The sequence below is a fragment of the Neorhizobium sp. USDA 3394 genome (assembly GCF_056280385.1).
In genome coordinates this window covers 1,188,666-1,298,163 of sequence record NZ_JBWCDU010000002.1, presented here as the reverse complement: position 1 = coordinate 1,298,163, position 109,498 = coordinate 1,188,666, and the positions used below count along the sequence as shown (strand labels likewise).

The window sequence follows — 109,498 nt, the reverse complement described above, 5'->3', positions numbered from 1 at the left end:
CTATATGACCCTGTTCAATGGTTTCCACTGCAAAGGGTGAACATGACAGAACGGTTCGAAGAGGCGGAATTTATCGACCCTCCGCGTATCTCGAGCGGCGTGCCGGGGCTCGATACCATCCTCGACGGCGGCCTCGATGAAAACCGGCTTTATCTTTACGAGGGCCGGCCTGGGACGGGTAAAACCACGATTGCCCTGCAATTTCTGCTCGAAGGTGTCCGCCAGGGAGAGCAGGTGCTTTACATCACCCTTTCCGAAACGGAGCGCGAGCTGCAGCTCGTCGCCTCCCGTCACGGCTGGTCGCTCAAGGGTTTGGAAGTTTTTGAACTCGTGCCGCCGGAAACCACGCTCGATCCCGACCGCGAGCTGACAGTGTTTCATCCAGCGGAAATGGAACTCAATGAAACGACCAAGCTCATTCTAGATCGCGTCTCCCAGCTTAACCCGAAGCGCGTGGTCATCGACAGCCTTTCCGAATTGCGCCTCCTCGCTCACAGTCCGCTGCGTTACCGGCGCCAGGTCCTGGCGCTGAAGCACTTTTTCACCAGCCGGCAGTGCACCGTCATTCTTCTTGACGATCTGTCGTCTCAACAGAATGACCTGCAGCTCCATTCGATTTCCCATGGGGTCGTGCTGCTGGAACAGCTTGCCATCGACTTCGGCGCCGAACGGCGCCGCATGCGGGTCGTCAAGATGCGGGGCATCAAGTTCCGCGGCGGCTACCATGATTTTACGATCGAAAGGGGCGGTCTCCACATTTTCCCGCGCCTCATTGCCGCGGAGCATCATCAGTCTTTCGACCACGAGTTCACGTTAAGCGGGAACAAGGAAATCGACGACATGCTGGGCGGGGGGCTCGAACGAGGTACGAACGTGCTGTTCCTGGGGGCCGCCGGGGTGGGAAAGTCGTCACTTGCTCTGACTTACGCCTTGGCGGCGGCGAACCGCGGCGAGCACGCCGTCATTTACGCCTTCGACGAGGGACGTGGAACACTGGAGGCGCGCGCCCGGAATCTGGGCTTCGATCTCCAAACCCATCTGGACAGCGGGCTGATCCGTTTGCAGCAGATCGATCCCGCAGAACTTTCCCCGGGGGAGTTCACCGCCAACGTCCAGAAAAGCGTGGAGGTCGACGGCGCGCGCGTCGTTGTCATCGACAGTTTGAACGGCTACATGAATGCGATGCCGGACGAGCGGTTTCTGATCCTGCAGATGCACGAACTGCTGACCTATCTTGGCCAGCGCGGCGTGCTGACCATCCTTGTCCTTGCCCAGCATGGGCTCGTAGGGCCGCTCGAGGCACCGCTCGACCTGAGCTATCTCAGTGATTCCGTCGTCATGCTGCGGTATTTCGAAGTGCAAGGCACCGTGCGCCGAGCGATATCCGTTGTGAAAAAGCGCAGCGGCAAGCATGAGCACAGCGTGCGCGAGTTCAGCTTGTCGGACAATGGCATCAAGCTTGGACCGCCAACCCTGGAGTTCACCGGCGTGCTGGCCGGCTCGCCGTATTTTTCAGCCGCTCCTGCAACGAGTTCAGCAGACGGAAATAATGGCGCAAGGTGAAGACGAACTGGAACCCGTTATTGTTTTTGCTCCGGTCGGCAGGGACGCGGCCGCCTCTGTCGGATTGCTAAGCCGGAGTGGTATCGCGGCAAAGGTTTGCGGCGATCTTCAGAGCCTGGTGGCATCGCTGCAGGCCGGTGCTGCAGCTGCGTTTATCGCTGAGGAAGCCTTGTTCGGAAAAGACGCAGGTCTCCTGTTCAAATGGGTTGCGGACCAGCCGCCCTGGTCGGATCTTCCCTTCATCCTGCTGACCAGCCGTCAGGAGCAGACCGGCATCGAGGCGTGGCGGCAGCGACTGATCAACTCTTTGCGCAACGTGGCTCTCCTGGAACGGCCGGTCCAGGCCCAGACCCTTGTCAGCACGATCCAATCCGCGCTTCGCGCGCGAGCCCGGCAGTTGGAATTGCGTGGGCTTCTGGCGGAGCGCGAGCAGGCCGCCCAGGAACTGGAGAAGCAGGTCATTTTGCGTACCCAGGAGCTTAAAGCCGCCAACGAGGCGCTGCGCGACCAGATGACGGTGCGTGCGCATGTTGAGGAAAAGCTTCGGCAAGCCCAGAAGATCGAGGCGATCGGTCAGTTGACCGGGGGCGTTGCTCACGATTTCAACAATCTGCTGATGGTCATTTCCGGAGGGCTGGAAATGCTCGACCGTCAGACGGACCCAGCCAGGCGCAAACGCCTGATGGACGGGATGCGTCAAGCCGCCGAACGGGGCGCCGGCCTTACTCGCCAGCTTCTGGCTTTTTCCCGCCGTCAGGAACTGCAGCCGCAGACGATCGATCTGGCCCGCCAGATCGGAGGGATGCGCGAACTGCTCGACCGCAGCCTGAGGGGCGATGTCCATGTCACGCTCGAGTTCTCACCCGACCTTTGGCCGGTCGAGGTTGACGCAAGCGAGCTGGAACTTGTCGTTCTCAACCTTGCCGTCAACGCCCGCGACGCGATGCCGAGAGGGGGCACGATCGAAATCCGAGCGGAAAATGTTCCGCTCCTGGATCAAAGCGGCTCCACGAAAGACTTCGTCCGCCTTTCCGTCAGCGACAACGGATCCGGAATGACCCGCGAGGTGCAGGCGCGCGTGTTCGAACCGTTCTTTACAACGAAGGATATCGGCAAGGGATCCGGCCTCGGCCTTGCGCAGGTGCATGGTTTCGTCCAGCAATCCGGCGGCAAGATAGACATCGAAAGCGAAGTCGGTCGAGGGACGAAAATAACCCTCATGTTGCCCCGTTCCTCAAAGGAGCCCGGACCGGATCAGAACCACCTCGTGGACCTGCACGTCGCGCGGCGCCGCCCGGCGTCGGCAGGCAGCGTCCTGCTGGTTGAAGACGACGACGAAGTCGCGGCTCTTGTCAGCGAGATGCTGGAGGATCTCGGTTTTCAGGTGGTGCGCGCAGCAACGGCGGCGGCCGCTCTGGGCGCCCTTGCGAACGGGCGGCGGGTCGACTTGGTATTCTCGGACATCATGATGCCCGGTGGCATGAACGGCGTGGAACTGGCAAAGGAAATTCGAGCCCGCCGCATAGACCTGCCGATCCTATTGACGAGCGGATATTCCGAGGTGGCCAAGCAAGCCGCAGAGGCGCAAGGCATCAGGATCCTGCGCAAACCCTACCAGTTGGCCGAGCTGTCAGAGGCGCTCAGAGGCGCAATATCAAGGCACGACGTCAATTGATCCCGCCAGACCCGGTTCCCTCGTGCATCAGCCGAACGGAGCGCCTGATGTCCGTCGCAGCTCGAACGCAAAATTTACGGCGTTTGCGGCCGCCGTTCCAGCTGTAAGGCGCTCTCCTGCAACCCTGAATAACAAATCCTTTAATCATTTATCCTAGCATCGCCGGGTTGGAGGGGTAGATGAAGGATTTTCTGGAAAGCAAGGCCGGCAGACAGCTGGCACAGGTGGCCGCAGTCGCGATGCTGTTGCTCGTCGGCTGTATAGCCTATGACGATCTGCTGATGAGGCTGGTTCAGTCGGTCAGTGCGGGAAAAGCCAATCTTATCATCATCGTTCTTATCGTTGCCGGTCTCGCGAGTTTTGCCTATTCGGTGCTGCGCATTCTCGATATGCGCGATGAAATGATGCATCGCCGGAAGGCCTTCGATGCGGCGGACCATATCGCCACGCACGATCATCTGACAAAGCTGCCCAATCGCTATGCCTTCGACAGGTTCGTCCTTCACCCGGATGAAAAGCTGCAGGATGCGGATGAGGATATCGGGCCGCAGACCGCAACGGTGTTTTCGATCGATCTCGACGGCTTCAAGAAGGTCAACGACCTTCTTGGCCATCAGGGAGGCGATATCCTGTTGAAGGAGGTGTCGCGGCGCATCTGCGCATTGGCTGAATACGAATGTGTGTTCCGTTTCGGCGGCGACGAATTTGTCGCCGTGGCCCGCAACCTCTCGCCGGAAAAGGAGGAGCTCTTCGCGCAGCTGCTCATCCATTCGGTTTCCCGGCCGGTCCGGATCGGTACCCTCTTGACGGAGGTCGGTGCGAGCGTCGGTTACGCGCGCCTGCCGGACCACGGCAGCTCGCTTGAGGAAGTCTGCCACCGGTCGGACGTCGCGCTGTATGAGGCGAAGAGCCGGGGCCACAACCAATATTCTCTCTTCCAGCCCGAAATGCAGGAGAAGGTCTCCGAGCGGGCCAAGCTCGAAGGCGACCTTCGCCGCGCCATTGACGAGGGCAGGATCGAGCCGTTCTACCAGCCGCTGATCAATCTGAGGACCGGTGAACTTTGCGGTTTCGAAGCGCTTGCGCGGTGGAACAAGGACGGCGTATTCGTCTCACCGCAACACTTCATTGCCGTGGCCGAAGAGACCGGCCTCATTACCACGCTCTTCGAGCAGCTACTGTCGAAGGCCTGCCGCGATGCGCAGCTCTGGCCGGTAACATTGTCGCTCTCCTTCAACGTCTCGCCTGTCCAGATGGAGGACAGGCTGCTCGCGAGCCGTGTTCTCCACATCCTGCAGCAGACCGGCCTGCCGTCGTCCAGGCTGGAAATCGAGATCACCGAAAACGCTCTGGTCGACGACCCGGACCTTGCCGCAGCGACGATCGAGCAATTCCATGCCGCCGGCATCCAGGTGGCGCTCGACGACTTCGGAACAGGATATTCAAGTCTGGCGCAGTTGGCGCGCTTCAAGTTCGACAAGATCAAGATCGACAAGAGCTTTGTGTCGAGCTTCACCCATAACGAGAAGAACGCCAAAATCATCGATGCCGTGCTTGGCCTGAGCCGCAGTCTCAACCTCAAGACCACCGTCGAAGGGATCGAAGAGAACGCCCAGCTCGCCTATTTCATGGGCCAGGGCTGCGATATCGGGCAGGGCTATATCTTCGGCAAGGCCATGCCTCAAGCGGAAGTGGTGGGCTTCGTCGAGGACCGCAAGCGGGCATTAAGCGCCTGAACGAAGTCGGCTTGGGAAGAGACGAACACAAGGTCCTGGCCGAGAATGTCGGTGCCATCGTCACGGCCAGGAGTTTTAAATGGCGCGGGAACTATACGGCTGCCCGTGCCTCCGGCTCAAGCTGTGACCGGAGCACGAAGCCGTTCTGCGGGCGCTTGAGGCCGAGATTCTCCCGCAGGGTCGTTCCTTCATATTCATGCCGGAAAAGGCCGCGCTTGCGCAGGATCGGCACGACCTGATCGACGAAATCCGTCAATCCGGCGGGCAGGATCGGCGGCATGATGTTGAAGGCGTCGGCAGCGCCATTCTCGAACCATTGCTGCATCGCGTCGGCGATCTGTTCCGGCGTGCCGATCACGGTGCGATGGCCGCGGGCGGTCGCAACGGCCAGATAGAGCTGGCGCAGCGTCAGATTGTTTCGCGATACCAGATCGGTGACCAGCTTGAGGCGGCTCTTGTTGAGTTCCGTATCCTGCGGCAGAGGGGGAGCGGGATCGTCCAGCGAATAGCCGGTGAGGTCTACACCGTTGTAGTGGCGGGCGAGGATGTTCCAGGCGATGGAGGGATGAACGAGCGACTGGATATAGTCGTAATTCTCCTGTGCCTCCTTTTCGGTCCCGCCGAGAACGGGGAATATGCCGGGGCTGATCAAGAGGTCCTCCTGGCTGCGTCCATAACGGCCAAGCCGTCGCTTGACGTCGGAATAGAACTCCTGGGCGTCGTCGAGCGTCTGGTTGGCGGTGAAGATCATCTCGGCGGTTCGGGCCGCAAGCTCCCGGCCGGGCTCCGAGGCCCCGGCCTGGACAATCACCGGATAGCCCTGCACGGGACGGCCGACATTGAGCGGACCGGTGACCGAGAAGAACTGGCCCTTGTGGTCGACGAGATGCACCTTGTCCGGGTCGAGATAGACGCCGCTTTCCTTGTCGCGGATGAAGGCATCGTCTTCGTAGCTATCCCACAAGCCTTTCACCAGGTCGACGAATTCCTCGGCGCGCGCGTAGCGGTCGGCATGGGCGGGATGGCCCGGGATGGAGAAATTCTTGGAAACGTCTGCGCCCGTCGTCACCACATTCCAGGCTGCACGGCCCTTGGAGATATAGTCGAGCGAGGCGAATTTGCGCGCCAGAAGATAAGGGTCTTCATAGGTGGTGGATGCGGTTGCGACAAAGCCGATATGGCTCGTCGCCTGCGACAGCGCGGCCCATAGGGTCACGGGTTCGAAATGGGCGCCCTGCGAGGAACGCCGAAGCGCTTCCGGGTCCTTTGCACGCTCCCAGCCGGCGGGGCTGTCGGCGACGAAGACCAGATCGAACTTGCCGCGTTCCGCCGTCTGCGCCAACTCGCGGTAATGATCGATATTCAGGCCCGCGTCGGCCTGCGAGGCCGGATGGCGCCAAGCTGCCACATGATGGCCCGTGGCCATGATGAAGGCCCCAAGCCGCATTTGTCTCTTCTTGTTACGCATTGGCGTGTCCCCCGTTCGAGGCGTTGAGATTGAACTGATCCTGCTGGTCATGATGGCGGTTCCGATTGGCTTTCAGGCGGCGCGCCGCCCGTGAGTTTCAACCCCGAGGCGGCTCAAAAGCTGGGTGCGGATCTTTGCAAAGCGCGGATCGCCGTGATCGCGCGGCGTCGGCAGATCGATCCGCAGGTCCTCGATCAGATGGCCCTCGTCGAGGACCAGTATCCGGTCGGCAAGCGCGATCGCCTCGTCGACGTCATGGGTGACGAGCAACACGGCCGGGCGGTGCCTTGCACACAATTCCCGCAGCAGGTCGTGCATCTTCAGGCGGGTCAGCGCGTCGAGGGCGCCGAACGGCTCGTCGGCCAGAAGCAGGGACGGCTGGCGGACCAGCGAACGTGCAAGGGCGACCCTCTGCTGCTCGCCGCCCGAAAGCTGGTTTGGCCAGGCTGCTTCGCGTCCCTCGAGGCCTACCTCGGCCAATGCTTTTCTGCCTGCTTCCTGCCCGGCGGCCCCCGGCAGGCCGAGCGTGACGTTCTGGATGACGGTGCGCCAGGGCAGAAGACGGGCATCCTGGAAGACCACCGAGAGATTGTCCGGTGTTTCCAGCGTCCCGGTTCCCTCGACATCGTAGTCGAGGCCGGCAAGCGCCTTGAGGAAAGTGCTCTTGCCGGAGCCGCTCCTGCCGAGCAGGGCGACGAATTCTCCTTCGGCGATGTCGAGATCCACGCGATCGAGGATCGTCTTGGTGGCGAACCGGCGCATCAAGTTGCGGACATGCACTGTTCTGGATGCGGATTTCAGCTGGCTAGAGTGCGGCGCCATGAGAGGACCCTCCGTTCGAGCAGGCGGACGAGACCGTCCGAAACGAGGCCGAGCAGCACGTAGACGACCAGGCCGACGAGAATGACATCTGTTTGACCATAGTTGCGGGCAAGTTCGATCATGTAGCCGAGCCCGCTGGTGGCGTTGATCTGCTCGACCACGACGAGGGAAACCCAGCACAGGGTGACGGCAAACCGCAGGCCCAGGAGAAAACCGGGCAACGCGCCGGGCAGCACCACCTGGAAGATGAAATCCTTCTGGCTCATGCGCAGGGTCTCGGCCAGTTCGACATAGCGACTGTCGATGCTGCGCAGGGCGTTATGGGTGTGGATGTAGATGGGTATGATGACGGCAAGGGCGATCGTCGTGACCTTCATGCCTTCGCCGATGCCGAACCACAGGATCAAAAGGGGGATCAGAGCCAGCGTCGGGATGGCGCGCTTGATCTGGACGGGGCCATCGATCAATGCTTCGCCGATCCGCGAAAGACCGGCGGTGACGGCAAGGATCGTACCGATCACCAGGCCGATGCTGAGGCCGAGCAGGGCGCGTGTCGCCGACGTCACGAAATTGTCCTGCAGCCGCCCCTGTTCGATCAGCCTTCCAAATGCCTCGATGACCGTCCACGGCGCAGAGAGGATCCGAGGGTCGATCCAGCCGAGGGCAGAGCCGGCCACCCAGAGCAGCACCAGCAATGCCGGCCCGATCTGAAGCCCGAATGGTATTGCCGGTCCCGGTCCCAGTCTCCGGCGGCTCCGGACCGTGACCGGCCGCGCCACGGCTGGAACGGTATATGCAGTTTCACGGCTGGAGGCCCGGGATGATTTCGCCTCATCCGCATCCCAAATGGTTGCCATGTGTCTGATCTCCTCTTGGATGATGCAGGGAATTACTGGCTCTTCGCCAAGGCGGCGGAGGCGGTCTTTTCGAACCGGTTGTCGAAGATCTTTTCCACGTCGAAGGGCTTGTAGCCGAGCTCCGCCGCCAGCAGGTTGATCGTCTCCTGGTGACGTTTTTTGACCTCGCTCCAGTCTCCGGAAACAACCTGCTCCCCGGTCAGCTTGACGAGATATTCGCCGTCATCCTGGCTCAAGCCCTGCTGGCCGACGTAATATTCCTTGATCCAGATCTCCGGGTTCTTGTTCACCCATTCGGTGGCGCGTGCCCAAAGCCCGACATATTCGGCGAGAGCCGCGGCCTTTGGCGGATCGTCCAGCACCCATTGCGGTGCATAGAGATGGCCTGGATCATCACGCAGTCCGTGTTCGATGAGCGTGGCGCCATCGCCGCCGTACTGGGCGATATAGCGCCTTATATAGACGCCCCCGAGCGGCGCGACATCGACCTGTTTGCTGGCCAGCGCCTTCGGATAGACGTCGCCGGTGCTCGGCAGTTCTACCAGCGTGACGTCGCTTTTCTTGAGGCCTGCGGCATGAAGGGCACGAAGGACGAGCGCTCCCTGGGCCTGGCCGGGGCTGAATGCGATGCGTTTGCCGCGGAAATCGGCCAGCGTCTTGATGCCGGCGCCGGGCGCCACTCCGAAACGGTAGATGGGATTGGCAATCGGGTCGCGGCGTTCGCGGTAGGCGATGTTGCGAACGGGCAGGTTGTTCCAGTTGGCGAAGATCGAGGGGATTTCCGCGACCGACCCCACGTCGAGCGCCTTGGCACGGAAGGCTTCCGACGTTTGCGGGCCGCCACTGATATTTGCCCATCTGACTTCAAACGACAGTTCCTTGATCAGGCCGGAGACTTCCAGCGCCTTTTGCGTCACCGGATCCCCGACCGTCAGGACCGTCCCGGACGGCACCTTGGCAGGAAGTGGCGCATTCGTCTGGGCCGCGACCACCCCGCCCGTGGTGCCGAAGGCGAGCAGGCCGAACAGCACGCTCCTCACTGTTTTCACCAATGTCATCGTTGATTTTCCCCTTGTCGTTGCAGGATCCGGAAATCGGTGCACGGAAGGGTGAGATATTTTCTACAAAAGAAATAGACTATTTAAATTAAGAATGCGCCGAATCGTAAAATATCGTCCCAATATGTCGATCAACGACAACGAGAACCGATGACGTTGATGCGGTGTCCCGGTTTCCTGCTCTAGAGCTAAAGCACCTGTCCATGGTACGCCGAAAGCGCTGGCAGATCACGCATGAGCCTCTGGGCCAGTGCCCGCTGGAGAGCGATGTCACCCCGGTAACGCGCCTGGAGAAATTGCTCGTGGACGTCGCGCACCGCGTCGGGAGTTTCCCGAAGCGCCGTTGAGACGGGGACCTCTTCTGTCTTGCCCTTGACCCTGATGCGGTCAAGCTCGAAGACCGCGAACGTCTCACCCACGGCCCGTGCGGTCCGTTCACCCAGCAGCAACGGTACCCCGTAAGCCTTCGACGCGCCTTCAAGTCTCGCTGCCAGATTGACGGCGTCCCCGAGTGCGGAATAATCGAAACGGCTTGTCGAGCCCATGTTGCCCACGACGCATTCGCCGGTATTGATGCCGATCCCGATCGCCAGCGGATAATAAGTCCGCCCCGTCGCCTCCGCTTCGGCCTGCAGATCGTCGTTCAGCGCCTGCATCGACTCGAGCATATCCAGGGCGGCTGATACCGCATGGACCGCGTGCGACGGGTCGTCGAGGGGTGCATTCCAGAAGGCCATCAGGCAGTCGCCGATATACTTGTCGATCGTGCCGCCATGGGAAAGCACGATGTCGGACAGCGGTGTCAGCAGCCGGTTGATCAGCATTGTCAAGTGTTGGGGATCATCCTTGAGCTGTTCCGCGATCGTAGTGAAGCCCCGCACATCGCAGAACAGGATCGAAAGTTCGCGCGTCTCGCCGCCGAGCTTCAGTCTGGACGGATCGCGGGCGAGTTGATCGACCAGCGCAGGCGCCAGATATTGCGAGAAAGCCCGAGTGATCTGCCGGCGGTTCTTCCGCTCCTGCGCATAATCGAGCGTCGCCTGCGCCGCGGCCATACCGGCAAAGGCGAGCGACGACGCCATAGGCGACAGGAAGACGCGACCGAAGCGCAAGCTGACATAGCTGGCGACGAACAGCACGACAATTACCAACGCGCCGAGCGCCACCGTGCGCCAGCCGGTACCCTTCCAGACAAGCAACGCGGCGGCCACGACCGAGGTCAGCAGCAGCAGTTGTTTCATCGGGCCACTGGCTTCGGCGATGGACCTCTTGAGCCGGAGGTTGTCGAGAATGGTCGCTTGGATCTCGGCGCCGGCCGTCAGCTTGCCATTGTGAACCGTATAGGAGGTCGCAAAGGCGTCGGCCCCGCCGTTGTCGATCGACGGTGCATTTTGCAGGCTCAGCCCGACAATGGCGATCCGGTCCTCGAATGTCCCCGGTGGCAGGAAATTTGCAGGATCGAGGGCCTGGTAGTAGGACACGGTCGGATAGGTGCGGGGACCGCCAAACACCTGGATGAGGCTTCCCGGCTCAGGCAACCCCCCCTCGACGCCCGCGGCCATCGCGACCACTGCGGCAAAGCCGTCGCTATAGTCGGGCATCTCGCGCAGTACGCCATCGCGATGGAGGCCGACGGAGGCAATACCCGTCGGCGCCTGCCTGTCGGAAAACATCTGCAGCGGCATGACCCGGATGAACTGATCGGCCTGGTCCGAAGTCACAAGCGTCTCGTCGCCCGCCAGCACTACGTCCGACCCAAGCGCCGCGGCGAGTGCTTCGTCCTCGGACGGTGCCGACGGTTCGGAAAAAATGATGTCGAGGCCGATCACCCTGGTGCCAGCGGCCCTCAACTGGGTGATCAGCCTCGCATGCAGGCTGCGCGGCCACGGCCACTGCATGTTGATCTCCGCCAGCGAGGGCTCGTCGATCGCCACGATGATTACCCCGCCCTCGGCAAGCGGCTCCGCCCAGACGGTCGAGAGATAATCGAAAGCCCGGTAGTCCATCAGCGGCCAGCCGGGCAGGCGGGTGATGAATGCCGCCGCCGCGAAGAAAAATGCAGCGAGAATTACCACTTGAATGCCGCGCGACGCGAAAAAACGCCGGGGCGAAAAGGAGGGTCCGTCCCCGCCGCCCATCAGAACCGAACTTTGAGCGTGCCCCTGAAGGACCGGCCCCAGCCGGGCGTGCCGGCGCTCACTTCGATGTCTTCGTCCAGGAGATTGTAGGCCGTGAGATCCAGTTCGAAGCGCTTGTCGAAGGGTTCCCACGTCAGGCTGGCGTCGAGGGTCCAGTAGTCGTCAAGTTCGATGCCGACTTCATCGACGCGATCGCCTACGTAATTGGCGGCAAGCGTGGCCTTCACATTCGCGTCGTTGACCCAGGTGAGAGCCACCTGTCCTGCCCATTCCGGCAAGAAAGGCAAGGGGCCGCCAAATGTAGCGGATGCAGGGTCACGGTCCTCGGACGCGGTGTATGCAACAGTTGATGACAGGCCGAAGCCGTGGCCGAGGAGAAGATTGCCGCTAAGGCTACCGCGATCGATGCGGCCTTTAGAAGTGGTGAAAGGTATGGCGGAAAGCGGAATACCGATCTGCGGATTCTTCACGTCCTGATGTTGGAATTCCAAAGCGGTGTAGAAGTCCGGCGTCCATTCTGCGTCCCACCGGAGCGCCATGGTGTTGGTGAAACCCTCCGGGTCGGTCGAAATCTGGTTCGGCTGGAGACCGACAATCCCGATCGGAGAGAGTGTCGGAGTTGATAGATCCACGCTGCTTCGTATGAATCCTGCACGCAGCCATTGTCCGTTGGCAGGCGACCAAGCAATCCCGACGCGTGGATCGAGACGTTGGATGTCCACGCCGTCTCCTGAAAGCAGAGTTCCGAAGAGACCATATTCGGCCTTGAGATCGGGATTGATTTCATGGAGCAGGTCGACATAAATGAGACCGATCCCGATATGGCTCGATGACGAAGCGCTTGCTGCACCTGATAAAACGTCAAATGTGTCTTGCGATTGGTAGCTGTCGAGCCATCCGGCCTCGCCGCCGTACCGCCAGGTGAAATTCCCGGTACCGACCGTGTGATTGAGCGCGGCGATATAGCTATCCTGCTCAAACTGGCTCGTTGCGCTGAGAATCTCGAAGGGAGTACCAAACAGATCAAGCACTTCAGTCCGGTGGCTCCGACTGTCCATGCGGTTAAACAGCAGCGCGGCGTTGATGACGTTTTCGTGTTCAACGGTATGGCTCCAGCCGATGCCGCCATTTGTTAGCCGGTCCGTGTTCGACCGCTGAACGGTGTCCGGAAAAACGAACAGTCGCTGGAAAGCGAATTCGGAGTCTCGTTCCGAGGTATTGTAGTAGAGAACAAGTCGATCATGCGCTGTCGGGCTGGCGGTCAGGTAACCATTGCCTCCGATGATCTTGTTTTCCGTATCAAGATCAGTCAGCGCGCCAATGTCCCGGCTGTCCGGCACCTCCTGCCACTGCAGATTCCCATAGAAGCTGATCGGGAACGGCAGGTTGCTGTATCCTTGGACGTCTCCCTCACCGATGAAGTCCAGTTCACCCCCGGCGGTATTAATCCCCCCGCCGATCGAACCTTCGAAGAACGGCCGCCTGATGATGTTGGCCGAGCGCGAGCGGCCGGAAATGATATGCGGCTCGAGCATCAGGCCCTGCAGGAAGGACGAAAAAGCCTGTCCGTTTGGTGTGTTGGTGATGACGTCGTCGCCGTAGAAGTAATTGTTGACGAACGGGTTGGCGCTGCCGCGGATGCTCTGGTCGATATAGGCGGTGCCCGCGAAGGGATCGAAGGCCGCATCGCTGTAATATTCGCCCCAGGCATTCATGCCTTGCAGACGGAAGGCGTCGTTCAGCGTCGAGCCTGCCTGCTGGTTGGCGCCAAGCGAGGTGAAATCGCCGCCACGGGCCTTGGAGCGCCGCAGATATTCCTGCGCATTGCGAATGGCGCCTTCCGAATCGTAATTGTCAATCGCGACTGCGGTGCGCAGGGCGGAAATCACCGGATCATTGTCATCGAGCCGCTCGGCATTTTCCGTTGCCTGTTCGGCCGGTAGCCGGTCGCCCTTCTCATAGTTCGCGGCCGCCAGCAGCAGCTGCGCCTGGGAATATCCGGGATTGGCGACGCTTGCTGCGAGCAGATCGTCGACCGCCTTGTCCAACTCGCCCGTCTGCAGATAATATCGGCCGCGCGCAACAAGCGCAGTGTCGAAGCCAGGATCGATGGCGAGCGCCTTGTCGATTTCCCGCTTGGCGTCCCCGATCCGGCCGATATCGAGATAGAAGATCGCCAGGTTGGAATGGGCGAGCGGATCCTGCGGATCGAGCTCTATCGATTTCCTGAATGCCGCTTCGGCCTCGCGGTTGGCGTTTCGTGCGGCCTGGATGTTGCCGATCGCGTTCCAGGTCGTCGAGCTCCCGGGCGCGACCTTGATGGCCGCTTCGAGATCGGCGAGCGCGCCCTGGTAATCACCCTTGAAGCCTGCGCGGAAATGCGAACGAGCCTCGAGCGCCGTCGGCTCGGCCGGATCAATCGAAAGGGACCGGTTAAGAGCCTCTTCCGCCTGGGCGCGATCGTTCAAGAGAATGGCAAGCCAACCCCGATATGCCGGCAGTTCCGGATCGTCCGGATACTGGCGTTCAGCCTCCTTGAGGACCTTGATCGCCGCCCCCAGATCCTGCAAGAAGCCGAGCGCGTAGGCGCGCAGAAATGCGCCGTCCGATCCCCCCGCCTGTGGTGGCAGTGCCTCGACCCTGTTCGGATCGGCAAGCGCGCGGGCGTAATAGCCGCCGTAAAGTGCAATACCCCGGCGTTTGGGGTCGAGCCCGCGCTGCGCCTTCTCGAACAGTCTGGCGGCCTCGGAATAACGGGTCTCGCTCGCTTCAAGGACCGCCTCGATCAGCGTCACGCGGGCCTGTTGCGAGGCGGTAAGCCGGTGGCCGCTGAGGGTTGCAAGCGTCTGCCGCGCCCGCTGGCGGCCCTCGAGTGAAAGCTGGGCTTCGGCAAGCGCGACCCAATCCTCGGCGCTGCGGCGTTCGGGGGGGATGGCCGCGATACGATCGGCATTGCGACGCATCTCGGCGACGGGCTGTGCAGACGGCGGCATCCGCTCGAAGGCCTCACGCGGCGGCAGGAAGAACAGCATCTGTTCGCGGTCGTCGGAATCGACAATGACGATCTTGCGCGGCGCCTGGCCGATAGAAGCAACGGCTCCTTCGCCTTGCCGCACGTCGACGCTGCCCTGCGGATTGCTCAGCTGTACCACGCCCTCGATAACGTTGAGCGAGGTTTGGTCGCCCTTGACCGTCATCGTCCAATCGGTGCCGCGGATCGCCGCCGCTGCTGCTGGCGTTTCAACCCGTACGCCCGGTCCGCCACGTTCTGCGCGTGCCCAGATAGTACCGGACTGAAGCTGCAGCACGGTGTCGGCGCTGGTGCTGGCGGTGATCTGCTTGACGACGAGCGAGGAATTGCGACCGAGCCGCACCTGCGTCCGGTCGGAAAACAGAATCGCCAGCTGGCCGGTCGCATTGGTGCGTAGCACGTCGCCCGTGAGCAGGTCTTGCTTCAGGTCGACGGACTGCCAGCTGGACACATCGATAAAGCGGACTTCCTCGCCGATCTTGCGGGCAATGACTGCGCCGGCAGGCGGCCCCGACCGGGGAACGGGCTCTGCCACTGCCGAGGACATCAGCCCACCAGCAAGTATAGGCAGCGCGATTGCTGCAACATAAAACCGATTGAACGCCCCCAACATACCTAACAACTGCGTAGAAACACGGCAGGTGTCAAGACGACCTTTAGCAATGGCATTGCTTTTCGGCTGGACTGTATTAACAGGGAAACAGTTGCGAACGGGGGAGAAGCAAGTTGAGTGACTTCGAAAGCGCGCCGACCGAGATGCTCGAAATGCCAATGGCATCCGGGGAGGTCACCGAGGAATACTTCAATCATGTTCGAAAGATCAACGACGTATTCTACGACCAGATCAAGATATCGGACCAGAAGGCCGCCTATATCTTTACCTTCATGCTGGCCTTTCTGATCTCGTCGAGCGAGGGGCGGGGGGTATTCACCCTGGCGCGTTATATAGAGGGCAGCTTCGCTGCGGTAATTGTCTCGGGATTGCTCGCCATAGCTTCGGTATCGTCGATTCTTTCGGCTATCCTGGTCGTACTGCCGCGCAGAGTGGAGAAATCCACCTCGCTCTTCTGGGGGACATGGCCGCAGCACAGGGCGATATTCGAGCATGCGGCACAACGCAGCGATGTTGGTTATCTCTTCAAGGAATACCTGGACAATGCCGATATACTATCGCTGATCGCCCGGCAGAAATACCTATGTGTCTCCTATGCGTTCCGCGGGCTGATGTTTACTGTCGTTGCCTACGTCCTGCTTCTCCTGGTGACCTGACATGGGAACAGGCGTCACCAATGCCGAAGAACAATGTGGATTAAGCTCGTTCAGATGAAATTTGCTCACCCATCCGTTACACGCTGTACGAATTCGACCAGAGGATACAGGAAGCCGAGCTGGACCATCTGACCCATTCGCGGGCAGCTTCGACGGCGCTTGCGGAAAATTATGTGGGTTTGCCCGTAGGGCTCAACGTCGAGCAACCGCGCTTGTCGTCGATGCGGCCGCTGGCCGATCGATGCAGCACCAGATGTCAGCCGGTCTCGTCTCTCTGCCGGTAACCCCGCTTCACCTTGCTGCTGACCAGCGCCAAAAACCGGCGCTCCGCTTCCTGTCGCGATTCGAACAGGTCGATGCGGAAACGCCCCTTGGTGCCGATGCGGCCCCAGTTGCGGGTGAGCGCCGCGCCGTTAAAAAGATCCGGCTCGACGTTGAGCACATAGAAGCGGGCCATGTTTCGGGTGGGGTCGCGGCGGGTGAGGAGAAGCGGTTCGCTGGTCATGCCGGCAGAATCGCAAGTCCGGATTCTGCCGTCCAACGACATGATTGAATCGATCCGGCCTCATCGATTCACGGCGCTGATGAGTTCAGCGCAGCAGCGATTTCAGGAGCCTTGCAACACCCTTCAGCGGCTCCAGATAACGCTCTGCCATTTCGGCCGCGGGGACGCTTGCCGCCGGTGCGCCGATATTGATCGCGGCGACTACCCGGCCGCGGTCGTTTTCCAGCGGCACCGCGATCGAGCAGAGGCCGAGTTCCAGTTCCTGGTCGATGACCGCGAAACCCTGTTGGCGAACACGGACGAGTTCCTCCATCAGCCGGACGGGATCGGTGAGGGTGCGGGGCGTAAAGGGTTTCAGGTTGCTCTGTTTCAGGAGCGCCAGGCTCTCGCCATCGGGCATGGCCGCCAGCAGGACGCGGCCCATCGAGGCGCAATAGGCGGGGAGGCGGCTGCCGGGCATCAGGTTGATCGACATGACCCGCTTTTGCGAAGCGCGGGCGATATAAACGACCTCGGTGCCGTCGAGCACGCTTGCCGATGCGCTCTGGTGAACCTCCTCAGCAAGCTTGTCCAGGAAAGGCTGGACGATATGGGGCAGGGGGGTGGCGGAGAGATAGGCATGGCCGAGCCGCAAGATCTTCGGCGTCAGCACGAAGAATTTTCCGTCATAGTCGGCATAGCCGAGTTCGGCCAGGGTCAGCAGACAGCGGCGGGCCGTTGCCCGGTCAAGTCCGGTCGCCTTTGCCACGTCCGCGATCGCCAGCCGCGGCGTCGTTTCGCCAAAAGCCTCGATGACCTTCAGGCCCCGCGCGAAGCCGCTGACGAAATCCGTTTCCCGCATGATTTTCCCTGTGTCTCGCCCTTTGTCGACGCAATGTGAAGCCGCGAGGATGTGCAGGCTCTGCATCGCTGGTTCACACAATATGTGCGATATATGAACAAAGGTCAATTATCGCACATATTTCTTGCTGTCCATCCCGTGCTGATCTATCTGTTTTCCCGGAGGCACGGCGGGCACGTTCGCCGGGTATAGCGAAGGAGACATCCCGTATGGACAAGACAATCGGGAGCACGGCGGAAGCCGTCTCCGAGATCGGTGATGGCGCGACCATCATGATCGGCGGCTTTGGCGGATCGGGCGCGCCGATCGAACTGATCCACGCCCTGATCGACAAGGGTATCAAGGACCTGACCGTCATCAACAACAATGCCGGCAACGGCCGCATCGGCATTGCCGCGATGATCGACGCGGGCATGGTCCGCAAGATGATCTGCTCGTTCCCGAAATCGTCGGATCCGCGCGCCTTCACCGATCGTTATCTCGCGGGCCAGATCGAACTTGAACTCGTGCCCCAGGGCACGCTTGCCGAGCGTATCCGCGCCGGCGGCGCCGGCATCCCGGCCTTCTACACGCCGACCGCCTACGGTACCGAACTTGCCAACGGCAAGGTGGTCGCCGAGTTCGACGGCCGCCACTATGTGCAGGAGCGCTGGCTGAAGGCGGATTTTGCCATCGTCAAGGCGCAGCTCGGGGATCCATTGGGCAACCTCACCTACAACAAGGCCGGCCGCAACTTCAATCCGCTGATGTGCATGGCCGCCGCCAAGACAATCGTGCAGGTCTCCAAGATCGTGCCGCCTGGCGGCATCGATCCCGAGCATGTCGTGACGCCCGGCATATTTATCGACCGTGTCGTCGAAGTTCCTGATCCCCAGCAGGAAGAAGTCCTCATTCGCGCCGGCGTGGCTTACGCCCCAGGAGCCCAGGCATGACCCTCAACACCCGAGAAGACATCAAGCTTTCCAACGCCCAGATCGCCTGGCGCGCCGCCCAGGACATAAAGGACGGCGCCTATGTGAACCTCGGCATCGGCTTTCCGGAAATGGTCGCCCGCTACCAGCCGCCTGGCCGCGAGGCGATCTTCCACACGGAAAACGGGATCCTGAATTTCGGCGAAGCGCCTGCCGAAGGCGAGGAGGACTGGGACCTGATCAACGCCGGCAAGAAGGCCGTGACGCTGAAGCCGGGCGCTGCCTTCTTCCACCATGCGGACAGCTTTGCGATGGTGCGCGGGGGCCATCTCGACGTCGCCATATTGGGTGCGCTGCAGGTGGCCCAGAACGGCGACCTCGCCAACTGGCGTGTCGGCTCCAAGGGCGTGCCGGCCGTCGGCGGCGCCATGGACCTTGTACATGGCGCCAAGCAGGTCTGCGTCATCACCGAACACGTCACCAAGAACGGCGAGCCGAAATTAGTTGAAGCTTGTACCTTTCCGTTGACCGGTGTTGCCTGTATCACTCGGGTCTATACGAGCCATGCCGTCATCGACATCGTCGAGAAGCATTTCGTCCTGCGCGAAAAGCTGACCGATATGACAGTCGAGGAACTGCAGGCCATGACCGGCGCCCGCCTCCACATCGATGGACCGGTCGCCGATCTCGTCGTGCCGAAACTGTGAGGGAGAAGATCATGACCGAAGCCTATATCTGCGATTATATCCGCACTCCGATCGGCCGTTTCGGCGGCTCGCTCTCCTCCGTTCGTGCCGACGACCTTGGCGCCATCCCCTTGAAGGCGCTGATGGAACGCAACGTCTCCGTCGATTGGGAAGCGGTTGCCGACGTCATCTACGGCTGCGCCAACCAGGCCGGCGAAGACAACCGCAACGTCGCGCGCATGTCGGCGCTGCTTGCCGGCCTGCCGGTCGGCGTCGGCGGCACCACCATGAACCGCCTCTGCGGCTCCGGCATGGATGCGGTCATCACCGCCGCCCGCGCCATCAAGGCCGGCGAGGCCGAGCTGATGATCGCCGGCGGCGTCGAAAGCATGTCCAGAGCGCCCTTCGTGATGCCGAAGGCCGATACCGCATTTTCGCGGAATGCCGAAATTTACGACACCACGATCGGCTGGCGTTTCGTCAACCCGCTGATGAAGAAGCAGTATGGCGTCGATTCGATGCCAGAGACCGGCGACAACGTGGCGATCGACTACAAGGTTTCGCGCGAGGACCAGGACGCGTTTGCAGTCCGCAGCCAGGCCAAGGCCTCGGCGGCTCAGGAGAACGGCCGTCTTGCCAAGGAAATCACCTCGGTTACCATTCCACAGCGCAAGGGTGATCCGGTGGTCGTTTCGAAGGATGAACATCCCCGCGCGACCAATATGGAAGCACTCGCCAAGCTCAAGGTGCTGAACAAGATCGACGGCGCGACGGTGACTGCCGGCAACGCGTCGGGCGTCAACGACGGCGCCGCAGCCCTGATCATCGCTTCGGAAGCGGCAGCCAGGAAATACGGCCTGACCCCGATCGCCCGCATCATGGGCGGCGCCACCGCCGGCGTTCCGCCGCGCATCATGGGCATCGGCCCGGCCCCGGCCACCCAGAAGCTCTGCGCCCGTCTCGGCATCTCGCCGAAGGATTTTGACGTGATCGAGCTCAACGAAGCCTTTGCGAGCCAGGGCATCGCGGTCCTTCGCGAACTCGGACTGCAGGAAGACGCCGAACATATCAACCCGAACGGCGGCGCGATTGCGCTCGGCCACCCGCTCGGCATGTCCGGCGCCCGCATCTCCGGCACCGCGGCGCTGGAACTGTCGCTCCGCAAGGGCAGATACGCACTCGCCACCATGTGCATCGGTGTCGGGCAGGGAATCGCGGTGGCGCTGGAACGGGTGTGATCTGGAACCCCCTTCCCGAACGGGGGAGGGGCCATCCTCTGACGTCCGACCGACACATCGTCGCAATCAGCAGTTAGGCCTTGGGCATGACACCCACGGAGCCTATATAAGACGGGCCGCAAATGCGGCGGAACCCAAGGTCTTGAGATGAGCGACGAATTGCAGGGGCGCGCGGCGCATATCGCGGCGATCCGGGAACGGGCGGAAGCGGAAATGACGGCGATCGGCATAGACGGCGCCTTCATCGGCAAGCTGGTCGATACGTTTTACGGGCGCATACTGGAGCACCCGGAACTGGGGCCCGTGTTCGACGCGCGGCTTTCCGGACGCTGGCCCGAGCACATGGCGAAGATGAAGAGCTTCTGGTCCTCCGTCGCCTTTCGCAATGGTGCCTATGGCGGAAAGCCGGTCCAGGCGCATCTCGGCGTCGCCAACATGACGCCCGAGCTTTTCCCGAAATGGCTGGAGCTGTTTGCCTCGACGCTGGACGACATTGCCCCGAGCCCGGAGGCGAAAGCCTGGTTCATGACGACGGCGGACCGGATCGCACGAAGCCTCACGCTGTCGCTCTTCTATAATCCGGCGCTTGACGACCCGGCGCTCAAGCAGGCCTGAAAGCAGGCTTGAGGCCGTCCCGAAACCTAAAGATGGCGGCCCGCATCCAGCGCTTCCTGTGCCTCATCAAGTGACATCTCGAAGATCTTCTTGCCGATATCGAAGCTGAAACCTGCCCTGGCGAAGGCGGAAAATTCCTTGGCCTTGCGTTTTTCGTCAAGTTCACTTTTGCGGAACGGCCCGAAGGCTCGTTTGCGGGCGAGGATGAGGGCGGCCTGGAAATCATCCGCCTCCGCGACGGCAGCCGCGACGGTGCTGCTCGCCACACCCTTCTGCGACAGTTTCTGAGCGATAGCCCGTCTGGACCTACCGCCGCGCATGCCGGAGCGGGTGCTGATTGCGGCAAAGGCCTCGTCGTCCAGCGCTCTGTTGTCATAGGCAAACTTCACGGCGAACTCGGCGAGCGCCCTGACCTGGACCTCGCCGATATCCTCGAATTTCTGGCGCGCCTTGCGCGCTATGGCATCGAAAAGCTGCCTCTCCGTGTGCATTCGCCGCTCGATGCGATAGATCGTCGAATTGCGCGCCCAGGAAAGCATACGCGGCGTCGGTGCATCCGATTGCGGCGTCTCGTCGTCCAGATCCAGTTTCAGCCTCCGATCGCTTTTACCGCCGCTTCCTGCGACGCGGCGCCGGACGTCTTACATCATGCGGCCACGACGAAACAACATCATCGCGGCAGGCGTGTCATACGGCGGGCGTGGCCTTCAGCGCATCCTGATGCACGACGATCCGAGCGTGGTAGGGGACGCGCGTATAGAGATCCATAACGTCCTGGTTGACCAGGCGCACGCAGCCCGACGATGTCGCCTTGCCGATCGATGCCCATTCCGGCGAGCCATGCAGGCGATAGAGCGTATCCTGGCCATTCTGGAAGATGTAGAGCGCCCGTGCCCCAAGCGGGTTCTTGATACCCGGATCCATGCCGCCGTTCTCGATGGAGAACTTCTTGAGGCTCGGCTGGCGCGCGACCATCTCGTTCGGCGGTTTCCAGCGGGGCCAGGGCTGCCGCCAGTGGATGACGCCTTCGCCCTGCCAGGCAAAGCCGTCCTTGCCGATGCCGACGCCGTAGCGCATCGCGGTGCCGCCGGGTTCGACCACGTAGAGGAACCGGCCGGGCGTATCGACGACCACCGTGCCCGGCAGTTCGCCGGTCGGATCGACCACGCGCTGGCGATAATATTTCGGGTCGATCTGCTTGTAGGGGATGGCGGGCAGGAGGTGGCCGCTGTCCTCGACGGCTGCGTATCGAGCCTGCAGCTCCGCTTCGCTCGGAGGCTCGATCGGGCGGCGGGCCATTTCCGGGACCGGAGCCCGTTCGGCGGTGGTGGCACAGCCGGCAAGCGTCGCGGTCATCGAGACGGAGCCAATTACGAAGGCGCGCCGCGACATCAGGTATTCGCTGGTCATGGACCGAAAGTTCTTTCTGAAAATCAACGTGTTTGAGCTATTAGCGGTTTCGAGCCCGGACCAGCAAGGCGGCTGCGCATCACATCACGGTGACTTGCCGTCATCGATCTGCTGGCGAATTCAATCCGTCGCCTTGGCCTCGTAGAACGCCCTGACATCTGCCGCAAAACTCCTGCGCGAATCCGGCCTGGTGTAGAACATGTGTCCGCCGCGATAGACCTTGAGTTCGGCGCGGCCGGCAGCGAGTTCGGGCGGCAGGTGGTCGATGACGTAGCGGCTGGCGCCGTAAGGCGTCAGCGCGTCGCTGTAGCCGTGGGCGATCATCAGCTTGAAGGATGGGATGACCGAAAGCAGGTCGCGGATATCGGTTGACGCGCTGGCGAGCGAGCGCGAATCGCCGCCACGGCTACCGTTCCATTCCCAGCGACGGTTCACGTCCTCGTTCAACAGCGAGTAGGTCATTTCACTGGCAAACCCGAGTTCGTTGCGGGCATAGGCGGCAAAGGCCGCGCCATAGGCGCGGGTGTAACCTTCGAGGATCGGGTCGTCGTTGCGGGTGACGGCCTCCTCCGGATAGGCATCCGGCACCCCATAGGACGCATCATAGGGGCTGACGATTTTTCCCGGTCCCCCCATCTGCTTGGCATAGACGTCGCCGACAAAACCGCGGGTTCGAGCCACGACGTCCTTTGGAATGCCGGTGAGTTCGGACACCCGGCCGTAGAACGCATCGGCTTCCTGGCCGGTCGGGGAGGGGCCGGCAAGCCCGACGAGATAATCGCTGGTCGCGAAACGTTCGGCCTCGGTGAGCTTTTGCGGCGTGAACTGGTTGCGACGCTCCAGCTCGGCTGCGGCGAGCGAGGGAAGCTGCAGCGCCGCGCTCAAGGGATCGTCGGAATTGGCGAGGAACCGGCCCTCGACCAGCGGCGACAACATGATGATGCCGGACGCGAGTATCCCTTGGCTGTTCTTCAGAGACACGGCGACCTTGGCGGCGCGAAAACCGCCATAACTTTCGCCGAGCAGGTATTTCGGCGCATCGAGCCGGTTGTTTTTCTGGACGTAGAGCGCGATCGCCTTGGACAGGCTGTCGGCATCCTGCCGCACGCCGTAATAGCTGCCGGCGGCATCATTGCTGGCGGCGCGGCTCCAGCCGGTGCCGACCGGATCGATCAACACGAGATCGGTGAAGCCCAGCCAGCTTTCCGGATTGTCCTTCAGCTGGGGCGTGGTGCCGTTGTCGCCGGTCGCGCCGAATTCCAGGATTTTCGGGCCGACCAGGCCGAGATGCAGATAGGCGGAGGCAGCGCCCGGGCCGCCGTTGAAGGCGAAGGTGAGCGGCCGACCAGGAGCCCGGTTCCTGGCGATATAGGCGGTATAGAAGATCTTCGCCGAGCGGTTGCCGTCCTGGCCGAACAGATCGAGCGTGCCGGCCGTCGCAGTATAGGGGAGATCGCCGGAAGGCGCCTTGAAGACATGTTCGGTGGTGGAATCGGCCGGGATCAGGCTGAATATGCCGCCACCGCCGCCGGCACCTTGCTCCGTCTGGCGGCCGCGCTCGCGGTTCTCGTCACCGCCGCGCGGCTGCTGCGCCCAGGCTGGTCCCGGAAGCACCGGCGCTGAAAGGGCCAGGACTATGGCGAGAGATGCAATCGTCCGATGAAACGTCAAACTGAAATCCTCCTTGACCAGCCGCACCCTATGTAGGGCGGCGCGCCGATCCGCAAAACTCAACTCCTTTTGATCGGCGGATCGAGCTGCTTGTTTCTGTGTGAAGATACCGGCCATTTCGATGTCGCGGGGCGAAAACTGCAAATAACGGTGCAAATCCGCCGCCGACGGTGCGGATTGTCGCGCAATCGATGGCCACAAGCGCACATAAAATTTACGCTCGCCACCATGATTCCCAAGGCCGTATCACCGAAGACGCCGTTTCAGCCCATGCCGGCGGCTCGCTGGGCAGGTCCCCAGATCTTTGCCGCAGACACCGCGGATGCGGCATTCATGGCGGGGGGCGCGCTTTATCCGCTTGACCAGGTCGTTCGGGCTGAACCTGACTGGGCTGGCGCCTGGCGGCAGCGGCTGGCGCTGAAATGCGCGGCAGCGGCCGTTCGGCTTGCGGGGCGATCGGAAGACGAAGCAGGGCTGCGCGATGCGTGGCTGCTGCGCAAGCCGGGGGACGATCCCGGCCCTGCCGGGCAGATCCTTTCCGCCTGGAAGCGGCTTGGCTCGCGTTCGGCCGCGCTCGATGCGGACATGCTGCAGGCGACAGCAGGAATGCTTGGCATCAAATGGGACGAGCCGCTGGCGACGCTCACGCAGATTTTCGACGACCACAGCCTTGCCGGATCGGCAGCGCCGTTTGCGGCCGCCGCGATCATCCGCGAGACGCACACGATCCGCCCGGATGCCGAAGCGCTCGGCTGGTGGCTCGCCGATCTCCTGCTGGCTCAGAAGCTGCGCTGGTCCGTGCCGGTGCCGCTGTTGATGAGCCAGCGCTTTTCGTCGGTGTTCCGCGCCGAGGGTGGGCGCGGGCGCATCCGGCCCGGCGAAGAAGGTTTCGACCGGGCAATCTGCCTTGCCCTGGTAAATGCCGCGACCGAAGCCGGCCGGCTGGCGGCGGAGATTGCCCGGCGCGCCGAGCGGCTTGCCTTGGTCACGCCAAAGCTGCGTGCGAAAGGAGCGGAGGATGGGCTGCGCCTGCTGCTCTCCGATGACGCCGTTTCGGGCTCCCTTCAAACGCCGAACCTGTCCCGTTTCGCGTCGCGCCGGCTGTTCGAGCGGCTGCAGCAGCTGGAAGCGGTGCGCGAGCTCTCCGGCCGCCCCACATTCCGCATCTACGGGCTCTGAGCATGGCGAAGCGGGCACGACAGGTCGTAATCGACAAGGAACTTCTCCACCTGACGCAGGAGGAGCGTCATCGCCAATGGGCGGCGCGGGTGGAAGCGGTGATCTTTGCCTCTTCCGAGCCCGTCACACGGAAAGCGCTGGAGCGCGTCGTCGGCGAGGACTGCGATATCGAAGCGATCATCGAGGAGATCCGCGCGGCACTCGATGACCGGCCTTATGAACTCGTGGCGGTTGCCGGCGGCTGGCAGCATCGCACCCGGCCGGAGTTCGCCGATGTCATCCATGCCTCCGGCACCGCCAATGCCCCTCCGGCGGATCTGACCGATCACCAGGCCTTGGTGCTGATGACGGTCGGTTACTTCCAGCCGGTGACGCGCGCCGAAATTTCGAAGATTTTCGGGCGCGAGGTGAGCCGTGATACGATCGCCACGCTCCGGCAGCTCGGCTTCCTTGCCTCAGGCCCGCGCAGTCCGACGCCCGGTGCGCCTTATACCTATATCACCACGCCTGCTTTCCTCACCGCCTTCGGCTTCGACACGCTGCGCGACCTGCCGGACACGGAGATGCTCGAGGATGCCGGGCTGCTGAGCCGCACGCTGCCGGTCGACGATTTCGTCGAGCCGGAACTGGAAGACGAGGACGATTGACAGCAATGCTTGAAATGCGCGGAGATTGAGCTCATATTGAACGGCAGATGATCAAAATCGGATCAGGATTTTCCCGTGGCTCATGCCTTTGAAATCAGCGCTGCCGCTTTCCGGGAACCCCAGTCTGCGCTTCTGTCGGCGCGGCGAGTGGCCGATCTTCTCGGCCTGACACATGCGGAACTGGCAAAACTGATCGGTGTGGCACGCAACACGCTGACGGCCAAAAGCGGCGCCCGCAAGGTCGATATGGCGCTCTCCCCGGTCGTTCGCATTCTGGCGATGGCGAGCGAGATGGCCGGCGACGAAAACCGCGCGGCGATCTGGTTCAAGCACCAGCCGATCCCGGGCTGGGCCGGCAAGACGGCTTACGACCTCGTCGGTGAAGGCAAGGCCGACAAGGTGCTCGTCTATCTGGAGGCGGTGCGTTCCGGCGTTTATGCCTGAATTGGCCCCTGAATCGGGCATCCTCTGGCGTGCCTATGTGCCGCGCTGGGCGCATGCGCCACTTTCCGGCGACGGGGCTGCCCGTTTCGGCGGCCGCTGGAACCCGGTCGGCGCGCCGACAATCTATGCCGCGAGCGAGCTTTCCACCGCCTGGGCGGAATATAATCAGGGTTTCGTACAGCACCCGGCGCTGATCGCCCAGCTTCGCCTCGACGACGCGCGGCTCGCGGACCTGACCAGCCCGGAGGTTCTGGCCGGTCTCGGTGTCGAGGAGGCGATCCACCGCTGCGAATGGCGCGACGATCTTGATGCCGGGCGGTTGCCGTCAACGCATCTCCTCAGAGAGAGGCTGCTCCAGGAGGGCCATGACGGCGTGGTCTATCCATCCTTCATGTCGCTGGGCGGGACCTGTATCGCCCTCTGGCACTGGAACGGTAAAGACCAGCCGAAGCTCACGATCACGGACCCCGACGGCCGGCTTCCCGAAAGCCCGGCTTCCTGGTTATAGATGGGAAGCGGCGCAGTGTCTTTCGACCATGGAGCGATCGACGCGGCAGGAAAACCCTAGCCTCTCGATGCCACACTCACGGCTGTATGGAAAATACTCCGTTCAACCTTGGCATTTAAAATTTAGTGGAATGTAATGTTTTGGATGCATGATGGGCCGAGAGAAAGCGGTGCAAATGCAGCAGAACATTCGTATCACATCGCACGTCACGATCGTGCTGACCTTGCTGACGGCCCTGACAGCGCTGCTGCTCGCCGGCTTCATGTGGCTTGCCTCCGCCAAGGTGGATGATCTCGCCTTGACCCGCCAGAAGGGTTACGTTGAACAGGGCCTCGACGAGCAGGTGAAAGCCGTACAGCATGAACTGGAAAGCGTCACGGTGTGGAACGACGCGGTCCTGCTTGTCGCCAATGACGATCACACATGGATTGCCGACAATATCGGCGCATGGATGCACAAATATTTCAGCCATGACCGCACCTACGTGTTCAACGAGCGGAACGAGCTGGTCTTCGCCATGCGCGACGGCGAGGATATTGCGGCCCTGACCTTTCTTGACGATGAAAAGGCTGCGGCTGCCCTGCGGGACGATGTCCGGGCGGTGCTCCACAAGCGGATCGCACCCGGCGATTCCAATGCCCCTGTGCTTGCCGAGATTTTCGCGGAGAAGATCCTCTCGATCGCCGGCCGGCCGGCTGTCGTCAGCGCAAGACCTATTGTCCCGAGCAGCGACGAGGTGCCGCTCGATGCCGGCAAGGAATTCATCGCGGTTGCAGTCCGGTTCCTGGATGCCAGCGCCGTCGAAAAAATCGCTCGTTACGCGCGGATCGAGACGCTGCATTTTACCACCGACATGGCCGAATCGACTGCGGCAATCCCGGTCGTGGCCTCTGTCGGCCCGACGCTTGGATATATGGCGTGGCAGCCGATCCGGCCGGGCCTGATGCTCATCGAGCAGATCGCTCCGGTCGGCATTGCCGGCATCATCGTGGCGATGGGGGTGGTGATCTTCCTCGGCCGGGGCCTGCGCAAAACGTCTCTCGATCTGTCCGACAGTCGTCTGGCGCTGATGCGCCACCGCGACCAGCTCGAAGAGAGCGTCAGGCTCCGGACGGCGGAGATCGAGCGTCAGCGGGAGGAACTGGACAGGCTCTTGGCGCAGGAGCGGCATGTGAATGCCCTGCAGCGCCAGTTCGTCACCATGGCGTCTCATGAGTTCCGCACGCCGCTTGCCATCATCGACGCGGCGGCGCAGCGCCTGTCGCGCACGAAAACGACCCAGAAGCCCGAATATGTGGAAGAGAAGTCCGCCCAGATCCGCTCCGCGGTGCTGCGCATGGTAGACCTGATGGAGAGCATCCTGTCGGCGGGCCGGCTGGAGACCGGCAAGACGACGCTGAAGCCCGAGCGCCTCTCACTGGCGGAGATTATTGAATCCTGCTGCGCCCGACAGATGGATGTTCGCAATTCCCACACGATTCACCGGGACCTTTCGCAACTGCCGCAGACGATCCTTGCCGATCGTACCACGATCGAGCAGGTCTTCACCAATCTGCTTTCGAATGCCGTCAAATATGCCCCCCACGCGCCGGACATCCATATCCGGACCTCGACGAAGAACGGCATGTCCTATGTATCGATCCAGGATGCCGGCATCGGCATGGATGCCGAGGACCTGCCGAAGCTATTCCAGCCCTATTACCGGGCCCGCAGCGCGACCGGCATTGCCGGCACCGGCATCGGCCTCAACCTCGTCAAGCAGATCGTCGACCTGCATGGCGGTTCCATCTCCGTCGAAAGTGCGCTCGGCCGGGGAACAACATTCACGGTGGCGCTCCCGAACAAGGGACCGCTCGCAACTCTCATCAAACGTGCAGCTTAGGGAAGAGCAGGATGATTACCGTATTATGCATCGACGACGAAGCGGATATCCGCCAGCTTATCGTCGAAGAACTGGCGGACGCCGGATTTGCCACTCTGGAGGCGGCCAATGGCCAGGAGGGTCTCGAAGCCATCCTGGCGTATTGGCCGGATATCGTCATCTGCGACATTTCGATGCCCGTCATGGACGGTCATCAGCTCCTGGCGGAAATCCAGATGAACCATGCCGAGCTTTTCAACATCCCCTTCATCCTGCTGTCGGCCTTGACGGACAAGGACAATGTATTGACCGGTCTGCGGGCAGGGGCGGCGGACTATCTGACCAAGCCGATCGATTTCGATCTTCTGCTGGCCAAGCTCGCCGGCTGCATCGCGCGCCTCGAAAACGACAGGGCCGTCGGCCGGGCCCTTTGATTTCAAGGCCAGACGGCGTGACCGTCCGCAGCCGGCGTCGGGTCTATCGCCGCCGCTGTGGTCTCGCCGTGATTTCGCGTTGAGGTGACTTCCGGACGAGGCTCGCGGTCCGAGTTCGTGCCCGGTGCGAGCCTCTAACCGTCATCATGGCGGCTGTGGAAGCTAAGAACGGACCCTATGCCGCCGTCAAGTCAACGTTTTGTTAAGCATCGGCGCAAAAGACCCCTACGATGACGAAAGCCTCCGAAAGGGGCGGGCTCTTGTCACTCCCCCTTGGAGGGTTCGTCGCGGTCGCGAAGATTGCGGGCGATGAGGCGACAAAGCTCGCGGAATTGCTGGTAGCTGTCCTGCGGCAGGAACGAAAACACTTCGCGCTCGACGACGTCGGCGGCCGCATCGCAGGCCTTGATCATCCGCTTGCCTTCGGTCGTCAGGCTCATGCGCAGGATGCGGCGATTGGCCGGATCTTCCTTGCGGGTGATGAGATTGCGGCGCTGCAGCCCACCGATCAGTTCGTTCATCGTCTGCGGCGTCACGAAAAACCGGCGCGACAGTTCGGCCGAGGAAAGGCCATCGCGGCTGCCGATCACGCTCAGCACCGTATACTGGATGCCGGTCATCTGCAGTGCCGACAGCGCTGCCTCCAGCCGGCTGCGCACGGCATGATTTGCCTGGTTCAAGAAGTAGATTGCCCGGGGTTGCTGCATCACCCAGTCGCTGGTGCTTGCTTCTTCGGGCTTCATGTCTTCAGCCATCACGATGCGGCGACCTTCTTTAAAACGGTTATATAAGCGGGGTAGCGGAGAAAATGCAGCCGCACAAGCCGGGTTGGACGAAACCCTCAACTTACTGGCGCGCCGAGCCGCACCGACAGGGATCTGGCAGCGCGCAATGTGGCGGTCAGCGGCCGGCCGGAAGGCGCAATATCGAACCCATCCTGGCGGCCTAGCACGGTGATCACCGCCTTCAGGTGCGCGCGGTGATCGAAGACGGGAGCCGCAACGGCGGAAAAATCCGGCACCGTGGCAGGCAGCGTGGCGGCGTAACCTTCGCGGCGGACATCCGCGAGTTCGGTTATGAAACGGGTGATCGAGGCCTGTGCTTCTCCGCCCTGGTGCATCATGGTTTGCAGGTGATGTTCCCATTCGGCTTTCGGCAGGTTGGCCATGAAAACCCGGCCGGTCGCCGTCGGCCACAGGCGGACCAGCGAGCCGACCTTGATCTCGTAGACGCTATCGGAACGGCCCTCGATCTTGTCGACCACGACAGGCGCATCACCGTTCCACACCGCCAGCGTCACCGTCTCGCCGAGCTCGCCGGCAAGCTGCGAGATCGTCGCGCGTGCAAGGCTGAGGAAATCGGTGCGCGAAAGCGCGGCAAGCCCGAGCTGCAGCGCCGAATCGCCAAGATCGTAGAGGCCGGAAAGCCGGTCCTGGGCAATGAAACCGGTGCGCACCAGGCTGACGAGATAGCCGTGGGCCATGCTCGGCGTCATGCTGGCGGCCGCGGCGATATCGTTCAGCCGCATGGCGCGGCCGGCATGCTGAATTGCCGTCAGCACCCGCAGGCCCTTTTCGAGCGACTGAATGCCGGCAGCCTTGACCTCCGGGTCCCTTCCTGCCGCTCCCTGCAATACCTGCGCGTCCATGACCTCTCCGCTTGACGTGTTCGTTCCTCATTATACAATATACCTGAATGATTTCAATAATATTGAAATTAACGCGAAGGATGGGAGGAAAACCTTGGCGGAATATCTGGTTTGTTCGGAGGATGAGATCGCCGATGGCGGCCGCAAGGTCGTCGCCTGCGGGGAGCGGGAGATCGGCATTTTTCGGGTGAAAGGCGCCCTGCATGCCTGGCACAACATGTGCCCGCATCGGCAGGGGCCGATCTGTCAGGGCCGCATCTATCCCGAAGTCGTCGAACCCGTGGATGACAAAGGCGAGGTGCGGACGCTTCAATACAATGAAGAGAACATGCACGTCGCCTGTCCATGGCACGGCTGGGAATTCAACCTGGAGACCGGCCGGAACGCAGGGCCTGCAAAATACCGCCTGCACCGCGCCGAACTGGCCATCCGGGAGGGGCAGATCTATGTCGTCCTCTGAACCCACATTACGCAACGACCCCTATGGCTGGATCGAGGACGCTACCGCCGAGATCGAGAAGGCGACCGCCGAACTGCTGGAGAACGGCGAAGCGTCGCGCGTCTCCGACGAAGCGGTGGCTCGGATGATGACGGCGGCGATCCGGCTTTATGTCGCCAAGAGCGACGGCGAGGAACGCACGTTCCGACCGCTGACCGGCACCCGCGACGAAACGGTGACCGCCACCGAGGCGTTGTCGGCCGTTTCCGAAATCCTGCGCGCCCTGCATCTCGGGCCGATGGAACTGGCGCTCTGGTACCGCCGCCGGCCAGACGAACTGTAGCCGCGCATAAAAGATCCACTCTTTCGCCTGAGGAGAGCGAACATGGATATTTCCAACAAGGATCGTGCCCGCGAATTGCCGGTGCAGCAGATCGACGTCTTTACCGATACGCGCGACATCCTGGCGCATGCCAACCGGGCCGCCAGGAAGCGCGGTTTCGAGGACTGGCTGATCTGCGATGTGGACGCCCACCACACCGAGACGATTTCCTGGCACGAACTGGTGCAATATATCGAGGATCCGGTCATCCGCCATCAGGCGATGCTTTTCCACGACGAGAAGATGGGCACCGCTTCCTACGGCCTCAACGGCGACATGGGCCTTAAATATCAGGATGTCGGCGGCCGCATTCCGCATCAGGCCGGCATCCGCGAAAAGGTCGATGACGGCGGCGTGCACCGCGACGTGACCCTGTCGCGGCGGGCGATGAGCGCTCTCGGCGTCGACTATATGGTGCTGTTCCCGACGCCGATGCTGACGCTCGGCTTGCATCCGCAGCCGGAAATGGAGGTCTATCTCGGGCGCGCCTATAACCGCTGGCTGATCGACAAGGTGTTGACCAAGGACGACCGGCTGAAGACGCTCGCCTACCTGCCCTTCAACGTGCCCAAGGAAGCGGAGCGCACCATCGAGGAGTTCGCTGGCCAGCCGGGCGTCATCGGTTTCTGCGTACCGTCCGTGCGACACAAGGCGGTGCACCACAACGACTACATGCGCATCTATGCGATGCTGGAGGAGCGCAACCTGCCGATCGCCTTCCACGCCGCCTATCACTGGCAGGACCAGTCGCTGGCGACCATCAACCGCTTCCTTGGCATGCATGCGCTCGGCTTCGTATGGTGCAACATGGTGCATATGACCAACTGGATCCTGAACGGTATTCCGGAGCGTTTTCCGAAGCTCAAAAGCATCTGGGTGGAAAGCGGGCTCGCCTGGATCCCGTTCCTGATGCAGCGTCTCGACGACCAATACCTGATGCGCCCATCGGAAGCGCCGCAGCTGAAAAAGCTGCCGAGCGAATACATGCGCGAAAACTGCTGGTACACGACCCAGCCGATGGAGACGGTGAACATGAAGGCGCTGCAACTGACGCTGGAGATGATCAACGCCGAGAGCCAGCTCCTGTTTGCGTCCGATTGGCCGCATTTCGATTTCGACCTGCCGCAGGAGATTTACGACCTGCCGTTCCTCTCCGAGCAGGCGAAGCGGAATATCCTGGGGCTGAACGCGGCAAAACTGTTCAATCTGGACCCGACGCCGCGTAAGACATTGTGATCCAGGATTCCGCGCCAGGCGGGTACCGCCCCTCATCCGCCTGTTGGCACCTTCTCCGCGTTGAGGAGAGGGTGGCCGAGCGAAGCGGAGGCCGGGTAAGGGGCCAGTGGCATGCAATCAATCAAGAGAGGCAATCTCACATGACCATGACCGGAGGCGATTCCATCGCCGCATCCCTCCGCGCCCACGATGTGGACACCGTCTTCGGCATACCGGGTGCTCAGCTCTACGGCCTGTTCGACGCCTTGCAGCGCGACGGGATGCGAGTGATCACGCCGCGCCACGAGCAGACCTGCGCCTATATGGCGTTTGGTTATGCCCGCGCCTGCGGCAATCCCGGTGTCTATTCCGTCGTGCCAGGCCCGGGCGTACTGAACACCGGTGCTGCGCTTCTGACCGCCTGGGGCTGCAACGAGCCGGTCCTGTGCCTGACCGGCCAGGTGCCGACCGCCTTTCTCGGCAAGGGTCGTGGCCATCTGCACGAGATGCGCGACCAGCGCGCCGTGCTTGCCGGCATCGCCAAGTCCGCCGAACGCGCCGACAAGGCACAGGACGTGTCTGCCGCAATCGCCCATGCGTTTCGCGAGATGCGCTCGCTCAAACCCGGCCCGGCGACGGTCGAAATGCCTTGGGAACAATTCGTGGCGGAAGGCGAATTCGAGATCGTCCGGCCGCTTGAAAACCATCCGGATCCGGTGGCGGACGTGGCGATCGGCGAGGCCGCAGCCGCGATCGGCAGGGCAGAGCGGCCGATGATCTTCGTCGGGCCCGGCGCGTTCGAGGCCCGTGACGAGGTGCTGCGGCTTGCGCAAATGCTGCATGCGCCGGTGGTCGGCTTTCGTTCCGGGCGCGGCGTCGTCTCCAACCGCCACGAACTGGGTCTCACCATCGCCGAGGCGCGAAAGCTCTGGCCGGTGGTCGATTGCGTCATCGGCATCGGCACCCGGCTCGAAGTGCCAAGCTGGCGTTGGAAGCCGAGAACCGAAGTGCCGGTGGTGCGGCTGGAAATCGACGCGGAGGAACTGACCCGCACGCCGGAGGCCCTCGGCGTGCTCGGCCGGGCAAAGACCTCCCTCACGGCGCTGCTTGCCGAACTCAGGCCGCGGACACCTTCCGACGACTGGCGGCAAGCGATCCGAAAGGCGCGCGCGCAAACGGCGCAAGCCATCCAGGAAATCTCCCCGCACTACGGATATCTGCAGGCGATCCGCGCAGCCCTTCCCGACGACGGCATCCTCGTCGAGGAGGTCTGCCAATCCGGTTTCGCCTCCTGGTACTGCTACCCGGTCTACGAACCCCGGACCTTCATCTCGACCGGCTTCCAGGGCACGCTGGGCTTCGGATTTCCGACGGCGCTCGGTGTGAAAGTGGCACGGCCGGACGTGCCGGTCGTGTCGATATCGGGCGATGGCGGCTTCATGTTCGCCGCCCAGGAGTTGGCGACCGCCGCGCAATACGGCATTGATGTCATCACCGTCGTCTTCAACAATTCCGCCTTCGGCAACGTGAAGCGCGACCAGAGCGAGGCTTTTGGCGGACGACTGATCGGTTCGGAGCTGAAGAACCCGGATTTCGACAAGCTTGCCGCCGCCTTCCATGTGGATTTCGCCCGGGTGAGTGCGCCGGAGGATCTCCGCACCGCAATCGAGACCGCGATTGCCCGCGGCGGGCCGTGGCTGATCGAGGTGCCGCTGGACCTCGCCGATGAGGTCAGTCCCTGGACATTTATCCACGGATGATCCGTCGATGACGAATTCCGTTCGACATGGACGAAGACACCTATCGTCATGGCAGGGAGCCGTATAAAGTCGGCTCCAAGATTTCGATCCGGGGAGGGCATCGTTTCCGTGACATCAGACCAGAAAACCATGCGTATCGTTGTGCTGACTGCGGTCCTGCCGGCTTCGGTTCTCTCGACCCTCGAAGGCATGGGCGGGCGGCAAATGTCGGTCGCGGAGGTCGCTGCCGGGGGTGAGATGCCTAGCGTGCAGGTGCTGGTCACCGATCCAGGCGTCGGCGCCAACGCGGATGTGCTGGCAAAATTCCCCGATCTGAAACTGGTCGCCTGTTACGGCATCGGCATCGACTCGATCCATATGCCGACCGTCAAGGCGCGCGGCATCGGCATTTGCAATACGCCGGGCCTGCTCACCGAGGATGTCGCCGATCTCGCCATGGCGCTGATGCTGGCTTCCGCCCGCGATATCGTGCCCCAGACCCAATATATCCGTGACGGCCGATGGACGACAGTCGCGGCAAAAGTCCCGCTCGGCCGCTCGCTCAAGAACAAGGCGATCGGCATTGTCGGGTTCGGCAATATTGGCGCGGCGATTGCCGAACGGGCCACCGCCTTCCGCATGCGGGTTTCGTATCATGGGCCGCGGCGGAAACCTGTTCCCTATACCTATGTGCCGGACCTCGTCGCGATGGCGAAAGAGAGCGATTTCCTCGTCATCGCCAGCCGCGGCGGCGAGGACACGAAGAACATCGTCAACCGGCAGGTGCTGGAGGCGCTGGGACCTCAGGGCACGCTGGTCAACGTCTCGCGCGGTTCGATCGTCGACGAGGCGGCGCTGGTGGAGGCGCTCAAAACCGGCAAGCTCGGCTTTGCGGCACTGGACGTGTTCGCCAACGAGCCGAGAGTTTCGGAAAAGCTGCTGTGGATGCCGAATGTCATCATGACGCCGCACCAGGGCAGCGCCACCGCGGAAACCCGCCTCGCCATGGCCCTTTTGCTGGTCGAGAATGTCCAGGCGTTTTTCAAGGGAACGCCGCTGCCGACACCGGTGATCCCGATCGCGATCTGGGCTTTTGAACTCTAGGGAGGAAGTCACATGGCATTTCAACGTCACGTCATCGGACTGGCAGGACAGGACGACGGGCAGGAAGTCGTTACCGAATTCGACCGGGCCGCGGTCACCGACGAGGAATGGGCCGTGCGCGTCGATCTGGCCGCCGCCTATCGGCTGGCCGCGCTCTACGGCTGGGACGACCTCATCTACACGCATATCTCAGCCCGCGTGCCGGGCAGCGAAGACCACTTCCTGATCAATCCGTTCGGGCTCGCCTTCGACGAGATCAAGGCGAGCAACCTCGTGAAGATCGACCACGAGGCGAAGATCATCGGCAAGTCGGACTACCCGGTGAACGGCGCCGGTTTCGTCATCCATCACGCCGTGCACAAGGCGCGCCACGAACTGAACTGCGTCATGCACCTGCACACCGAGGCAGGCATGGCGCTTTCCATGCTCGATTGCGGCCTGCTGCCGCTCTCCCAGCATTCGATGTTTTTCTACAACCGCATCGGCTATCACGGCTACGAGGGCCTGGCCCTCAACATGGAAGAGCAGGAAAGGCTGATCCACGATCTTGGTCCGCACAAGAACATGATCCTCAAGAACCACGGCACGCTGACATCGGGCGAAAGTGTCGGCGAGGCGTTCGTGTGGACCTTCTGGCTGGAAAAGGCAGCCCGCGCCCAGCTCGCTGCCATGGCCGCCCAGCCGCAGGGCCTCACGATCCCGGAAGAGAAGATCGCCGAGCTGACCGCGCATATGTACGAGATGTCGCCGGCAAAGCCTGGACTGAAAGAATGGCCCGCGATGCTGCGCAAGCTGGATCGGATCGATCCGAGTTATCGGGACTGATTTCTGGAAGTCCCGCTCCCTGCGGTAAAGCTGGCAGTTCCGGGTGCCGAAATTGAACTTGCTCCGAAGGCGCCTGAGGGGACCTCTGCATAAATCGCGGCTACGAGGCGTGACCTTACCGCTCGACGCCGATGGAGTGCTGGATGGATTTGATGGCCGCCTTCAGCGGCAAGATGTTTTTAGTCACCACCACCCAAATCACGTCATCCGCAATTTTATGGTACTCGTGGCGCAGGATGTTACCGATGCCGCGGATCTTCTTCCATGGAATGTCGGGAGCGAGGCTCAATAGCTCGTCAGGGATGTGACGACAGGCTTCCGACACAATCTCCAGCGCCCGCTGGGTGCCGAGGCGCAGCAGCCAATCGCGTTCAAACTCCGCCAGAGACTTCCCGGCGGTATGGGTTTCAATGCCTTCGATGGCTTCCAGGATTTCAGCCAGAACCGGCCCAACCTTGCGCTTGACCATCAGAAAACACGGATGGCGGATTGCTCGATGTCGGTGCGCAGCATCGGATGCAGGCTGCTGCGGGTCGTCACGTCAACCTCCACGGCAAGCTCTTCCTCCAGGAACTGCTTAATCCCGACCAAGTCGAGGAGCGAGAACTGTTTGCCGGGATCGTAGTCAATGAACAGATCGAGATCGCTCGACGCCTGTGCCTCGTCGCGGACCGTCGATCCGAAAAGGTACAGGGCGGTAGCGCCCATGCCCTTCACGGCATCTGCGTGCTGTTGAAGCTTCTGAATGGCGTCGGTGCGGTTCATGTCGATAGCTTATATCATTCCGCACAAGGCATCCAGCGTCGTCATCTGACGGGATGGCTGGGCTCTGTTCTTTAGTATTTCAGCCGTTGAAGGCCCGTTGCATGAAAGTTACGTAAACGGGATTGGCAGCTTTAAGAATGCTCGTAGTTTGCCCGGCCTGCGAGATAGGTGACGTTTTGTACCGGAGACATGGGTGACACTTTTCGCTTTTTGGCGGGAGGTGTTGATCCCGTGGAAAGAGACTTCGGTGATGGAGGAACGTCTACGTTTTGTCGCCCGGCTTCTGGAGGGCGAAGGTGAGCGATGTGTGCCGGGAGTTCGGCATCTCGCCCAAGACCGGCTACAAAATCTTCAATCGCTACAGGCAAGACGGTCTGGAGGCACTGACGGATGGCTCGATCCGGGTTGGGAAATGAAACGGGATCTCGTTAATGCTTAATTAAGGATCTCCTTGCAGACGGCGGAGGGTGTGCGATGCTTCCCTAACATGGGGAAGTAGATCATGGACATGCGAACTCAGACACCCGATGAAACATACGAACCTCCACCTGAGCACCGCTTCCGGGTCGAAGCCGCGATGCTGGAGATGATCGAGCGCCTTCAAGAGGAAGGGCTCAGCAGGCAAGAAATCGCGCTGATCCTCGCCGACGCCGCGGATGAGTACGTCATCATAATAGCTAACATGATGAGCGCTGCGACGCCGCCGCGTCAGCAGCACCAGTAGGGCAGCGGAGACAGCGAAACTGTCGGGCATCTGTCCGGTCAAGGCATGGGTTAAGGGCGCCAATATTTCGCGCGGCACGTTGGCCGGCAACGCCTGGGACCGGCTTGTCTTCCCCTGGCGCTTTATTATCCGGTCACTGCCGCGGCTGCTCTCCGGCTCGACGGTGGTCTCTCACTATGTAGAACTCGTCCAGCCCTTCGCCAAAGGTGGACATATATCTTGCTTACGACGAAGAAAGCCGGCGTTTCCGCCGGCTTTCTTCTGGATTCTGGCCGTTGCTAGTCCTCGGACGCGGGTCCGGGGCTACGCCCGAACGCTCCTCACTGCTGCGGGATCTGGGCGATCGCGACGTAATCCTTCCACTCCGCGATGGTCTTGATCATCAGAGCCTGGGCTTCGGCCGGGGTAGAGATGTAAGCGTCGCCACCCTGGTCGGCCAGGAACTTCTGGGTTTCCGGCTGCTGCAGAACGGTGTTGAACCAGCCGTTGATCTTGGTGGTGATGTCTACCGGCGTGCCCTTGGCGACCATGGCACCCCACCAGCCGAGCTGGTCGACGTCAAAGCCCTGTTCCTTCAGGGTCGGAACGTCGGGAGCGCCCTTCATGCGTTCCGGCGAGCCGACGCCGAGAAGACGGAAGCGGCCTTCGCGCTGCTGGGCAAGGGCAAAGACCGGATCGTAGGAACCGAAGTCCATGGCACCGCTGGTCATGTCGTTGAGCGAGTCGGCGGCGGTCTTGTACTGGACCGAAACGGTCTCGAGCCCGGCCTTCTGCTTGTAGACTTCGGCCATGACCTTGCCCGAAGTGGCGTTGACGGCATAGGAACCACCGTCGCCCTTTGCCTTCATGGCGGCCGTCAGTTCCTTCAGATCCTTGTAGGGCGCGTCCTTGGCGACGGCGATCATGAAGGCCTGCTTGTTGATGGTTGCGATCGTCATCAGGTCCTTGCCGACGTCGATCGGCGGCTTCTTCATGATCCACATGTTGCCGGCGATCGAGTTGCCGGAATGGACGAAGATCGTGTAGCCGTCCGGCTTGGAGCGCGACGTGTATTCCGCGGCGATGTTGCTGAGCGCGCCCGGCTTGTTTTCGACGATGATCGTGGCGCCGGCGACCTTGGACACCTTGTCCGCGAAATAGCGGACGAGAACGTCGGCACCCGAGCCCGCCGGGAAGGCGCAGACGAAGGTGATCGTCTGCTCCGGATAAGCCGCCTTTGCGGGTGTCACGGTTGCAATCTGTGCGACCGCCAACATCGCCATGGCGGCGGTGGCTTGCGCGATCTTCTTAAGCCATTTTGTCACTTTTCATCTCCTGTGGCGGTTCGTAAGGGTCCCTGCGAAAGACCTGCCGCACTATGGCGAGAGGGTCTTTCGAATCGGTTGATTAATTTTGCGGAATCTTGGCCATGGCCACGTAGGTCTTCCACTCTTCGACGGTCTTGGCGAGCAGTGCCTGTCCCTCGTCCGGGGTGCCGACATAGACGTCGCCGCCGAATTTCGCGAGGAAAGCGACGGTATCGGGCTGGGCCAGGACTTCGTTGAACAGCGCGTTGATCTTGTCGACCACCGGCTTCGGTGTCGCCTTCGGAACGAAGGAACCCCACCAGCCGAGCTGGTCGATGTCGTAGCCCTGTTCCTTGGCGGTCGGAATGTTGGGCAGCGACTTCAGCCGGATCGGCGAGCCGGTCGCAAGGATCCGGACACGCTTCTCGTTGGCCTGCGACAGGGAGAAGACCGGGTCGTGGACGCCGTAGTCGAGAGAGCCGCTCAGCATGTCGTTGAGCGAATCCTTGGCGTCCTTGAACGAGACTTCGACCGGCTCGACGCCGGCGACCTGTTTGTAGATTTCGCCGAGCACCTTGCCGGACGTGGCAGCCGTGGCGTAGCTGGCTTTGTTGCCCTTTTCCTTCAGCACCCTGGTCAGGTCCTTCATGTCCTTGATCGGGCTGTCGTAAGCCACCACGAACATGAAGGCCTGCTTGTTTATGAAGGAGGTGGTCTGCAGTTCCTTGACGACGTCGATCGGCGGCGCCTTGAACAGCGACATATTGGCTGCCGTCGAGGTGCCGGAATGGACGTAGATCGTATATCCGTCCGGCTTGGCGCGGGCGGCGTACATGGCGGCGATGTTTCCGGCGGCCCCCGGCTTGTTTTCGACGATCACCGTCTGGCCGGAGACCTTGGCGAATTTTTCCGCAAAGAAGCGGACCAGAACGTCGGCGCCGGAGCCGGCCGGGAAGGCGCAGACGAACGTGATCTGGCCGTTCGGATATGCCCCTTGCGCGAACGCAGCAAAGGGCGCGAGCGCGGCGGCCGCGGCGGTTGCCACCATCAGGTTTCTGCGTGAGATTTCAGTGGTCATCGGTACAAGTTCCTCCCTTGAACGCCCCAGTCATTCCCATAAAAGCTTCCCGTGAAGCCCGTTGGACAAGCTTCAGTTTTGCGGGATCTTCGCCAGCGCCACATAGGCACGCCACTCCTCGACGGTCTTCGCAAGAAGCTCGTCGACCTCCTTCGGCGTTCCTTTGTAGACGTCCCCGCCGAACTTGTTCAGGAAGGCTTCCGTTTCCGGCTTGTCGAGCACCTCCCGGAACAGCGAGTTCAGCTTCAGAACGACATCGTCCGGTGTATTGGTCGGCACAAACACACCCCACCATCCGAGCTGGTCGACATTGAGGCCATATTCCTTGATGGCCGGAATCTCGGGCGTCGATTTCATGCGCTGCGGCGAGCCGACCGCAAGCAATCGCAGGCGCCCTTCGCGCTGCTGGCTTAGCGCGAAGACCGGGTCGAGTGCCGCGAAATCGAGCTGGCCGCTGGTGATGTCGTTCAAGGAATCCGGCCCTGTCTTGTAGGCGACTTCGGTCGCCGAAACGCCCGCCAACTGCAGGTAGACTTCGGCGAGAACCTTGCCCGAAGTCGCCGTCGAACCGTAGGTGGCATCGCCAGCCTTGGCCTTCAGATGGTCGGTCAGCTGCTTCATGTCCTTGATCGGGCTGTCTGCCGCGACCGCGATCATGAAGGGCTGCTTGTTGATGAACTGGACGCCGCGCAGCGCCTTGGTGACGTCGATCGGGGGCTTCTTGAACAGCGACATGTTGGCCGCGGTCGAGGTGCCGGAATGGACATAAACCGTGTAGCCGTCCGGCTTGGCGCGGCTGACATATTCCGCGGCGATATTGCCGTTGGCGCCCGGCTTGTTCTCGACGATCACCGTCTGCTTGGAGACGGCCGCCACCTTTTCGGAGAAGAAGCGGACCAGAATGTCGGCGCCGCTGCCGGCCGGAAAGGCGCATACGAAGGTAATCGTGGCGTTGGGATAGCTGGATTGTGCGAACGAGACACCGGGGAGAACGGCGGCCACGGTGGCCGCCGCAATCAGGGTGCGTCTTGTCAGTCTCGGATGGTGTTCAGTCATTGGCTCCTCCTCCAAAAAACTGTTGCGGAACGTCTGTTATTCCTCCTGGAACGCCTCCTCGCGTGTCTTGCGGAATTGCGGGAAGATGATCAGGCAGAGCATCAGGACGGTCGCCGCCAGAAGCGTGGCCGAGATCGGGCGGTCGATGAAGATCGTCGGGTCGCCGCGCGAGATGACCAGCGAACGGCGCAGGTTCTCCTCCATCAGCGGGCCGAGAATGAAGCCGAGCACCATGGGCGCGGGCTCGCAGCCGAGCTTGAAGAGGACGTAACCGAAGACCGTGAAGACGATCATCAGAACCATCATGAACGGCTCGGTGCTCGTCGAGTAGACGCCGATCGCGCAAAACAGCAGGATCGCCGGATAGAGCAGGCGGTAGGGAACCGACAGCAGCTTCACCCAGATGCCGATCATCGGCAGGTTGATGACGACGAGCATCAGGTTGCCGATCCACATCGAGGCGACCATGCCCCAGAAGAGGTCGGGACGGGTGGTCATGACCGCCGCACCCGGCTGGATGCCCTGGATGATCATCGCGCCCATCATGATCGCCATGATCGGGTTCGACGGAATGCCGAGCGTCAGGAGCGGGATGAACGAGGTCTGGGCAGCAGCGTTGTTGGCGGCTTCCGGACCCGCCACACCTTCGACCGCGCCGGTCCCGAACTTGCGCGGGTTCTTCGAGATTTTCTTTTCGAGCGTATAGCTGGCGAAGGAGGCAAGAACCGCGCCGCCGCCCGGCAGGATGCCGAGAAGCGAGCCGAGGCCCGTGCCGCGCAGGGCGGCCGGATAGGCTTCCTTGAATTCCTTCCTGGTCGGCCACATGTCACGCATGCGGGTGCTGATCGCTTCGCGCGGCGCCGGCGGGTTCTCGAGATTGCGGATGATTTCCACGATGCCGAAGAGGCCGAGAACCAGCGGCAGGAAGTCGATGCCCTCCCACAGGCCTGAAAGGCCGAAGGTATAGCGGGTAAGACCCGTGTTGATGTCGGTGCCGACAAGCCCGAGCAGCAGGCCGATCAAGACCATGGCAACGGCCTTCAGGACCGAACCGTGCGCCAGAACGATCGCCATGGTGAGACCGAGCAGCATCAACGCGAAATAATCCGGCGAATTGAACTGCTGGGCGATCGAAGCGAGCGGTGGACCGAAGGCTGCGATGAAGACGGTACCGATCGTGCCGGCGAAGAAAGAGCCGAGAGCGGCGATCGCCAGTGCCGCACCCGCGCGGCCCTTGCGGGCCATCTGATGTCCCTCGATACAGGTCACGACCGAGGAGGCTTCTCCCGGCATGTTGACCAGGATCGAGGTGGTTGAGCCGCCATATTGTGCGCCGTAATAGATGCCGGCCAGCATGATCAGCGACGAAAGCGGATCCAGCCCGAAGGTGATCGGCAAAAGGATGGCCAGCGCAGGAATGGGGCCGATGCCGGGAAGAACGCCGATCAGCGTGCCGAGCACGACACCGATCAGACAGAACATCAGGTTCTCGAGCGAGCCTGCAGCCATGAAGCCGGTTGCGAGGTGTTCAAAGACTTCCATGGATTACCTGCCCCACCAGACGGGCATCGGCTGCCCCAGCGCGTAGACGAAGATGATGACGACGAACGCCGCTGTGGCGACAGCGAAGATGACGGTCTCGACGGGGTTGACGTCGCGCCGGGCATAGGCAGCTAACATGATCAACAGGATCGAGGAGATCACCGCGCCGATTTGCGCGATCAGGATGCCGAAGGCGGCAATCGCCAACAGGATGAAGATGATCGGGCGGAGCCGGATGCGTTCGATGGCCGGACCTTCGATCGCCAGCGATTTTGCCGTGACGATCAGCCCGATCAGTGCGATCAGGCCGCAAATGATCATCGGGAAATAGCCAGGGCCCATATTGCGGGCGGAACCGAAGGTGAGGTCGGACCCGATATAGAGGCCGACCGCGCCGAAAAGGATGAACAAGAGGCCCGCGCCGAAATCCTGCGGACTTTTGATGACCATGGTTTCCTCCCTGAAAACCCGACTATGTGAACCGGTCTGGCTCCGCTTGGGCGCCGGCCAAACCGTCATTACGCATGTTCCTCGGGCCGCGCCTCGAATTCGCAGCCCTGAATTCGTCTATAGGCAACTAGATTTGACTATATACAAGAGTATTCCTCTTGTCAGTCAATCGAATTCCGCGATCTCCCGTGCCGATCAGATGCCACACCAGCCCGCCCTTTCCGATCCTATCGCATTTATATCAGGAAGCCAGATATCCGAGGTGTAATTTCGTGACATCCTTTCCTGTTTCTGATCTGCGAACTGAAACTTTCAATTGCGGCCGCCGCCTCCAAACGGCCTGTCAGAAAGTTCGTGCAGGCAGGTATGAAATTGGTTTTAAACAAAGTCAATTATACTTTATCAAAAATAGTTGACAGGCGCATGCGCGCCGGGGGAGATTGTCGTCAGGATTTCAAAGGATAAGAAAATGAAGGTTTCTGTTGTGGGAGGGGGGATTGGCGGGCTGACGGCGGCATTGTCGTTGCTCCGCCAGGGTTTTGACGTCGACGTGTACGAACAGGCGGTCGAGCTGAAAGAAGTCGGCGCCGGCGTTCAGGTCAGCGCCAACGGCACGCGGGTTCTGTTCGCGCTCGGGCTCGAAGAAGAGATCATGTCGATCGCCTCGCAGGCGCAGGGCAAGGAAATCCGGCTGTGGAATACCGGGCAGACCTGGAAACTGTTCGACCTCGGCCCGCTGTCCATCGAGCGTTACGGTTTCCCCTATATCACCATCCACCGCAACGATCTGCACCAGACGCTGGCAGCCGCCGTGCGCCGCATCAAACCGGATGCGATCAAGCTCTCGAAGAAATGCGTCGGGATCACCCAGGACGGCAAGGGCGCGACCATCGCCTTTGCCGATGGCACCACCGCCACCTCCGACATCGTGGTCGGCGCCGATGGCGTGCATTCGAGGATCCGCGAGACCCTGTTCGGCCGCGACGACCCGAAATTCACCGGCATCGTCGCCTGGCGCGGCGTCATCCCGGTCGAGCGCCTGCCGGAACGCATGTTGCGGCCAGTCGGCACCAACTGGATCGGTCCCGGCGGCCACGTCATCCAGTACCTTCTGCGCGGCGGCAAGCTGATGAATTACGTCTCGGTCGTCGAGCGCTCCAACTGGCAGGTGGAATCCTGGTCGGTCGCGGGCACGACGGAAGAGTGCCTTGCCGACTACGAAGGCTGGCACGAGGACATTCACACGCTGATCAAGGCGATCGACGTGCCTTACAAATGGGCGCTGATGCTGCGTCCGCCGATGGACGACTGGACCCGCGGCCGCGTGACGCTGCTCGGAGACGCATGCCATCCGACCTTGCCCTTCCTCGCCCAGGGAGCGGTCATGGCGATCGAGGACGGTTTCGTGCTCGCTCGCGCGCTTGCCGAGAACAACGGCAATTACGAAGCAGCTTTCGCCGGCTATGAGGCGGCCCGCGTCGAGCGCACGGGCAAGATCGTCCGTGGTGCGGAAGGCAATCTCAGCCGTTTCCACAATGCTGCGCTGAAGGACCCAAAGCTCGCCGAGGACTACGTCAATGCCGAATGGCAGGAAGACAAGGTCAAGCAGCGCTACGAATGGCTGTTCACCTACGACGCCACCTCGGTGCCGGTCGTGGCGGGAGCCAGGTCGCCGGAAGCGGCCGCCTGAGGCCGCGATCACAATTCAACATCCAAAGCCCGTTCGCCGGTTCTGCCGGCCGCGCGGGCGAAGCGTAATGGGTAGGACATCATGACCACCAAGGCGGACTGGCAGCGGACCCCGCTGATCGTCTCCTTTCCGGAGACGGCGAAATACACCGAGACCTACGGCTTTGCCGGCAATTCCGGCAGGGTCAATCTCGAGGGCCAGCTCCTGCGTGGCACCGACGCTCCGTCGAAGACGGTCTATGTCTTCATGCATCCAACCTCGACGCTGCAACTCCTGCCGATGCCGACCGCGCTTGCCGATGCCGGCCTGCACGTGCTTTGCGCCGCCAGCCGTTATCCGAAAAACGATACCGCTCTGATCATGGAAAAGGTGGCGATCGACCTCGGCAAGTGGCTCGATTTTGCCAGAAGTGAACTCGGTTACGAGAAGGTGGTTCTGGTCGGCTGGTCAGGCGGCGGCTCGCTGTCGCTGTTTTATCAGGCACAGGCGGAAAACCCGACGATTACCCACACGCCGGCCGGCGACGAGGTCAACCTTGTCGAAGCGGGCCTGAAGCCCGCCGACGGCGTGATCTTCATCGCCGCCCACCTGTCGCGGGCCGAAACGCTGACCGAATGGCTCGACCCGTCAGTTCTCGACGAACTCGACCCGGATCTGCGCGACCCGGAATTCGACATCTATTCGCCGGACTGCCCGCACCAGCCACCCTATTCGGCGGAATTCATCCAGCGATTCCGGGCCGCCCAGGTCGCCCGCAACCGCAAGATCACCCATTGGGTGCTCGACATGCTGGCGGAACTGAAGCGCCGCGGCTCGTTCGAGCAGGAGCGCGCCTTCATCGTCCACCGCACCATGTGCGACGTGCGCTGGTTCGACGGCACCATCGACCCGAACGACCGGCCGATCGGCCGAAGCTACATGGGTGATCCGCGCACGGTCAATGTCGGCCCGGTCGGGCTTGCCCGCTTCACGACCCTGCGTTCCTGGCTTTCCCAGTGGAGCTATGACCTGTCGAATGCAAAGGGGCCGATGAACGCGGCGCTGATCAAGCGCTCGCCGGTGCTGCAGATCGAGAACAATGCCGACGAGGCTGTCCCGGCGACCCACAATCCGGCGATCCGGGCGGCGCTGGCGACGCAAAACAAGGAATACATGACGATCCCGCACGCGACCCACTATTACCTCGGCCAGCCGGAGCTTCTCAAAGCCTGCATCGACCGGGTGATCGACTGGAGCAAGCGGCAGGGGCTGTTGTCTTGAAAGACAAGCTGGAGCTCGTCGGGAGCGAGTTCCAGACTATCGGGAGGATTGAACGTGAGCTCTAATGAAAAGCACCACCGTCCATTCCGGAACGGTGGTACTGCAATTTCATCTTCCGCCTTCATGGCGGGATCGGGGGCTCGACATTCGTCCGGCCCCCAATTGGCCTCCTCAAGCCGCAGCCGATTTCCTGGCGATCATGCCGGCCTTCTTCTGAATCCACGCCTTCATGGCGTCATGGGCTTCCGACGCGGCCTGTTCCAGATAGCCCGGTTCCTCCGTGCGCGCAGTGATTTCCAGCCGCAGGCCGTTCGGGTCGAAGAAGTAGATCGAGTTGATGAACTCGTGGTCGATGACATCGGTCGTCTTCACGCCGGCATCCTGAAGACGCTTCTTGAACTTCAGGACCTCCTCGACGGAATCGACTTCCATCGCGAAGTGCTGGACCCAGTCCGGCGTATTGGGAGAGGGAAGCGGCATGATGTTTTCTCCGAGGTCGAAGAAGGCCATGTAGGAGCCGTCGCCGAGTTCGAAAAAGAAATGCGCGTAGGGCTTTTCTTCGCCCGTGGACGGCACCTTGTCGGCGGTCATGCAGTTGACCAGCGGCAGGCCAAGCAGGTCCTCGTAGAACTTGCGGGTCTCCTCGCCATCGCGGCAGGGGTAGGAAAAGTGATAGAGTTTGCGAAGCTTCGGTGCGTCGACCATGGTGGTTCCTCCATATCCAGGCTTGTTGCATTGTCCTCGATGGTAGGCCTTTGCCGACCCTCCCATGTCCCCCTCCAGGGTGGACATGCCCGCGACAGGTTCGTGCCCAACCCAGGAGGCGTCAATGCCTGCTCTTGATGGAGACAACATGACCGTCATGGCCGCCCTCATGAACGAGGTCGGTGAACCCGGCTTCCCGGAAAAATTCCTGGACACCTTGCGCGCGGTCGCCGGCACCGATTTCTGTTCCGCCTTCCAGGCCGAGGAAGACGGGTCGCTCACCTATCTCTTCGCCTGCGGTTATCACTCGACCATTCCGGGTTTTGCCGAGCGCGCTTCGCTCGATTATGCCCGGCGTTACTGGCTACGCGACCGGGTGACCCGCCAGATGCTGAACGCAGGCCCTGGACTTGCCAAGGTGCAGGTCATCCGCCAGGCCTGGAACGGCATCCGTGACCCCGAATACCGCCGCGACTGTTACGAGCGTGCCCATGTGCTCGAACGCCTGACCATCTATCATTCGGAGGAACCGCGGATCTTCGCCAGCCTCTATCGCACCCGCGAAAGCGGCCCGTTCCCGCTCTCGGCGGTCGAACGGCTGGAGGCCTTCGCGCCGCTCCTGATGGCCATGGTCGTCAAGCATGTGCGGCTCCAGGGCCGGCCGCAGACGGCGCCATTGCATCCGCCGCAGCAGGAGATCGCCGGGCGGCTGTTGCAGGCGGGATTTGCGCTTTCGGGCCGAGAGGCGGAAGTGTCCGCGGGCCTGCTGCTCGGCCGCACGCATCGGGAGATTTCCGAAAAGGTCGGGCTCGCGCTTTCGAGCATCGTCACCTACCGGCAGCGCGCCTATCGCAAGCTCGGGGTCAGCGACCGGCGTGGGCTCGAAGCGCTTTATGAGGGAATTTCGCGCGTCTAACCTATCAATTCGAGGAGGGATTTCAGATGATTTCGATCAAGGACCGTATTGCCATCGTTACCGGCGCCAGCTCGGGCATCGGCTGGGGCATCGCCAAGGCGATTGCCACCGAGGGCGCCATCACCGTGCTTGCCGCCCGCAGCGCCGACAAACTTGAGAAACTCGCGGCCGAGATCGAGGCAGAAGACGGCCATGCATTCGTCGTGCCGACCGACGTCACCGACGACGCGCAGGTCGAAAGGCTGTTCGCCACGGTCAAGGAAAAATATGGCCGGCTCGACATCCTGATCAACAATGCCGGCATCGCCGACCATACGCCGGTCGAAAAGCTTACCAACGAGCGCTGGCACGAGGTGATCGGGGCGAACCTGCATTCGGTCTTCTATTGCAGCCGCGCCGCATTCGTCATCATGCAGGAACAGAAGCGCGGCCGGATCATCAACATGGGCAGTCTGTCGTCCAAGGTACCCCGTGGCCATACCGCCGCCTATACGGCAAGCAAGTTCGCGCTCGAGGGCCTCACCCGTTCGCTCGCCGTCGACGGCCGCGAGCATGGCATCGCGGTCTCGATGGTGCATCCGGGCTCGACGGTCAGCTCGCTGGTTCCCGGCGTCACCGACAAAGTCCGGCCCGCAACGATGATGCCTATGGATGTGGCGCGGATCGTCGTGCTGATGGCAACCTTGCCGGACGATGTGAACCTTTACGAAAGCATCATCCTGCCGGTCGAAATGCCGTTCCTCGGTCGCGGTTAAGCATCGGTTCAGCACATCGTGAAGCGGCTTTCTTTTCGAAAGACCCGAGACTGAAAGCCGCTTGACGCATATTCGGGTCCCTGATACCCATGTTCCCAACAGGGAGAATTTGCTATGGAAAACCAGACCGAATCCGCTGCCGCCGGCCAGAACAATGGCAAGTGGGGTGAATATGTTACCGTGGATTTTGACGAGGGCATCGCCTGGGTGACGCTCAACCGCCCGAAGCAGCGCAACGCCATCAATCCGGGCATCGTCTGGGAGATGAACGCGATCATGGACGCGCTGGAGGAAGACGACCGCTGCAAGGTGATGGTCGTCACTGGCGCCGGCGAATCCTTCTCGGCCGGCATGGACCTCAAGGAATATTTCCGCGCGACCGACAAGGTGCCGCCGATCCAGCGCGAGCGCCTGTTCCGGGCGAACGCCGCATGGCAGTGGCGCCGGATGATGTATTACCCCAAACCGACCATTTCCATGGTCAACGGCTGGTGTTTTGGTGGCGCCTTCCAGTTCCTGGTCGGCTGCGACCTCGCCATCGCCTCGGAAGACGCCGTCTTCGGCCTTTCCGAAATCAACTGGGGGATCATTCCGGCCGGTATCGTCACCAAGTCGGTGCTGGAAACGATGAGCTTCCGCGACGCGATGTATTACATCATGACCGGGGAAACCTTCACCGGCCAGCAAGCTGCCGAGATGAAGCTGGTCAACAAGGCTGTTTCGCCGGACGAGCTGAAGGCCGAAACCCGCAAGCTCGCCATGACCTTGATCGGCAAGAACCCCTTCGTGCTGCGCCAGGCCAAGACCGCCTGCCGTTTCACCCGCGATCTCACCTGGGAACAGGCGGGCGAATATCTGATGGCGAAGTCCGATCAGACGGAACTCCGCGACCCGGAGAACGGCCGCAATACCGGCATGAGTCAGTTCCTGGACGAGAAATCCTTCCGTCCGGGCCTCGGTGCCTATCGTCGCGACTAAGAAGTGGCTCCCATGGCTGATACGATGACCACAGCTCCCAAGACGTTCGATCCGGCCAGGCCGTTCGATCTCGACCGTCTGCTGCGCCCACGATCGATCGCGATCGTGGGCGCGTCGCCGGATCCCGCTTCGATTGGCGGTGGCGTGCTCGCCAATCTCGAACTCTTCAAATATGCCGGCGACCTGCATCTCGTCAGCCGCTCGCGCGACGAGATCAACGGCCGCCCCTGCGTGAAGACCATCGGCGACCTGCCCAAGGGCGTCGACGTGGTGATCCTCATCGTACCCCAGGCAGCGATCAAGGAATCGGTGCTTGCCTGTGTCGAGCGCGGGGTCGCGGGTGTCATCGTCTACTCTTCCGGTTTCGCCGAAGCCAGCGAGGAAGGCCGCCGGCAGCAGGATGAGCTCGCCGAGATCTGCCGCATGGCGGGCATGGCTATGCTCGGACCCAATTGCATGGGCTATACCAATTATGTCGATGGCATTCCGCTCACCTTCGAGCCGGTCGATCTGCGCGGCGTCGGCGAGCGCTCCAGGGTCGCGATCGTCGCCCAGAGCGGCGCGACGGCGGCCAATATCCGCTTTGCCATGCATTCCCGCGAAATCGCGGTTTCCTACGTGATCGCCACCGGCAACGAGGCGGTGATCGCGGCCGAAGACCTGATCGCCTGGTTGATCGAAGACAAGGACAACGCCGTTGTCGCCGTCTATGTCGAACAGGTCAAAAACCCCCAGAAATTCCTCGCAGTCGCACGGCGCGCCCGCGAACTCGGCAAGCCGATCGTGATGCTGCATCCGGGATCGAGCGAGCGCGGCAAGCAGGCGGCGCAATCGCATACCGGAGCGCTTGCCGGCGACCACGCGCTGATGCAGACGGCCGTGCGCAACGAGGCCGTCGCGCTGGTCGAGACGACCGACGAACTGTTCGACGTAGCCGCCATCCTGGCGCGTTATCCGTCGCCGCCGCCAGGCGAGGCGGGCATCGTCACCAATTCCGGCGCCATCCGCGGCCTTTGCTTCGATTTCTGCGAGCGCGTCGACCTACCGATCGCGACACTGTCGGACGCGGTCCATGCCGAGCTCAGCACCCAGGTGCCGCCATACGTCCATGTCGACAACCCGTTCGACATCGGCACAACCGGTTTCTCCAATCCCGGCATTTTCGGAACCTCCACAGCGTCCATGCTGAAGGATCCGAATGTGGGCATTGTCTTCCTCTCGCATGCGGGCGGCTCGCCGCCGATGCAGATCAAGAAGTCGGACGCCATCATTCCGGTTGCCGCGACCGCGACAAAGCCGGTCATCCTCAACATCGTCGGCGACGACTATCCGCTCGACCCGAGCTTCATGAAGGCGGTGCGCGACAGTGGCATTCCGTTCTTCCGCTCACCGGAACGCGCTATGCGCGCCATGGCGGTGGTGATGAATTATGCGGCCGCGCTCGCCGCCACGAAAGACCGCGCGCCGGAAGGCGAACGGATCGCCAAACTGCCACCCTGCGGCCTCGTGGTCGAATATGAGGGCAAGCGGATCCTGACCGATCTCGGCATCCACATCCCGAAGGGCGCTTTGGCGAAATCCGCCGACGAAGCCGCGACGATCGCAGCCGATGTGGGCTATCCGGTGGTGATGAAGGCGCAGGCCGCCGAACTCGCCCACAAGAGCGATGTGGGCGGCGTCATCGTCAACATCGCCGACGAGCCGGCGCTGCGGGCGGCGCACGAAAAGATGTATGCCAGCATTGCTACACACAAGCCCGGCCTCGAGCTCGACGGCGTGCTGATCGAGGGCATGGCGCGCCAGGGCCTCGAAATGGTGGTCGGCGCCAAGCGCGATCCGCAATGGGGTCCGGTGGTGCTTGTCGGCCTTGGCGGCGTCTGGATCGAGGCGCTAGCGGATGCCCGCCTGCTGCCGGCCGATATCAGCCGCAAGCGGGCGATCGCCGAAATCCACAAGCTGAAGGCATCGAAGCTGCTGGGACCCTTCCGCGGCCAGCCGTCCCGCGACGTCGAGGCGATCGCCGACGTGGTCGTCAAGCTCGGCGCGCTGATGCGCTCGACGCCCGAGATCGTCGAAGTCGATATCAACCCGCTCGTTGTCTATGGCGAGGGGGACGGGGCTTTGGCTCTCGACGCCCTATTCGTGGTGCGGTGAGGGCGTAAGCCCTCGCTGAGATTTTGGGGTGTAGCCCCCTCATCCGCCTACCGGCACCTTCTCCCCGAGGGGAGACGGTGAGTTGCCGCAATGTCTCAGATCCTCCTCTCCCAGCGGGAGAGGGTGGCCGAGCGGAGCGGAGGCCGGGTGAGGGGGTGCGGCGCCCAATATTTGTCAGTCTATCACGAGGGAGGAATCCGTGATGCAGACCCAGTCCTATGGTGAATTGAGACTCTTTGTGGATGGCGAATGGCTCGGCGCGGAAGGCCGGGTGACCGAAGACGTCACCAATCCGGCGACCGGCGAGCCGATCGCGGCTTTACCGCATGCCACCACGGAAGACCTTGATCGCGCCGTCGCGGCCGCCACCCGTGAGTTCAAGGCATGGAAAGCGACCACCGCCTTCGACCGCGCCAAGATCATCCGCAAGGCAGCCGACATCCTGCGCGAACGGGCGAACGAGATTGGCCGGCGCATGGTGCTCGACCAGGGCAAGCCGCTCGGCGAGGCGATCCCGGAAGTTCATATCTCGGCCGACATTCTCGACTGGACGGCCGACGAGGGCCGTCGCACCTATGGCCGCATCGTGCCTTCGCGGGTGCCCGGTGCCCGCTGGATGGTCACGCGGGAGCCGGTTGGCCCGGTCGCCGGCTTCACGCCCTGGAATTTCCCGGGCGTCATTCCGGCGCGAAAGATCTCGGCCGCACTCGCCACCGGCTGCACCATGGTCATAAAGCCCTCGGAAGAGACGCCGTCCACCGTGCTCGAAATCGCTCGTGCCCTGCAGGATGCAGGCCTGCCGAACGGCGTGCTGAACGTGGTGCACGGAAAGCCTGCGGACGTCTCCGAACACCTGATCGCCGCCGACGGCATCCGCAAGATCACCTTCACTGGCTCGACCGCCGTCGGCCAGCATCTGGCGGTGCTCGCTGCCCAGGCGGGCGTCAAGCGCGCAACGATGGAGCTCGGCGGCCATGCGCCGGTGCTGATCTTCGAGGATGCCGATATCGACCACGCGATCCGCGTCATGGTCCATGCGAAATACCGCAATGCCGGCCAGGTCTGCATCTCGCCGACCCGGTTCTACGTGCACGACAGTGTCCACGACCGGTTCGTCGACGGGTTTGCAAAGGCGGCCACCGCCTTGAAGGTCGGCGACGGCATCGATCCATCCAGCCAGATGGGACCGCTCGCCAACAGCCGCCGCGTGCCGGCGATGGAACGCATGGTCGCCGATGCCGTGCAGCGCGGCGCCAAGGTGAAGGCCGGCGGCGAGCGCGGCAGCAATCGCGGCTATTTCTTCCAGCCGACGGTTCTCTCAGACGTGCCGCAGGACGCGATCATCATGAATGACGAGCCTTTCGGTCCCGTCGCCGTCACCGCCCGCTTCACCTCCTTCGACGAGGTGATCGAACAGGCCAACCGGCTGCCCTACGGCCTTGCCTCCTATGCCTTCACCCGGTCCAGCCAGACCGCGGCGATGGTCAGCGACGCGCTCGAGGCCGGCATGGTCGGCATCAACAACAACTTTATCTCGATGGCCGAAACGCCGTTCGGCGGCGTCAAGCAGAGCGGTTACGGCTCGGAAGGCGGCACCGAGGGCATGGACGCCTATCTCGTCACCAAAATGACCAGCCTGTCATAAGGCTCAAGGATCGTTAGGAGAACACGATGACCATAGAAGCAAGTGACCTGGGCGGAGAGAACGTCAAGGTCGAATTCGAGGACGGCATTGCCTGGGTAAAACTGAACCGCCCGGACAAGCGCAACGCCATGAGCGTCGGCCTTGCCGAAGACATGATCCGCGTGCTCGACGCGCTTGAAATCGACGACCGCGCGGGCGTCGTCATCCTCACCGGCGAGGGCGAGGCCTTCTCCGCCGGTATGGACCTCAAGGACTTCTTCCGCGCCACCGACGGCGTCTCGGACGTCAAGCGCATGCGCGCCTACCGCTCGACCCGCGCCTGGCAGTGGCGTCTCCTCATGCACTACGCCAAGCCGACCATCGCCATGGTCAACGGCTGGTGTTTCGGTGGTGCCTTCACGCCGCTGATCTGCTGCGACCTCGCGATCGCCTCCGAGGACGCGGTCTTCGGCCTGTCGGAAATCAACTGGGGCGTCATCCCCGGCGGCGTCGTCTCCAAGGCGATCTCGACGCTGATGAACGACCGCAAGGCGATGTATTACGTCATGACCGGCGAAAAGTTCGGCGGCAAGATGGCCGAACAGCTCGGCCTGGTGAACGAGGCGGTGCCGGCCGACAAGTTGCGCGAGCGCACCGTCGAGATCGCCCGCGTGCTGCTTGACAAGAACCCGACCGTGCTGCGCCAGGCCCGCATGGCCTACAAATACGTGCGCGAAATGACCTGGGAAGAGTCGGCGGAATATCTGACCGCCAAGGCCGACCAGACGACGTTCGTCGATCCGGAAAAGGGCCGCGAAAAGGGACTGTCGCAGTTCCTGGATACGAAGACTTATCGTCCGGGGCATGGGGCGTATAAGCGCGAGGAGTAGTCTATGCCTCCTTCCGGGGAGACCGTTGCCAGACATCCTCATCCGCCTGCCGGCACCTTCTCCCCTCGGGGAGAAGAAATATGCCGTAGCGGCTCTAACCTTCCTCTCCCCTTGGGGAGAGGGTGGCGAAGCGGAGGTCGGGCGAGGGCGGGGCACCCGCCGCCTCCAAGACTACAACGCGAGACCAGATGATGGACCTGAACTATTCGGACGAGCAGCTTCTGTTGAAGGAAAGCGCCGAGCGGTTCCTGAAGGATCGCTACGACTTCGAGAGGCGTAACAAGATCATCGCCTCGAAGACCGGATACGATGTCGGCATCTGGTCCGAGATGGCCGATCTCGGCTGGCTGGCGCTGCCATTTGCCGAAGAGAATGGCGGGTTTGGTGGCGGCGCGGTGGAAATCTCGCTGATCATGGAAGCGGTCGGCCGAGCGCTGATGGTCGAACCCTATCTCGCCTGTGTCATCCTCGCTGGTGGGCTGGTCGAAAAGCTGGGCAGTGCGGATCAAAAAGCCAAAATCCTCGGGGGCCTGATCGCCGGCACCTCGCGCCCGGCGCTCGCCCATGCCGAGCGCCAGACCGGTTTCGACTTCGGTAATATCGCCGCAACCGCCACAAAGAGTGGAAATGGCTACACCATCTCCGGTGAGAAGCCGCTGGTTCTCGCCGGCCCCTTTGCGGATATCTTTCTGGTCTCGGCCAAGCTTGACGGGGCAGTCAAATTTTTCGTCGTACCTACGGACGCTGCGAGACTGACGCGGACCGAGGTGAAACTCGTCGATGGCAGCCGTGCCAGCGATCTCGTTCTCGACAACGTCGCCGTACCCGCATCGGCGCTGCTCGGCGCTGAGGCCGATACGCTCGCTGAAATCGAAGCAGCCTATGACCGCGCCAATGCCGCGCTCGCCTCGGAAGCGGTCGGCATCATGGACGCGCTGATGGACGCGACCGTTGCCTATACGAAGGAGCGCGTGCAGTTCGGCAAGCCACTCGCCGCCCTCCAGGCACTTCAGCACCGCATGGGTGAGATGGCGGTGAAATGCCAAGAAGCCCGCGGTTCCGCATTGCTTGCCACCCTTTCCGTCGATGCGCCGCGCCCGATGCGCATCCGCGGCGTTTCCGGCGCCCGCGCAAAGATCGGCAAGGTTTCCCGCTCCGTCGCGCAGGAGGCGATCCAGCTGCACGGCGCCATGGGTTTTTCGGAGGAAATGCCGATCGGCGCCTGGTTCCGCCGGCTTTATGCGATCGAAAACACGTTTGGCACCACCGCCGACCATCTGAAGCGTTATGGCGAGATCGTCCGCGATCCTGCCGTGCTGTCCGGCAGCCTGCTGCGCGAACCCGTCTGAGGAGACGTTCCATGGATCTGTTGCTGACAGAAGAAGAGGTCCGCTTCCGCGACGAGGTGCGGGCCTTTCTTGACGCCCATCTGGGCGCGGACCTGAAGCGCGCCGAGCGGCTGAACCCCAGTTTCCTCGCCGATCCCGCCGTCGGCTTGAAATGGCAGGCGAAACTCAACGACAAGGGCTGGGTCGCCCCGTCCTGGCCGAAGCAATATGGCGGCACCGGCTGGACGCTTGCCGAGCGCTACATCTTCGACCAGGAATGCGAACGGGCCGGCGAGCCGCATTTCCGCGGCGCCTCGATCAAGATGATAGCCCCGGTCATCATGCGCTACGGCAACGATGCCCAGAAGGGTTTCTACCTGCCGCGCATCCTGAGTGGCGAGGATGTCTGGGCTCAAGGGTATTCCGAACCCGGCTCCGGCTCCGACCTCGCGTCGTTGAAGACCAAGGCGGTGCTCGACGGCAACCATTACGTGATCAACGGCTCGAAGATCTGGTCGACGCTGGCGCATCACGCCACCCGCATGTTCGCTCTGGTGCGCACGGCGGATACCGGCAAGAAGCAGGAAGGCATCACCTTCATCCTGATCGACCTCAAATCGCCGGGCGTCACGATCCGGCCGATCCGTTCGATCTGCGGCACGCATGAATTCAACCAGGTCTTCTTCGACGACGTGAAAGTACCGGTCTCCGATCGTATCGGCGAAGAGGGCGAGGGCTGGGATATCGCCAAATACCTGCTCGAATTCGAGCGGGGCGGGGCCTTTGCCGGCGGCGTGTTGCGCGCCATGCTGACACGGTTGCAGCGGATCGCCTCCGAGCCGCTTGCCGACGGGCGAAAGATGATCGACGATCCGTTGTTCATGGCCCGCTTTGCCGAGATCGCCACGGATGTCGACGCCAACGACATGCTGGAGCTTGCGGCCATGTCCAAGGTCCAGGCGGGCGGCAATCCGGGCGCGGTGCCGTCCTCGACGATGAAGATCGAGCGCAGCCGCATCCGCCAGTCGATCGCGGAGCTTGCAGCATCGATCCTCGGACCCGATGCGCTACGCTGGGAAGAGCGCCGGCCGCTACATGAGCTGCCGGAGGAGAATGAATTGGACGAAGAGCGCAAGGTCGCCTCCGCCGTCTATTTCAACTCTCGCTCCCAAAGCATTTTCGGCGGCAGCAACGAGATCCAGCTGGAAATCATCGCAAAGACCCTGCTGCGGTGAACCTCTCCTGAAACCATATCTCCTCCAGCGCGTTACCAGCCGGACCTTGTCAGCCCGGAGAACGCCCGTTGGATATCATCCGCATTCTGCTCGCCTTCATCCTGCCGCCGCTCGGCGTGTTCCTCCAGGTGGGGCTCGGCCTGCATTTCTGGCTGAACATCCTGCTCACCCTCTGCGGCTGGTTGCCGGGCATCGTGCACGCGCTCTGGGTGATCCTGCGCAAATAGCCGGGATCACGCTGGGCGTCGTCTCCGAGCGAGATGACCGCTGGAGTCTTAAGCGGCGATATCCGCGATCTCGCCCGACTGCCACAGGATGCGCGGATCGGACATGTCGCCGCTTTCCATGTCGACCTGAACCGAATAGGCCGCAACGCCGACGAAGCGGTCGGCCATGGCGCGGGCGATCTTTTCTGCCGAAGCGGCATTCGAGGCCACGCGCATCTCGCCCGGCGTCACGTTGCCCCGCACTTTCTTGAACGGCAGCACGATAAATTTTTCAGACCGGGACATGGCGTTTCCTTCTTTTGTGCCACACTGTCGATATGCGTGCTGCGAAGTCAACAGCGACCACCAGAAATCGCCCTGTCCCATAGTCACACCAGTTTGCGTCTCCAGCCCTGGAATAGCTATTCCTCGTGGTTGGGATGACAGTGTCCCTACCCCAAAGGCAACTTAGAGCCAAAGGGCAAATTCGCGTGGCAATCGACACCTATGCGAAGACGTCCTCCACTCGTGCGCAATCGCGCCACCAAAATTTGCCGGTAACCTCGTCATGCCGCGTATCTGTCCAGATACGCCGTTGGTAGCTGCCGTTCCGGCCACGGTCGAAGCAGCAGCCGCTTCCATGGCAGATTACGCCGGGCGGTCCCGGAATAAAGTCCCATCACCGAAATTTGAAGGCGGGCTCGCGCAGGAGAGTCGCCCTCGGTTCCCTCTGTGTTACAGTTTTAAGAAATCGATAACGCAGTGATTGGATTGGCAATGCTTACAACACTCGCGATGCTTATGAGCCTTTCCGCCGCTGCCACGGCCCCTATGGTCGCGCAGCAAAAGGGAGGTGAAGTCGATGTGGAACTGGTCCTCGCGGTCGATACGTCCCGCTCCATGGACTACGAGGAGGTCCGCATCCAGCGCGAGGGGTATCTCGAGGCACTCAAACACAAGGAGTTTATCGATGCGGTGAAGACAGGGCTGACCGGCCGTATCGCCATCAGCTATTTCGAATGGGCCGGTGACGTGGTGCCGGATTCGATCATCGATTGGACAATCATCGAAAACGAGCAGGACGCGATCAATTTTGCCGCCAAGCTCGAGGCCCGGCCCATCAATTCCCAGCGCCGCACTTCGATTTCCGCCGCAATCACCCAGGGCGCGACGATGATCGTCGCCAATTCCTATCATGGCATGCGTCAGGTGATCGACATTTCCGGCGACGGGCCGAACAATTCCGGTAATCCGGTCGTGCCGGTCCGTGGGAAGGCGCTGGAGGCCGGCATCATCATCAATGGGCTGGCGATCATGCTGAGACCCTCCGGTGCACCGGGCGGGCTCGACAAATATTACGGCGACTGCGTCATCGGCGGACCTGGCTCCTTCGTGCTGCCGGTTCACAAGATCGAGGATTTCGCCGTCGCCGTGCGGCGCAAGCTGGTCCTGGAGATCAGCGGGCTCACGCCGTCCCCAACCGTGCAGAAGGTCGCCAGCAACCAGCCTTCCAGCGACTGCCTCATCGGCGAGAAGCAATGGCAGGATCTGTTCGATCGGTAATACCTTGTCCAGCCACGTCGCACGGGTGGAACATTTCATCCGATTTCAGAGTTTCCTTCCGCTTGTCGTAAGAGGGGAGGGAGCCGGCGTTGAACGGTGCCAGGACGGAACGGGGCAATGACACAGGCGGCAGCCGAAGTTTCCTGATCGGTCTCGGACGTGGCGCGGCCGGCGCAATGCTGTTCGGCATCCCGATGCTGATGACAATGGAGCTCTGGCAGCTCGGTTTCTACATCGAACGCTGGCGCCTGTTCCTGCTGCTGGTCGTCAATATCCCGCTTCTCATCTTGCTCGCCCACCGGATCGGTTTCGAGCGTACCTCCACCTTTGGAGAAGCATGCCGCGACGCCACCATCGCCTATGGCCTCGGCATCCTCATAAGTGCAGCGGTTCTCGTCATGCTCGGGGACATCAAGCCCCACATGCCGCTCTCCGAAATGCTCGGCAAGATCGCCATCCAGTCCGTTCCGGCAAGCATCGGCGCGCTGCTCGGCCGCTCCCAGCTCGGCGGACAGTCCGAGAATGATGACCGTGAGGACGACGGGGAGGAGGATGGGCAAGGCGGTGGCGGGGTGGCCGACGAAATTTCCACCAGTTACAGCCGCGAGCTCTTTCTGATGGCGGTCGGCGCCCTCTTTCTCAACCTCAACGTCGCACCGACGGAGGAAATCATCCTGATCGCCTACAAGATGACGCCTTGGCATGCGCTCGTCACCATCGCCCTATCGATCGCCATCATGCACGGGTTCGTCTATGCGGTCGCCTTCAAGGGCACCCATGAGATTTCCGAGGAAACGCCGTGGTGGCACGCCTTCTTCCGCTTCACTTTGCCGGGCTACATGGTCGCCATGCTGATCAGCCTCTACGTGCTGTGGACCTTCGGCCGGCTCGACGATACGGCGCCGACGCAGATGCTCATGTCGGCGATCGTCCTCAGTTTCCCCGGCGCAATCGGGGCCGCCGCCGCCCGCCTGATCCTGTAACGAGTGAACCTCGATGACAACCACAGCCAACAAACGCCACACCGAAGCCAAGGAGCCACACTGGATCGAATGGGCGACCGGCATGGTTTCAGCGCTCGTCGTCGTCGCCACGATAACCTGGGTCGCCTACCAGGCCTGGACACAGGAGAAGATGCGCCCGGACTTCTCAATCGCCATCACCGAGAGGCGCCAGACGGAAGGCGGCTACCGTGTCGCCTTCGATATCGCCAACAAGGCGACGGCGACGGCTGCTGCGGTTACCGTACGGGGCGAAATTCTGGACGGCGGCAACATCGTCGAAGACGCAGACGTTACCTTCGACTACGTGCCGGCGGAATCCAAGTCCTCCGGGGCGATCCTGTTTTCCCAGGATCCGGGTGCTCGCGAGCTACGTATCCGCGCGGTCGGCTATATCGATCCGTGAGGGATCGCCGACATCACCTTCGCAAGTCGCCGGATTACTCCGGCGTCACGGAGATGTAGCGTCTTGCGATCATCCAGCACGCCAGTGCCCAGGTCGCGCCGGCGCACCAGCCGCCGAGGACGTCTGTCGGGTAGTGGACGCCGAGATAAACCCGGCTGAAACCGATGATGAATGTCAGGACGATCGCCGCGCCGATCAGGAAGATGCGCGTCGAGCGATAGGGCTGAGCGCGCGACAGCAGCGCTCCGAGCGTCAGGTAGGTGACGGCCGACAGCATTGCATGACCGCTCGGAAAACTGAGATCGCTGACTTCGACCAGATGCGGCACGATATCCGGCCTCGGACGAGCTACGCCGAGCTTCAGCAGCGAACTCAAAAGCCAGCCGCCGGCGATCGACAGGAACATGAAGAACGCGATGGCCTTCTGCCGCGACAGCAGGAGGAAGGCGGTTCCCATGACGGTCATCAGGGTGAGCACGGTGACCCCGCCGAGAGCCGTGATATCTCCCATGGCATGATTGAGCCAATAGGGTCCAAGCGGTGTCGCAAGATCAGTGGCATTGCGCAGGGCCAGAAGGATCTTTTCGTCGAAGGCATGGGTTTCTCCTTCCAGCACCTCGTCGGTCAACCGGAAGAATACGAAAAGCCCGCCTGCCAGGAAGGCGATCATCATCAAGCCGATCGGCTCGAACGTCATGACCCTTTCGACCACTCTGCGTGTTACGCGCTGATGGAATGCCATCCAAACTCCTTGCTCAATTCCAGTTCACGACCGACCGCATCGCGCGAAGCGGCCGATCCGTCGAAGGCGGCTGCACGATCCTGTACCGTGCCTCGATCAATCCGTAGAGGCCGAAGGCGAAAAGTCCGATGGCCGCCATTCCATAGAGGATAGCCCCGAATGGAAGCTGGCGCACCCACGCGAGTGCATCCGCCAGACCGCCGGCCTGGTTCGGATCGACAGCGAAGGCGGCGTAGATGAAGAACCCGCCGATAATGAGGAAGATGACGCCGCGCGCCAGAAGGCCGTAGGTGCAGATGCCATTGAGCACGGCTCGCTGCTCGAAGCCGCTTTCGAAAAAGCGAAGATAGCCGCGTTTGACACCCTTGGCCGCCTGGGCGCCGCCGGCACCGATGATCGCAAGCGCGACGCCTGCGACAAGATAGCGACCGAACGGCTGCTGCATCAGCCAGGCGGTCCAGCTTTCGCGCGCGCTGGATGATCCTGCGCCAAAGCCGAGATGAAGAGCCTGCCCGATTGCATAGAAGGCGAGACCGGCATAGGTGGCGGCGCTGACGAGTAGACCCGCCCTGACCAGATACCCTTTCGCATTGTGCTGATGGCGGTCGGTATTGAGGATCGATTGCGCCACTCGCCAGAGGACGAAGCCGACCAGGCCCATGCCGATCATGCCGAGCCATATTTGCCCGAAAGGCTGTTCCAGGACGATCTGCAGCGCGGACTTGGAATCCGGTTCTCCTCCACCCAAGGTCGAAAGCGACGCCATGCCGGCGATCAGGACGTATACGATCCCCCGGGCCGCATACCCGGATCTCGCCAGCCATTCCAGTTTCCTGTCCTTGTCCATCCCGATCTCCTCGAAAACTCGACAGAAACGTGCCGGGATGCCCGCGGTTCCGGAAGTCGCCGATGCCGCCTTTCTCTTTCCGGCCATTTTCGCGAAATGCCCGCGCAGGCGGAATAGAACCAACTCACGCTTGGAACAATTCGGTGATAATTCGTGTGCAGCGCACATTGGATCATTCTTCCGCCACATGCGTTTCCCAACGCTGCCAAACCGCTCGCATGAGTCTCAACAAGGGCGGCTGAAGAATTAAAGGAGTACAGGGATGAAGAAGATTGTTGCCTTGGCGCTCGCCGCTTTGCCGGTCGTAACCAGCGCCGGAGCCGCCTTTTCGGCCGATGTGATCGCCCGCCGGGATCGTGTCCCGGTTTACGAAGAACAGGACCAGCGCGGTGGCGTTCGCATCGGCTATCTCGATTGCTCGATCGGCGGTGGCGTCGGTTACGTGCTTGGTTCCGCCAAGGAAGCCGACTGCGTCTTTACGACGGCGATCGGCAGCGAACCGCTCGACCGTTATACCGGCGTGGTGCGCAAGATGGGCGTGGATCTCGGCTTCACCACCCGTTCGCGGCTGATCTGGGCCGTCTTCGCCCCGACCGCCGGTTATCACCACGGTTCGCTCGGCGGCCTCTACCAAGGCGCGACCGCTGAGGCCACCGTCGGGGCCGGCATCGGCGCCAACATCCTCGTCGGCGGTACCGCTGGTTCCATCCACCTGCAGACGGTGAGCGTGACGGGCCAGCTCGGCCTCAACGTCGCCGCCACCGGCACGTCGGTCACGCTGACGCCCGCGGGCTGAACATTCCACGCTTCCCCTTCCCGGAAACGGGGAGGGGACCCCAATGAGGCAGACACTTTTGCAAGCATGAGTTCTATGCGGCCTCTTGCTCCACGCCGTCCACATTCATACCTTAAAGAGACGGTATGGTTGGCCTTTGCAGACCCTTGCGGGGTTCCGGACCGCGTATTGCCTCATCAGGATTTGCATCATGGATCTCGAGAAAAGTTTACGGTCGGTCGTGGCTGTGCGTGCTTCCATTCCGGACAACGCCTTTACGGCCAATACGCTCGGCACCCGCCGGGAAGGTAGCGGCGTGGTGATCCGCGAAAACGGATTGGTGCTGACGATCGGCTATCTGATCACCGAAGCAGAAGACGTCTGGCTGACGCGCCAGGACGGCCGCGTCGTGCCGGCTCATGCGCTGGCCTACGATCAGGAAAGCGGCTTCGGCCTCGTGCAGGCCATGGCGCCGCTGGATCTGCCGGCGCTGCAGATCGGCGATTCCGCCACCGCGATGCTCGGCGATCCGATCATCTTCGCCGATGGCGAGGGAGAATATGTGCGCGGCAATATCGTCGCCAAGCAGGAATTCGCGGGATATTGGGAATATCTGCTGGATGAGGCGATCTTCATCGCACCCGCCCACCCCTCCTGGGGCGGTGCGGCGCTGATCGACACAGAAGGCAAGCTGCTTGGCGTGGGGTCTCTGCGTCTTCAGATGAGCAAGGGCGGCGAGATCGCAGACATCAACATGGTCGTGCCGGTCAATCTCCTGAAGCCGATTCTCGACGATCTCCTCAATCGCGGCGAATTCAACCGCCCGCCACGCCCCTGGCTCGGCGCCATGTCGGCGGAAAGCAATGGCGAAGTTGTGGTCATGAGCGTCACCGAAAACGGTCCGGCAGCCAAGGCGGGCCTGAAACGCGGCGACGTGATTTCGGAAATTCGCGACGGCGAGGTCGACGGGCTCGCGGACTTCTATCGCAAGATCTGGGAGAGCGGCCCTCCGGGCGCCGAAATCCCGATGCGGATTTTGCGTGATGGACGGGAGGCCTGGCTCAGGGTGAAGTCGGCCGACCGGAATGATTTTTTGAGGAAACCACAGCTGCAGTGATCGCCGCCATCTGGCGCGGAGAAGGCTGCGAGAGCGGCTTCGATCGGCTATATCAACAGGATCGCCCGGAAATCATTGACGTTGGTGCCGGTTGGACCCGTTTCGAATAGGTCTCCAATCGCGGCAAATCCCGAAAAACTGTCATTGCCGTCAAGCAGTTTCCGCCCGTCGAGGCCTGCGGCCCGCAGGCGTCTGGCTGTCGTGCCGTCCGCGAAAGCCCCGGCATTGGTTTCCGATCCGTCGATGCCATCCGTGTCGGCGGCCAGCGCGGTGATCGCGTGGCCGTCGATCGCCAAGGCCAGAGCCAGCGCGAATTCGCCGTTGCGGCCGCCCTTGCCGCCCTTCGCCCGTAGCGTCACCGTCGTCTCCCCGCCGGACAGCAGAACCGCCGGCTTTGCGAACGGCCGGTCGCGGAGTGACACTTCGCGCGCAACTGCTGCATGCACCAGCGCCACATCGCGCGCTTCGCCTTCGACGGAGTCGGAGAGGATATGAGGCGTCACGCCATGGGCGCGGGCGACCTCAGCCGCGGCCTCCAGCGAGACGCCGGCAGAAGCTATGACAAAATGCTCGTGGCGGGCAAAGACCGAATCGTCCGGCTCCGGTGCGTCGGCGGCCGGCGAGTTCAGATGCGCGATCATCGCCGCCGGCAGCTTCAATTTATACTGTTCGACGATCGCGAGCGCATCGTGTCGTGTCGTGGCATCCGGAACGGTCGGGCCGGAGGCAACGAAGGCCGGGTTGTCGCCGGGAATATCCGAGACGATCAGGCTGACGACGCGGGCCTTGGTCGCTGCCGCAAGCCTGCCGCCCTTGATGGTCGACAGATGTTTGCGAACCACGTTCATGGCCGAGATCGGCGCGCCCGAAGCAAGCAGCATCTCGTTCAACGCAATCTCGTCTTCCAGCGTCAGTCCTTCCGGCGGCGCGGGCAGCAGGGCGGAGCCACCGCCGCAGACGAGCGCGATGACGAGGTCGTTTTCGGAGAGGTCACGGATCGCCTCGACCAACCGTTTTGCGCCGGCGAGGCCAGCGGCATCGGGTACCGGATGCGACGCCTCGAGAATCTCAATCGACTTCGTTTCGCAGCCATAACCGTAGCGCGTCACGACGATTCCAGTCAGCGGTCCGGTCCACACGCTTTCGAGCGCTGCAGCCATCTGGGCTGCACCCTTGCCGGCGCCAATCACGACGGTTCGCCCGCCTGCCGGCGGGGTGGGTAGGTGCTTCACGATGCCGGTGAGCGGATCGGCAGCCTTCACGGCTGCATGAAACAGCGCCTCCAGCAGTTTCCGATCCGTCATCGCTTGTCCTCCCGCGTCTCCGCCACCCGGGCTCTTTCGATCACGGTAGTCAACAGCCGTCAACCTGGCTTGATCACCCGCCGGCCTTTCAAACGGAACAAAGCAAGCCAGTGGCGGTTGTCCCACGGGCTCACCAAAATGAAGGAGCGAAAATATGGGTGAACATCTCAAAGAAGCCGGTTACCCAGGCCAGATCGACATCGGCGGCGACAGGTCTCCCGTAACTTACAAACTAAAAGCCAGCAAGGAAGATGACGGCGCCTTCCATGTGGCGGTGAGCCTCAGCGCCCCCCGCGACTGGCTGCTGAAACATGGCTTTCGCAAGGAGGCCACGCTGGTGCGCCAGGGCGGAGCTGAAATGCCGGTGCATTTTGAGGAAACGCTCAATGTTGCCGACAATATATCGGTCACGCTGCGCGCCGACGATGCGGTGATAGCCTCGATGGACGAATTGCGCCGCACGTTTCCGGAGCTGCGAGCGACCTGACACGGTCGCTCCCTGTTTGCATGAAACAACCGCAGCGTATAATCGCAGGCCCGGCCGATCGTTTGGCCGGGCATTTTGCGGTTGAGGCGGCGGGATCTTGAAGACAGTTGAAACGATAGCGCGATCCTGCGGAACCTGCACGCTCTGCTGCCGGCTTCCCGAAATCGCGGCTCTGGACAAGCCGCCCGATGCCTGGTGCCGGCACTGTTCGGAAGGGAAGGGCTGCGCAATCTATACCGACCGACCCCAGCTCTGCCGCGATTTCCTCTGTCTGTGGATGACCGATCCGGGCGTTCCCGATGCCTGGCGGCCGCTGACATCGAAGATGCTCGTCTATGAGCAGGGACCGCAGCTGACCATACTGGTCGATCCGGACCATCCGGATGCCTGGAAACAGGCGCCTTTTCCTTCCGATCTCGACAATTGGGCTAAAGCCGCGCAGGCGCGCGGCCACTACGTTATCCTGTTTTGCGGCGACGAAGTGACGAAGATAGAGCCGGGCGTCACCGCGCCGGCATGATTTCCGCTGCGGCCTGGCGGATGGTCTGCATCAGGATCGACAGCGGTGTGGAGGGATTTGCATCGGCGCGGATGGTGAGGCCGACCGGGCCACGGGTCTCGCTGGTGTCGATCGGCAGCGTCGCCAGAACCCCGTCCTCGATATCTGCGGCGACCACGCCCGTCGAGATGATCCAGATCGCGTCGCTCGACCGTACGAATGCGCGCCCGAAGGCATCCGAGACGGTCTCCACCTGGGTCGGCAGACTGGCGACGCCGTTGGCGATCAGGAACTGTTCAACCGAAGGCCGAATGATCGACCCGCGCGTCGGCATCAGCACCGGGTAGTCGGCAAAACCTTCGAAAATCGATCGTTTGGTATCGAGCAGTGGATGTCCAGTACGGACGGTAAAGACGACCTGTTCCGAATAGAGATGTTCGAAGGACAGGCCGGTCATCTTCTCCGGCAATGCCAGGCGGCCAACCACGAGGTCGAGATCGCCAACCCGGAGCTGCTCCATCAAAACGGCGTTATCTCCCGTCACGATCTTGATCCGGCTACCGGTCTTTTCGGCGAGGAAGAGCGTCATGGCACGCGGCATCACGCGGGTGGAAACGGTCGGGAGCGCACCGATCCGGACCGGCGGCGCGGAATCGAACAGTTCCTGGGAGACGGAATCCATGCCATGCCGGAGTGCCGTCAGTGCCGCGCCCGCATGGCGCAGGAAGACCTCGCCATAACGGGTGATGCGGATACCGCGACCGTCGCGCTCGAACATGGCGACACCCAGCGCCTCTTCGAGCTCGCGAATGGTCTTGGTGACGGCCGGCTGGCTGACATGTAGAATTTCGGCCGCCTTGACCACGCTTTTCTGGCGCGCGACCTCGACGAATGTATGCAAGTGGCGAAACTTGACTCGGGAATTGATCAAGATCAAATAACCCTGTGGTTAGGGGATTAGCTCAAAATATCATTTTACCTAACCGGAAACTAGTGCAATCTATCAAGGCGAGAGGAGGCGCTGATGCAGTTTGTACACATCAACGACATTGTGATCCACTACGACATCCAGCGCGCCGGCGACGGAAAGCCGGTCATCGTGTTCATCAATTCGCTCGGAACCGACAGCCGCATCTGGCATCACGAACTGCCGAAGCTTGCCGAGGATTTTACGGTCCTCACCTATGACAAACGCGGCCATGGGCTGTCCGGCCTTGGCGATCCGCCCTATTCGATCGCCGACCACGCCGCCGATCTTGCCGGCCTGCTCGACCACCTGCAGCTCAGCCAGGTCATCGTCTGCGGCCTTTCGGTCGGCGGGCTGATTGCCCAGAGCCTCTATACCACCCGTCCCGACCTCGTGAAGGCGCTGATATTCTCCAACACCGCGCACAAGATCGGTACCGCCGACTCCTGGGCGGCGCGCATTGCGGCCGTCGAGCAGAACGGTATCGGCAGCATTCTCGACGCGATCATGGAGCGCTGGTTCACCGCGCCGTTCCGAAAGCCGGAAAATGCCGCCTACCAGGCCTATTGCAACATGCTCGTGCGCCAGCCGACCTCCGGCTACAGCGGCACCTGCGCGGCGATCCGCGACGCCGATTTCACAGAGGCCGCGAAGAAAATCGCCGTGCCGGCGCTCTGCATCGTCGGCCGCGAGGATGGCTCGACACCGCCCGACCTCGTCAGGTCGTTTGCCGATCTGATCCCGGGCGCGCGCTACGAAATCATCGAGGGCGCCGCGCATATTCCCTGCGTCGAGGCGCCCGCAGCCCATGCCGCATTGATCCGCGGCTTCATCGAACAACTCGAGGACTAGACATGGCCGATCCTTCCGCGCCATCGGAACGTTATGTTCAAGGCATGAAGACCCGCCGCTCGGTGCTGGGCGACGCCCATGTGGACCGCGCCCAGGCAAACCAGACACCGTTCGACGGGCCGTTCCAGGAGATGATCACCGAAGGCGCCTGGGGCACGGTCTGGTCGCGCCCGAACTGGACCAAGCGAGAGCGCTCGATGGTGACGATCGCGCTTCTGGCCGCACTCGGCCACCACGAAGAGGTCGCGATGCATATCCGCGCAACCGCCAATACGGGGGCGACGAAGGACGATATCTGCGAAGCCCTGATGCATGTGGCAGTCTATGCCGGCGTTCCGGCCGCCAACCATGCCTTCAAGATCGCCAAAGCCACTTATGCCGAAATGGACGCGGACAAGGCCGCGGGAGAGCAAAAATGAAGAACACACCCCCAGAAACAACACCCTTCTTCGCGCGTGACCGGGAATGGCATCCGCCAGCCTTCACGCCCGGCTACAAGACCTCGGTACTGCGCTCGCCGCAGCGCGCCCTGATTTCGCTCGAAGGCACCAAGAGCGAGATCACCGGCCCGGTCTTCGGCCATAACATTCTCGGCGAGTTCGACAACGACCTGATCGTCAATTACGCCAAGCCCGGCGAGATGGCGCTCGGCGAGCGCATCCTCGTCTACGGCCGTGTCATCGACGAGCGCGGCCGCGGCGTTCCGGGCGCGCTGGTGGAATTCTGGCAGGCCAATGCCGGCGGCCGCTACCGCCACAAGAAGGAAACCTATCTCGCGCCGCTCGACCCGAATTTCGGCGGTTTCGGCCGCACGATCACCGACGAGGACGGCGGCTACGCGTTCAAGACGATCAAGCCCGGTCCCTATCCGTGGCCGAACGGCGTCAACGACTGGCGCCCGGCGCATATCCACTTCTCGGTCTTCGGCCATGGTTTTGCCCAGCGCCTGATCACCCAAATGTATTTCGAGGGCGATCCGATGATCTGGATTTGTCCCATCGTGAAGACCATTCCGGACGAGAACGCGATCAAGGGCCTGATCGCCGCGCTCGACATGCAGAACACCATCCCGCACGACATGCGGGCCTACAAGTTCGATATCGTCCTGCGCGGCCGTCGCTCGACATTCTTCGAGAACCGGAAAGAGGGCAACTGAGATGGTCCAGCCGCTCACCTATTTCAAGGAATCCGCCTCGCAGACCGCGGGTCCGTATGTCCATATCGGCTGCACGCCGAACTTTTCCGGTATTACCGGCGTCTACGACACCGATCTCGGCTCCGGCCCGATGGTCAACGACCAGACGCGCGGCGAGCGCATCACCATCCGCGGCTTCGTTTATGACGGGGCGATGACCCCGCTCAAGGACGCGATGATCGAGATCTGGCAGGCGGATGCCGACGGTTATTACAACAGCCCGTCGGAAACCCGCGGCAAGGCCGATCCGAATTTCTTCGGCTGGGCTCGCCAGCCGGGCGACATGGCGACCGGCGAATTCGCCTTCGAAACGATCAAGCCCGGCAAGGTGCCGTTCCGCGACGGCCGCCTGATGGCACCGCACGTCACCTTCTGGGTGGTCGCCCGCGGCATCAATCTCGGCCTCAACACCCGCATGTACTTCTCCGACGAGGAAGAGGCCAATGCGGCGGATCCGATCCTGTCGCGCATCGAGCACCGGGTTCGGGTTCCCACCCTGATCGGCAAGCGTGACGGTAATACCGTCACCTTCAACATCTATCTTCAGGGTGAAAACGAAACCATATTCTTCGATATCTGACGTCGAAGAATCAGGGTTCGCCCGGGAGTAGTTATGAGCGTCTCGGCTTTCGAGCATCCATTTTTGTCCGGCCTTGTCGGTGACGACGAGACCGGACAGCTGTTTTCGGTGAACGCCGAGATCGACGCCATGCTGGCCTTCGAAACGGGCCTTGCCAAGGCCGAGGCGTCCTGCGGCATCGTCCCTGCCGAGGCTGCGGAGCGCATTGCCGCAGCCTTGCAGACCTTCGAGCCGGACATGGCCGGGCTGCGAAACGGAGCCGCGCGCGACGGCGTCGTTGTCCCCGAACTCGTCAAGCAGCTTCGCGATGCCGTCAGTCAGCAGGCCGGCGGCGGCGAGGCTGCCAGGCACGTGCATTTCGGCGCGACCAGCCAGGATGTCATCGACACAGCGCTCATAATCCGCCTGAAGCAGGCCTGCTCCTTGTTCATCGAACGCCTCGCGGCCCTGGAAAAGTCTTTCGACGACATCGACCGGGCATTCGGGACACGAACGCTGATGGGCCATACCCGCATGCAGGCGGCGATCCCGATCACCGTTTCCGACCGTATCCGCGCCTGGAAAGAGCCGTTGACCCGGCATCGCCAGCGGCTGGACACATTCTCAGAAACCGGTTTTGCGGTGCAGTTCGGCGGCGCTGCCGGCAGCCTCGAAAAATTCGGCGACAAGGCCGCCGACGTGCGCAAGGCGCTTGCCTGGGAACTGTTCCTGACCGACGCGCCGCAATGGCAGAGCCAGCGCGACCGGCTGGCGGAATTCGCAAACATCCTGACGATGATTTCCGGCTCGCTCGGCAAGCTCGGCCAGGACGTGGCGCTGCTCGCGCTGATGGCCGGCGAGATGGAGCTCGCCGGCGGCGGCGGCTCTTCCGCCATGGCCCACAAGCAGAACCCGGTGGCCGCAGAGGTACTGGTATCGCTCGCACGCTTCAACGCGGTTCAGCTTTCCGGCATGCAGCAATCGATGGTGCATGAGCAGGAACGCTCAGGTGCGGCCTGGACGCTCGAATGGTTGATCCTGCCGTCCATGGTGATCGCGACCGGCGCTTCACTACGGCTTGCAGCGGAACTTGCCGGCAATGTGAGGTCGCTGGGCACGGGCTGACGTATCTGCATTGAAGGACGGGCAATTCTAGTATATTTTGGAAGAAAGATACTAGGTTTGACCCGGAGGTCTTATGACTCTTTCCTACATGACCAGTGCCTCCTTCAATCAGAACCCGAGCAAGGCCCGGCAGGCGGCGAACGAGAATCCGCTGGTCATTACCGATCACGGCAAGCCGACGCATGTGCTTGTCAGCTATGAGGAATTCGAGGCCAACTGGAAGAAGCAGAAGAGCCTCTACGACGCTTTGCGTGATACCCAAGGCACGGTCGATCAGGATTTCGACCCTCCGCGCCTGAGTTTCGAGGGGCGCGAGGTTGAGTTCTGAATGGCATTCCTGCTGGATACCAATGTCATTTCGTGCTCGAAGCGGCCGGAAAAGCAAGCGGCTGCCTTTCAGGCTTTCATGCGGAAGTTCCGCATAGACGACGCGTTTCTGTCAGTGATCACCATCATGGAGATTCGCTTCGGCGTCCGACTGGAGCAAAGCCGAAACCCTGTTTTCTCGACCGAACTGGAACGCTGGCTGACCGAGGATGTCCTGGTGAATTTCAGCGGCCGCATCCTTCCCTTCGATACTCCGATTGCTCTTCGCACCGGCACCCTCCCCACGCCGAACAAGCGGCCGTCACCAGATGCAATGATCGCCGCGACAGCGTTGCATCACGGGCTGACCGTCGTCACCCGCAACATCTCTGATTTCGAGCCTCTCGGCGTGCCCTGTCTCAATCCGTGGACTTTCCAGGGCTGAGGCGGCCAGGCTTGGTCCGCATCACTCGGTGATCTCGACCGGATTGCCGTCGGGATCCGAGACCACCGCCTCGTAGAATCCGTCGCCGGTCATGCGGGCCGGGGAGACAAGGATGCCCATGGCTGCCGCCTTGGCTGCCATGTCGTCGACCGCCTGCCGGCTGCCGAGCGAAATCGCCATGTGCGCGTAACCGGCGCGTTCGCCCGGCGTTTCCGGCGCAATCCACGGACCGCTCATGATCTCGATCGTCGCGCCTTCGGAAAGGGTGAGGAATTTCGAGAAGAAGCCTATACGCCGACGGCTCTCATAAAGCGGGCTGGCGGTGGCGGCGAACATGTCTTCGAAGAACGCGACGAGCCTGTCGAGGTCAGTTGTCCAAAGCGCGACATGCGCAAGTTTCATGTGTCACCTCTCCAATGCCGGTTACCACCCTGTCCCCGCCTGTCTCGTCAAACGCGGCCTCGCACGCAAGCGAAAAACTCATCCATGCTATCCCCGGTAGTGCCGTTAAACATATCCTCAATATTTTCTGCAATCCTTAACCATAGCGGGCCAACAGAATTTGGCCATGACCTCCAATGCAGCAATGGATCTTCCGATGACCATTAAATTGAAGCTTGTCGCCAGCGTCGTCGGCCTCGCCCTCGCGCTCGCCGCAACCACGACTGTGGCATTCATCGGAATGGATACGTTGTCGGCACGCACCCGCGCAATCGTCGAGGATCGGCTCGAGCCCGTGGCGCATATCAAGACGGTCTCCGACGCCTACGCTGTCACCATCGTCGACACTGCCCACAAGACGCGCAGCGGTGCGTTCAGCTGGGAACTGGGCGAACAGACAGTCCGCGCAGCGCTCGTCATCGCCGACCGCGACTGGGCGGCCTACCAGGCAACCCACCTGACCGATCAGGAAAAAACTCTTGTCCAGCGTTACCTCGGTGCTCGCACGGAGACGACCAAGGCTGTCGAGGAGCTTCTGGCGATCATGGGCAAACGCGATCAGGCGGCCCTCGATACCTATGTGACAAAGCGGCTCTACCCGGCGATCGAGCCGCTCGCCGAACCGCTGAACGCGCTGACCAAGCTGCAACTCGATGTCGCGCACAAGAGTTTCGAGGATGGGTTGGAGGACAAGGCCGATCTCTTCGTCTGGATGACCGTGATCGGCGTGATTTCGCTGATCGTGGTCGGCTTCTCGATCCGGGTCGTGCTGTCAGGTGTCGTCGGCCCGCTGCAACGCCTGCAGGATTGCATGCGACGCCTTGCGGGCGGTGAATTGACGCTGACCGTCTTCGGCATGGACCGCAAGGACGAGATCGGCGGGATGGCGGCGGCGGTGGAAATTTTCCGCCAGGCGGGTATCGGCAACAAGCGGCTGGAAGATGAAGCGATCGAAGCCCGGAACCGGTCGGAGGCGGAACGCATCGCTGCGCAGGAACAAGCCGAAGCCGACGCTTCCCAACGGCTCCGCGTCGCGACATCCGGCCTTGGCGGCGGCCTGCGCCGGCTCGCCTCGGGCGATCTTTCCTTCCAGCTTGACGAGGCCTTCTCCGCGGACTTCGAAGCTCTGCGTCACGACTTCAACACCTCGATTGCCCAACTCGCCAGCACGTTGACGCAGATCGCCGGCAGCGCCGAGGCGATCGACGGCGGGACCCGGGAGATCAGCCAGTCTGCATCCGATCTTTCGCGCCGTTCCGAACAGCAGGCCACTTCGCTCGAAGAGACCGCCGCCGCGCTTGACCAGATCACCGCGAATGTCAGTTCCGCGTCCAAGAAGGTCGATGAGACCCGGAAGATCGCGGCGGAGGCCAATTCGTCCGCTGCCCGTTCCGGTGAAGTCGTAGCCAACGCCGTCGAGGCAATGCGCCGCATCGAGGAAAGCTCCAAACAGATCTCGAACATCATCGGGGTCATCGACGAGATTGCCTTCCAGACCAACCTTCTGGCACTGAATGCCGGCGTCGAAGCGGCGCGCGCGGGCGAGGCAGGCAAGGGTTTTGCGGTCGTTGCGCAGGAGGTGCGCGAACTCGCGCAGCGTTCGGCCAATGCGGCGAAGGAAATCAAGGCGCTGATCCAGAACTCGACCGTCGAAGTCGGCCACGGCGTGACATATGTCCGCGACGCGGGTGAATCGCTGAAGTCGATCGAGGGCTATATCGTCACCATCAACAGCCATGTGGACGATATCGCACGTTCGGCCCGCGAACAGTCGACCGGCCTTTCGGAGATCAATTCGGCCGTCAACCAGATGGACCAGGTGACCCAGCAGAACGCCGCGATGGTTGAGGAGACGACGGCGGCGAGTTCCGGTCTTGCCGACGAGGCCTCGAAACTGCGCCAGATGGTTGGCCAGTTCCAGCTCGGCGCCGCCGCCACCTCCCAGGCCCAGCGGCGTCGCCGCGCCGCCTGAGGAGATGCCGCCAGTGGCTCATGCCGCCTACACCGGCGCGAGGCTCCTCGGCAGCGGCCGCGATGCGGCGGCGGAAATCCATCGAAGCTTGCCTGATTCGCCACCAAGCTGATAAGCCGTGGACGACAATGGAGGGCTGCATGGCTGCGGATACCGGGCAGGGACTTTGGGATTTCGCATTGCGGCTTTACGGTGCGCCCGGTGTCGGCGAAGCCTGCCTGCTGCTTCAGGACGAAAGCGGTGTCGACGTGCCGGTGCTGCTGTTCTCCGCCTGGCTGGCAAAAAAATCCGTGGCGCTTTCGCCAACGGAGATTGCCCGCATCGACGCCCTCATCGCCGACTGGCGCAATGAGGTGGTCAAACCGCTGCGCGCCCTGCGCCGCCGGTTGAAAAGCGGGCCGCATCCGGCATCCAACAAAGAGACGGAAATCCTGCGCAACGGCGTCAAGGCTATCGAACTCAATGCGGAAAAGATCGAGCTGGCGGTGCTCGAGGCCGAAGGGCAGGCGCTGATGGCAGGCGATGGTTCAAATAGCGATCCGGCTGGCAATCTCAGGAATGTCGTGACTTTTTTCCGGGGAGCGGAGCCGGATGAGCGGACGGAAGCGGCACTTGCGGTGATCGAAAAGGCGCTTGCGGCGCTTTGAATTCGATATCCGGGGCACGATCAGTGCTGGCCGGGTGAACCAGGGCCGTCCTTCCAGCGCTTGACCATCGGCAGGTGGATATCGAACAGATCAAGCGCTCGGCCCACCGTCTGGGTCACCATCTCGTCCAGTGAGTTGGGCTTCGAATAGAAGGCCGGCACCGGCGGCATGACGATCGCGCCGTTGCGGGTCGCCTGGTCCATCAGCGCGATATGGCCTGCATGCAGCGGCGTCTCCCGAAACAGGAGCACGACACGCCGCCGTTCCTTCAGACAGACGTCGGCCGCGCGCACGATCAGCTCGTCATTGTAGCAGTTGGCGATACCGCTCAACGTCTTTACCGAACAGGGTGCGACAAGCATGCCGGCGGTGCGGAACGAGCCGGAGGAGAGCGCCGCACCGATATCCTTGTGATTATAGAGCACATCGGCCAGGCTCTTGATCTCGTCGGCACTCATGTCGATTTCGTCGATCGCGGTGCGAAAAGCGGAGGGCGAGATCACCGCATGGGTTTCGATATCCTCGATTTCCTTCAAAAGCTGCAGGGCGCGGACGCCATAAATGACACCGGATGCTCCGGTGATGGCGATGATGATGCGGCGCATGGGATTTTTCCCTGAACAATCTGTCGCGACGACTTAGCGCCACTTTCCGATCGGCGCAATGCGGCGATGGCCGGATGGCTCGCATGTGATCGGCCAAAGCCTCTTCCACCAGATGCCGTATCGGGCTCCCGCTACGATCGATCCCGGCCGACTTCGAGACTAATCCAGCTTACTGGCCCAAGGGCGGCACCATGCCGGTCCGGCAGGGCCGTTGACGGTCAGCGGCTGATTGCTTCAACGACAAACCATACTGGCACTGCAGCTACGATGCCACCCGCCGCCATGGCCGATAACATTTTGAACAGATTGGTCCGCCGTGCTCGGCGGTCGTCCCGCTCGTAGACCATTGCTCGATCCCCACACCTCACTGCCCAAGAGTGAAACACCCGCAGGCCCGGAAGTCGAGTGCATCCTTGCAACGGTTATTAGGAGATCCAGAAATAAAAGATGAGCAGAAATGAGAGCAGCGTGATCGAAGTGCTGCGCTTCCTATCCTGCGCTTTCAGGTACCGTTCAATATCCCACTCGTAAGCCATGCGTCTCGAATTTCCCTAGTTTTCGAAACGTCGATTAGCCACTCCTGCTTGAGCGAAGCTTAATTTAGTTACGCCGCAATGACGCCGGTTGTCGGCTGGCTCCGGTGCTTATGCGAGGTCACACACTTGCTGCCCCGTTGGCTTAACCGGCTGCGGGACTTCCTTTGTCTGGGGCGGCCGGACATCGGACTACTAGAGAGATCCCTAAACGAAACGGGGACCCGCTTTCGCCAAATTCAAGATCCTTTGACTAACCAATACTCTTGAAGTTACCGAAGATGGAGACCACAGCTACGCCGATCGCGCGCTACGGCGCTGTCGAGGGCGCGTTCGCGAGAGACACGCTACGGCCCATCTACACCACTGGGAGGGACGCGACCTCGATCTGGCCCATCCCCGGCAAAATTCCGCAGTCAACCGATATTCCATGCTCGTTACAGCGCAATATTAATCGATGCGGCAAACTGAAAAGTCAGCCATCATTGCGCCTTCGGAACAAACCCCACAGCAAATCCGAACAATCGGCCAATTTTGACTAAAGTTTCGAGCGTTGGATTCGCGCTCCCGGCTTCGATCTCAGCAATTTGGCGCCTTGTGAGCGATAGCGTCTTGGCGAATTCATCCTGCGTCAAACCGAACCCCTTACGGATTTCAACAACCGCTCCAGGCAGCCGCAAGTCGCCGGTTCGAGCACGCTCCGCCAGTGTGCGCCGGTTTTCGAGAACCTCTTCTTTCGTGGGTTTCTTCCATCGAGCCATTTAGCTGTCCTTCTGCATCAGTGGCATGCTACCAGAACGCTGTCTGTTATCTCGATGCAGCGCCCCAACGCTCGGCCCAGAATCTCCGGCGACGCTCTCAAATCTTTCGCCATAGCCGGAACCTGGCGCAGATGTTCGGCAAACTCGGAAAGCTGAGCCGCGAGCGCTTTCCGTTCATCAGGATCAGGCATTAGTCCGGCGCAAATGCGTTTCCAATCGGGCAGATGATCGCGACCGCCGTCACGCATCATCGCCCATCGGGTGGAGCGGACGATCCCCTCTTGGGCGAGCCTCATAGGCGCAAAATCAAAAAGCGGAGACAATCGGATCGTCCCGTCCTGATGCTTGCTCAGTGCGGAATTCCGGCCGTGATTGTCGGGATTGCCAAGCGCGAGGTTGGCGATGTCGCGCTTCAGGTATTCGACGATGTCTGGGAAGGGATCGGCCGAGTATTGGCGCAGAACGTCGATATAGGCCTCATGTGTGCCGACATGGCCGAAATCGGCAACGCCGATCGCGGATACAAGGCTTTCCTGGCCAAGCCGGACGGTTCCGCCGCCCTCCTTCCTCCTCCGATCGAAACGGGGAATGATCAGGACGCCTTCGGCATAGGTCGATGGTTCGCTGACATTAAGACCGATCTCTTGAGCGATCCGCGAATAGAAGGATTCGCCTTCGAGAATCAGGCGGTCCACAGGCTCGTTGCTGCGGACGAGTTTGACGATGACGTGGCGCACGGCCTCCTCATCGGTCACGAAGCTGTCAGGATAGTAGAGCCCGTCATTCGCCTGTGTCATCGAGACCTTCGGCCATTCGCCTTGCAGGCCGCTTGAGCCGGAGGCGAGCATTCCAAAGTGATCGGCAACTTCCGTGAAGCGATCAGACCGCTCAAGGATTTCCGCCTCTGTAACCCCTTGGCGCTCAACACCGCGCAGTCGTTCGGCTTCGGCGTCTGCCGCTTCTTTGATGCGGATATTGCCTATGCCGCCCGTTGCCGATCGCAGAAGCAGCGGCAGATCAGAAGCGCGCGAGCCTTCAGCAAGACTGAGATGCTCGGCAAGCTTTCGCCTTGCATGTCCCTGCGGCATGAGATCCAACAGGAAAGGAGGCCAGCTGCGGCTATATCGATTTTCGAGATCGACAGGATAACGGACGGACAAGGCGCGATGGTCGCGGATCGTTTTTCCGGCCGCAAATTCCGCCGACGCCACGGTGACGAAATAGTCTAGATCGTAATCGACTATGGACGCGCCCTGGAAGCCGGCCGCGTCGTCCTTTAGTTCCAGTGTCGCGGTGTGATGCCACTCACCGTCAAAATGGGTTTGGAGCGTCAGGCGCATTAAATAACCCTTTCAATGGTTCAAATAATGCGTTTTTCAAGATTATTCAACCCATCAGAGTGGGTTGAATAATTGCGGTCAGAACTGCCAGCTACCGACACGGTTAAAGCATCTGATCCGAGGCGGGCCTCTGACGGCGCTACCGCAGGCGAACGGCATCAGCGAAAAGCCAAGCACGGGCGTCAACACGCTTGCCCGCCATCCATTCGTCGTGAGTGAAATAGGAGACCAGGCTACAGCGGTTATAGAACCCATCCTTTGAGCGGGTGCAGCCCGAGGCTTTGCACAGATCGCCAAGAATGCGGCTTGCCGGCATCACCATACTGGTCGAAGAGCAGGCCCCATCGAGGCTCTCCAGGATGTCTTAGTCTTCGCAGATCACTTTCACTTCCGCCCTCGATGGTCTAAAAGCGTCGGCGACTTCATCGGGTCTTCGTGTCTTCCTCACTGCGCCCATACGCCGGCCGCCAGCCGCGGGCGAATCCTCGGCTCCCCACAAACTCGCCGCGAGCCTTCCAATTGGCTAGTGCTCCGCCGGTCGGGCCACCTAGGGCCATTCGCTGAGCATAGAAGTCCATATATATTAGCCGGACGAGGCTTGGCAATCTGCGGCGACTCCAGCATAGGTCGCGGAGTTGCCGCAATTGGCATTGTCGCAGGAGGCGATGTCTTCAGGCTGGGGATTGCCGCCGTCGTGTTGAAGGCCGCCACCACAGGCGGCGCATATCGGTTCTCCCAGGTGCCGGGTTCCGTCATCGATCTCAGTCATCGTGGCCTTTTTTCTTGTCCTCGAAGCCCATCCCTACCTGCAGATCGAGTTGGGGAACGATTTCGGCGGCCGGCGCCGTTGTCTTCTTCGGAGGCCGCGGCTTCGTTGATTTGGGGCGAGGCTTGGCCTCCGGCGTAGGCTCAAGCTCCAGGATTGGCCCCCGCGGCGGAATGGTTACGTCGACCGGGGGGATCGTCGTTTTGATGGGCTCGCGCGATACCGCTTCAGCGGGGGAAAACCGGATCATAGCAGCACCTTCTGAATTGCGGGCATAATAACTCCTTCAAGCCGAGGCGCGGTCAAGCATGTGGGTAACATGTGGATAGCCGCCCGCGACGAAGGTCTCGTTCTAATTATGTTCTCATCCTGGAATGAGTCAACAGCGATTTTTTCAAGGATTTGCTGAAGGAATGGCCACATCACAAAGCGCCCCGTTTTCTTCAGTCACACGCACCGATCAAATGGAGCCGTGTCCTGCGTTTTCGAATGCAGGAGCTTGAAGAGTTCTCGACACCTGGTCTTATCGCTGGCGAGCGCCTGTGCGCGATATGCGTTCAGCATGTCGACAATAGCGCCGTCTTATTGCGGCCATCCGACGGGAAGTGCGGCATCTGCGCCGGTGAGAAGCAGAAGGATTGTCTCTTACGCGATATCACGAGGTGAGTTTTATGCTGCAAATTGGCAAGGTGAGGTAGCTTTCGGCAAGGTGGTCGGATGGCGTCGAGGTGTTGCCGGATTGCGCAGGTCTGCTCATTCAGTTGGCCACCAGACCCACAAGCTTGCGATCGAAAACAATCACATCGAGCAGCGAGGTCTTCTCATTCAGCACGGAAAGCAGCCGGTCATTGTCGGGCCAAGCCAGGGTCAAGCGGTAGATTGCCATGGCTCCGAGTGGATCGATATCCGGGTTATTGCGCCGAAGCTCTACACGCTCTGACAGGGCTTCGCGCTGGCATTCCTCATAGGACCCGGCAAAGGCCAATGGCTCGTCACGACCCGGCACGATCTGGTAGCCAAATACAACCAATTCCATTCTGTCTCCCTCAGAGAGCCACCCCAAACGTATAGCTGCCCGGGCAGCGGGGGAACTCCCAAAATCGGGGGGGCGAAGAGATATCGGCTTACGAGGCGGAGCGTTTGACGTCAGTCGCAGTCCGAAGAACTAACGTAGCGGGCGCCCTTCCATCGCTCAGGATTTCACCTAGCCGCGCTGCGTCGCAGAATACTGCAGACGTGCCTCTCATCTCGGCCCGCTTCGGCGGGCTTCCTTCTGCGAGGGCTCCCCCCAGCTTCAGGAGAGGTTTAACTTGGTGTTCGCTGGTTCTATCCGACGTCATTCCGTGCTGTCGTCGTTGGCTGGATACGGAGTGTTTTTCTCCTATACTCTTCGATGGCCTGCCAAGCGCGTCTGCCCTGTTCCCAGGATGATCTCGTCCTGTTCGTTATGTCGGCTGTTGTGATCACTCCGGTCTCCCGCATCCGTTTCCATGCCGCAGCGAACTCATGATCCTGTTTCGCACCGACGCCGATCCTGTCGGTCTCCGCGGAAAAGCTGATGCCTGATCGGAAGCCGGGCTGCGACTGACTGGTCCCACCGAAAAACTCACCGACGAGGTCTTCGAACAGCTTGCGACGCGCGCCGTGATGGTTGATCATACTGCCGATGCCGGTGTAGCGGAGGCTATTGCGACGGCGGCTGTTGCCGCGCCAGTCATGTCAGCTGCACCATCGGCACCTATTTTCCCTGCGGCTCCGAAGCTGCCGGACCGGCTGTCGCGCCTGCGGCAACGGCCGGGCGGCATTTCAGCCGTATGCCCCATATTGCGGCGGCATCGTCGCCGTCATTGCCATTGCGGCTCTCGCCGCCAGATTTTAACAGGAGGGGCTCATGTCCCGCATCACCATCACCGTCAACGGTACGCCCCAGACGCGCGAGGTCGAAGACCGGACGCTGCTCGTACAGTTCATCCGCGAACATCTCGGCCTCACCGGTACCCATGTCGGCTGCGACACCAGCCAGTGCGGCGCCTGTACGATCCATCTCGACGGCGTGGCCGTCAAAAGCTGCACGGTGCTCGCCGTCGCCGCCGACGGTTCCCAGGTGACGACGATCGAGGGGCTGGCCGAAGGCGGCAAGCTGCATGACGTGCAGCAGGCTTTCCGCGAACATCACGGCTTGCAGTGCGGTTATTGCACACCCGGCATGATCATGGCCTCGGTGGACATGATCCGCCGTCATGACGGCATGCTCGACGAGCATACCGTCCGCCACGAACTCGAAGGCAATATCTGTCGCTGCACCGGCTACCACAACATCGTCAAGGCCGTACTGGATGCTGCCGAAAAGCATCGCGCGGCGCATGCCGTCGCGGCCGAATAAGCGGGGAAGCTCACGTCATGTACGCAACGACCTACCACAAGCCGAAGACTCTTGCCGAAGCCGTCGGACTCTACGCCAATTCCGACGAGCCTTCCTATCTGTCCGGCGGCCACACGCTGATCCCGACGCTGAAGAGCCGGCTTGCGGCGCCCGCGCATCTGATCGACCTGCGCAACATTCCGGAGCTTTCCGGGATCGAAGTGACCACCGACAGAGTGATCATCGGCGCCGCGGCCAAACATGCCGTGGTCGCCGCTTCCAAGGAGGTCAAGGCCGCCATTCCGGCGCTTTCAGGCCTCGCCGGTTCGATCGGCGACGTCCAAGTGCGCCATATGGGCACGATCGGCGGCTCGACCGCGAACAACGACCCGGCTGCCGACTATCCCGCCGCCGTGCTGTCGCTCGATGCCGTTATCCATACCGACCGCCGCGAAATTCCGGCCGACGACTATTTCCAGGGCCTCTACACGACCGCATTGAAGCCAGGCGAAATCCTCGTCCGCATCGAGTTCAGGATCCCGGAAGTCGCCGGTTATGCGAAATTCCGCAATCCGGCCTCGCGCTATTCGATGGCCGCTGCCTTCGTATCCAAACATCGCGACGGCCATATCCGCGTGGCGATCACCGGCGCCGGCAACGATGGGGTATTCCGCTGGATCGAGGCAGAGGAGTTGCTGACCGCGAACTTTTCGGCCGAAGCGCTGGAAGGCCTGACGATAGACGCATCACGGATGATGGGCGACATGCATGCGCCGGCCGACTACCGCGCCCATCTCGTCGCCGTCATGACCCGCCGCGCAGTGCAGAACCTTGGCGGCACGCATATTCTCTGAGGGCAGATGCCCTGTTACCGAAAGGCCGGCGGGGCGACTTGCCGGCCGGAAACATCGCGGCAGGTCGCGCAACCGCATTACAGCATCTTCAATCCTGGGGCGGGCCGAAGGTCGCGGCGATCCGCCCGAGCACGGCGATCAGAACCGCCTTGTCCTTGCCGGCGATCTCGTCAAGGCGACGATCGTAGACGACGCCGATCGCGTGCAGTCGTTCCTGCATCCGGCGGCCATTTTCGGTGAGCCTGACGCTGTAGCTGCGTTGATCCGCGAGGTTCGGCCGCCGTTCGATCAGCCCGCGGCGGGACAAGGCCTTCAGGCTGGAGGTGAGCGTCGAGCGGTCGCGGCCACAGATGCGACTGAGTTCTGACGGCGTCATGCTCTCCCGTTCGGCAAGTACCGTCAGGAGCGAATACCACCCGGGCTTCAGATCCGCCTTGCCCGCGGCCCTGGCAAAGGCCTGGAAGGACGTCTCCTGGGCCACCCGCAGATGATAGCCGATCAGATTTCGAAACATGGCCGGGACAAGCATCTCGCCGTCCGCAGATGCCGTATGCGCGTCCGGCCGCGTCGATGTTTCCGCCGCCATTTTTGCATTCCTCCCCCTACGGAAACTAATGGGAATGGGGGAGCGCAGCAAGATGGTTTGATATCGAACTACCTTGCTTCGGCCGATTGTCCGACAAAAGCTGGTAGAGGACAAGCGAAGCGAGGGGCATATGGCTGTCGCCGCACCACTTGCGACCTGAACCGGTACGACGGCCGAGGTTGCGATGATAGCCGCGACGGCGACGAACATTACCTGGAAAGCGATCAGAATCGGCCCGGTATTTCAAGCCCGCCTCCCGCCATTAAAATGGCACGTTGGAGGCGGGCGTCAGGTTTGAAAGGTGATCACCCGATCAGGGCGGTCACGAAGGCGACCGCGTAAAAGCCTATGATGATCAGGCACGCGGTGGCCAGCAGGAGGGCTGGGATACTGTTCATGACACTCTTTCCATGCCAGCCTCCGTCAACGCGCAGCAAGCCCGCAATATCCCTTTGAACCGGTTTACGGTCCGCAAAGGTTAATGATTTCCTGCCTTGAATTAGACATTTCAAATTAAAGATCCAATGGCTTGATACCGGGCGCGGGGCATGGTCTGTTGATGAAAATATTGTGCCGCCACAGGGCCTTGAGCCCGATTTATCGCTGATGAGAGTGACATGAGAGATTTCGAATTACCCGGCCGTTCGCTCGCTGTCGGCCGCACCGCGATGGCCGCCACCTCCCAGCCGCTGGCGACGCTCACCGCCATCGACATCCTGCGCAACGGCGGCAATGCCGTGGATGCCGCGGTTGCCGCCTGCGCCGTACAGTGCGTCGTCGAAGCCGGCTCGACCGGCATCGGCGGCGATTGCTTCGCTCTGCTCTCGCTCGGCGGCACGGACGAGGTGCTGGCCTATAATGGGTCAGGCCGGGCACCGGCTGCCGCAACCGTCGAACATCTGCGTTCGCTCGGCGTCACCAGCCTTACCCGCACCTCGCCCCACACGATCACCGTGCCAGGTGCGGTGGATGCCTGGACGCGGCTGGTTACCGATCACGGCCGCATGAAGATGGCCGATATCCTCGCGCCGGCCATCAAGCTGGCCCGCGACGGCTATGTTCTGCCGCCGCGCACGGCGCACGATCTTGCCGCCCAAGCGGAGATCCTGAAGGACGATCCGGCTGCGAGCCGTGTCTTCCTCATCGACGGCAAGGCGCCTCCGGCGGGTTCGGTCCAGTATCAGAAACAGCTCGCCGATACGCTCGAAGCGATCGGCCGGGAGGGCAGGGACGCTTTTTATCGCGGCCCGATCGCCGAAGGCATGGTGAGCTACCTGAACGGGATCGGAGCGCTGCATACGCTGGAAGATTTCGCCAATGCCAAAGGCGAATATGTGACGCCGATCAGGACGACGTTCCGTGGCCACGAAATCCACGAATGCCCGCCCAACGGCCAGGGCATCATTGCGCTGATGATCCTCAACATCCTGTCGCATTTTCCGGGCAAAGGCGATCCGCTGGCACCTGAGCGCCTGCATGTCGAGGTCGAGGCGACGCGGTTGGCTTACGCGGCGCGCAATCGTTTCCTCGCCGATCCGGCCAAGGTCGACGTGCCGGTCGATTACCTGCTCTCGGACGAACTTGCCAGGCAGTTGGCTGGAATGATCGATCCCGACAAGGCGATCGCGGACCTGCCGCCCTTCGACGAAGTGCCGCACAAGGACACGATCTATCTCTCGGTCGTCGACAGCGACCGCAATGCGATCAGCTTCATCAATTCGATCTTCTTCGTCTACGGCAGCGGCCACATGGACCCGAAGAGCGGTGTGATGTTCCACAACCGGGGCCTCAGCTTTTCGCTCGATCCGCACCATCCGAACGCCATTGCGCCGGGCAAGCGGCCGATGCACACGATCATTCCCGGCATGGTGACGAAGGACGGCCGCGCCGTCATGCCCTTCGGTGTCATGGGCGGCCAGTATCAGGCCATGGGCCACGCCCATTTCCTCTCAAAAGTCTTCGATTACGGCATGGACCTGCAGAGCGCCATCGAACTGCCGCGCCTCTTCCCGCTGCCCGGGACCAACCAGGTCGAGATGGAAGCCCGGTTGCGCAACACGATCGGCCCGGAATTCACCAGGCGCGGTTTCGAGGTGAAGGCGCCGGAATCGGCAATCGGCGGCGCCCAGGCGATCTGGATCGACTGGGAAACAGGCGTGCTGAAAGGCGGCTCCGACCCTCGCAAGGATGGCATGGCTCTCGGCATTTAAGCGGTAGGCAGGGGGCACTGCCCACCGAGTTGATGTTCTCGTCGCGGCAAAAGCGCTAGGGGCCTGTCTCAGGGTCAAGTGGCGGATGCAGGCGGAACCGTTCCCTCCGGCGTGAGGCCGTCCACTGCATTGGGTAGGTTCTCGGAGAGGCGCTTTAGGATTTCCGCTTCTGACATGCCGGTTCGCGTGGCAATATCTCGCAGGACGTCTGGTCCCAGCGCTGCAGCGAGCTCGCTGTCATTGATCGGATCGTTCGCCCCGGGCTTGACCCAAGACTCAGCTTTCTTCTCCTGCCCGGCCTGTCGAAATTGGTCTAGCAGGTCGCTCAAACCGCCGTTCAGTATCGACCCGATGCTGCCACCGCTTACCAAGCTTCCAAGCCCGCCTGTCCGCAACCTGTTAAGAATGTCGTCGATACCGCTATCCGATCCTGGGGCTGCATTCGCCGCGCTTCCCTGTGTCGCTTCACCCGACGGTGTCCGTTGGCGCTCTGCTACGCCCTTTAGGATTTCGGCGATCCGGTCGCGGTTCTGATATCCTGCGACCGCTAGGACGGCGAGAAGCGCTTTGAGTGATCCGCTCGGCATGTCTGGTCTCCTTGATCTCTGCGATAAACGGGCCATCCCGGCTGTGGTTCCGCATGAGATATCATGATGAACGAGAAGCCATCTCGCTCTAGGGTGTGCATGACGTCGTCGATCGTCTTCTAGATGGTCGAGGATGGTTCGTCGCTTCCCCGATCTCCATGAAGCGTCCCTGTCGGCTGCCGGGAATAAGGCACCCCTTGGTCGATATGCGTGTCTGCTGGTTGGTGTCGCCCTTGGCGACCTCGTCAGCCGCACTACCTCCGTCGAAAAAACTGGAGAAAAGCGATGAAAGTCCAGAAATTCAATATCGCCGACGCGAATTTGGTCAGGTCTCCGGGACAGCATGCCGATATCTTCGTCGGAAACCTGGTCGACGAGAAGAACGGCGGGCCGATCACCATCGGCTACGGCCGGTACGCTCCGGGCCAGTCGCTCACAGAAACCATGGCAGTCGATGACGTCATGATCGTTCTGGAAGGGCGGCTCGCTGTCTCCACGGGAGCTGGCACCGTCACGGCAGGTCCGGGCGAGATCGTCTATATGCCCAAGGGTGAGGCGGTAACGATTACGACGCAGGGGGAGGGAGCGCTCACAGCCTACGTGACATATCCCCACTGGGCGGAAGTTCACGACTAGAATCATCGGCTCAGCTATTGCCGACGAACTGGGGAGCGCTTCCAAGGAAGCGCCGCCCCCGGCACCATTTCGGCGAAACCTGTCCCCGCGATCTGACGTTCAATTTGCACATATCTGCGCGCCGTCGCAAATCAAACCATGCCCGGGCGGTTGAAATACCCCATGCGGCTCGAGCCAAGGAGACCGAAACAACACCACCGTCATCACGTTTTGAAATGAACGGTCATTCAAAATGACTTCCTTTTTCCGTGCCGCCGCGGTCTTGTGACAATCAAAGTCGTTCGAATCATCACGCGGCGACATGTAAACCAAAGAGCCGAACGTATGGAAAACCCGGTCGCATTGAACCGCCTGTCCGAAAATACCGTCTTCCGAAAGGGCGACCTGTTCGTGCTATTCGGTGAGCTTTTCGGACGCGGATACGCCACAGGCTTGCTGGATGAAGCCCGCAAGGCTGGCATGGATATCGTCGGTATTACCGTTGGACGGCGCGACGAGAACAACTTTTTGCGTCCGCTTAACGCCGAGGAGTTGTCAGCGGCCGAGTCCAGGCTGGGTGGCAGGATCATCAACATTCCTTTGATGGCCGGTTTCGATCTCGACGCGCCCGAAGGCGGTCCGACTCCGACCGACCTGCTCGCTGCGATGACGCTCGAGAATTGGCAGCAGGAAAAGCTTGACTGGGATTACGTCTCGCAATGCCGGGCGATTGGCACCAAGCGGTTCACAAAAGCTCTTTCCGATGTAATGGCCATTCTCGACGGCATGATTGTGGGCGGTCGGAATGTATTCTTTGCCCACACGATGGCTGGAGGCATCCCGAAGGCGAAGGTATTCCTCGCCGTCGCCAATCGAATCTACAAGGGACGCGGAAGCCGTCATATGTCGTCGCAGATGCTGATCGACAGCGATATGGGCAAGCTCATCCTGCAGAATTTCGATGACGTCTCCGCAAACACCTACCGACACCTCATCGACTTTAGTGCGGCCATCCGTGAGCGTGTCGAGGCCTCGGGTGGGCAGGTCCGGTATACGGCCTACGGCTACCACGGATCGGCAATTCTCATCGACGGGAGCTATCGCTGGCAGACCTACACGAACTATACTCAAGGCTATGCCAAGATGAGGCTTGAGCGTATCGCGGAGGATGCCTGGGCCACGGGTGTAAAGGCTACGGTCTATAACTGTCCCGAAATCCGAACGAATTCCTCCGACGTATTCACCGGGATCGAGCTGCCGCTGATCCCGCTGCTACTTGCGCTAAAGAGGGAGAACGGCGGGCGATGGGCAGAGGAGCAGTGGCTGGCATGCCAGCATCTTCTCGCGGACGGCTTCACCATGGATGATGTCTTCCGCAGAATCACCGCCATGCAGGCCAGCGAGGTCATGCGCCCGTTCTATGATTTCTCGGCCTGGCCGATGGCAAATAGCCAGGCACAGGCCGATCTGACTATCGGCACGTCCAATGAAATTACCGCCATGCACCGTGGCTCAAAGGCAATGATCAGCGACCATCTGAGCGGACTCGTGGTCGAGGCGACCGGGCAGCTTATTTTTGGCGAATCCTCGAACCCATCGGGGCCTGTCCAGTGGCTCAACCACGATATCGTGGCGCGTCGGCTGAATGCCTCCTACAATCAACCGGAAACCGCCGCTTCGATGACCGCATCCTCATCACTCGAAATCGCTTGACGCTAGCCCGATTTTTCCGCTGGCGCCCGCGAGAATTCTCGTATCGATCAAGACCGGCATCAGCACGCGACCCCTGTCCGTCAGGCGGTATTCATCCCGTGGCGGCTGTCGCCAAAATCCTGTCGTGCGATTAGGCCGTCGGCTTCCAACTCCCCCAGATGCTGCGTCAGCATCTTCTGCGAGATACCCGGCGTGTCTCGCAACAATTGCGACGTCCGCGTCGACGGCTCCGCGAAGAGGCCGAACAGGATTGGCAGCCTCCACCGTCGCCCGAGCATGAACAGCACCCGTGTGACAGGGGCCGGGGTTGTTCGCAAAGAGGCCGCGATCGAGCCCTGCGGCTTCACCCGATCATGAAGACTGCGGAGCTTGACCGGCCGGGCGAACAGTGGACGGTAATGGCGCTTGCCGAACTCTCCGCAGGTCTGCATCATCACTCATGCTGCGCTGATCAGACTGCATGGCTGTGGCCAACAAGCGATTTGCTGTTTACAAGGCGGCATGAGCGGAATTCTGCCAAAAAATGGATGACCGAGGCCTCTCCCTGGATCGCATGCGGACCTTCGTTCGTGTTGCGCAACGCGGCAGTCTCTCAGCGGCGGCACGGGAGCTCGGTATCGGGCAGTCGACCGTCACTCGTCATATAAACGAACTTGAAGAAGCGGTCGGCGTTCCCCTTCTTGGTCGAACCACTCGGCGCGTCACGCTGACAGAGGAAGGCAGCCGGTACTACACGAACTGCCTGCAGATCCTGCGGCTTGTGGAACAAGCCTCGGAAGAGGCAAGAGATGCCCGGCACGTGCCTGTCGGCGCCGTTCGCGTATCCTGTACCGCGGCGCTCGGTGTCATGCATGTCACACGCATGATCTTTGCTTTTCAGGACAGGCATCCAGATGTCCGGATAGACCTCAATCTCACCGACGAACGCATTGATCTCACCCGCGAGGGCGTGGACATCGCGCTACGACTGGGGCCTGTCATCGATGGGGCTATGAAGCTTGTCGCGATCGGTGAAAGCTGCCGAAAACTCGTAGGGTCGCCAGACTACCTGTCCAGCCACGGGCGGCCGGCGCGCCCAGCGGAATTGACCCAACACAACGGCATCGTGATGTCCAACGTCGCTGGAAGCGATCATCTTATTCTGTCTGCGCCGGACGGGATACGCCTGATGGTGCCGGTGGGTGGGACCTTGCGTGTGGACCATGGACTGGCCGCCCGGGCCGCTCTTGCCGCCGGTCGCGGCATCGCGCCGGCGCACCTCTGGCTTGTTCAGGATCTGCTCGATGCCGGCAAGCTCGAAACCGTGCTCGACGAATACGACCTCGATGCTGTTCCCGTCAGTCTGCTCGTTGTCCCGGAACGGGCCGGCATTGCCCGTGTGCGGTTGCTGGTCGATTTTCTCGTCGACGAAGTCAGGAAGCTGCCGGGTATTACGCCGCGCCGGCTGGCGAACGCTTGAACCTAAATGCCGAAAGATTGCCGGCTCCCCCGCCATCCTGTCGTTCTCAGGAACTGTTCCCAGCTTAACGTTCCTGGGTCAAGGCGACGGCTCCATTCAAGATCATGATCCTTGCCGAAATAGCCGTATTCAACGGCATATTCGACCATGCCGAGAAGCTCCCGCACCAGCAGTTCGTTATCGGCGAAGGCCGGAAAATTCTCCAGCAGTCCGTCGCGCGTGAAGGCATTGCTGTATTCGGCCTTGATGCCCGTCGCCCGCTGGAAGGTTTCGACCATCTCGCGCGGAGAGATCATGTCGCCGACAATCGGAAGCGTCCTGCCGTCATAAAGCGCCGGATTGGAGAAGATCTCCAGCGCGACGGGGCCTGTGGCTGTCAGTGGATCAACGAAGGGTGCGCGGAAATTCTCCGGAAGGTAGATCGGCAACAGCAGTGTGTCACCATCATAGCGGGGGACGTAATATTCCAGCAGGTTCGTGTAGAAGAAGGCAAGCATCACGAAGGAATGCGAGACGGGAAGCCCACGAATGTAGTCGGCAATGTTCGCCTTGTCGGTGAAATGTGGCGCATATTTTGCCCCGGCTGAAATCCACTCAACATTCTCGAGCGTGCTGAAGACGATATGCTGAACGCCGGCCGTGACGGCAGCATCGGCCAACTGCCGTCCAAGGGGCGCCTCGCTCGTATCAGGCGGCGCGACGGGAGGCGTCATCAGAAACACGCCGGAAGCTCCCTCGAAGGCACGCACAAATTCCTTCGTGTGGCCCAGTTCGAGGGGAACGTTCACGATCTCCGCGCCCAGACCCTTCAGCGCGCGAGCGGCTGGAGAATTGCTGTTGCGGGTCAGCGCGCGAACGCGGAAGCGTTGACTGCCGAGAAGCGTCGTTGCGACGCTCCGCCCCTGCTTGCTGGTCGCTCCGACGACTGCGATCAATGGTTTTTCATGTAGCATCATGGCTGTCTCCGATCAGAACTCTCATCCCAATGGCTGTGGTCATTCAAAAAGGACCGGGTCGTACCTTGATCCAATCCTGTCGATACCAACGAGGTAGCCTATAGGACGGGAGGACACTATGTGCGGTCACCGAATTACATTATTCCGTTTATCGGATAGATACGTAGGGCGCGGGGAGGGCTTGTGACGGCGAGGGAATGAGCGGCCGCTGCGCGCGTCTGTCTCTACGCCCCGGACCGAAAAACGGCCGGAAATTGGATCTCCGCAAGCCAATGACCTAAACGATACAGCAGCAAGGCGTTGACGCATATGCGTCAACGCACATTAACGCATATGCGAACGCGTCTGCTCGTCTCGGAATGACCTCCTCGAGTGAATTGATCACAGTCTCGCTGCAAGTTTGATTTGTCCGCCCCGAGTTGCCGGACATTAAAACGTTCGTCGTATTTTCCTTTGGGCATATGGCACTGGTCAAATGCACGTCAGCGTTATATCCAAAGGAATATCTCGCTCAAGGATCGGAGAGGAAATCATGTCCATTGATCGTCATTCCTGGATCAGGCGCGCGGCAGCGTCGGCAGCCGCCGCCTTCCTATCGCTCGCCTCCTTTTCCGCTCCCGCCGCGGCGCAGGAAAAAGTCACCGTCTTTGCCGCAGCCAGCATGAAGACCGCGCTCGACAACGCCAACAAGGCATGGACCACCCAGGGTGGCGGGCAAGTCACCGTGTCCTACGCCGCAAGTTCGGTGCTCGCCAAGCAGATCGAAAGCGGTGCGCCGGCTGACATCTTCATTTCGGCCGACCTCGACTGGATGAATTATGTCTCCGACAAGAAGCTCGTGAAGGAAGACACCCGGTTCAACTGGCTCGGCAACCGCATCGTGCTGGTTGCCGCCAGGGACGTCGCCAAGCAGGTCGACATCAGGCCCGCCTTCGATCTCGCTGGCCTGCTCAAGGGCGGCAGGCTTGCCATGGGTGCGCCGAGCGCGGTCCCGGCCGGCAAATACGGTAAGGCCTCGCTCGAAAGGCTCGGTGTCTGGTCGTCGGTCGAAAAGAGCGTGGCAAGTGCCGAAAGCGTGCGCGCGGCACTTGCGTTCGTCTCGCGCGGCGAAGCGCCTTACGGAATCGTCTACCAGACGGACGCGGCGGCCGATCCGGGTGTCGCCATCGTCGGCACGTTCCCCGCCGATACCCACCCGCCGATCATCTATCCGATCGCCATCCTGTCGGAATCCAAGTCCAAGGATGCGCCCGCCTATCTCGACTATCTGAAGTCGGACAAAGCTGCGCCATTCTTCGAAAAGGAAGGTTTTGCGGTTCTGAAGTAGCGGCAGGCACTCCGGTAATGCGCATCGAAATGGCCCCTTTCGGGGCTGTTCTTCGTTTCCGGCCGAACCATCCCCATGGGCGAGCCTGTCGGCCCCCACCCTGGTCGGCTCTCGATTTCAACCGGCCTCACGCAATCGTTTGTTCTCGAATCCCGAACATTCCGTTTGGAAATCGTGCCCTAGCGACCTCGATCGGGCTCCCCCATCTCCATGACCGGAAGCAGACGACGCTTCCCCATTACCACTTGGCGGATGCCGGCTCCCAAACGGCTCCGTTTTAGCAACTGAGGAATACGACAATGAAAACCATACTCTCCACTTTTGCCGCCGCCATGATCGCTTCGGCTTCCTTCGCCGGCGTCGCCCTTGCAGAAGGCGATTATTATCAGGGTGCGACCAAGGGACAGGCAGCCGTGCAGACGACCGACAAGGTCGACAATGTCAGGACCGGCAGCATCGATCAGGTCCGCGTCAACGACAATCGCGGCGACCAGCCGATCTTCAAGCATGAAAGCCGCGACAATCGCTAACCGGCGCTAACCGCAGCTCATTCAAGATACCGAACATCGTCCGGCAGGCAGGTCGCAAACTTGAGCCCCGGGCGAACTCTGAAAGGACCAGGACAATGAAGACTTCCATCTCCGCTATCGCCGCCATGATCGCCGCCGCTTCCTTCGGGGGCTCGGCTCTCGCAGAGGGCGACTATTTTGAAGGCACCTCCAAGACGCATGCTTCCGCCCGGGTCAGCGGCAGCAATGTCGACGACGTCCGCACCGGCAGCATCCAGATCCGCGACAACGATCGCCAGGAAGGCCAGTCGATCTTCGGCAACACGACCCGCGACAACCGCTAACCCGTCGCGCATGAGAACCGAGGCCCCAGGGCCTTCGTTCAGCAGATCATCTTGTAAATGCGATGGTGTAGGGAGAGCAGCGGTAAACCCGGCGCTCTCCCACCGCCTTTTCGAGAACATTCAGTAACTTTCCCGCCAGGACCTAGCCATCTGACCCGTATCGATATATCCAATGCGATATATTGCATGGCGGCTAGGGGTGGGATCGGCGTTTGGACTGGCTGGCATTGAGCGACGAGGAATGGACCGCGATCAGGCTCAGCCTGAAGGTTTCCGCCGTCGCGATGATCGTCAGCCTGCCGTTCGGCCTTCTCGTTGCCTACCTGCTTGCCCGCGGAAAATTCTGGGGCAAGTCGATCCTCAACGGTATCGTCCACATGCCGCTTATCCTGCCGCCGGTGGTCACCGGCTTTCTGCTGCTGGTCCTGTTTGGACGACGAGGCGTCGTCGGCGCCTTTCTCAACGAATATCTCGGCATCGTTCTCTCCTTCCGCTGGACGGGCGCGGCTCTTGCCTGCGGCGTCATGGGCTTCCCGCTGATGGTGCGTTCCATCCGGCTGTCGATCGAGGCCGTCGACAGAAAGCTCGAAGAAGCGGCCGGCACGCTCGGCGCGGCTCCCGCCTGGGTTTTCATCACCGTGACGCTGCCGCTGATCCTGCCGGGCGTAATCGCCGGCATGATCCTCGCGTTCGCAAAGGCGATGGGCGAGTTCGGCGCGACGATCACCTTCGTTTCCAACATTCCCGGCGAAACCCAGACGCTTTCGGCGGCGATTTACACATTTACCCAGGTGCCGGGCGGCGATGCCGGAGCGATGCGGCTGACGCTGGTCGCGATCGCCATCTCGTTTGCAGCGCTGCTTGCCTCGGAGTTCCTGGCTTATCTGGTCGGCAGGAGGATCCATATCGAATGACCCTCGTCGTTAAGGCACGGCAGACGCTGGGAGAGTTTGTTCTCGACGCGGGCTTCACGTCGGATGGCGGCGTGACTGCGCTGTTCGGGCCTTCGGGCTCCGGCAAGACATCGCTTGTGCGGGTGATCGCGGGGCTGTCGAAGCCGGATCACGGGCGCTTGGCGGTCGATGGCGAAACGCTGCTCGACACGGAAAGCCGTATTTTCGTGCCAAAGCACAGACGACGTTTCGGCTACGTCTTCCAGGAGAGCCGGCTTTTCCCACACCTCTCTGTGCGTCAGAACCTTGCCTATGGCCGCTGGTTTGCGCCCAAGACAGCGCGGCCGGAAAATTTCGACCGGATTGTCGGACTGCTTGGCATCGACTTGCTCCTCGACCGACGGCCGGGGAAGCTTTCAGGTGGCGAAAAACAGCGCGTCGCGATCGGTCGGGCGTTGCTCTCCGCTCCGCGTCTCCTTCTGATGGATGAGCCGCTCGCCGCGCTCGACGACCAGCGCAAGGCCGAGATCCTGCCCTATCTCGAACGCCTGCGCGACGAAACCTCGACGCCCATCGTCTATGTCAGCCATTCGGTTTCGGAAGTGGCGCGGCTTGCCGACAAGGTGGTGATCATGAAGGACGGCCGGGTCGAAGCCATCGGCACGCCGTCGGAAGTCCTCTCGATGCCTTCGGCAGATCGCCGCGATGCCGGCGCGGTGCTGACCGGCACGATTGAGACGATCGATATCCCGCACCGATTGGCGACGATCCGGCTTTCGCAGGCGCAGATCGTCGTGCCAAATGCGCATGCCGAAGAGGGCTTGAGGGTCCGCGTGCATATCCCGGAACGGGACGTAATGATCGCCACCCGGCGGCCGGAGGGGCTGAGCGCCCTTAATATCCTTGACGGCACGATCGCCGCGATCGAGCCGGCCGGCGACGGCATGGTCCGCATCCGCATTCGCTGCGGCGAGGACATCCTGCTCTCCCGCATCACCGCGCTTTCGGTCGAACGCCTGGAACTTAAGCTCGAAAAAGCGGTATTTGCGGTGATCAAGACAGTCGCGCTGGAGCGGTAAACTCGCTCTTGTCATAATATTGTACGTACGAATAATTCTTGCCTAGCCGTCCGCATTATCGTACATACATTTAATGAAGATCACCTGGGACGAGTCCAAGCGCCAGAACAATTTGGCCAAGCACGGATTGGACTTTGCCGATCTCTCGCTCGAGTTCTTTCAGTCCTCTAAGATCGGACCGGCCAAGCAAGGCCGCTTCAAAGCGATCGGAGAACTGAACGGCCGGATCATCATTGCGGTCGTGTTTCAACCGCTCGGTTCGCAAGCGCTGTCGGTGATTTCCATGCGCCCGGCAAGCCGCAAGGAAAGGAAGCTCCCATGAGCACCAAGTTCTCTTCGAAAAGACCACTCACAGACGAGGAAGAGGCCGAGATCCAGCGAATGATTGCCTCCGATCCGGAAAATCCCGAATGGACGGAAGACGACTTCAAGAACGCTAGACCGTTTCGCGAAGTTTTTCCCGATCTCGCCGCCAATATCGACAGGGAGATTGCAAGGCGCGGCCGGCCACCGCTGGAGAAGACGAAGCAGCCAGTAACCATCCGTCTCGATCCCGACCTCGTTGAGCACTACAAGGCGACGGGCAAGGGCTGGCAATCCCGCATGAACGACGATCTGCGGAAGGCTGCGGGAATATAATCGAACCCGAATTCCGAGGGTTGTCGAGCAGCCCGTTCGATGGCCTGTTCGTATTGCGGGGCTCTGGCTCGTGTCAGGGCCGGCCCTGCAAACTATCCCTCAGATAAATTTTGCACACGCGTACATTTTGTCATCTGGGTGTTATGGAGCGCCTCTAAACCGCTTCCTGTTGATGATCTTCAGCGCTTCCGGAGCCTTGGGCCGATAGGTCTCTCAGGGTTCGGGAAGAAGCCATTTCGCTCTTCGGGGAGTAAACCATGACTGTTCTTCCGATACTCAAATCCGCCACGCTCGCGGCCGTTCTCTTCGCCTCGACCGCGGTCTTCGCATCTGCCAAGGATGTCACCATCTCGGTCTGGTCCGGCGGTTCCGGGCCGAACGACAACTACCGCACCGATGCGTTCGACATCGCTGCCGATATTCTCGAGCGTGAAGCCGCCATCCGCGGCCAGCAGCTCAACATCATCGTTCAGAAGACGCCTTATTCCGGCTGGGAAGATTTCAAGCAGGCCCTGACGCTTGCTGCCGAAGCCAAGAAGGCTCCGAACATCGTCGCGACCGGCCATGAAGATATCGGCCCCTGGGCGCAGGCCGGCCTCATCGTTCCGGTCGAGAACTTCATCGACCTCGACTCATGGCCGATCAGCGACATCTATCCGAACCTGATGGAGATCACCTCCTTCAACGGGACCGTCTACGGCATCCCGCAGGACGCCGAATCCCGGCCGTTCTTCTTCTGGAAGCCTTACATGAAGGCGATCGGCTATTCGGAGGCCGACATCGAGGCACTGCCGGCCAAGGTCGAGAAGGGCGAATACACGCTCAAGAACGTGCTCGAAGACGCCAAGAAGATGCAGGACAAAGGCCTCGTCCAGACCGGTTACGGCTTCTATCCGCGCAACAGCAACGGTCCGGACTACTGGCAGTTCTACACGTCCTTCGGCGGCGTGATGGAAGAGGAAGGCAAGCTTGTCTTCGACAAGGCTGCGATGAAGCGCACCTACCAGTATTTCGCCGATCTCGTGAAGGCCGGTGTCACCAAGAAGAACCATATCGGCATGCCGGGCGACCAGTGGTGGAAGGAAGTCGCCACCGGCAAGGCCGGCATCTGGCACGGCGGCACCTGGCATTACGCCCGTCTCGTCAACCAGGAAGGCCTGAAGGACTTCTTCACCAACGTTCAGTTCACGCTGGTACCGGCCGGCGAAGGCGGCAAGTCCAACACGCTGACCCATCCGCTCGCTTACCTGCTGATGGCCGGCCATACCGACGAAGAGACCCGGATCGCTGCCGACCTGATCAAGATCGCCTCCGAGCCGCGCATCAACGCGCTGCATGCGATCAAGTCGGCCCATCTCGGTATCTCGCCGTCGGAAACCAAGGTTGACCTCTACGCTGCCGACCGCTGGGCTTCGGAAGCCACCGAGCGCCTGCTGCCCCATGCCAACGCCATGCCGAACAATGCCGATTTCGGTAAGTACTGGACGATCATGTGGAAGAACCTCGAAGCGTCCTGGACGGGTGCCAAGACGGTCGACGCCGCGGTCAACGATGCCGAAACCGAGCTGAAGTCGACGCTCGGCGCAGCGATCATCATCCGCTGATGCAAAGCGACTTATCCCGCTCATCCAGGGCGGGATAAGTCGTCCGCCTTCCGGGCGAAACTCCTCGCCTCGAACTGCGGGTGGCGTTTGATCCGCCGCCCGCATCCCATTCGTATCCAAGGCTTCACCCATGCGAACGTCCCGAGCGCTCGGACTGGTGATGATCGCGCCCGCTGCGGTCATGATCTTCCTGTTCTTCCTGATGCCGGTCGTGCTGACCGCCATCTTCGCCATGACCAATATGAGCACCGCCACGGGCATTTCCGGCGGGGCCTGGCAGGTCACGCAAACCGCCGTCAACCGCCTGAAGGCCGAGATGCCCGAACTTGCGGGCGGCATTGCCGAACCGCGTTTCGTCATCGACGAAGAAGGGCTTGCGGCGCTGGAGGCACTGAAACTGAAGGCCGGGTTCGGCACTGAACTGCGCACCAGCCACATGGGGGAGGTCTTTCCCTCGCGCCGCGAGGCCGAACGCATGATCAAGGCGCTGAAGGACCGGCCCTCTACCCGCGAGGTAAAGCAGATTTCCGACCTCTTCAACCGCTCGGTTCTGAATACCCGGTTCGAGACCCGCGACCAACTGATGGCGAGCCTCAAGAAGCTCGGCTTTACGCTGACGCCTGCCGAACAGGAGACGGTCGCCGCGACCACCTATACCGGCTGGGTGTGGACGACGGAAAACTTCCGGATCATCCGCAACTCGCCGGACATGGCGCAGATCTTCCTCAACACCGCCTTCTACGTCTCGGTGACGCTGCTCCTCTTCAACGTCAGCTACGCACTCTTTCTCGCCATCACCACGCACTACATGCCGGCTTCGACCGCATCCGTCTTCCGCGCCATCTGGCTGCTGCCACGCATCACGCCGGTCGTCATCTACGTGCTGATGTGGAAATGGCTGACCTGGGACAGCGGCTTCATCTCGATGTTCATGGGCCAGTTCGGTTATCCGCCGAAGAACTACCTGCTCGACAGTGCCAATAACGCCTGGTTCTTCGTGATCCTGATCAACGGCTTCATCGGCGCCTCGATGGGCATGCTGGTCTTCTCGTCGGCCATCAAGGCGATCCCGCAGACGCAGTTCCATGCAAGCGAGGTGGATGGCGCCAGCCGCTGGCAGCAGGTCCGTCATATCATCCTGCCGCAGCTTCGCTGGCCGATCCTGTTCGTCACCTGCTACCAGACCCTGTCGCTTCTCGCCTCCTTCAACGAAATCCTCCTGTCGACCCGCGGCGGGCCGGGGCGGGCGACCGAAGTCTGGTCGCTCGCCGCCTACCACACCGCGCTCAACAACTATACCGGCAACCTGGAATACGGGCTGGGCGCTGCCATGGCGCTGGTGCTGGTGGTTGTCGGCATCGTGCTGTCGCTCATCTACCTGCGTATCTTCCGTTACGATACGCTGATCTCCAAGCCGCTGATCGAGGATTGACCATGGCCGAAAAACCGCAAACCTCGGCGAATTTCTCAAGCCTGCCGGTGATCCTGCTGCTTGGCTTTTTCAGCCTGCCGCTGTTGGTGATGTATGCCTATCTCTTCATCGACACGATCAGCGACACGGAAGTCGGTTCGCTGACCCCGAGCGAGTTCACGCTGCGCCACTGGAGCTTTCTCTGGGAGACCAAGACCGGCAAGCCGAACATCTGGCTCGTCACACTCAACACCTTCATCTTCGCAAGCTGCATTACCGGCGTCATCCTGACGGTCTCGTCGATGGCAGGTTACGTCCTGTCGCGCCTCAATGTGCCGGCGCGTGGCTTTTTCCTTGCCGGCGTCATGGTGCTGCACGCCTTCCCGTCGGTGACGCTGATCATCGCCATCTTCATCGTGCTGCAGTGGATCGGCCTCTACAATTCGCTGATCGGGGTGATCCTGGTCAAGGCTGCGGTCGAACTCCCGCTCGGCATCTGGCTGATGAAGGGTTTTTACGACACCGTGCCCTGGGAAATCGAGATGGCCGGCACCATCGACGGCGCATCGCGTTTCACCGTCTGGCGCCGGCTGGTGCTGCCGCAGATCAAGCCGGCAATGATGGCGCTGGGCCTCTTTTCCTTCCTGACGGGTTGGAGCGAGTTCATCATGCCGCAGGTGCTGGCGCCGGGCGCGAAGGTGCAGGTCCTGTCGGTCTATCTGGCGAGCCTGATCATCGACGACAACAATTTCGATTTCGGCACCTTCAAGGCCGTCGGCGTCTTCTACGTCGTGCCGGTGCTGATCCTCTACGTCTTCTTTCAGAAGCATCTCATGAACATCTATGGCGGAGGCAGCAAGGGCTGATGCGTATCCTGCTCGACAAGTTTTCCAAGAGTTTCGGCTCCACCAAAATCATCGAGGACATGGACCTCGAAGTGGGTTCCGGCGAAATGCTGGCGCTGCTCGGGCCCTCCGGCTGCGGCAAATCGACGACGCTGTTTGCCGTCTGCGGCATCCACCGACCGACCGCAGGCCGCATCCTGTTCGGCGACCGGGACGTCACCCATCTGCCGAGCCAGGAGCGCAATGTCGGCGTCGTTTTCCAGTCCTATGCGCTCTATCCTCATATGACTGTGGAGGAGAATATCGGCTTCCCGCTGATGGTGAAGCGGATTGCCTCCGCCGACATCAAGAAGCAGGTCGCGGATATCGCGGCGCTTGTCCATATCGGCGATCTCCTGGGACGCCGACCGGCGCAGCTTTCCGGCGGCCAGCAACAGCGCGTGGCGCTCGCCCGGGCCCTGATCCGTCGCCCGGACGTGCTTCTCCTCGACGAACCGCTCGCCAATCTCGATGCGAAACTCCGTCTGGAAATGCGCTCGGAAATCCGAAGGCTGCAAAAGGAAACTGGCATCACCGCCATCCTCGTCACCCATGATCAGGTCGAGGCGATGTCGATGTGCGACCGTATCGCCATCATGAAATCGGGCGAAATCGTCCAGATCGCCACGCCGTCGGAAATGTACAAGGATCCCCGGACGTCCTTTGTCGCCAGCTTCCTCGGCAATCCGCCGATCTCCTTCCTCAAGGGCAAGGTTCAGCAGGGCGCCTTCGTGCTCGGCGAAAACGGCTTGCGCCTGCCGCTTGCCGCAGTATCGGGGATCCCGGACGGAACCCCGCTCAGCCTTGGTGTCCGCCCGGAGCATTTCGGGACGACGGCGGGCATACCGGTCGAAGGCAAGGTCGTGTTTGCCGAAACGCAAGGGCGCGAAAACCTCTACGACGTCGTTCTGCCGGACGGTTCCGTGCTGCGCTCGATCCAGCCGGTGCGCGACGACGTGAAGCCGGGCGACAGCGTGCGCTGGCACCTCGACAGCGCCTCGACCTTCGTTTTTGCAGAAGACGGCCGGAGATTGTGATGGAGGCTTCGATGCGCGACTTTTCCCCCTTCTTCCAGAAATACGGCTGGCCGGAAAACAAGGGCCGGCTGCCGTTCTGCATCGGCCATCGTGGCGCGAGCGGCCATGAGCGGGAAAACACCCTCAGCGCCTTTCGCCGTGCCGCCGAACTCGGCTCCGAAATGTGGGAACTCGACACCCAGATGACCTCGGACGGCGTGGTCGTCGTTTCCCATGACGATCACCTCCAACGTGTCTTTCAGCGGGACCTCTACGTCTCGCAGATGACGTTTGCGGAGCTGCGGGCGGCAATACCGGACGTACCGAGCTTTGCGGAAGTCGCCGCACTCGGCCGTGAGACCGGCTGCGGCCTTTACGTCGAGCTGAAGCGGCCGGGCACCGGCTCGCTCTGCTGGCAGTACCTGAAGGACATGGACCAGCGCTTCGCTTGTCTCGGTTCCTTCGATATTGCTCAGGTGCGCGAGCTGCGTGACATGGGCTGCGACTATCCGCTTTCCGTGCTGATCCGCGTCGGCCACGATCCGCATGCGGCAGGCGAGGCGGCTGGCGCCGACATCCTGCATCTCTGCTGGGAAAAGGCGAGCGACACACCGCAGGAATTCGTCACCGAGGAACTGCTCGACAGGGCTTTCGCCGGTGGCCGGGAAATCGTGCTCTGGCACGAGGAGCGGCCGGATGTGCTCAAAGACATCATGGCGCTGCCTGTGCTCGGCATCTGCACCGACCTGCCGGACCTGATGCGGCCGAAGGAAACGAACGGCATGTCCCGCGAGACCCGCCGCGTCACCTCGTTCGATGTGGCCCGTGCAGCAGGTGTCTCCCGCGCCGCCGTGTCGCGCGCCTTTACCCCGGATGCCAGCGTTTCGGAAAAAACCCGGCAGAAAGTGTATCAGGCTGCCAAGGAGCTCGGTTACCGGGTCAACTATCTCGCCCGCAGCCTCACCAACAAGCGTTCCGATTTCGTCGGTCTGGTCGCCGCCGGCCTCGACAATCCGTTCCGCACCCAGCAACTCGAAAACCTGGCCCGCGCGCTGATCGCCCGCAATTACCGGCCGATATTGCTGCCGACTTCCAAGGAAGCGGACAGCGCCACCGTCATCGGCCAGCTGCTGCATTATGCCGTTTCCGGCGTCATCATCACCTCGGATGCGCCGCCCTCGCATATTTTCGAGGAATGCGCAGTCGAGGGCGTGCCGATCGTGCTGGTCAACAAGGGCGAGGACTTCCCCTTTGTCGATCGGGTAGTTTCCGATGACCGGATGTCGGGTTACACCGCGGTCGACCATCTCCTCGAGGCGGGTGCCAAGAAGCTCGGGGTCATCGCCGGCACGACTGTTTCCTATTCCTCGCGCCGCCGCGCCGAGGCTTTTCAGAGCCGCTGCCAGATGCTCGGGCTCGATGCGCCGCTGATCCCGGTCGCCATCAACGACTATGCCCACGGCCAAGAGGCGGCGCAGGCGCTGATCGACCTGGGCATAGACGGGGTGTTTTCGGTCAACGACTACATGGCCTGCGGTGTCCTCGACGGGCTCGCCAAGGCCGGCCGGAGCTACGGCTCTGTCAAGGTGATCGGCCATGACGACATTCCTCAGGCAAGCTGGTCGGCCTATGACCTCACCACATTCGTACAGCCCTGCGACGTACAGGCGGAACAGGTGATCGATCTCCTGACCAGCCGCATGTCCGAACCGGACGCTGTCGCGCGGGTGGAATTCACGCCGGTGACGCTGATCAAAAGAAGAAGTGCATAAATGGCATCTGCATTCGATCTCTCCTCCCTGCAATCCCGCGAAAAGATCGCAATCGAGGTCGCCCGCCGGGTCGGCATGGAAGCGGCCGCCTTCCGCGCCGAAGCGCTTCCCGAAACGCTCGGTGTCGAGAACAAGGGCCTGCAGGATTTCGTCACCGTCGCCGACAAGCGGGCGGAAGAAGCGATCCGCGCGGTGCTGCTCGGCGAATTCCCCGAGGATTCCTTCATGGGCGAGGAAGGTGGTGGACATTCCGGACAGCGGGGCACCTGGGTGGTGGACCCGATCGACGGCACCACCAATTTTATCCGCGGCTTTCGTCATTGGGGTGTTTCGATCGCCTTCGTCTCCGGGGGCGAAATCCTGGTTGGCGTGATCTACGACGCGGCGCAGGACCGGGTTTTCCACGCAATCCGGGGTGAGGGGGCCTTCAAGGAAGGCAAGCCGGTCGCAGCGGCCAGGACCAGCGACCCCAACCACGCGATCGCCATTCTCGGCCATTCGCGTCGCACCGATTTCGAGGATTACATCACCATCTCGCGCAGGCTTTACGAGCGCGGCATCGACTACCGCCGCATGGGGGCTGCTGCCATCGGCCTCATCCGCGTCGCCGAGGGTGTGTCCGATCTCTATTACGAACGGCACCTTTCCTCGTGGGACATGCTCGCCGGCGTCCTGATCGCCTCGGAAGCCGGTGCGACGATCGCCGTGCCGCCGCTCGATGAACTGCTCTCGCGGGGCGGGCCGGTGGTCGCCTGTTCGCCCGGGCTGGCCGGCGAATTCGCCTTCCTGATGGAGATGGAAGGCCTGCTGGCTTCCGTGCGGTAGGGCCGGTCGATGGCAGAGGCCTCGACGGGGACATAGGAGATCCTCAGCGACAACCGGCTCCCCTTCGCCAGCCCAAACGCTCTACAATCTGTCGAAACTGTCGGTCTGGTGGCTAGCTGTTTGGTCCCGGCATCACATCAGAGCGCATCAGGCCTGGCCGCCCCCGCCGCGCGGCGCCCGACCGCTTGGCTTCACCAGCCGATATCGGTCAAGGCGAAGTCGTTGCCCTTATAGGCAACCTTGGTCCTGTAAGCTCTTGCGCAGGCATAGGAGAAGCAATCGCCCATATTGAGCTTTGCAGGGTGGTTGACGATCTTGCCAAAGTCCTGGGCGGCGTCCAAGGCCTTTGTCCCCACGTCTCCGCTGATCATGATGTCGCGGGCCTCCAGATCGGCAATGAACTGGTCGACCAGACGGCGAGCCTCCACCAGCATTTCCGGGGTGGCGGGCTTCTCGCCGCCAGTTGCCCCAGCCTTGCGGCGTGTCAGCGAAAGCGAGGCCTCCATTCGCACCACAGATGACACGTAAAACGGGCCAGGATCCTGGCCGATACGGTCCAGCAACTCATCACGGTCCGGCTCTTCAGCAAGGATAGCCACGATCACGGATGCGTCGATGAACAGCATCAGTCTTCGTCCCACATTTCGTCGGTCTCGCGCTTGTGGTCGCCGGGTGCGAATGGCCCCGCAGCGCGGGCCATCGCCAGAGATTTTGCCAACCGGTCACGAATGGGCAAGCTGCCTTTACGGCTGGCGATCTCGTGCTTCAACGCCATCTTCACGGCGTCAACCTTGGACGTCTTGATGAGGCCTACAAGCTCCTCCGTGAGCTTGTCGACTTCTGGATCTTTGATGTAGAGCGGCATCTCAGCATATCCTCCCGAGAATATTATAATATGTTCGTTCTCATATCCTTGCAAGGTAGCGCTTTCGGGCTTGTCCGCTGTGCGACGCCGGAAGCAAAAGAAAGAACGGTGAGAAAAGCCGACCATGGCGTGCGTGTAACATCGGGTCTCAAGGCTCCCCCTGGGTGGCTAACGGCAAAACCCTCGATTTACGTCGAACTAACGGCTTTGCGCCGCTTGTGACCCTCGTAACGCAAAGTGCAACTTTCACCCCGGAATGATATGAATAAGCGGACATTCAAAGTCGATTGGGGGGCACGATGGCAGGCGCTTCACGTCACGACGCATGGCAAGCGGGAGACAGTTACAAAATCTACATGGGGCGTCTACATGGGGCGTTTGAGTAGGCAGATTGCGCCGCGCTTCCTCGAGTGGCTTGAACCCGACGATAATCTTGATTGGCTGCAGATCGACTGTGGGACAGGCGCGTTGAGCGCTTGCATCCTTTCCGACATCCATCCGAAATCCCTCATCGCTGTCGATCCGTCCGAAGGGTTTCTGGAGAAGGCTCGCTCGAGCGTCGCCGATCCGCGCGTGGAGTTTCAAATCGGCAAGGGCGAGGCCCTGTCAATTCCATCGGCACCAGGGACATGGTCGTCTCAGGTCTGGCATTAAACTACATACCACACAGCGAAAAGGCGCTACTGGAAATGCGGAGGACCGCCCGCACCAAAGCCACTATAGCCTTCTACGTCTGGGATTATCCACGCGGTAGAGTGGAATTCAGCGCGCCTTCTGGACGGCTGCGACAGAACTGGACCCAGGCGCACGCGACCTTACCGAAGATCGACGCTTCCGCTTCTGTACTGGTTGGGGACTAGCCGATCTCGCTCACCGAGCCGGGTTTTCTCACGTGAAGACGATGAAGATCGAAGCGCCCACACGCTTCCAAAATTTCGACGACTTCTGGCATCCATTCACGCTGGGTGCCGGCCCTGCACCCGGTTACTTCGTCAACCTCAAGACGACCGAACGAGAAAAATTGCGGGAAAAGCTCCGGCAAGGTTTACCGACAGCAGAGGACGGATCCATCACGCTTAATAAGAGAGCATGGGCAATCCGTGGCAGAAAGCGGTAGGGTACGCGCGGGGCAACTTGGCGGCCTATCTCCCATTCACCAAGCCGGAAGTATCCAGCAATAGGTTTGACTGCCGGGACGAACCAGTTCGTCACACCGACCCATGCGTCAGGCCAAAAGGCGACGTTCACCAACGTTGTTCAGCAGCATGTGTCGGCAATGCAAAATGAAGGCCTCGGATCCCATGGCCAACCTATTGTTTTCATTATGTATGCCGTTCACTGGTATTCGGATTTCACCTCTGCTAAGTGATATTCATGCCATTCGAAGACAAAAAGAAAAGCCGTGTGACGCTTCTCGATGTAGCGCGGCGCGCCAATGTGTCCCGCGCCACCGCTTCGCTCGTCATCCGGAAAAGCCCGCTGGTCGGCACAGAGACGCGGGCGCGGGTCGAGGAGGCGATGCGCGAGCTCGGCTATGTCTACAATATGGGGGCTGCGCGGCTCAGGGCCGAGCGCAGCCATACCGTCGGCGTCATAGTGCCCAATCTGACGAACCCGTTCTTCGCCGAACTGCTCTCCGGCATCGAGGCGGTCATCGATTCGGCCGGCATGGTGGTGATTCTTGCCAATAGCGGCGATCTGGTCGAACGCCAGGACATGGTGATGCGGCGCATGCGCGAGCACGGCGTCGACGGCGTTATCGTCTGCCCGGCGGCCGGTACCGAACCTGCATTCCTTCACCAAATCACCGAATGGGACCTGCCCCTTGTGCAGGTGCTCCGCCAGATTTCCGAGGAAGTCGATTATGCCGGTTCCGATTATGCGGCCGGCATGCGCCAGGCGGTGGATTATCTGGCCTCGCTCGGCCACCGGACGATTGCTTTTGCCGTCCACGGGCCGATCCATTCCGCCTATCGCGAACGGGTCGAGGGATTTTGCGATGCCATGCAGTCGCGCGGGCTCGATCCGAACATGATCGTGCGTCTGCCGAACCAGATCGGCGAGATCGCCGATGCGGCGCATCTGCTCTTTAGCGAGGGGAAACAGCCGACGGCGGTGATCTGCTTCAACGACGTGATCGCGCTCGGCCTTTCGGCCGGCCTCTACGACCGGGGCCTGAAAGTCGGCGAGAATTTTTCGTTGATCGGTTTCGACGACGTGACCGACGCAGAGGCGATGCGGCCGAGGCTCACCTCCGTGTCCACCGCACCGGTGACCATCGGTGCGAATGCCGCCAGGCTTCTCCTCGACCGGCTGACCGATCCACTTCGCCCGGCCCGAAGGGTCGTCAATGAAACGATTTTGCATATTCGCCAATCCTGCGGGCCGTTCGCTATTTCGGCCTGATCACAATCAGCCAGCTTCCGGTTGACGTCCGGACCAAAAGCTTTTAGATCGATCTAAACGCGAAGGCGCCGCAGAGGAGTGGCGTTCTTTCGACATCATTGGGGAGGTCCCAAGTTGTACAATTTCAATTTCGAGCCCGTGTTTGCGGGTTTCGACCAGCTTCTGCTCGGCGCCTGGCTGACGATCCAGCTTTCCGTGGCGGCGATGATCATCGGCCTGATCGTCTCGATCGCCTGCGCCGCTGGCAAGACCTCGGGTATTGCACCGCTGCGCTGGATCATCGACGCCTATATCGAGATCATCCGCAACACGCCGTTCCTGGTGCAGATCTTCTTCATCTTCTTCGGCCTGCCGTCGCTCGGGATTTTCCTGACGCCGAACAGTGCAGCGCTCGTGGCGCTGGTCGTCAATTTCGGTGCCTACGGTACGGAAATCATCCGAGCCGGCATCGAGTCGATCCAGAAGGGGCAGATCGAGGCCGGAACGGCGCTCGGCCTCTCGAAGCTGCAGGTCTTCCGCTATATCATCATGAAGCCGGCGCTCAGGACCGTCTATCCGTCGCTGACCAGCCAGTTCATCTACCTGATGCTGACCTCGAGCGTCGTCTCGGCGATCTCGGCCGACGACCTTGCCGCTGCCGGCAACAATCTGCAGTCGCAAACCTTCGCAAGCTTCGAGGTCTATATCGTCATCACGATCATGTATCTCGTCATGTCGGTCGGTTTCTCGACGATCTTCTCAGCGATCGAGAAGGCCGCCTTCAAATATCCGCTGAGCCGATAGGAGCCTGGCAATGCCACTGATCAGACCTTTCGGCATCAACGAATTCTGGATCATCGTGCTTGCCGCGCAGTGGACGATCGCGCTGTCGGCGATCGCCTTTGCCGGCGGCGGCATCGGCGGCCTGCTGATCGCGCTGCTGCGTGTCTCGGATGCGAAATGGCCGCGGCTGATCGCCACCGGCTTCATCCGCGTCTTCCAGGGAACGCCGCTGCTCATGCAGCTCTTCCTGGTGTTCTTCGGCATGAACATTCTCGGTTTCGCCATCAATCCGTGGCTTGCGGCAACCGTGGCCCTCACGCTGCATGCGAGCGCCTTCCTCGGCGAAATCTGGCGCGGCTGCATCGAGGCGGTGCCTCCCGGCCAGCGGGAGGCCGCGACCGCGCTCGGCCTGCGCTATTACAACCGGATGCGCTACATCGTCCTGCCGCAGGCCTTAAAGATCGCGGTGGCGCCGACGGTCGGCTTCCTGGTGCAGCTGATCAAGGGCACTTCGCTTGCGGCGATCATCGGTTTTACCGAGCTCACCCGTCAGGGCCAGATCATCAACAACGCGACATTCAGCCCGTTCATGGTGTTCGGCACGGTGGCGGCGGTCTATTTCGTCCTGTGCTGGCCGCTTTCGGTGCTGGCGCGACGCATGGAACTCAGATTCTCCCGCGCAACGGCACGTTGACGGGACCCGAGCCGGAGGGAGGAAACCGGTGCAACAGAAAAGGGTAGGAAAATGAACATTTCTAGACGCATGGTTATCGCCGTCATCGGCGCAGGCCTGATGATGGGCGCAGGCGCCTCCACCGCATCGGCGCAGACCGTCGAAAGCATCAAGTCCGCAGGCACCGTCAAGATCGGCATGCTGGTCGATTTCCCGCCCTTCGGCATCATGAACACGTCGAACGAGCCGGACGGTTATGACGCCGACGTTGCCAAACTGCTCGCCAAGGAATTCGGCGTGAAGGTGCAGATCGTTCCGGTCACCGGCCCGAACCGCATCCCCTACCTGCAGAGCAACCAGGTCGACCTGCTTGTCGCCTCGCTCGGCATCACGGAAGAACGCGCCAAGAGCGTCGACTTCTCGCAGCCCTATGCCGGCATCTCGATCGGCGTCTTCGGCGCCAAGGCAACTGAGGTCTCCAAGCCGGAGGACTTGTCCGGCAAGACGATCGGCGTCGCTCGGGCCTCGACCCAGGATACCGGCGTCACCAAGGTCGCTCCGAAGGATGCCAAGATCCAGCGTTTCGACGACGATGCCAGCGCCGTTCAGGCCCTGCTGTCCGGCCAGGTCCAGCTGATCGGCGTCTCCAACGTCGTCGCCGCCCAGATCGAAAAGGCGGCTCCCGGCCGCTTCACCCAGAAGCTGCAGCTCAGCCAGCAGGTTCAGGGCATCGCCGTCCGCAAGGGTTCGACCGAGCTTCTGACGGCAGTCAACGCCTTCATCGCCAAGGTCAAGGCTAGTGGCGAACTCGGCAAGATCCATGAAAAGTGGCTCGGCGCTCCGCTGCCGGACTTCGTCGCCAACGCCAAGTAAGACCAGAACTGACTATCGAAAGGGAGTTCCTCGCAATGACTGAGGTGAACGCAAACGCATCGGCCGCGGCCACGCGAGGAACTTCCGAACTCGCCGTCAGGATGGAAGGCGTCAACAAGTGGTATGGCGGGTTTCACGCGCTGAAGGACGTCGAGCTGTCGGTTAACCGTGGGGAGCGGATCGTCATCTGCGGCCCGTCCGGCTCCGGCAAGTCGACGCTGATCCGCTGCATCAACCAGCTGGAGACGATCCAGAAGGGCAAAATCGTGGTCGACGGCCACGATCTCACTGCAGGCGGCAAGAATGTCGACATCGTCCGCCAGGAGACCGGCATGGTCTTCCAGCAGTTCAACCTCTTCCCGCATATGACGGTTCTGGAGAACTGCACGCTGGCGCCGATGAAGGTGCGCGGCATTTCCAAGGTCGAAGCCGAAAAGACCGCACGCAAATACCTGGAGCGGGTGCGTATTCCCGAACAGGCCGAAAAATATCCAGCCCAGCTTTCCGGCGGTCAGCAGCAGCGCGTGGCGATCGCCCGGGCGCTCTGCATGAACCCGAAGATCATGCTGTTCGACGAGCCGACCTCGGCGCTCGACCCGGAAATGGTCAAGGAAGTGCTCGACACAATGATCGACCTCGCCAAGGAGGGCATGACCATGCTCTGCGTCACCCATGAAATGGGCTTTGCCCGTCAGGTCGCCGACCGGGTGATCTTCATGGACCGCGGCGAAATCCTCGAAACGGCGGCGCCGGACGAATTCTTCGGCAACCCCAAGAACGAGCGTCTGAAGATCTTCCTCGGACAGATCTCTTGAACGCTGCTGCCACTCATTGAAATTAAGGAGTTCCCGACATGAAACCAGATATCCTGCTTGTGGAACCGCTGATGCAGTTCATCGAGGATCAGCTCGATGCCATCTATACAGTGCACAGACTGTACGATCCGGCGCAGAAGGAGACGCTGGAAGCGGCGCTGCCGAATATCCGCGCCGTCGCGACCGGCGGCGGTAGCGGCCTCTCCAACGAGTGGATCGAGAAGCTGCCAGCGCTCGGCGTCATCGCCATCAACGGCGTCGGCACCGACAAGGTGGACCTCAAATTCACCCGCAGCCGCAATATCGACGTCACCACCACGCCGGGCGTGCTGACCGATGACGTCGCCGACATGGGCATTGCGCTGATGCTCGGCGTGCTGCGCCACATCGCCAAGGGCGACGCCTTCGTGCGCGCCGGCAAGTGGGGCAAGGAAAACTTCCCGCTCGGCAACAGCCCGAAGGGTAAGCGCCTCGGCATTCTCGGCCTCGGCCAGATCGGCAAGGCTTTTGGCCGCCGCGCCGAAGCCTTCGGCATGGACGTGCGCTTCTGGAACCGCTCACCGGTCAAGGATACGACCTGGAAGTCCTGTGCCTCGCCGGTCGCACTGGCGGAAGATAGCGACGTTTTGTGCGTCATCGTCGCGGCGAATGCCGAGACGAAAGATATCGTCAACGCAGAGGTTCTGAAGGCGCTCGGACCGAAGGGTATCCTGATCAATATCGCCCGCGGCAGCGTCGTCGACGAAAATGCGCTGCTCGCCGCCCTCAACGACGGCACGATCGGTGCAGCCGGTCTCGATGTCTATCTCGACGAACCGCGCATCCGCGAAGATTTCTTCACCGCGCCGAACACGGTGCTGATGCCGCATCAGGGCAGCGCCACGGTCGAGACCCGCGTCGCCATGGGCGAGCTGGTGCTTGCAAACATCGCTGCGCATTTCGCCGGCGAAAAGCCGCCGACCACGGTCAATTGAACAGAGAAAATACCATGATCATCCGTCAGGCCTTTTTTGAAGGCGCGATCCATGCCGGCCAGGAAGAGGCGTTCAAGGCCTATGTGGCAGAGAAGCTGATGCCGATGTGGCTCGCCTTTCCGGGCATCAAGGAAGTGCGTGTGCTCTATAACATCGAGCGGGACGAGGGCGCTCCGTCCTACCCGATGGTGCTGTCGACCATGTACGAAAGCCGGGAGGCACTGGCCGCAGCCCTGGAATCACCGGTGCGTTACGAAAGCCGGGACATGACCAAGGGCCTGCTCGCCATGTTCGACGGCCATATCCATCATCACGTCTTCGATCTGGCGCTGTCCTGAGTTCCCCGACCGCCGGTCAACCGCCGGCGGTCTTGGTGCCTGAGCCGGGCGCGCGATAAGCGGGCGTGTTCGGCTCGAACAGTTCGATCAGGTTTCCGGACGGATCCTCCAACAGAATCTGCTTCCCGCCCGTCCCCTGGATGATCTCGTTGCGGAAGCGGCAGCCGGCCAGTTTCAGGCGTCCGACCGTCCCGTCCAGGTCGTCTACCGTGAGATGGATGCGGTTCCAGCCACCGGGTGCCTGCTGTTCTCCCGACGGCATCGGCGCCCCACCGCCACCCCGTGGGTTCGGCTGGGACAGATAAAGATGCATGTCGCCACGCGAGATTTC

General features: G+C 61.5%; 115 protein-coding genes and 3 pseudogenes (1 of these 118 running past the window's edge). 79 read left to right on the top strand and 39 right to left on the bottom strand.

The genetic code is table 11. From position 1 onward, the window contains the following. The first annotated feature begins 42 nt into the window (after positions 1 to 42). The 4 genes and pseudogenes from ACZ9EJ_RS27820 (at position 43) to ACZ9EJ_RS27805 (ending at position 4,974) form a co-directional block, all read left to right on the top strand. Positions 43 to 1,563 (top strand): ATPase domain-containing protein, encoded by a 1,521-nt coding sequence (locus tag ACZ9EJ_RS27820; RefSeq protein ID WP_046627263.1) that lies wholly within the window; start codon positions 43 to 45, stop codon positions 1,561 to 1,563. Continuing rightward, positions 1,448 to 2,782, top strand: a pseudogene (locus ACZ9EJ_RS27815) (ATP-binding protein); the annotation flags it as partial. The gene ACZ9EJ_RS27820 and the pseudogene ACZ9EJ_RS27815, both read left to right, overlap by 116 nt. Then, positions 2,783 to 3,238 carry a response regulator gene (locus ACZ9EJ_RS27810; protein WP_476100522.1) on the top strand — a complete coding sequence of 152 codons (456 nt, stop codon included), beginning with the start codon at positions 2,783 to 2,785 and terminating at the stop codon, positions 3,236 to 3,238. Positions 3,239 to 3,417: 179 nt separating this feature from the next. Further along, positions 3,418 to 4,974, top strand: a complete 1,557-nt coding sequence (locus tag ACZ9EJ_RS27805) for a putative bifunctional diguanylate cyclase/phosphodiesterase (RefSeq protein ID WP_046627258.1) — start codon at positions 3,418 to 3,420, stop codon at positions 4,972 to 4,974. A gap of 91 nt (positions 4,975 to 5,065) precedes the next feature. On the opposite strand, the gene ACZ9EJ_RS27800 is transcribed toward ACZ9EJ_RS27805, so the two are convergent. The 6 genes from ACZ9EJ_RS27800 to ACZ9EJ_RS27775 all read right to left on the bottom strand — a co-directional run bounded on the left by ACZ9EJ_RS27800 (position 5,066) and on the right by ACZ9EJ_RS27775 (position 14,961). Beyond that, positions 5,066 to 6,442, bottom strand: a complete 1,377-nt coding sequence (locus ACZ9EJ_RS27800) for an LLM class flavin-dependent oxidoreductase (protein WP_046627256.1) — start codon at positions 6,440 to 6,442, stop codon at positions 5,066 to 5,068. 72 nt (positions 6,443 to 6,514) lie between these two features. Then, on the bottom strand, positions 6,515 to 7,264 hold the full coding sequence (locus tag ACZ9EJ_RS27795; RefSeq protein ID WP_046639921.1) for an ABC transporter ATP-binding protein: 750 nt from the start codon (positions 7,262 to 7,264) through the stop codon (positions 6,515 to 6,517). Next, on the bottom strand, positions 7,240 to 8,121 hold the full coding sequence (locus ACZ9EJ_RS27790; RefSeq protein ID WP_046627254.1) for an ABC transporter permease: 882 nt from the start codon (positions 8,119 to 8,121) through the stop codon (positions 7,240 to 7,242). The genes ACZ9EJ_RS27795 and ACZ9EJ_RS27790 overlap by 25 nt, the downstream gene beginning before the upstream one ends. A gap of 32 nt (positions 8,122 to 8,153) precedes the next feature. Further along, positions 8,154 to 9,179: an ABC transporter substrate-binding protein gene (locus ACZ9EJ_RS27785; RefSeq protein WP_046639922.1), complete on the bottom strand. Its 1,026-nt coding sequence runs from the start codon at positions 9,177 to 9,179 to the stop codon at positions 8,154 to 8,156. Positions 9,180 to 9,367: 188 nt separating this feature from the next. After that, complete coding sequence (locus ACZ9EJ_RS27780) at positions 9,368 to 11,317, bottom strand: adenylate/guanylate cyclase domain-containing protein (protein ID WP_046639923.1); 1,950 nt, start codon at positions 11,315 to 11,317, stop codon at positions 9,368 to 9,370. Then, positions 11,317 to 14,961 carry a FecR domain-containing protein gene (locus ACZ9EJ_RS27775; RefSeq protein WP_046639924.1) on the bottom strand — a complete coding sequence of 1,215 codons (3,645 nt, stop codon included), beginning with the start codon at positions 14,959 to 14,961 and terminating at the stop codon, positions 11,317 to 11,319. Before ACZ9EJ_RS27775 ends, ACZ9EJ_RS27780 begins: the two co-directional genes overlap by 1 nt. Positions 14,962 to 15,074: 113 nt before the next feature. Here ACZ9EJ_RS27775 and ACZ9EJ_RS27770 point away from each other — a divergent pair, with 113 nt between their 5' ends. Then, the gene (locus ACZ9EJ_RS27770; RefSeq protein ID WP_046627246.1) at positions 15,075 to 15,617 is read left to right on the top strand and encodes a Pycsar system effector family protein; all 543 of its coding nucleotides are present in this window, start codon (positions 15,075 to 15,077) and stop codon (positions 15,615 to 15,617) included. Positions 15,618 to 15,873: 256 nt separating this feature from the next. Here the strand turns inward: ACZ9EJ_RS27770 and ACZ9EJ_RS27765 are convergent, their stop codons facing one another. Together ACZ9EJ_RS27765 and ACZ9EJ_RS27760 are read right to left on the bottom strand one after the other, a co-directional pair. Beyond that, positions 15,874 to 16,122 (bottom strand): WGR domain-containing protein, encoded by a 249-nt coding sequence (locus tag ACZ9EJ_RS27765; RefSeq protein ID WP_046627244.1) that lies wholly within the window; start codon positions 16,120 to 16,122, stop codon positions 15,874 to 15,876. Positions 16,123 to 16,207: 85 nt separating this feature from the next. Further along, complete coding sequence (locus ACZ9EJ_RS27760; protein ID WP_046627242.1) at positions 16,208 to 16,963, bottom strand: IclR family transcriptional regulator; 756 nt, start codon at positions 16,961 to 16,963, stop codon at positions 16,208 to 16,210. A 209-nt stretch (positions 16,964 to 17,172) separates the two neighbouring features. Here ACZ9EJ_RS27760 and ACZ9EJ_RS27755 point away from each other — a divergent pair, with 209 nt between their 5' ends. The 4 genes from ACZ9EJ_RS27755 (at position 17,173) to ACZ9EJ_RS27740 (ending at position 20,413) form a co-directional block, all read left to right on the top strand. Next, on the top strand, positions 17,173 to 17,895 hold the full coding sequence (locus tag ACZ9EJ_RS27755) for a 3-oxoacid CoA-transferase subunit A (RefSeq protein ID WP_046627241.1): 723 nt from the start codon (positions 17,173 to 17,175) through the stop codon (positions 17,893 to 17,895). Continuing rightward, positions 17,892 to 18,581 carry a CoA transferase subunit B gene (locus ACZ9EJ_RS27750; protein ID WP_046627239.1) on the top strand — a complete coding sequence of 230 codons (690 nt, stop codon included), beginning with the start codon at positions 17,892 to 17,894 and terminating at the stop codon, positions 18,579 to 18,581. The genes ACZ9EJ_RS27755 and ACZ9EJ_RS27750 overlap by 4 nt, the downstream gene beginning before the upstream one ends. An 11-nt stretch (positions 18,582 to 18,592) precedes the next feature. Further along, positions 18,593 to 19,798 carry a 3-oxoadipyl-CoA thiolase gene (gene pcaF, locus ACZ9EJ_RS27745; RefSeq protein ID WP_046639925.1) on the top strand — a complete coding sequence of 402 codons (1,206 nt, stop codon included), beginning with the start codon at positions 18,593 to 18,595 and terminating at the stop codon, positions 19,796 to 19,798. A 147-nt stretch (positions 19,799 to 19,945) separates the two neighbouring features. Then, a complete protein-coding gene (locus tag ACZ9EJ_RS27740; protein WP_046639926.1) occupies positions 19,946 to 20,413 on the top strand; it encodes a group III truncated hemoglobin in 468 nt (155 codons plus the stop codon). Positions 20,414 to 20,439: 26 nt separating this feature from the next. Here ACZ9EJ_RS27740 and recX read toward each other — a convergent pair whose 3' ends face one another. The 3 genes from recX to ACZ9EJ_RS27725 all read right to left on the bottom strand — a co-directional run bounded on the left by recX (position 20,440) and on the right by ACZ9EJ_RS27725 (position 23,494). After that, the gene (gene recX / locus ACZ9EJ_RS27735) at positions 20,440 to 20,994 is read right to left on the bottom strand and encodes a recombination regulator RecX (RefSeq protein WP_046639927.1); all 555 of its coding nucleotides are present in this window, start codon (positions 20,992 to 20,994) and stop codon (positions 20,440 to 20,442) included. A gap of 106 nt (positions 20,995 to 21,100) precedes the next feature. Next, the gene (locus ACZ9EJ_RS27730; protein ID WP_046639928.1) at positions 21,101 to 21,823 is read right to left on the bottom strand and encodes a L,D-transpeptidase; all 723 of its coding nucleotides are present in this window, start codon (positions 21,821 to 21,823) and stop codon (positions 21,101 to 21,103) included. A gap of 120 nt (positions 21,824 to 21,943) precedes the next feature. After that, positions 21,944 to 23,494: a S10 family peptidase gene (locus tag ACZ9EJ_RS27725; RefSeq protein ID WP_476100209.1), complete on the bottom strand. Its 1,551-nt coding sequence runs from the start codon at positions 23,492 to 23,494 to the stop codon at positions 21,944 to 21,946. A 228-nt stretch (positions 23,495 to 23,722) separates the two neighbouring features. On the opposite strand from ACZ9EJ_RS27725, the gene ACZ9EJ_RS27720 reads away from it, so the two are divergent. The 6 genes from ACZ9EJ_RS27720 to ACZ9EJ_RS27695 all read left to right on the top strand — a co-directional run bounded on the left by ACZ9EJ_RS27720 (position 23,723) and on the right by ACZ9EJ_RS27695 (position 28,567). After that, entirely contained in the window at positions 23,723 to 24,673 is a 951-nt protein-coding gene (locus ACZ9EJ_RS27720) for a DUF1403 family protein (protein ID WP_080955708.1), read from the top strand. Between the two features lie 2 nt (positions 24,674 to 24,675). Beyond that, complete coding sequence (gene scpB / locus ACZ9EJ_RS27715) at positions 24,676 to 25,320, top strand: SMC-Scp complex subunit ScpB (RefSeq protein WP_046639930.1); 645 nt, start codon at positions 24,676 to 24,678, stop codon at positions 25,318 to 25,320. Between the two features lie 75 nt (positions 25,321 to 25,395). Then, entirely contained in the window at positions 25,396 to 25,764 is a 369-nt protein-coding gene (locus ACZ9EJ_RS27710) for an antitoxin Xre/MbcA/ParS toxin-binding domain-containing protein (protein WP_046639931.1), read from the top strand. Beyond that, on the top strand, positions 25,757 to 26,272 hold the full coding sequence (locus tag ACZ9EJ_RS27705) for an RES family NAD+ phosphorylase (protein WP_046639932.1): 516 nt from the start codon (positions 25,757 to 25,759) through the stop codon (positions 26,270 to 26,272). Before ACZ9EJ_RS27710 ends, ACZ9EJ_RS27705 begins: the two co-directional genes overlap by 8 nt. Positions 26,273 to 26,447: 175 nt before the next feature. Next, positions 26,448 to 28,154, top strand: coding sequence for a sensor histidine kinase (locus ACZ9EJ_RS27700; RefSeq protein ID WP_476100206.1), 1,707 nt, complete (start codon positions 26,448 to 26,450; stop codon positions 28,152 to 28,154). Between the two features lie 11 nt (positions 28,155 to 28,165). Beyond that, complete coding sequence (locus ACZ9EJ_RS27695; RefSeq protein WP_037084919.1) at positions 28,166 to 28,567, top strand: response regulator transcription factor; 402 nt, start codon at positions 28,166 to 28,168, stop codon at positions 28,565 to 28,567. Between the two features lie 263 nt (positions 28,568 to 28,830). Here the strand turns inward: ACZ9EJ_RS27695 and ACZ9EJ_RS27690 are convergent, their stop codons facing one another. Then, positions 28,831 to 29,322 (bottom strand): MarR family winged helix-turn-helix transcriptional regulator, encoded by a 492-nt coding sequence (locus tag ACZ9EJ_RS27690; protein ID WP_046639934.1) that lies wholly within the window; start codon positions 29,320 to 29,322, stop codon positions 28,831 to 28,833. Between the two features lie 86 nt (positions 29,323 to 29,408). Next, a complete protein-coding gene (locus ACZ9EJ_RS27685) occupies positions 29,409 to 30,215 on the bottom strand; it encodes an IclR family transcriptional regulator (protein ID WP_046639935.1) in 807 nt (268 codons plus the stop codon). On the opposite strand from ACZ9EJ_RS27685, the gene ACZ9EJ_RS27680 reads away from it, so the two are divergent. From ACZ9EJ_RS27680 to ACZ9EJ_RS27655, 6 genes are all read left to right on the top strand, one after another. Continuing rightward, positions 30,214 to 30,675, top strand: coding sequence for a Rieske (2Fe-2S) protein (locus ACZ9EJ_RS27680; RefSeq protein WP_251090902.1), 462 nt, complete (start codon positions 30,214 to 30,216; stop codon positions 30,673 to 30,675). The two genes, ACZ9EJ_RS27685 and ACZ9EJ_RS27680, sit on opposite strands and share 2 nt — an antisense overlap. Further along, positions 30,662 to 30,997, top strand: coding sequence for a hypothetical protein (locus ACZ9EJ_RS27675; protein WP_037084912.1), 336 nt, complete (start codon positions 30,662 to 30,664; stop codon positions 30,995 to 30,997). The genes ACZ9EJ_RS27680 and ACZ9EJ_RS27675 overlap by 14 nt, the downstream gene beginning before the upstream one ends. 42 nt (positions 30,998 to 31,039) lie before the next feature. Continuing rightward, complete coding sequence (locus tag ACZ9EJ_RS27670; RefSeq protein WP_052753984.1) at positions 31,040 to 32,272, top strand: amidohydrolase family protein; 1,233 nt, start codon at positions 31,040 to 31,042, stop codon at positions 32,270 to 32,272. Between the two features lie 140 nt (positions 32,273 to 32,412). Beyond that, positions 32,413 to 34,011 (top strand): thiamine pyrophosphate-dependent enzyme, encoded by a 1,599-nt coding sequence (locus ACZ9EJ_RS27665; protein WP_046639936.1) that lies wholly within the window; start codon positions 32,413 to 32,415, stop codon positions 34,009 to 34,011. A gap of 129 nt (positions 34,012 to 34,140) precedes the next feature. After that, on the top strand, positions 34,141 to 35,094 hold the full coding sequence (locus ACZ9EJ_RS27660) for a 2-hydroxyacid dehydrogenase (RefSeq protein WP_476100202.1): 954 nt from the start codon (positions 34,141 to 34,143) through the stop codon (positions 35,092 to 35,094). Between the two features lie 12 nt (positions 35,095 to 35,106). Next, positions 35,107 to 35,919, top strand: a complete 813-nt coding sequence (locus ACZ9EJ_RS27655) for a class II aldolase/adducin family protein (RefSeq protein WP_080954000.1) — start codon at positions 35,107 to 35,109, stop codon at positions 35,917 to 35,919. Positions 35,920 to 36,034: 115 nt separating this feature from the next. Here ACZ9EJ_RS27655 and ACZ9EJ_RS27650 read toward each other — a convergent pair whose 3' ends face one another. Both ACZ9EJ_RS27650 and ACZ9EJ_RS27645 read right to left on the bottom strand, forming a co-directional pair. Continuing rightward, the gene (locus ACZ9EJ_RS27650) at positions 36,035 to 36,388 is read right to left on the bottom strand and encodes a HepT-like ribonuclease domain-containing protein (protein ID WP_046639937.1); all 354 of its coding nucleotides are present in this window, start codon (positions 36,386 to 36,388) and stop codon (positions 36,035 to 36,037) included. Next, entirely contained in the window at positions 36,388 to 36,684 is a 297-nt protein-coding gene (locus ACZ9EJ_RS27645; RefSeq protein WP_046627209.1) for a nucleotidyltransferase family protein, read from the bottom strand. The genes ACZ9EJ_RS27650 and ACZ9EJ_RS27645 overlap by 1 nt, the downstream gene beginning before the upstream one ends. Before the next feature lie 226 nt (positions 36,685 to 36,910). Here ACZ9EJ_RS27645 and ACZ9EJ_RS27640 point away from each other — a divergent pair. Together ACZ9EJ_RS27640 and ACZ9EJ_RS27635 are read left to right on the top strand one after the other, a co-directional pair. Then, positions 36,911 to 37,088, top strand: a pseudogene (locus ACZ9EJ_RS27640) (helix-turn-helix domain-containing protein); the annotation flags it as partial. Between the two features lie 98 nt (positions 37,089 to 37,186). After that, on the top strand, positions 37,187 to 37,408 hold the full coding sequence (locus ACZ9EJ_RS27635; protein WP_046627208.1) for a hypothetical protein: 222 nt from the start codon (positions 37,187 to 37,189) through the stop codon (positions 37,406 to 37,408). Positions 37,409 to 37,728: 320 nt separating this feature from the next. Here ACZ9EJ_RS27635 and ACZ9EJ_RS27630 read toward each other — a convergent pair whose 3' ends face one another. The 5 genes from ACZ9EJ_RS27630 to ACZ9EJ_RS27610 form a co-directional block, all read right to left on the bottom strand. Continuing rightward, positions 37,729 to 38,712, bottom strand: a complete 984-nt coding sequence (locus ACZ9EJ_RS27630; protein WP_080953998.1) for a Bug family tripartite tricarboxylate transporter substrate binding protein — start codon at positions 38,710 to 38,712, stop codon at positions 37,729 to 37,731. Positions 38,713 to 38,794: 82 nt separating this feature from the next. Continuing rightward, a complete protein-coding gene (locus ACZ9EJ_RS27625) occupies positions 38,795 to 39,772 on the bottom strand; it encodes a Bug family tripartite tricarboxylate transporter substrate binding protein (RefSeq protein WP_046627205.1) in 978 nt (325 codons plus the stop codon). Between the two features lie 72 nt (positions 39,773 to 39,844). Continuing rightward, positions 39,845 to 40,828, bottom strand: coding sequence for a Bug family tripartite tricarboxylate transporter substrate binding protein (locus ACZ9EJ_RS27620; RefSeq protein WP_046627203.1), 984 nt, complete (start codon positions 40,826 to 40,828; stop codon positions 39,845 to 39,847). 36 nt (positions 40,829 to 40,864) lie between these two features. Further along, the gene (locus ACZ9EJ_RS27615; RefSeq protein ID WP_046627201.1) at positions 40,865 to 42,370 is read right to left on the bottom strand and encodes a tripartite tricarboxylate transporter permease; all 1,506 of its coding nucleotides are present in this window, start codon (positions 42,368 to 42,370) and stop codon (positions 40,865 to 40,867) included. A gap of 3 nt (positions 42,371 to 42,373) precedes the next feature. Beyond that, entirely contained in the window at positions 42,374 to 42,820 is a 447-nt protein-coding gene (locus ACZ9EJ_RS27610; protein WP_052764568.1) for a tripartite tricarboxylate transporter TctB family protein, read from the bottom strand. A 469-nt stretch (positions 42,821 to 43,289) separates the two neighbouring features. On the opposite strand from ACZ9EJ_RS27610, the gene ACZ9EJ_RS27605 reads away from it, so the two are divergent. Both ACZ9EJ_RS27605 and ACZ9EJ_RS27600 read left to right on the top strand, forming a co-directional pair. Further along, positions 43,290 to 44,510 carry an FAD-dependent monooxygenase gene (locus ACZ9EJ_RS27605; RefSeq protein ID WP_046639938.1) on the top strand — a complete coding sequence of 407 codons (1,221 nt, stop codon included), beginning with the start codon at positions 43,290 to 43,292 and terminating at the stop codon, positions 44,508 to 44,510. 81 nt (positions 44,511 to 44,591) lie between these two features. Further along, positions 44,592 to 45,770 carry an alpha/beta hydrolase family protein gene (locus ACZ9EJ_RS27600; protein ID WP_046627197.1) on the top strand — a complete coding sequence of 393 codons (1,179 nt, stop codon included), beginning with the start codon at positions 44,592 to 44,594 and terminating at the stop codon, positions 45,768 to 45,770. Between the two features lie 171 nt (positions 45,771 to 45,941). Here the strand turns inward: ACZ9EJ_RS27600 and ACZ9EJ_RS27595 are convergent, their stop codons facing one another. After that, positions 45,942 to 46,475, bottom strand: a complete 534-nt coding sequence (locus tag ACZ9EJ_RS27595) for a VOC family protein (RefSeq protein WP_046639939.1) — start codon at positions 46,473 to 46,475, stop codon at positions 45,942 to 45,944. A gap of 124 nt (positions 46,476 to 46,599) precedes the next feature. Between ACZ9EJ_RS27595 and ACZ9EJ_RS27590 the strand changes: the two genes are divergently transcribed. From ACZ9EJ_RS27590 to ACZ9EJ_RS27550, 9 genes are all read left to right on the top strand, one after another. Then, the gene (locus ACZ9EJ_RS27590; RefSeq protein WP_255742529.1) at positions 46,600 to 47,391 is read left to right on the top strand and encodes a helix-turn-helix transcriptional regulator; all 792 of its coding nucleotides are present in this window, start codon (positions 46,600 to 46,602) and stop codon (positions 47,389 to 47,391) included. Positions 47,392 to 47,417: 26 nt separating this feature from the next. Continuing rightward, complete coding sequence (locus ACZ9EJ_RS27585; RefSeq protein WP_046627193.1) at positions 47,418 to 48,146, top strand: SDR family oxidoreductase; 729 nt, start codon at positions 47,418 to 47,420, stop codon at positions 48,144 to 48,146. 114 nt (positions 48,147 to 48,260) lie between these two features. Beyond that, positions 48,261 to 49,124, top strand: a complete 864-nt coding sequence (locus ACZ9EJ_RS27580; protein WP_046627191.1) for a p-hydroxycinnamoyl CoA hydratase/lyase — start codon at positions 48,261 to 48,263, stop codon at positions 49,122 to 49,124. 12 nt (positions 49,125 to 49,136) lie between these two features. Next, on the top strand, positions 49,137 to 51,278 hold the full coding sequence (locus tag ACZ9EJ_RS27575; RefSeq protein WP_476100197.1) for an acetate--CoA ligase family protein: 2,142 nt from the start codon (positions 49,137 to 49,139) through the stop codon (positions 51,276 to 51,278). A 202-nt stretch (positions 51,279 to 51,480) separates the two neighbouring features. Then, the gene (locus tag ACZ9EJ_RS27570; RefSeq protein WP_046639940.1) at positions 51,481 to 52,923 is read left to right on the top strand and encodes an NAD-dependent succinate-semialdehyde dehydrogenase; all 1,443 of its coding nucleotides are present in this window, start codon (positions 51,481 to 51,483) and stop codon (positions 52,921 to 52,923) included. 26 nt (positions 52,924 to 52,949) lie between these two features. Then, positions 52,950 to 53,792, top strand: coding sequence for a p-hydroxycinnamoyl CoA hydratase/lyase (locus tag ACZ9EJ_RS27565; RefSeq protein WP_046639941.1), 843 nt, complete (start codon positions 52,950 to 52,952; stop codon positions 53,790 to 53,792). Between the two features lie 188 nt (positions 53,793 to 53,980). Continuing rightward, positions 53,981 to 55,141 carry an acyl-CoA dehydrogenase family protein gene (locus ACZ9EJ_RS27560; protein ID WP_476100195.1) on the top strand — a complete coding sequence of 387 codons (1,161 nt, stop codon included), beginning with the start codon at positions 53,981 to 53,983 and terminating at the stop codon, positions 55,139 to 55,141. An 11-nt stretch (positions 55,142 to 55,152) separates the two neighbouring features. Continuing rightward, the gene (locus ACZ9EJ_RS27555; RefSeq protein ID WP_046639942.1) at positions 55,153 to 56,355 is read left to right on the top strand and encodes an acyl-CoA dehydrogenase family protein; all 1,203 of its coding nucleotides are present in this window, start codon (positions 55,153 to 55,155) and stop codon (positions 56,353 to 56,355) included. A 68-nt stretch (positions 56,356 to 56,423) separates the two neighbouring features. After that, complete coding sequence (locus ACZ9EJ_RS27550) at positions 56,424 to 56,582, top strand: YqaE/Pmp3 family membrane protein (protein WP_007771448.1); 159 nt, start codon at positions 56,424 to 56,426, stop codon at positions 56,580 to 56,582. A gap of 48 nt (positions 56,583 to 56,630) precedes the next feature. Here ACZ9EJ_RS27550 and ACZ9EJ_RS27545 read toward each other — a convergent pair whose 3' ends face one another. Then, positions 56,631 to 56,867 carry a hypothetical protein gene (locus ACZ9EJ_RS27545; protein ID WP_007771449.1) on the bottom strand — a complete coding sequence of 79 codons (237 nt, stop codon included), beginning with the start codon at positions 56,865 to 56,867 and terminating at the stop codon, positions 56,631 to 56,633. A 471-nt stretch (positions 56,868 to 57,338) separates the two neighbouring features. Here ACZ9EJ_RS27545 and ACZ9EJ_RS27540 point away from each other — a divergent pair, with 471 nt between their 5' ends. From ACZ9EJ_RS27540 to ACZ9EJ_RS27530, 3 genes are all read left to right on the top strand, one after another. After that, complete coding sequence (locus tag ACZ9EJ_RS27540; protein ID WP_046639943.1) at positions 57,339 to 58,124, top strand: DUF1194 domain-containing protein; 786 nt, start codon at positions 57,339 to 57,341, stop codon at positions 58,122 to 58,124. Positions 58,125 to 58,300: 176 nt separating this feature from the next. Beyond that, on the top strand, positions 58,301 to 59,107 hold the full coding sequence (locus ACZ9EJ_RS27535; protein WP_370649781.1) for a TIGR02587 family membrane protein: 807 nt from the start codon (positions 58,301 to 58,303) through the stop codon (positions 59,105 to 59,107). 13 nt (positions 59,108 to 59,120) lie between these two features. Beyond that, the gene (locus tag ACZ9EJ_RS27530) at positions 59,121 to 59,531 is read left to right on the top strand and encodes a TIGR02588 family protein (RefSeq protein WP_046639945.1); all 411 of its coding nucleotides are present in this window, start codon (positions 59,121 to 59,123) and stop codon (positions 59,529 to 59,531) included. A 34-nt stretch (positions 59,532 to 59,565) separates the two neighbouring features. Here ACZ9EJ_RS27530 and ACZ9EJ_RS27525 read toward each other — a convergent pair whose 3' ends face one another. Then, positions 59,566 to 60,273 carry a phosphatase PAP2 family protein gene (locus ACZ9EJ_RS27525; RefSeq protein WP_046627172.1) on the bottom strand — a complete coding sequence of 236 codons (708 nt, stop codon included), beginning with the start codon at positions 60,271 to 60,273 and terminating at the stop codon, positions 59,566 to 59,568. Positions 60,274 to 60,286: 13 nt separating this feature from the next. Further along, positions 60,287 to 61,120 (bottom strand): DUF1206 domain-containing protein, encoded by an 834-nt coding sequence (locus ACZ9EJ_RS27520; RefSeq protein ID WP_046639946.1) that lies wholly within the window; start codon positions 61,118 to 61,120, stop codon positions 60,287 to 60,289. A gap of 262 nt (positions 61,121 to 61,382) precedes the next feature. Here ACZ9EJ_RS27520 and ACZ9EJ_RS27515 point away from each other — a divergent pair, with 262 nt between their 5' ends. Beyond that, positions 61,383 to 61,916 (top strand): DUF992 domain-containing protein, encoded by a 534-nt coding sequence (locus ACZ9EJ_RS27515; protein WP_046639947.1) that lies wholly within the window; start codon positions 61,383 to 61,385, stop codon positions 61,914 to 61,916. A gap of 190 nt (positions 61,917 to 62,106) precedes the next feature. Beyond that, a complete protein-coding gene (locus ACZ9EJ_RS27510) occupies positions 62,107 to 63,012 on the top strand; it encodes a S1C family serine protease (RefSeq protein ID WP_046627166.1) in 906 nt (301 codons plus the stop codon). A 47-nt stretch (positions 63,013 to 63,059) separates the two neighbouring features. Here ACZ9EJ_RS27510 and ACZ9EJ_RS27505 read toward each other — a convergent pair whose 3' ends face one another. Further along, positions 63,060 to 64,316 carry a glycerate kinase type-2 family protein gene (locus tag ACZ9EJ_RS27505; RefSeq protein WP_046639948.1) on the bottom strand — a complete coding sequence of 419 codons (1,257 nt, stop codon included), beginning with the start codon at positions 64,314 to 64,316 and terminating at the stop codon, positions 63,060 to 63,062. 154 nt (positions 64,317 to 64,470) lie between these two features. Between ACZ9EJ_RS27505 and ACZ9EJ_RS27500 the strand changes: the two genes are divergently transcribed. Beyond that, on the top strand, positions 64,471 to 64,803 hold the full coding sequence (locus ACZ9EJ_RS27500) for a hypothetical protein (protein ID WP_046632493.1): 333 nt from the start codon (positions 64,471 to 64,473) through the stop codon (positions 64,801 to 64,803). A gap of 97 nt (positions 64,804 to 64,900) precedes the next feature. Further along, positions 64,901 to 65,323, top strand: coding sequence for a YkgJ family cysteine cluster protein (locus ACZ9EJ_RS27495; protein WP_046639949.1), 423 nt, complete (start codon positions 64,901 to 64,903; stop codon positions 65,321 to 65,323). Here ACZ9EJ_RS27495 and pcaQ read toward each other — a convergent pair. Beyond that, on the bottom strand, positions 65,307 to 66,233 hold the full coding sequence (pcaQ, locus tag ACZ9EJ_RS27490; protein ID WP_046639980.1) for a pca operon transcription factor PcaQ: 927 nt from the start codon (positions 66,231 to 66,233) through the stop codon (positions 65,307 to 65,309). The two genes, ACZ9EJ_RS27495 and pcaQ, sit on opposite strands and share 17 nt — an antisense overlap. A 93-nt stretch (positions 66,234 to 66,326) precedes the next feature. On the opposite strand from pcaQ, the gene pcaD reads away from it, so the two are divergent. The 7 genes from pcaD (at position 66,327) to ACZ9EJ_RS27455 (ending at position 70,751) form a co-directional block, all read left to right on the top strand. Continuing rightward, positions 66,327 to 67,121, top strand: coding sequence for a 3-oxoadipate enol-lactonase (gene pcaD, locus ACZ9EJ_RS27485; RefSeq protein ID WP_046639950.1), 795 nt, complete (start codon positions 66,327 to 66,329; stop codon positions 67,119 to 67,121). 2 nt (positions 67,122 to 67,123) lie between these two features. Then, on the top strand, positions 67,124 to 67,540 hold the full coding sequence (pcaC, locus tag ACZ9EJ_RS27480) for a 4-carboxymuconolactone decarboxylase (RefSeq protein WP_046639951.1): 417 nt from the start codon (positions 67,124 to 67,126) through the stop codon (positions 67,538 to 67,540). Then, positions 67,537 to 68,277, top strand: a complete 741-nt coding sequence (gene pcaH, locus ACZ9EJ_RS27475) for a protocatechuate 3,4-dioxygenase subunit beta (protein ID WP_024163715.1) — start codon at positions 67,537 to 67,539, stop codon at positions 68,275 to 68,277. The genes pcaC and pcaH overlap by 4 nt, the downstream gene beginning before the upstream one ends. Before the next feature lies 1 nt (position 68,278). Further along, positions 68,279 to 68,896, top strand: coding sequence for a protocatechuate 3,4-dioxygenase subunit alpha (gene pcaG / locus ACZ9EJ_RS27470; protein ID WP_046627152.1), 618 nt, complete (start codon positions 68,279 to 68,281; stop codon positions 68,894 to 68,896). A gap of 33 nt (positions 68,897 to 68,929) precedes the next feature. Continuing rightward, the gene (locus ACZ9EJ_RS27465; protein ID WP_046639952.1) at positions 68,930 to 70,000 is read left to right on the top strand and encodes a 3-carboxy-cis,cis-muconate cycloisomerase; all 1,071 of its coding nucleotides are present in this window, start codon (positions 68,930 to 68,932) and stop codon (positions 69,998 to 70,000) included. Between the two features lie 73 nt (positions 70,001 to 70,073). Then, positions 70,074 to 70,328 (top strand): type II toxin-antitoxin system Phd/YefM family antitoxin, encoded by a 255-nt coding sequence (locus ACZ9EJ_RS27460; protein ID WP_046627147.1) that lies wholly within the window; start codon positions 70,074 to 70,076, stop codon positions 70,326 to 70,328. Then, positions 70,329 to 70,751: a type II toxin-antitoxin system VapC family toxin gene (locus ACZ9EJ_RS27455; RefSeq protein WP_046627145.1), complete on the top strand. Its 423-nt coding sequence runs from the start codon at positions 70,329 to 70,331 to the stop codon at positions 70,749 to 70,751. It begins immediately after the preceding gene. Positions 70,752 to 70,772: 21 nt separating this feature from the next. On the opposite strand, the gene ACZ9EJ_RS27450 is transcribed toward ACZ9EJ_RS27455, so the two are convergent. Further along, positions 70,773 to 71,153, bottom strand: coding sequence for a VOC family protein (locus ACZ9EJ_RS27450; RefSeq protein ID WP_046639953.1), 381 nt, complete (start codon positions 71,151 to 71,153; stop codon positions 70,773 to 70,775). A gap of 196 nt (positions 71,154 to 71,349) precedes the next feature. On the opposite strand from ACZ9EJ_RS27450, the gene ACZ9EJ_RS27445 reads away from it, so the two are divergent. Together ACZ9EJ_RS27445 and ACZ9EJ_RS27440 are read left to right on the top strand one after the other, a co-directional pair. Next, positions 71,350 to 73,164: a HAMP domain-containing methyl-accepting chemotaxis protein gene (locus ACZ9EJ_RS27445; RefSeq protein ID WP_476100189.1), complete on the top strand. Its 1,815-nt coding sequence runs from the start codon at positions 71,350 to 71,352 to the stop codon at positions 73,162 to 73,164. A gap of 140 nt (positions 73,165 to 73,304) precedes the next feature. Continuing rightward, complete coding sequence (locus ACZ9EJ_RS27440) at positions 73,305 to 73,811, top strand: TIGR02444 family protein (RefSeq protein ID WP_046627143.1); 507 nt, start codon at positions 73,305 to 73,307, stop codon at positions 73,809 to 73,811. A 20-nt stretch (positions 73,812 to 73,831) separates the two neighbouring features. On the opposite strand, the gene ACZ9EJ_RS27435 is transcribed toward ACZ9EJ_RS27440, so the two are convergent. The 5 genes from ACZ9EJ_RS27435 to ACZ9EJ_RS27415 all read right to left on the bottom strand — a co-directional run bounded on the left by ACZ9EJ_RS27435 (position 73,832) and on the right by ACZ9EJ_RS27415 (position 78,852). Next, entirely contained in the window at positions 73,832 to 74,416 is a 585-nt protein-coding gene (locus ACZ9EJ_RS27435; RefSeq protein ID WP_046639954.1) for a UbiX family flavin prenyltransferase, read from the bottom strand. 1,015 nt (positions 74,417 to 75,431) lie between these two features. Then, a complete protein-coding gene (locus tag ACZ9EJ_RS27430; protein WP_046639955.1) occupies positions 75,432 to 75,710 on the bottom strand; it encodes a helix-turn-helix transcriptional regulator in 279 nt (92 codons plus the stop codon). A 17-nt stretch (positions 75,711 to 75,727) separates the two neighbouring features. Further along, positions 75,728 to 77,050: a type II toxin-antitoxin system HipA family toxin gene (locus ACZ9EJ_RS27425; RefSeq protein WP_046639956.1), complete on the bottom strand. Its 1,323-nt coding sequence runs from the start codon at positions 77,048 to 77,050 to the stop codon at positions 75,728 to 75,730. A 761-nt stretch (positions 77,051 to 77,811) separates the two neighbouring features. Next, positions 77,812 to 78,066, bottom strand: a complete 255-nt coding sequence (locus ACZ9EJ_RS27420) for a hypothetical protein (protein ID WP_046639958.1) — start codon at positions 78,064 to 78,066, stop codon at positions 77,812 to 77,814. 507 nt (positions 78,067 to 78,573) lie between these two features. After that, positions 78,574 to 78,852, bottom strand: coding sequence for a hypothetical protein (locus ACZ9EJ_RS27415; RefSeq protein ID WP_046639959.1), 279 nt, complete (start codon positions 78,850 to 78,852; stop codon positions 78,574 to 78,576). A gap of 855 nt (positions 78,853 to 79,707) precedes the next feature. Between ACZ9EJ_RS27415 and ACZ9EJ_RS27410 the strand changes: the two genes are divergently transcribed. Both ACZ9EJ_RS27410 and ACZ9EJ_RS27405 read left to right on the top strand, forming a co-directional pair. Beyond that, positions 79,708 to 80,199 carry a (2Fe-2S)-binding protein gene (locus ACZ9EJ_RS27410; protein ID WP_046639961.1) on the top strand — a complete coding sequence of 164 codons (492 nt, stop codon included), beginning with the start codon at positions 79,708 to 79,710 and terminating at the stop codon, positions 80,197 to 80,199. Positions 80,200 to 80,216: 17 nt separating this feature from the next. Beyond that, a complete protein-coding gene (locus tag ACZ9EJ_RS27405) occupies positions 80,217 to 81,032 on the top strand; it encodes an FAD binding domain-containing protein (protein WP_046639962.1) in 816 nt (271 codons plus the stop codon). Between the two features lie 88 nt (positions 81,033 to 81,120). On the opposite strand, the gene ACZ9EJ_RS27400 is transcribed toward ACZ9EJ_RS27405, so the two are convergent. Beyond that, positions 81,121 to 81,618, bottom strand: coding sequence for a MarR family winged helix-turn-helix transcriptional regulator (locus tag ACZ9EJ_RS27400; protein ID WP_052764571.1), 498 nt, complete (start codon positions 81,616 to 81,618; stop codon positions 81,121 to 81,123). Between the two features lie 617 nt (positions 81,619 to 82,235). On the opposite strand from ACZ9EJ_RS27400, the gene ggt reads away from it, so the two are divergent. Continuing rightward, positions 82,236 to 83,828, top strand: a complete 1,593-nt coding sequence (gene ggt / locus ACZ9EJ_RS27395; protein WP_046639963.1) for a gamma-glutamyltransferase — start codon at positions 82,236 to 82,238, stop codon at positions 83,826 to 83,828. A 74-nt stretch (positions 83,829 to 83,902) separates the two neighbouring features. Here the strand turns inward: ggt and ACZ9EJ_RS27390 are convergent, their stop codons facing one another. Next, complete coding sequence (locus tag ACZ9EJ_RS27390) at positions 83,903 to 84,415, bottom strand: YidB family protein (RefSeq protein WP_046639964.1); 513 nt, start codon at positions 84,413 to 84,415, stop codon at positions 83,903 to 83,905. 285 nt (positions 84,416 to 84,700) lie between these two features. On the opposite strand from ACZ9EJ_RS27390, the gene ACZ9EJ_RS27385 reads away from it, so the two are divergent. Continuing rightward, positions 84,701 to 85,051, top strand: coding sequence for an ethanolamine utilization protein (locus ACZ9EJ_RS27385; RefSeq protein WP_476100185.1), 351 nt, complete (start codon positions 84,701 to 84,703; stop codon positions 85,049 to 85,051). Positions 85,052 to 85,375: 324 nt separating this feature from the next. After that, positions 85,376 to 86,743: an enoyl ACP reductase FabMG family protein gene (locus ACZ9EJ_RS27380; protein ID WP_046641796.1), complete on the top strand. Its 1,368-nt coding sequence runs from the start codon at positions 85,376 to 85,378 to the stop codon at positions 86,741 to 86,743. Between the two features lie 80 nt (positions 86,744 to 86,823). Here the strand turns inward: ACZ9EJ_RS27380 and ACZ9EJ_RS27375 are convergent, their stop codons facing one another. Beyond that, the gene (locus ACZ9EJ_RS27375; RefSeq protein ID WP_251090929.1) at positions 86,824 to 87,177 is read right to left on the bottom strand and encodes a winged helix-turn-helix transcriptional regulator; all 354 of its coding nucleotides are present in this window, start codon (positions 87,175 to 87,177) and stop codon (positions 86,824 to 86,826) included. An 89-nt stretch (positions 87,178 to 87,266) separates the two neighbouring features. On the opposite strand from ACZ9EJ_RS27375, the gene ACZ9EJ_RS27370 reads away from it, so the two are divergent. Next, complete coding sequence (locus ACZ9EJ_RS27370; RefSeq protein WP_046641795.1) at positions 87,267 to 88,202, top strand: LysR family transcriptional regulator; 936 nt, start codon at positions 87,267 to 87,269, stop codon at positions 88,200 to 88,202. Positions 88,203 to 88,204: 2 nt separating this feature from the next. On the opposite strand, the gene ACZ9EJ_RS27365 is transcribed toward ACZ9EJ_RS27370, so the two are convergent. Beyond that, a complete protein-coding gene (locus ACZ9EJ_RS27365) occupies positions 88,205 to 89,158 on the bottom strand; it encodes an NmrA/HSCARG family protein (RefSeq protein ID WP_046641794.1) in 954 nt (317 codons plus the stop codon). Between the two features lie 532 nt (positions 89,159 to 89,690). Here ACZ9EJ_RS27365 and modA point away from each other — a divergent pair. From modA to ACZ9EJ_RS27295, 14 genes and pseudogenes are all read left to right on the top strand, one after another. Further along, entirely contained in the window at positions 89,691 to 90,485 is a 795-nt protein-coding gene (modA, locus tag ACZ9EJ_RS27360) for a molybdate ABC transporter substrate-binding protein (protein ID WP_046641793.1), read from the top strand. Between the two features lie 299 nt (positions 90,486 to 90,784). After that, entirely contained in the window at positions 90,785 to 91,015 is a 231-nt protein-coding gene (locus tag ACZ9EJ_RS27355; protein WP_046641792.1) for a hypothetical protein, read from the top strand. A gap of 95 nt (positions 91,016 to 91,110) precedes the next feature. After that, on the top strand, positions 91,111 to 91,338 hold the full coding sequence (locus tag ACZ9EJ_RS27350; RefSeq protein ID WP_046641791.1) for a hypothetical protein: 228 nt from the start codon (positions 91,111 to 91,113) through the stop codon (positions 91,336 to 91,338). 212 nt (positions 91,339 to 91,550) lie between these two features. Further along, positions 91,551 to 92,252, top strand: coding sequence for a molybdate ABC transporter permease subunit (gene modB, locus ACZ9EJ_RS27345; protein WP_046641790.1), 702 nt, complete (start codon positions 91,551 to 91,553; stop codon positions 92,250 to 92,252). Next, entirely contained in the window at positions 92,249 to 93,310 is a 1,062-nt protein-coding gene (gene modC, locus ACZ9EJ_RS27340; RefSeq protein WP_046641789.1) for a molybdenum ABC transporter ATP-binding protein, read from the top strand. The genes modB and modC overlap by 4 nt, the downstream gene beginning before the upstream one ends. Before the next feature lie 73 nt (positions 93,311 to 93,383). Continuing rightward, a complete protein-coding gene (locus ACZ9EJ_RS27335) occupies positions 93,384 to 93,632 on the top strand; it encodes a BrnT family toxin (RefSeq protein WP_046627113.1) in 249 nt (82 codons plus the stop codon). Further along, positions 93,629 to 93,949 (top strand): BrnA antitoxin family protein, encoded by a 321-nt coding sequence (locus tag ACZ9EJ_RS27330; protein WP_046627111.1) that lies wholly within the window; start codon positions 93,629 to 93,631, stop codon positions 93,947 to 93,949. Before ACZ9EJ_RS27335 ends, ACZ9EJ_RS27330 begins: the two co-directional genes overlap by 4 nt. Positions 93,950 to 94,206: 257 nt before the next feature. Beyond that, positions 94,207 to 95,553 (top strand): extracellular solute-binding protein, encoded by a 1,347-nt coding sequence (locus ACZ9EJ_RS27325; protein ID WP_046627109.1) that lies wholly within the window; start codon positions 94,207 to 94,209, stop codon positions 95,551 to 95,553. A gap of 130 nt (positions 95,554 to 95,683) precedes the next feature. Continuing rightward, a complete protein-coding gene (locus tag ACZ9EJ_RS27320) occupies positions 95,684 to 96,985 on the top strand; it encodes a carbohydrate ABC transporter permease (RefSeq protein WP_046627107.1) in 1,302 nt (433 codons plus the stop codon). Between the two features lie 2 nt (positions 96,986 to 96,987). Continuing rightward, positions 96,988 to 97,830, top strand: coding sequence for a carbohydrate ABC transporter permease (locus tag ACZ9EJ_RS27315; RefSeq protein ID WP_046627104.1), 843 nt, complete (start codon positions 96,988 to 96,990; stop codon positions 97,828 to 97,830). Beyond that, positions 97,830 to 98,885 carry an ABC transporter ATP-binding protein gene (locus ACZ9EJ_RS27310; RefSeq protein ID WP_046627102.1) on the top strand — a complete coding sequence of 352 codons (1,056 nt, stop codon included), beginning with the start codon at positions 97,830 to 97,832 and terminating at the stop codon, positions 98,883 to 98,885. Before ACZ9EJ_RS27315 ends, ACZ9EJ_RS27310 begins: the two co-directional genes overlap by 1 nt. Before the next feature lie 11 nt (positions 98,886 to 98,896). Beyond that, positions 98,897 to 99,631, top strand: a pseudogene (locus ACZ9EJ_RS27305) (glycerophosphodiester phosphodiesterase); the annotation flags it as partial. 15 nt (positions 99,632 to 99,646) lie between these two features. Continuing rightward, positions 99,647 to 100,636 (top strand): LacI family DNA-binding transcriptional regulator, encoded by a 990-nt coding sequence (locus tag ACZ9EJ_RS27300; protein ID WP_046627669.1) that lies wholly within the window; start codon positions 99,647 to 99,649, stop codon positions 100,634 to 100,636. Then, positions 100,637 to 101,461: an inositol monophosphatase family protein gene (locus ACZ9EJ_RS27295; RefSeq protein WP_046627100.1), complete on the top strand. Its 825-nt coding sequence runs from the start codon at positions 100,637 to 100,639 to the stop codon at positions 101,459 to 101,461. A gap of 191 nt (positions 101,462 to 101,652) precedes the next feature. Here ACZ9EJ_RS27295 and ACZ9EJ_RS27290 read toward each other — a convergent pair whose 3' ends face one another. Both ACZ9EJ_RS27290 and ACZ9EJ_RS27285 read right to left on the bottom strand, forming a co-directional pair. After that, a complete protein-coding gene (locus ACZ9EJ_RS27290) occupies positions 101,653 to 102,087 on the bottom strand; it encodes a type II toxin-antitoxin system VapC family toxin (RefSeq protein ID WP_046627098.1) in 435 nt (144 codons plus the stop codon). Then, positions 102,087 to 102,326, bottom strand: coding sequence for a type II toxin-antitoxin system VapB family antitoxin (locus tag ACZ9EJ_RS27285; protein WP_046627096.1), 240 nt, complete (start codon positions 102,324 to 102,326; stop codon positions 102,087 to 102,089). Before ACZ9EJ_RS27285 ends, ACZ9EJ_RS27290 begins: the two co-directional genes overlap by 1 nt. Before the next feature lie 261 nt (positions 102,327 to 102,587). On the opposite strand from ACZ9EJ_RS27285, the gene ACZ9EJ_RS27280 reads away from it, so the two are divergent. The 9 genes from ACZ9EJ_RS27280 to ACZ9EJ_RS27240 all read left to right on the top strand — a co-directional run bounded on the left by ACZ9EJ_RS27280 (position 102,588) and on the right by ACZ9EJ_RS27240 (position 109,167). Beyond that, entirely contained in the window at positions 102,588 to 102,980 is a 393-nt protein-coding gene (locus ACZ9EJ_RS27280) for a class I SAM-dependent methyltransferase (protein WP_255736676.1), read from the top strand. A 247-nt stretch (positions 102,981 to 103,227) separates the two neighbouring features. After that, positions 103,228 to 103,443 (top strand): hypothetical protein, encoded by a 216-nt coding sequence (locus ACZ9EJ_RS27275; RefSeq protein WP_476100179.1) that lies wholly within the window; start codon positions 103,228 to 103,230, stop codon positions 103,441 to 103,443. 257 nt (positions 103,444 to 103,700) lie between these two features. Continuing rightward, positions 103,701 to 104,732, top strand: coding sequence for a LacI family DNA-binding transcriptional regulator (locus ACZ9EJ_RS27270; protein WP_046641788.1), 1,032 nt, complete (start codon positions 103,701 to 103,703; stop codon positions 104,730 to 104,732). Between the two features lie 114 nt (positions 104,733 to 104,846). After that, complete coding sequence (locus tag ACZ9EJ_RS27265; RefSeq protein WP_046627091.1) at positions 104,847 to 105,515, top strand: amino acid ABC transporter permease; 669 nt, start codon at positions 104,847 to 104,849, stop codon at positions 105,513 to 105,515. A gap of 16 nt (positions 105,516 to 105,531) precedes the next feature. Beyond that, entirely contained in the window at positions 105,532 to 106,188 is a 657-nt protein-coding gene (locus ACZ9EJ_RS27260) for an amino acid ABC transporter permease (RefSeq protein WP_080954019.1), read from the top strand. Positions 106,189 to 106,239: 51 nt separating this feature from the next. Next, on the top strand, positions 106,240 to 107,040 hold the full coding sequence (locus ACZ9EJ_RS27255) for a transporter substrate-binding domain-containing protein (protein ID WP_046627089.1): 801 nt from the start codon (positions 106,240 to 106,242) through the stop codon (positions 107,038 to 107,040). Between the two features lie 101 nt (positions 107,041 to 107,141). Beyond that, positions 107,142 to 107,855, top strand: coding sequence for an amino acid ABC transporter ATP-binding protein (locus ACZ9EJ_RS27250; RefSeq protein ID WP_251090823.1), 714 nt, complete (start codon positions 107,142 to 107,144; stop codon positions 107,853 to 107,855). Between the two features lie 38 nt (positions 107,856 to 107,893). Further along, entirely contained in the window at positions 107,894 to 108,829 is a 936-nt protein-coding gene (locus ACZ9EJ_RS27245) for a 2-hydroxyacid dehydrogenase (RefSeq protein ID WP_046627086.1), read from the top strand. Between the two features lie 14 nt (positions 108,830 to 108,843). Continuing rightward, positions 108,844 to 109,167 (top strand): hypothetical protein, encoded by a 324-nt coding sequence (locus tag ACZ9EJ_RS27240; RefSeq protein ID WP_046627084.1) that lies wholly within the window; start codon positions 108,844 to 108,846, stop codon positions 109,165 to 109,167. Between the two features lie 16 nt (positions 109,168 to 109,183). On the opposite strand, the gene ACZ9EJ_RS27235 is transcribed toward ACZ9EJ_RS27240, so the two are convergent. Continuing rightward, positions 109,184 to 109,498: the 3' portion of a VOC family protein gene (locus ACZ9EJ_RS27235; protein ID WP_046627082.1), read on the bottom strand. 108 nt of this gene lie beyond the right edge of the window; the window shows 315 of its 423 coding nt (coding positions 109-423); the start codon falls outside the window, past its right edge; it ends in the stop codon at positions 109,184 to 109,186.

Bases quoted from the DNA above. Each gene is read 5' to 3' on its own strand.
- ACZ9EJ_RS27765 (WP_046627244.1), bottom strand. From the start codon at position 16,122: ATGACCAGCGAACCGCTTCTCCTCACCCGCCGCGACCCCACCCGAAAC.
- ACZ9EJ_RS27420 (WP_046639958.1), bottom strand. From the start codon at position 78,066: ATGATCCGGTTTTCCCCCGCTGAAGCGGTATCGCGCGAGCCCATCAAA.
- ACZ9EJ_RS27805 (WP_046627258.1), top strand. From the start codon at position 3,418: ATGAAGGATTTTCTGGAAAGCAAGGCCGGCAGACAGCTGGCACAGGTG.
- ACZ9EJ_RS27580 (WP_046627191.1), top strand. From the start codon at position 48,261: ATGGAAAACCAGACCGAATCCGCTGCCGCCGGCCAGAACAATGGCAAG.
- pcaC (WP_046639951.1), top strand. From the start codon at position 67,124: ATGGCCGATCCTTCCGCGCCATCGGAACGTTATGTTCAAGGCATGAAG.
- ACZ9EJ_RS27435 (WP_046639954.1), bottom strand. From the start codon at position 74,416: ATGCGCCGCATCATCATCGCCATCACCGGAGCATCCGGTGTCATTTAT.
- ACZ9EJ_RS27415 (WP_046639959.1), bottom strand. From the start codon at position 78,852: ATGGAATTGGTTGTATTTGGCTACCAGATCGTGCCGGGTCGTGACGAG.
- ACZ9EJ_RS27285 (WP_046627096.1), bottom strand. From the start codon at position 102,326: ATGCCGCTCTACATCAAAGATCCAGAAGTCGACAAGCTCACGGAGGAG.
- ACZ9EJ_RS27720 (WP_080955708.1), top strand. From the start codon at position 23,723: ATGATTCCCAAGGCCGTATCACCGAAGACGCCGTTTCAGCCCATGCCG.
- ACZ9EJ_RS27385 (WP_476100185.1), top strand. From the start codon at position 84,701: ATGAAAGTCCAGAAATTCAATATCGCCGACGCGAATTTGGTCAGGTCT.
- ACZ9EJ_RS27730 (WP_046639928.1), bottom strand. From the start codon at position 21,823: ATGACCAGCGAATACCTGATGTCGCGGCGCGCCTTCGTAATTGGCTCC.
- ACZ9EJ_RS27460 (WP_046627147.1), top strand. From the start codon at position 70,074: ATGACTCTTTCCTACATGACCAGTGCCTCCTTCAATCAGAACCCGAGC.
- ACZ9EJ_RS27315 (WP_046627104.1), top strand. From the start codon at position 96,988: ATGGCCGAAAAACCGCAAACCTCGGCGAATTTCTCAAGCCTGCCGGTG.
- ACZ9EJ_RS27310 (WP_046627102.1), top strand. From the start codon at position 97,830: ATGCGTATCCTGCTCGACAAGTTTTCCAAGAGTTTCGGCTCCACCAAA.
- ACZ9EJ_RS27750 (WP_046627239.1), top strand. From the start codon at position 17,892: ATGACCCTCAACACCCGAGAAGACATCAAGCTTTCCAACGCCCAGATC.
- pcaH (WP_024163715.1), top strand. From the start codon at position 67,537: ATGAAGAACACACCCCCAGAAACAACACCCTTCTTCGCGCGTGACCGG.
- ACZ9EJ_RS27700 (WP_476100206.1), top strand. From the start codon at position 26,448: ATGCAGCAGAACATTCGTATCACATCGCACGTCACGATCGTGCTGACC.
- ACZ9EJ_RS27330 (WP_046627111.1), top strand. From the start codon at position 93,629: ATGAGCACCAAGTTCTCTTCGAAAAGACCACTCACAGACGAGGAAGAG.
- ACZ9EJ_RS27620 (WP_046627203.1), bottom strand. From the start codon at position 40,828: ATGACTGAACACCATCCGAGACTGACAAGACGCACCCTGATTGCGGCG.
- ACZ9EJ_RS27685 (WP_046639935.1), bottom strand. From the start codon at position 30,215: ATGGACGCGCAGGTATTGCAGGGAGCGGCAGGAAGGGACCCGGAGGTC.
- ACZ9EJ_RS27245 (WP_046627086.1), top strand. From the start codon at position 107,894: ATGAAACCAGATATCCTGCTTGTGGAACCGCTGATGCAGTTCATCGAG.
- ACZ9EJ_RS27585 (WP_046627193.1), top strand. From the start codon at position 47,418: ATGATTTCGATCAAGGACCGTATTGCCATCGTTACCGGCGCCAGCTCG.
- modA (WP_046641793.1), top strand. From the start codon at position 89,691: ATGTCCATTGATCGTCATTCCTGGATCAGGCGCGCGGCAGCGTCGGCA.
- ACZ9EJ_RS27370 (WP_046641795.1), top strand. From the start codon at position 87,267: ATGGATGACCGAGGCCTCTCCCTGGATCGCATGCGGACCTTCGTTCGT.
- ACZ9EJ_RS27390 (WP_046639964.1), bottom strand. From the start codon at position 84,415: ATGCCGAGCGGATCACTCAAAGCGCTTCTCGCCGTCCTAGCGGTCGCA.
- ACZ9EJ_RS27380 (WP_046641796.1), top strand. From the start codon at position 85,376: ATGGAAAACCCGGTCGCATTGAACCGCCTGTCCGAAAATACCGTCTTC.
- ACZ9EJ_RS27440 (WP_046627143.1), top strand. From the start codon at position 73,305: ATGGCTGCGGATACCGGGCAGGGACTTTGGGATTTCGCATTGCGGCTT.
- ACZ9EJ_RS27515 (WP_046639947.1), top strand. From the start codon at position 61,383: ATGAAGAAGATTGTTGCCTTGGCGCTCGCCGCTTTGCCGGTCGTAACC.
- ACZ9EJ_RS27455 (WP_046627145.1), top strand. From the start codon at position 70,329: ATGGCATTCCTGCTGGATACCAATGTCATTTCGTGCTCGAAGCGGCCG.
- pcaF (WP_046639925.1), top strand. From the start codon at position 18,593: ATGACCGAAGCCTATATCTGCGATTATATCCGCACTCCGATCGGCCGT.
- ACZ9EJ_RS27605 (WP_046639938.1), top strand. From the start codon at position 43,290: ATGAAGGTTTCTGTTGTGGGAGGGGGGATTGGCGGGCTGACGGCGGCA.
- ACZ9EJ_RS27300 (WP_046627669.1), top strand. From the start codon at position 99,647: ATGTCCCGCGAGACCCGCCGCGTCACCTCGTTCGATGTGGCCCGTGCA.
- ACZ9EJ_RS27505 (WP_046639948.1), bottom strand. From the start codon at position 64,316: ATGACGGATCGGAAACTGCTGGAGGCGCTGTTTCATGCAGCCGTGAAG.
- ACZ9EJ_RS27575 (WP_476100197.1), top strand. From the start codon at position 49,137: ATGGCTGATACGATGACCACAGCTCCCAAGACGTTCGATCCGGCCAGG.
- ACZ9EJ_RS27520 (WP_046639946.1), bottom strand. From the start codon at position 61,120: ATGGACAAGGACAGGAAACTGGAATGGCTGGCGAGATCCGGGTATGCG.
- ACZ9EJ_RS27425 (WP_046639956.1), bottom strand. From the start codon at position 77,050: ATGCGCCTGACGCTCCAAACCCATTTTGACGGTGAGTGGCATCACACC.
- ACZ9EJ_RS27615 (WP_046627201.1), bottom strand. From the start codon at position 42,370: ATGGAAGTCTTTGAACACCTCGCAACCGGCTTCATGGCTGCAGGCTCG.
- ACZ9EJ_RS27375 (WP_251090929.1), bottom strand. From the start codon at position 87,177: ATGATGCAGACCTGCGGAGAGTTCGGCAAGCGCCATTACCGTCCACTG.
- ACZ9EJ_RS27635 (WP_046627208.1), top strand. From the start codon at position 37,187: ATGGACATGCGAACTCAGACACCCGATGAAACATACGAACCTCCACCT.
- ACZ9EJ_RS27570 (WP_046639940.1), top strand. From the start codon at position 51,481: ATGCAGACCCAGTCCTATGGTGAATTGAGACTCTTTGTGGATGGCGAA.
- ACZ9EJ_RS27795 (WP_046639921.1), bottom strand. From the start codon at position 7,264: ATGGCGCCGCACTCTAGCCAGCTGAAATCCGCATCCAGAACAGTGCAT.
- ACZ9EJ_RS27275 (WP_476100179.1), top strand. From the start codon at position 103,228: ATGAAGATCGAAGCGCCCACACGCTTCCAAAATTTCGACGACTTCTGG.
- ACZ9EJ_RS27740 (WP_046639926.1), top strand. From the start codon at position 19,946: ATGAGCGACGAATTGCAGGGGCGCGCGGCGCATATCGCGGCGATCCGG.
- ACZ9EJ_RS27760 (WP_046627242.1), bottom strand. From the start codon at position 16,963: ATGCGGGAAACGGATTTCGTCAGCGGCTTCGCGCGGGGCCTGAAGGTC.
- ACZ9EJ_RS27800 (WP_046627256.1), bottom strand. From the start codon at position 6,442: ATGCGTAACAAGAAGAGACAAATGCGGCTTGGGGCCTTCATCATGGCC.
- ACZ9EJ_RS27660 (WP_476100202.1), top strand. From the start codon at position 34,141: ATGCGTATCGTTGTGCTGACTGCGGTCCTGCCGGCTTCGGTTCTCTCG.
- ACZ9EJ_RS27465 (WP_046639952.1), top strand. From the start codon at position 68,930: ATGAGCGTCTCGGCTTTCGAGCATCCATTTTTGTCCGGCCTTGTCGGT.
- ACZ9EJ_RS27545 (WP_007771449.1), bottom strand. From the start codon at position 56,867: ATGTCCCGGTCTGAAAAATTTATCGTGCTGCCGTTCAAGAAAGTGCGG.
- ggt (WP_046639963.1), top strand. From the start codon at position 82,236: ATGAGAGATTTCGAATTACCCGGCCGTTCGCTCGCTGTCGGCCGCACC.
- ACZ9EJ_RS27335 (WP_046627113.1), top strand. From the start codon at position 93,384: ATGAAGATCACCTGGGACGAGTCCAAGCGCCAGAACAATTTGGCCAAG.
- ACZ9EJ_RS27290 (WP_046627098.1), bottom strand. From the start codon at position 102,087: ATGCTGTTCATCGACGCATCCGTGATCGTGGCTATCCTTGCTGAAGAG.
- ACZ9EJ_RS27680 (WP_251090902.1), top strand. From the start codon at position 30,214: ATGACCTCTCCGCTTGACGTGTTCGTTCCTCATTATACAATATACCTG.
- ACZ9EJ_RS27670 (WP_052753984.1), top strand. From the start codon at position 31,040: ATGGATATTTCCAACAAGGATCGTGCCCGCGAATTGCCGGTGCAGCAG.
- ACZ9EJ_RS27655 (WP_080954000.1), top strand. From the start codon at position 35,107: ATGGCATTTCAACGTCACGTCATCGGACTGGCAGGACAGGACGACGGG.
- ACZ9EJ_RS27810 (WP_476100522.1), top strand. From the start codon at position 2,783: ATGTTGCCCCGTTCCTCAAAGGAGCCCGGACCGGATCAGAACCACCTC.
- ACZ9EJ_RS27535 (WP_370649781.1), top strand. From the start codon at position 58,301: ATGCTGTTCGGCATCCCGATGCTGATGACAATGGAGCTCTGGCAGCTC.
- pcaD (WP_046639950.1), top strand. From the start codon at position 66,327: ATGCAGTTTGTACACATCAACGACATTGTGATCCACTACGACATCCAG.
- ACZ9EJ_RS27555 (WP_046639942.1), top strand. From the start codon at position 55,153: ATGGATCTGTTGCTGACAGAAGAAGAGGTCCGCTTCCGCGACGAGGTG.
- ACZ9EJ_RS27525 (WP_046627172.1), bottom strand. From the start codon at position 60,273: ATGGCATTCCATCAGCGCGTAACACGCAGAGTGGTCGAAAGGGTCATG.
- scpB (WP_046639930.1), top strand. From the start codon at position 24,676: ATGGCGAAGCGGGCACGACAGGTCGTAATCGACAAGGAACTTCTCCAC.
- ACZ9EJ_RS27530 (WP_046639945.1), top strand. From the start codon at position 59,121: ATGACAACCACAGCCAACAAACGCCACACCGAAGCCAAGGAGCCACAC.
- ACZ9EJ_RS27675 (WP_037084912.1), top strand. From the start codon at position 30,662: ATGTCGTCCTCTGAACCCACATTACGCAACGACCCCTATGGCTGGATC.
- ACZ9EJ_RS27665 (WP_046639936.1), top strand. From the start codon at position 32,413: ATGACCATGACCGGAGGCGATTCCATCGCCGCATCCCTCCGCGCCCAC.
- ACZ9EJ_RS27595 (WP_046639939.1), bottom strand. From the start codon at position 46,475: ATGGTCGACGCACCGAAGCTTCGCAAACTCTATCACTTTTCCTACCCC.
- ACZ9EJ_RS27295 (WP_046627100.1), top strand. From the start codon at position 100,637: ATGGCATCTGCATTCGATCTCTCCTCCCTGCAATCCCGCGAAAAGATC.
- ACZ9EJ_RS27705 (WP_046639932.1), top strand. From the start codon at position 25,757: ATGCCTGAATTGGCCCCTGAATCGGGCATCCTCTGGCGTGCCTATGTG.
- ACZ9EJ_RS27280 (WP_255736676.1), top strand. From the start codon at position 102,588: ATGAATAAGCGGACATTCAAAGTCGATTGGGGGGCACGATGGCAGGCG.
- ACZ9EJ_RS27240 (WP_046627084.1), top strand. From the start codon at position 108,844: ATGATCATCCGTCAGGCCTTTTTTGAAGGCGCGATCCATGCCGGCCAG.
- ACZ9EJ_RS27600 (WP_046627197.1), top strand. From the start codon at position 44,592: ATGACCACCAAGGCGGACTGGCAGCGGACCCCGCTGATCGTCTCCTTT.
- ACZ9EJ_RS27790 (WP_046627254.1), bottom strand. From the start codon at position 8,121: ATGGCAACCATTTGGGATGCGGATGAGGCGAAATCATCCCGGGCCTCC.
- ACZ9EJ_RS27430 (WP_046639955.1), bottom strand. From the start codon at position 75,710: ATGGCTCGATGGAAGAAACCCACGAAAGAAGAGGTTCTCGAAAACCGG.
- ACZ9EJ_RS27510 (WP_046627166.1), top strand. From the start codon at position 62,107: ATGGATCTCGAGAAAAGTTTACGGTCGGTCGTGGCTGTGCGTGCTTCC.
- ACZ9EJ_RS27355 (WP_046641792.1), top strand. From the start codon at position 90,785: ATGAAAACCATACTCTCCACTTTTGCCGCCGCCATGATCGCTTCGGCT.
- ACZ9EJ_RS27590 (WP_255742529.1), top strand. From the start codon at position 46,600: ATGCCTGCTCTTGATGGAGACAACATGACCGTCATGGCCGCCCTCATG.
- ACZ9EJ_RS27365 (WP_046641794.1), bottom strand. From the start codon at position 89,158: ATGATGCTACATGAAAAACCATTGATCGCAGTCGTCGGAGCGACCAGC.
- ACZ9EJ_RS27650 (WP_046639937.1), bottom strand. From the start codon at position 36,388: ATGGTCAAGCGCAAGGTTGGGCCGGTTCTGGCTGAAATCCTGGAAGCC.
- ACZ9EJ_RS27405 (WP_046639962.1), top strand. From the start codon at position 80,217: ATGTACGCAACGACCTACCACAAGCCGAAGACTCTTGCCGAAGCCGTC.
- ACZ9EJ_RS27785 (WP_046639922.1), bottom strand. From the start codon at position 9,179: ATGACATTGGTGAAAACAGTGAGGAGCGTGCTGTTCGGCCTGCTCGCC.
- ACZ9EJ_RS27820 (WP_046627263.1), top strand. From the start codon at position 43: ATGACAGAACGGTTCGAAGAGGCGGAATTTATCGACCCTCCGCGTATC.
- ACZ9EJ_RS27755 (WP_046627241.1), top strand. From the start codon at position 17,173: ATGGACAAGACAATCGGGAGCACGGCGGAAGCCGTCTCCGAGATCGGT.
- ACZ9EJ_RS27250 (WP_251090823.1), top strand. From the start codon at position 107,142: ATGGAAGGCGTCAACAAGTGGTATGGCGGGTTTCACGCGCTGAAGGAC.
- ACZ9EJ_RS27780 (WP_046639923.1), bottom strand. From the start codon at position 11,317: ATGGGCGGCGGGGACGGACCCTCCTTTTCGCCCCGGCGTTTTTTCGCG.
- ACZ9EJ_RS27560 (WP_476100195.1), top strand. From the start codon at position 53,981: ATGATGGACCTGAACTATTCGGACGAGCAGCTTCTGTTGAAGGAAAGC.
- ACZ9EJ_RS27320 (WP_046627107.1), top strand. From the start codon at position 95,684: ATGCGAACGTCCCGAGCGCTCGGACTGGTGATGATCGCGCCCGCTGCG.
- ACZ9EJ_RS27610 (WP_052764568.1), bottom strand. From the start codon at position 42,820: ATGGTCATCAAAAGTCCGCAGGATTTCGGCGCGGGCCTCTTGTTCATC.
- ACZ9EJ_RS27625 (WP_046627205.1), bottom strand. From the start codon at position 39,772: ATGACCACTGAAATCTCACGCAGAAACCTGATGGTGGCAACCGCCGCG.
- pcaG (WP_046627152.1), top strand. From the start codon at position 68,279: ATGGTCCAGCCGCTCACCTATTTCAAGGAATCCGCCTCGCAGACCGCG.
- ACZ9EJ_RS27325 (WP_046627109.1), top strand. From the start codon at position 94,207: ATGACTGTTCTTCCGATACTCAAATCCGCCACGCTCGCGGCCGTTCTC.
- ACZ9EJ_RS27255 (WP_046627089.1), top strand. From the start codon at position 106,240: ATGAACATTTCTAGACGCATGGTTATCGCCGTCATCGGCGCAGGCCTG.
- ACZ9EJ_RS27500 (WP_046632493.1), top strand. From the start codon at position 64,471: ATGGGTGAACATCTCAAAGAAGCCGGTTACCCAGGCCAGATCGACATC.
- ACZ9EJ_RS27270 (WP_046641788.1), top strand. From the start codon at position 103,701: ATGCCATTCGAAGACAAAAAGAAAAGCCGTGTGACGCTTCTCGATGTA.
- ACZ9EJ_RS27445 (WP_476100189.1), top strand. From the start codon at position 71,350: ATGACCATTAAATTGAAGCTTGTCGCCAGCGTCGTCGGCCTCGCCCTC.
- ACZ9EJ_RS27350 (WP_046641791.1), top strand. From the start codon at position 91,111: ATGAAGACTTCCATCTCCGCTATCGCCGCCATGATCGCCGCCGCTTCC.
- ACZ9EJ_RS27400 (WP_052764571.1), bottom strand. From the start codon at position 81,618: ATGGCGGCGGAAACATCGACGCGGCCGGACGCGCATACGGCATCTGCG.
- ACZ9EJ_RS27450 (WP_046639953.1), bottom strand. From the start codon at position 71,153: ATGAAACTTGCGCATGTCGCGCTTTGGACAACTGACCTCGACAGGCTC.
- ACZ9EJ_RS27775 (WP_046639924.1), bottom strand. From the start codon at position 14,961: ATGTTGGGGGCGTTCAATCGGTTTTATGTTGCAGCAATCGCGCTGCCT.
- ACZ9EJ_RS27565 (WP_046639941.1), top strand. From the start codon at position 52,950: ATGACCATAGAAGCAAGTGACCTGGGCGGAGAGAACGTCAAGGTCGAA.
- ACZ9EJ_RS27645 (WP_046627209.1), bottom strand. From the start codon at position 36,684: ATGAACCGCACCGACGCCATTCAGAAGCTTCAACAGCACGCAGATGCC.
- ACZ9EJ_RS27410 (WP_046639961.1), top strand. From the start codon at position 79,708: ATGTCCCGCATCACCATCACCGTCAACGGTACGCCCCAGACGCGCGAG.
- ACZ9EJ_RS27540 (WP_046639943.1), top strand. From the start codon at position 57,339: ATGCTTACAACACTCGCGATGCTTATGAGCCTTTCCGCCGCTGCCACG.
- ACZ9EJ_RS27695 (WP_037084919.1), top strand. From the start codon at position 28,166: ATGATTACCGTATTATGCATCGACGACGAAGCGGATATCCGCCAGCTT.
- modC (WP_046641789.1), top strand. From the start codon at position 92,249: ATGACCCTCGTCGTTAAGGCACGGCAGACGCTGGGAGAGTTTGTTCTC.
- ACZ9EJ_RS27690 (WP_046639934.1), bottom strand. From the start codon at position 29,322: ATGGCTGAAGACATGAAGCCCGAAGAAGCAAGCACCAGCGACTGGGTG.